Raw genomic sequence first — 111262 nt, forward strand, 5'->3', positions numbered from 1 at the left:
CCGGCGCTGATCGGGATCTTCTTGGCCAGCTTGCCGTTGCGGTAGACCTTCATCGAGTGCTTGCGCGTGTCGACCACGGAGATGTTCTTCGCGCCGACGGCGAACCTGCGGGAGACGTTCTTGGCCGCCGTGTTGCCGGGCAGCTCGGACAGCCGCGCGGTGAAGAGCACCTTCTGGTACGGCTTCCAGTACGTCTTCGTCCGGTAGATGACCTTGCGCTTCGACACCCAGCGCCAGGCGCCCTCGACCGGCTCCTCCGGCTCGACCTCCAGCAGCGCCTCGACGGCGGCCTTGTCTTTGACGTCACGGTCGAACGTGACGATGATCGGGAACCCGACGCCCACCTTCTCGGTCTTCTCCCCCATGGGGGTGATGTCGGCGATGCCGAGCTTGACCTTCTTCGCCGGGGCGGCGACGGCGGCGGCAAGAGGTGCGGCGGCCTGGGTGGTCGCGGGGGCCGCCTGAGCTCGCGGGACGGGTACGCTCTCCGCCGCGCAGGCCGTTGCGGCGAGCAGTGCGACCAGTGCCGGAAGCATCCGGGTGACGCGCTTCAAAGGGGTTACTCCTGGACTTAGTGCTTCGACTACCTCCTTGTGTGACTATTGGGGCCGATGATTCGTGGGCCAAATGCCCATAACTATCTTGTAACGGTCCAAATTCGCCCGAATGCGGGCAACCCACACCCGCCGAACCCGCGGGTAGCGGCGTCAGACCAGACGGCGGGCGGTGGCCCAGCGGGACAGCTCGTGCCGGTTGGAGAGCTGGAGCTTGCGCAGCACCGACGACACGTGGGTCTCGACGGTCTTGACCGAGATGAACAGCTCCTTGGCGATCTCCTTGTACGCGTACCCGCGCGCGATCAGCCGCAGCACCTCCCGCTCCCGCTGGGTCAGCGAGTCGAGCTCCGGGTCGATCGACGGCGCCTCCGACGAGGCGAACGCGTCCAGCACGAACCCCGCCAGCCGCGGCGAGAAGACCGCGTCCCCCTCGGCCACCCGGCGGATGGCGTCGGTCAGCTCCTTGCCGCTGATGTTCTTGGTCACGTAGCCGCGGGCGCCGCCCCTGATCACGCCGATGACGTCCTCGGCGGCGTCGGAGACCGACAGTGCCAGGAAGCGGACCTGGGAGCCGGCGCCCAGGACCCGGCGCAGCACCTCCTGGCCGCCGCCCCCGGGCATGTGCACGTCCAGCAGGACCACGTCGGGCTGGTGCTCGGCGATCGCCTTGACCGCCGTCTCCACGTCCTCGGCCTCGCCCACCACCTCGATCGAGTCGCCCAGCTCGGCGCGCACGCCCGATCGGAACAGCCGGTGATCATCGACGATCAGTACGCGCGTCATGCCTTCTCCACCTTCATCGTCAACATCACTTCCGTGCCCTCGCCCGGCTCGGTGCGTACGCGGGCCGTGCCTCCATGACGTTCCATTCTCCCGATGATGGACTCCCTGATCCCCATCCGGTCGAGCGGCACCGCCTCGAAGTCGAAGCCCTTACCCCGATCCTTCACGAAAATCGTGACCTCTTCACCCTCAACTTCGGCGTACACGGAAATAGACGGACTTTCAGAGTATTTGGCCGCGTTGACCATCGCCTGCCTGGACGCCTTCAGCATGGCCGCCAGCTTGCCCGCCGAGTCGAGGGGGATGTCGCCGACGCAGACGACCTCGATCGGCACCCCGTGCGCGTCCTCCTCCTCGGCCGCGATCCGGCGTACGGCGGCCGCCACCGTCGCGTCGGCGTCCTGGGCCGGCTGGTAGAGCCAGTTGCGCAGCTCGCGCTCCTGGGAGCGGGCCAGGCGGGCGACCTCGCGCGGGTCGTGGGCGACCCGCTGGATCAGCGTGAGCGTGTGCAGCACCGAGTCGTGCACCATGGCGGCCACCTCGGCCCGCTCCTCCTGCCTGATGCGCTCGCGCCGCTCCAGCTGCAGCTCTTTCCACAGGCCGGCCAGCCAGGGGGCGGCGATGACGGCCAGGCCGCCGACCACCACGATGGTGAACAGCAGCCCCGGCCGGGCCTGGGCCAGCTCGCCCTGGGAGTAGAGGAAGCCGACCGCCCCGATCACGACGAGGACGACGCCGAGCAGCGTACGGACCCGGTTCTTCCGCATGCCGAACGCCGCGCCGCTCATCCAGCTCCTGCGGCGCTCCGGATCGGCCTGCTGCCAGAGGATCAGCGCACCGATCCCGCCCACCGCGAACGGCAACATGCCGATCCCGCCCTTGGAGGCCCCCGTCAGCCAGCCGAACGCGAGCAGCGCCACCCCGATCGCGCTGAACGCGGCGAGCTGGCTCCAGTCCCGCTGCGGCGGCGGCCCCTGGTACGGCTGCCGCGGCGTCAGCATCCACAACACCGCGTACGCCACCACGCCGATCCCGTCGACGACGGTGAGCAGCACGAACATGAGCCTGATCACGACCGGATCAAGCTTGAGCTGCGTCGCCAGCCCCTGGGCGACACCGCCGAGCAGGCGCCCCTCGATGGGGCGCATCATCCGGCGGTAGGGCCTGTCGCCGCTCTGTTCGGCGAGTGTCTTCTGGTCAGCCATAACATGGCCATAGTCACACGTCGGGGGCGTCACGGGCATCAGGGAACAACCCCCGGGTCGGGTCAGGGGTGTCCCGGATGCGAGCACACCACGCGTAGGTCCACGATGGTACGCATGACAGAAGTTCCGCCCAGGCAGCCGGCCGCTCCTCCGCGCGTGCTGCGCCGCAGCAGCGAGGGGCGCTTCCTCATGGGAGTCTGCGCGGGCCTCGGGCGGCACACCGGCATCGACCCGGTGGTGTTCCGCGTGGGCTTCGCGGTGCTGCTGCTCGGCTCCGGCATCGGGCTGTTCCTCTACCTGGCGGCGTTCCTGCTGATGAAGGAGCCGAACGGGCGCCCGGGGATCATCGAGCAGTGGACCCGGCGCGACTTCGACGCCGAGGCCGTGATGGCGCTGTTGACGGCGGTGCTGGCGTTCGGGCTGGCGATCAACCTGGCGTCCGTGTGGCTCGACACGGGGACGCTGGTGGTGGGGGTGTTCCTGGCGGTGTCGCTGCTGGCCGCGCACTCCAACGGGGTGGACCTGCTCGGGGTGGCCAGGTCGATGCCCGAGCGGCTGAGCCGGCGGCGGGGCGAGGAGCCCTCGATGGCCTTCTACGAGACCGCGGAGCCGGCTCCGCCCGTACGCGCCCCGGCCCCGCCGGCGGCCGGCCCGGCGACCGTGCCGCCCATGCGCGAGCCCGCCCCGGCCAGGACCGGCGAGCCGGTCGACGCGCCCCTGCGGCACGCGGAGCCGCCCGCCCCGCAGGCGGCGGCTCCCGTCGAGGAGGCCGCGCCGGTCGAGGAGCGGGCGCCGGTCCAGGACGCCGCGCCCCTCCAGGAGGCCGCACCCCTCCAGGAGGAGCGGGTGTCGCCGGAGGCGGTGACCGCGGAGCACGCGGTGCCACCGCACCGCCGGCCCGCCTCCTACCGACCCGAGCCCCCGACCGCCGTCGACTACTCCAGCTACGGCGAGCCCTTCGCGCCGAACGGCCCCTACCAGCCGCTCGACCCCGCCAGAAGGGCCGGCTACCCGTCCTACGACCCCGTCCTGTACGGCCTCCCGGTCACCAGGCGGGAGCGCCGGCCCAAGTCGTTCATCGGCGCCATCACCATCCTGCTGGCAATCATCATTGGAGGGATCGTCGTGGCCGTCCAAGCCAGGTCGGCCACCGGAGTGAGCCCGACCATCGTCGGCGGCGCCATGCTCATCACCATCGGCGCCGGCCTGCTCGTCGCCGCCTGGTGGGGACGCGGCGCCGGTCTGGTGGCCGCGGGCACCGCGGTCGCGGTGATCGTCGCCGTGGGGCTGATGCTCGGTGGCCTGCCCAGGAACATCGGTCCGGCCGAATGGGCCCCGACCAGCCCCGCCGAGGCCGGCCGGCTCTACGACGTGGGGCTCGGCGACGGCCTGCTGGACCTGTCGGAGCTGGAGCTGACAGCGGGATCGAGGGTGACGTTCAACGCCGCGGTCTCGGCGGGCGAGCTCGTGGTGATCGTGCCGCCGGAGGCGAGGGTCGAGGTGCACGCCACCAACAAGATCGGCGACATCACGCTCGACCGGTCGCTCAAGGGCGGCGTGGACGTGCGCTTCGACAAGGTGCTGGAGCCCGAGGTGAAGCCGGAGGGCAAGGTCTCGACCATTGTGCTGAACCTGAGGGGCGGCCTCGGCGACATGGAGGTGCGGCGTGCCGCGTGACGTCGAGCGACCCCGGCCCCGGCGCCTGCACAGGACGGACTGGATGGCCCTGCTGAGCGGCGCGCTCTTCATCGTTCTGGGCATTCTGGTAGTGACCCGCGCGATCACGGATCCCCTGGTCCTGGTCGGTGTCATGGTGCTGGGACTGGCCTTCGCGGGGCTGGTGGCGATCATCGCGCGGGTGGTCCGCGGTAAGTAACCCGTGACGCAACCCTTGACCGGGAAAAACACCGGCGTACGTTCGGAGTGTCCGCCTTTCCCCCTGCTCCTGAGGGAGGACGTATGCCCCGAATCACCGTCACCGTCGACGGGATCAAGTATGAGGAGGACGTCGAGCCGCGACTCCTTCTCGTCCACCTACTAAGAGAACGGCTGGGCAGGACCGGCACACCCGTCGGTTGTGACACCAGCAACTGCGGCGCCTGCACGGTCATGCTCGACGGAAAGAGCGTCAAGAGCTGCTCGGTGCTCGCCGTGCAGGCCGACGGCTGCGACGTCGTCACGATCGAGGGCCTGGGCGCCAACGGGTCGATGCACCCGATGCAGCAGGCCTTCCACGAAGAGCACGCCCTGCAGTGCGGCTACTGCACGCCCGGCATGGTCATGGCCGCGATAGATCTGCTCAGGGACGATCCGGATCCGTCGGAGGAGACGATCAGGCAGGGTCTGGAGGGCAACCTCTGCCGCTGCACCGGATACTGCAACATCGTGCGCGCCGTACGCAGGGGCGCGCAGGAGATGGGCCAGGCGGTGAGCACCTCATGACCGTCCAGGAGGTGGGCCGGCCGCGCAGGCGCAAAGAGGACGCCAGACTGCTCACGGGGCGCACGCAGTGGACGGACAACCTTTCGCGGCCGGGCATGCTGCACGTGATGTTCCTGCGCAGCCCGATGGCGCACGCCAGGATCACCGGGGTCGACGTGTCGGGGGCGCGCGACCTGCCGGGGGTGGTGGCGGCCTTCAGCGGCCAGGACTTCGCCGCCGAGCAGGGCAGCCTGCCGTGCGCGTGGCCGGTGAGCGAGGACATCGTCATCCCCGACCACCCGCCGATGGCCGTCTCCGAGGTGCGGTACGTGGGCGAGGCCGTGGCCTGCGTGATCGCGACCGACCGCTACCGCGCGGCCGACGCGCTGGAGGCCATCGAGGTCGACTACGAGCCGCTGCCCGCGGTCCTCGACATGAACGCGGCGCTGTCCCAGGACAGCCCGAAGGTGCACGAGGCCGGCAACAAGGCCTACAGCGCCACGATCACCTCGGGTGACATCGAGGCCGCGTTCAGGGACGCGCCCGTCGTCATCGACCGGACCTACATCCAGCAGCGGCTCATCCCCAGCGCGATGGAGCCGCGGGCGGTCCTGGCCGACACGGACGGCGAGTCGTTCACGATGTGGACGTCCACGCAGATCCCGCACGTGCTGCGGGTCATGCTGGCCGTGGTGACCGGCATCCCCGAGCACCGCATCCGGGTGATCGCGCCCGACGTGGGCGGCGGGTTCGGCTCGAAGCTGCAGGTCACCGCGGAGGAGGTGCTCTGCCTGCTGCTCGCCCGCAAGCTCGGCCGGCCGGTCAAGTGGACCGAGACCCGCTCCGAGGGCAACCTGACCGTGCACCACGGCCGCGACCAGATCCAGCACATCCGGCTGGCCGCCGACGCCGACGGCCGGATCCGGGGGCTCCAGGTGAACCTGCTGGCCGACATGGGCGCCTACCTCATGCTGGTCACGCCGGGCATCCCGCTGCTGGGCGCGCAGATGTTCAACGCGATCTACAAGATGGACGCGTACGAGTTCGGCTGCACGGGTGTGTTCACCACCAAGATGCCCACGGACGCCTACCGGGGCGCGGGCCGTCCCGAGGCCACGTTCGGCATCGAGCGGGTGATGGACGAGCTGGCCGCCGAGCTGAAGATGGATCCGGTGGAGGTGCGCAGGCGCAACTGGATCAAGCACGAGGAGTTCCCGTACACCACGATCTCCGGGCTGACGTACGACTCGGGCAACTACGAGGCGGCCACCGAGCGGGCGCTGTCGATGTTCGGCTACGACAAGCTGCGCGCGGAACAGGCCGACCGGCGTGACAGGGGCGACCCGGTGCAGCTCGGGATCGGCGTCAGCACGTACACGGAGATGTGCGGCCTGGCGCCGTCCAGGATGCTCGGCGAGGCCAACTACGGCGCGGGCGGCTGGGAGCACGGCGCGGTGCGCATGCTGCCGACGGGCAAGGTCGAGGTCATCACCGGCACCTCGCCGCACGGGCAGGGCCATGTGACGGCGTGGAGCCAGATCGTGGCGGACGCGCTGGGCGTGCCGTTCGACGACATCACGGTGCTGCACGGCGACACGGCGATCGCGCACAAGGGCATGGACACCTATGGCTCGCGCTCGCTGGTCGTCGGCGGCATCGCGGTGCTGAAGGCGTGCGACAAGGTCAAGGACAAGGCCCGCAGGCTGGCCGCGCACGTGCTGGAGTGCTCGCCCGACGACCTGGAGTTCGAGGCCGGGGCGTTCAAGGTGCGCGGCACGGACTCGCAGAAGACCATCCAGGAGCTGGCCTACGCCGCGTTCACGGCGCACGACCTGCCCGAGGGGGTGGAGGCGAGGCTCGACTCCGACGCCACGTTCGACCCGGAGAACTACTCCTTCCCGCACGGCACCCACCTGTGCGCCGTGGAGGTGGACACCGAGACGGGCATGGTGAAGATCCGCTCGTACGTGGCGGTGGACGACATCGGCAAGGTCGTCAACCCGCTGATCGTGGAGGGCCAGCTGCACGGCGGCATCGCGCAGGGCATCGCGCAGGCGCTGTTCGAGGAGGCCGTGTACGACTCCGAGGGCAACCTGCTGACCGCCACGATGGCCGACTACCTGCTGCCGTCGGCCGCGGACCTGCCGGGGTTCAGCCTCGACAGGACCGAGTCCCCGGCGACCAGCAACCCGCTGGGCGTCAAGGGCGTCGGCGAGGCGGGCACGATCGCCTCGACCCCGGCCGTGGTGAACGCGATCGTGGACGCCCTGCGCCGGCACGGCATCCACGACGTGCAGATGCCGTGCACGCCCGAACGCATCTGGCGCGCCCTGGCGGAGCAGGAAGGAGTGCGGCAATGATCCCCGCGCAGTTCGACTACGTGCGCCCGGACTCGATCGCCGAGGCGTGCCAGGCGCTGGCCTCCGACGAGGACGCCAAGGTCCTGGCCGGCGGGCAGTCGCTGATGCCGCTGCTGCGGATGCGGCTGACGTACCCGTCGATGCTGGTCGACGTCGGCCGGCTGGCCGGGCTGAAGGGCGTGCACGACCGCGGCGACCACGTCTACATCGGCGCGATGGCCACGCACGACGAGGTCATGCGCTCCCCGGTGGTGACCTCCGGCTGCCCGCTGGTGGCGCTGGCCGCGGCGCACGTGGCCGATCCGGCCATCAGGCACCGGGGCACGTTCGGCGGTTCGCTGGCCCACGCGGATCCGGCGGGTGACCTGCCCGCCGTGGCGCTGGCGCTGGATGCCGTGCTCGTGGCCGCCTCGGCGCGGGGCGAGCGCGAGATCCCGGCCGCCGAGTTCTTCGTCGACTACCTGGAGACGTCGCTGGAGCAGGGCGAGATCCTGGCCGGGGTGAAGATCCCGAAGCTGGGCGCGGGCTGGGGCTTCCACTACGAGAAGTTCCGCAGGACCGCGCAGGCGTGGGCCATCGTCGGGGTCGCGGCGGCCGTCAGGCGCTCCAACGGCTCGATCGCCGAGGCCCGGATCGGGCTGACGAACATGGCGCCGACGCCGGTGCGCGCCCGCGCCACCGAGTCCGCCCTGACGGGCGTGGAGCTGGGCGACCAGGTACGGCAGGCGTGCGACGAGGCGGCGGAGGGTACGTCCCCGTCCGCCGATCTGAACGCGCAGCCGGACTACCGCCGGCATCTGGCCAGGGTCCTGACCCACCGCGCGGTGCGCACGGCGGCCGGATCCCCCTGAGGTTGGTGGGGGCGCCTCTTCCGGGGTGCCCCCACCCCGGCATAGGGTCACAGGCATCGGGAGAAGGAGCGAATCGATGGCGATGCGGTTCGAGCACGAGTTCACTGTTCCCGTTCCGATCGAGCAGGCCTGGGCCGTGTTGCTCGACGTCGAGCGGGTCGCGCCATGCCTGCCCGGGGCGACGCTGGACATCTTCGAGGGCGACGAGTTCACCGGGCGGATGAAGGTCAAGGTCGGCCCGATCACGGTCACCTATCGCGGCTCGGCCAGGTTCGAGGACGTGGACAAGGACTCCTACTCGCTGGCCATCCAGGCGTCGGGCAAGGAGGCCCGGGGCTCGGGCACGGCCTCCGCCACGGTCAGGGCCCGCATGCAGCCGCGCGACGAGGCCACGCTGGTGACCGTGGAGACCACGTTCAACGTCACCGGCCGGCCCGCCCAGTTCGGCAGGGGCGTGATGGCCGAGGTGGGCGGCAAGCTCATCGAGAGGTTCGCCGGCAACCTGGCCGATCTGCTCTCCGAGCCCACGGTCGAAGCGGTCGCCCCGCAGGAGGGCGCGCCGGCGCAGGAGGAGGAGCGGCACCTGAGCGCGGTGCCGGCGCCCGAGCAGGAGGGGCGGCCCGCGGGCACGCAGCGCACGTCGCGCACGCCCGACGAGGAGGCGCTCGACCTGCTGGAGATCGCCGGGCAGCCGCTGCTCAAGCGGCTGGCGCCGATCGCGGGCGCGGTCGTGGCGCTGCTGTTCATCGCCTGGGTGATTCGTCGGCTTATGCGGTGATTTTCGGCAAATAGTCAATCAAGTCCGGACACTTCCCCCGACCTGGGGGAAGTGCCATTCCCGCGGATAGGTCTATCTACGGGGGACTTGTGATGCCGGACTGCACCGTTGTCGTCATCACGTATAACGACGCGGCCCGCCTGCCCAGGGCCGTACGTTCCGTGCTCCGGCAGTCGCTGCGCGACCTCGAAGTGATCATCGCCGACGACGCCAGCACGGACGGCACGCCGGAGGTGGCCCGGCGGCTCGCGCAGGCCGATCCGCGGGTGCGCTACCTGCGCAGGCCGGTCAACAGCGGCGGCTGCGGGGCGCCGCGCAACGACGGGATCGACGCGGCCGCCGCGCCGTACATCATGTTCCTGGACAGCGACGACGAGTTGCCCAGGCACGCGTGCAAGAGCCTGCTCGCCGAGATCGAGCGGACCGGGGCCGAGTTCGTGTCAGGGCAGATCTCGCGGCTGTTCGAGTCGAACGGGCGGCTGCAGCCGTACTACCCGTCGTTGTTCGCCAGGCGGCGGGTGGTCGAGGGCATCCGGGAGGAGCCGGAGCTGTTCCTCGACTGCTTCAGCACCAACAAGCTCTACGACGTGGGCTGGCTACGCGGCCGCGCGCTGCGCTTCCCCGAGGACATCCACTACGAGGACCATGTCTTCGCCGCCGAGCTGTACGCGGTGGCGCGCAGGTTCGCGATCGTGCCGTGGACGGTCTACCACTGGCACCGGGCGCGCACGAACGAGTCGATCTCGCTGAGCATCGACGACCTGGAGAACGTGCGGCAGCGGGTGATCGCGGCCCGGCTGAGCGACGACATCCTGCGCGATCACGGCGCCGCCGACCTGGTGCCGCACCGGCAGTACCGGTTCGTCCGCCAGGACCTGCGCGTCTACCTCAACCCGCTGCCCCTGCGGGACCTGGTGTGGACCAAGGAGTTCGCCTCGGTGGTGCGGCCGTACCTGGAGGAGATCCCGGACGAGGTGTTCGAGCGGATCGACCCGCTGGACCGGGTCTGCTGCCGGCTCATCCTGGACGACCGGATCGAGGACCTGCGGGTGGCGGCGGGCTCGCTGACCGGGCCGCGGGCCGCGCCGCGGGCAGCCGTGCAGCTCGACGGCCGGACGTACTGGGGCACGTCGGCCTCCCCCGGCCTGGACATCACCAAGCTGCGCCTGGCCGAGCTGCCCTTCACCGCCTCCCGGCTGCGGCACGAGGTGGTGAGCCTGTCCTCCGACGGCGAGCGGGTGCGGATGACCGTGCGCACCTACGACCCGTTCGGCGCGCTGCCGCCGGAGTGGACGGCGTTCCTGCAGCTCGGCAAGGAGCGGATCCCCATCGAGCCGGAGCCGTCGGGCGGGGGCGGATACCTCAGCGAGGTCACGTTCAGGCCCTCGGGCAAGTGCGACCCGCGCATCGGCTTCACCCGGACCTCCGACGGGCACACCACGACCGACCGGATCATCGTCGATCCCCACACCGAGCCGATCGAGCTGCCCGGGTGCACGCTCAAGGCCGAGGGATACACGGCGTACCTGTGCGTGCGTCCCGACTCCATCCCGCAGTCGGTGTGGCGGCGGGTCAGGCGGCGGCTGATGACGCGCCTGAACACGCCGGCGAACAAGCTGCGGGCGTACAAGGTGATGATCAGGGTGCTGCCGCGCCGCCCGAACCTCGCGCTGTTCGAGTCGGACGTCGGCAAGGGCTACAGCGGCAGCCCGCGGGCCATCTACGAGGAGGTGCGGCGGCGCGGCCTGCCGATCGAGGCGGTCTGGTCGGTGGCCAGGGGCCGCCGGAACTTCCCCTCCGACGTCCGCCTCGTCCGCCGGGGCAGCTGGCGCTACATCTACACGATGGCCAGGGCCGGCATCTGGGTGGACAGCCACGGCTTCCCGCTGGACTATCCCAAGCCCCGCGGCACCCGCTACCTGCAGACCTGGCACGGGCAGGGGATCAAGTCGATCGGGTTCGACGCGCCCGACCTGCGCGGCGACTTCGACAAGCCGCGGGCGCAGTGGCGGGCCGCGGTCGCCCGGTGGGACGCGCTGGTGTCGCCGAGCGCGGAGTTCTCGCGGGTGTTCCTGCCGTCGAACGGCTACTCGGGCAAGGTGTACCGGTGCGGGACGCCCCGGTGCGACGCGCTCGTACGGGCCGAGCCGTCGGGCGAGGTGCGCAGGCGGCTGGAGATCCCGCCCGGGCGGCAGGTCCTGCTCTACGCGCCCACGTACCGGGACCGGGTGAAGGGCAGCGGCCAGTCCGTACGGGTGGACCTGGAGCTCATGGCCGACGAACTGGCCGACGACTGGGTGGTGATCCTGCGTACGCACCCGGTCGAGCGCTACAGCCCACCCGAGCACCTCAAGCACTTCGTCCGCTCCGCCGCGTCGTACCCGGAGATCAACGACCTGATGCTGGCCTCGGACGCGCTGCTGACCGACTACTCCTCCGTCATGTGCGACTACGCGCTGACCGGCAGGCCGATGCTGTTCTTCGTCGACGACTGGGACGACTACCGCCTCTCGGAGCGCGGCGTCTACCACGACCTGCCGGCCATCGCCCCGGGCCCGTGCCTCTCGACGACCGAGGACCTGATCGCCGCGCTGCGCGAGCTGCCGGCCGTGCACGAGTCCTACGCCGAGCGGTACGCGGCCTTCCGCGACCTGTGGTGCGCCGACGAGCGCGGCGACGCGGCGGCCAGGATCGTGGCCGACTTCTTCGAGGAGACCCGATGACCGTCGTCTTCACCTGCCTGGACGCCGACACGCTCGGCGGCATCCAGCAGGTCACCCACACCCTGGCCCAGGGCCTGGCCCGGCGCGGGCACGACGTACACGTGATCGGGCTGCAACGCGCCGCCGCCCCGTTCAGGTACGTCGAGCGTCCCCTCTACCGCCGGCACGTGATCAGCCGCCGGCCCGCGCGGGGCACGCTCGCCCGCAGGCGGGCAGACCGGCGGCTGAAGGAGCTGCTCGGCGCCGTCGGGCCGGGTTACGCGATCATGACCTCCCCGTCCGTGGTGGCCCGGCTGTCAGGGCTGCTGCCGGACACGCTGCGGCCGATCGGGCAGTACCACGGCTCGTACGACCACGCCCGCGGCTGCTGGCACCTGGCCTCGATCCGACGCCACTACCCAGGCCTCGAACAGTCCGTCTTCCTCAGCGAGGACGACGCCTGGCTGTTCTCCGAGCACGCGCTGCTGCCCAACGCGGGCGCGCTGCCGAACCCGCTGGCGGACTGGCCGGAGGAGATGTCGGCGCTGGAGTCGCCGCGCGTGCTCGGCGTGGGCCGGCTGGAGGGAGTCAAGCGGTTCGACCGGCTGATCAGCGCGTTCGCCCGCTCGGGCGCGCCCCCGCCGTGGGAGCTGCACCTCATCGGGGACGGCGGCGAGCTGGAGCGGCTGCGCGCGCACGCGGACCGGGAGGGCGTGGGCGACCGCGTGGTGTTCAGGGGGCTGGTGCCCGCCGCGCGGATGCCGGCCGAGTATCTCGCGGCCTCGGTCCTGGGGCTGACCAGCGAGCACGAGGGCCTGCCGATCGTGCTGCTGGAGTCGGGGGCGCACGGGGTGCCGGCGGTGGCGTTCGACGTGTCGGGAGGCGTGCGCTCGGCCGGGCCGGTGCTGGTCCCGCCGGGCGACGTGGACGCGTTCGGGGCGGAGCTGGCGCGGCTGATCGGGGACGAGGAGGAGCGGCGGCGCCTCGGGGCCGACGCCCGGGCACGGGCCGAGGCGTTCCGCCTCGACCACGTGCTGGACCGATGGGAGTCGATGTTCGCCCACATCGAGCGTTAGACGTCCCTGGCTAGACGGGTTCCGTCAGCTCCTTGCGCTGCTGCGGCACCCCGGCCAGCGAGCGCTGGCGCGTGGTGAGCATGGCGGCCACGGGGCTCGGCTCGCGCAGCCGGTTCAGCCGGTCGCGCATGCTCTTGCGCATCCGGCTGGCCTTGCGCTTCTGCATCGTCTTCTGGCAGGCCACGATGTGCTCCTTGGCCGGCTTGGGGGCGCCGCTCAGCTCGTACCCCATGGACTCCAGGCGGTCGCCGAGCATGTGCTCGCACAGCGACACCTCCCAGTCGTCCAGCCGGTTCGCCCAGCTCCCGACCCGGCTGCGGGTGACCTCGCGGTGCGTGTTGCTGTGCCAGACCTTGTGCTGCGGCACCGCCACGCTGGCCGCCTCGCGCGGCGAGATCATCGCCGGCGAGAAGTCCTCCTCCAGGAAGTGGCAGAGCTTCTTCAGCTCGGTCATCGGGTCGTCGGTGAGGTCCTCGTAGCGCAGCTCGTAGTACGTGTCCTCGGCCAGCGTGCGCTTCAGCCGGCCGCCCGCGTCGATTGCCTCGGCCCAGGTGGAGACGGCGTGGAAGGAGTCGAGGGTGTACCAGGGCATCTCCTTCAGCGAGGCCACGCAGTCGCGGCCGTCCCTGATGAGGTGGATGAACTGGGCGTCGGGGAAGAGCCGCAGCAGCAGGTCCACCTGCTTGACGTAGCTCGGCCGCTTGTCGCCCCAGCGAGCCTTGTCGAACCGGTCGGCGTACATGCGGAACGCCGTGCCGATCACCGAGCCGAGCGAGCCGGGGCCCGCCACGGCCTGCCTGACGAACTCGTCCTTGTCGATCTTGAGTTCGCGGAACTTCGTGCTGCGGTCGGTCGCGATCCACTGCGCCAGAGCCCGGCGGCGCTGGTCGATCCGCAGGTCGCCCCACGTGCGGCGGCGGTAATAAGCGGGAACGAGGAAGCGCGTCTCCGGAGGCACCGCCATACGGGGGTGCGAGTGGAGCATGAGCTGGAGCATCGTGGTGCCGGACCGCGGGCATCCGATGACGAAGACTGGTCGGTCTGACATGTCGTACTAACCCCCGAAAACTTAGACGAGAACGTGCTCTCGGCTCTCCTGAGACGAGCCCACGCCGTGCCTGCGCGTGAAGAGCCACATCCGGTAGACAAGGAAGACCTCGTTGGCCAGCAGCAGAACCCCCGACGCCACGGCGAGCGGGATCAGCGCCCATGCCCCCGCTATGGGCGCGATCACGAACACCGCCGCGTGGAACTCGATGCCGCTGACCAGGTGCGAGCGGACGCGATGCCGGGCCAGGAACCTGTTGAGCCGCCTGAAGAGCCGGAAGAACCAACGCGGCCGGGGCGCCCGCCCCAGCGGCTCGGCCGGCTCCGGCACGAGGGGATCCGGTGACAGGGGATCCAGGTCGAGCTCGGGTTCCTGCCGCTCCTCCCTGATGGCCTCGCGTACGCGCTTCATCTGCGGCGCGTTGACGTACCTGAACAGGTCCAGCACGGCCACCGCCGCGCCGAGGACGACGTAGCTCACATCGCCGGTCAGCGCGTACTGCCCGTATGCCAGCCCCCCGGCACACAGGACCACCCTGATCCGGTCCCCCACGTAGTCGAGCCAGAGGCCGAAGGGCGTCCCCGTACCCTTGAGCCTGGCTATTTTGCCGTCCACGCAGTCGATCATGAAGCTCAGATAGAAGAAGACTGCGCCCGCTATGAGCTGGTTCATTGCGAAACCGACGGCCGACCCCAGGCCGAGGACCAGCGAGAACACGGTGAGCCCGTTGGGCGTCAGCCGGGTGCGATTGGCGACGGGAAGGGTGACCCGGCAGGCGACCGGGTCCACGAAATACACGGTCCACCAGGAATCTCTCCGCTTGCGTGTCTCGTAGACGTCATCGAGCGAATAGGTCCTCATGGATCCCAGCATGACCACGCGACGCGCCGGAACGATTACTGTCTGGAACTACTGGGGCATGTCCATGCCGCTTCTTGACCAACCCGGCACCGAAAACCGCCACGCGGTGTTGGCCTCGCCGTCCCGGCACCAGCCTTTCAGCACCAAACCGCGCATTTCAGCCCGAACCTGGAGCCGCCAGGGTCCACCGCCTTCGAGGCGCTCGGGGTCGATGGCGGCCACGACGCCGTAGCGGCCCTTGCGCCGCGTCTCCAGGGGGATCCGGCGGCGTCCGTCGCTAAGCCACAGGCCGACCTTGGGGATCTTGCGATCGACGCGGTGGATGGCCACGTGGCCGCGCAGGCGGTACGCGGCGCCGGTCCGCTCGCACGAATCGACCCTGGCGATCAGCTTGAGCTCGTCGCGGGCGTCGAACACCTCGTCGGGGATGCGCAGGCGGCGGTCGCGGAAGAAGGGGTAGTCGCCGTACCAGTTGGCGACGCGGCGGCCGCGCGGCACCACGCGGGTGACGTCCTCGCGCCCGCGCCGGAACTCGCGCACGGTGCGCAGCTCGGCGACTAGGCCGCGCCCGAGCAGGTGCAGCTCCAGGCGGCGCAGCGACGGCGCGGTGGCCAGCACGTGCGGTCCCAGCTCGGCCTGCCAGGCACGGCCCAGCTCCAGCAGCGGCTCCGGGTCCTCCTCGCACCGCTCCAGCGCCTGGAACAGGAAGAGGGTGTCCTTCTCCAGCACGAGGGCGTCGAAGCCGTCGAGCAGCTCGGGCGCCCGCTCGTCGAGGAAGGCGCGCACCGCGCGGATGGCCGCCAGCCGCTCCTGGAGGTTGGGCAGCTCGGAGCGGCGCTGCGTGATCGAGGTGCCGCCCTCCTCGCGCTTGCGCCAGTGGTAGACCACCTCGCCCACCATGTCCACGCTGGTCGCCAGCACGTGGGCCTGCATGGCGACGGGCACGTCCTCGTAGATGCCGGCCGGGAAGCGCAGGCCGCAACGCTCCCAGAAGTCGCGCCGGTAGACCTTGTTCCACACGGTGCGGTCCCTGATCAGCACCTGCTTGTCGGTGATGTGGGTGCACAGCTGCGGGCGCCTGAACACCTTCTCGTGCAGGATCGACTCCTCCAGCTCGCCGTCCACGAGCCGCCTGACCGCGCCGCACGCCAGGTCGGAGCCGGTCTCGGCGAGCTTGCCGACGAGCCGCTCGTACGCCTCCGGCGGCACGACGTCATCGCTGTCGGCGAAGGCCAGGTAGGTGCCGCGGGCCTGCCTGATCCCCTGGTTGCGGGCCGGCCCCGGCCCGAGGTTGCGCTGGCCGATCAGCACGAAACGCTCGTCCCTGGCGACGAAGTCCTCGGCGACGCGCCGGCTGCCGTCCACGGAGCCGTCGTCCACGAGGATCACCTCGAGGTCGTCGAGGGTCTGGGCGGCCAGCGATTTGAGGCACTCGGTGATGTACGGCTCCACGTTGTAGAACGGGACGACGACGCTGAGCAGGGGGATCATGCCGAATTCGCTCCTTGGCTCGGTACGGGGGGTCGAGGGCAGCATGCCCCGGCGGCCCAGCTGATTCCGTGTCCGATGCCCGTCCCTGATGAGCTCTTTACCGGACGCGGAATCCGCTACGTTGTGCAATGGAACGAACACAGATAGTAGGGGGAGTAGGGGGAGCGGTGCTGAGAGACGTCCGGGACGACGATCTGCCGGTGATGCGCCGGTGGCGCAACCACCCTCGGGTGCGCGCCGCCAGCTTCACCACGCACGAGATCGCGGAGGACGAGCACGCCCGCTGGTGGGCGGCCACCCGTGCCGACGCGGGCCGGCGCGTGCTGATCTACGACCACGAGGGCACCGCCGCGGGCGTGGTGACCTACGCCGGCCTCTCGCCCGAGAGCGCCGACTGGGGCTACTACCTGGACCTCGACGGCCTGGAGCGGTCGGGGACGCTGCTGCGGGCCTGGGCCGGGCTGGAGCGGGCGGCCATCGAGCACGCCTTCGGGCCGCTCGGGCTGACGACGCTGCGGGGCGAGGTGCTGGCCGGCAACGAGCCGGTCAGGCGGCTGCACCGGCGGTTCGGGTTCGTCGAGGTGGGCGCCTACCTGCGGGAGGTGGACGGGGTGCCGCGCGACGTCGTGGCCATCGAGCTCAGGAAGGAACACGCATGATCTCCATCGGGGGACGGGCGATCGGGGCCGGCCATCCGCCGCTCGTCGTGGCGGAGCTGTCGGGCAACCACAACGGCAGCCTGGAGCGGGCGCTGGCCATCGTGGACGCGGTGGCCGAGGCCGGAGCGCACGCGCTGAAGCTGCAGACGTACCTGCCGGACACGCTGACCATCGACTGCGACGGGCCCGCGTTCCGCGTGGGCGACGAGCACGAGCTGTGGGGTGGCGAGAACCTCTACCGGCTCTTCGAACGCGCCCACACGCCGTGGGAGTGGCACGAGCCGATCTTCCGGCGGGCGCGCGAGCGCGGGCTGATCGCGTTCTCGGCGCCCTTCGACCCCACGGCGGTCGAGTTCCTGGAGAAGCTGGGCGTGCCGGCGTACAAGATCGCTTCGTCGGAGATCGTGGACCTGCCGCTGATCCGGCTGGCGGCCGCCACGGGCAAGCCGCTGATCATCTCCACGGGGATGGCCACCATCTCCGAGATCGACGCCGCGGTGTCGGCCGCCCGCGAGGCCGGGTGCGCCCAGCTCGCCGTGCTGTCGTGCACGGCCTCCTACCCGGCCGCGCCCTCGGAGAGCAACCTGCGCTCGCTGCCGCTGCTGGCCGCGCTCACGGGCGAGGTGGTGGGCCTGTCCGACCACACCCCCGGGATCGGGGCCGCGCTGGCGTCCGTGGCGCTGGGGGCGTGCCTGATCGAGAAGCACGTCACCATGTCGCGGGCCGAGGGCGGGGTGGACGCGGCGTTCTCGCTGGAGCCGGCCGAGCTGGCGGCGCTGGTGGCGGAGAGCGAGCGGGCCTGGCAGTCGCTGGGCGACGTGACCATCGGGCCACGGCCCTCGGAGCGCGAGGGGCTGCGCTTCCGGCGCTCGCTGTACGTGGTGCGCGACGTGAGCGCGGGCGAGCCGGTGACGCCGGACAACGTACGCTCGATCCGGCCCGCGGGCGGTCTGCCCCCGGACTCGGCCGGGCAGGTGATGGGCCGGCGCTTCACCCGGGACGTGCCCTTCGGCACCCCGCTCACCTGGGACCTGATCTAGCCGATCGCGAGCAGGGCGTCGGCGACCCGCTCCCGGCCCCTGCCGTCCACCAGGCCGCGGCCTCGCGCGCCCAACTCCTCGCGGGCGGCGGGGTCGCCGAGCAGGCGGGCCAGCACGCCGACGGCCTCCGCGCCCGCCTCGCCCCCCAGGCCCGCCGCCGCGCCCCGGCCCACGAGCTCCTCGTAGCCGATGAGCTGGTTGTCCGCCACCCAGCTCAACGCCGTGGGCACGCCGAGGTAGAGCAGCTCCCAGACGGCGGAGCCGGCCGCGGTGAGCACGAGGTCGGCCCCGGCCATCAGCTCGGGCAGCCGGTCCGTCGGCGGGATCACGGTGATCGGCCCGCCCGCCTCGAACGGCGCCGGGCTGACGACCGTGCCGTGGAAGGGCCGCCCGGTCGCCCTGAGGGCCCGCGCCCAGGCCGGGGCGACGCCCGCGCTGTCGGTGCCGCCGAAGAAGCACAACACGCGCGGGACGTCGCCGCCGCCGGGCGCCCGCGTTCGCCGCCGCACGCTGTCGCGCAGCAGCACGTACGGGGCCCCCGCCAGGCGCCGGGTCCGCCGCGGGAAGGGCCGCCGCTCGGCGCCGAGGTTCTGGTCGAGGTAGAGGTCGGCCTCCTGGCCCAGCGGGTCGCCGTCCACGATCGCCAGCACCGCGAGCCCGGCCTCCCTGAGCACCACGCCCGTCTTGTCCGGCAGCTCGTAGGAGTCGAGCACCACGGCGTCCAGGCCCAGGCCACGGGCCAGCGCGGCCAGCCGTACGGGCTCCTGGGGCGCGGGCACCAGCCGGAACCCGCGCTCGCGAAGCTGCGCCCGCGCCCAGTCCGAGCCGCGCACCTCCCCCAGGAAGACCACCTCGACGCCCCGCGCGCACAGCTCCTCCGCCAGCGCCACGCACCGCACCAGGTGGCCAACCCCGCTCCGGACCCCGGCGTCGCAGCGGAAACCCACCCGGCCGCCCGGGCGACCGGGGCCTGCTCCGCCTGTCATGCGTCCTGCAGGGCCTTCTGCCGGACGTGGGCGTTGAGCCCGCACACCTCGGGCCGCTCGCGCAGCCAGCCCACCAGCGTCCTGGCCGGCAGGCAGCGGTCGCCCAGCTCGGCCACCACCGTGGAGATCAGCCGCCAGTCGTCCTCGGTGTCGAGCGTGACCCGCAGGTCGTCGGCGGCGGGCCGGTAGGCCAGCCCGAGCAACCGGGCGTCGCCGGGGTGTTCGTAGACGTAGGAGGTCACGTGGGTGCGGTGGAAGCCGCTGGCCTCCTCGTCGGCCCGCCGGAACGCGGCCCGGCCGGCGATTTCCACGTCGAGCCCGCGCGGCAGCGTGCGCGCCAGGCTCGTGCTCAGGTAGTCGAGCCCCGGGACGGCGCGGAAGACCAGCGCCGCCTCCCTGATCACGGCCGGGTCCAGCAGCGGGCAGTCGGCCGTGAACCGCATCATGGCGTCCCACCGCCGCCCCGCCAGCGCCTGCGCGAACCGGGTCAGCACGTCGTCCACCGGCCCCCGGTGCCAGGCCACGCCCAGCCGGCGGCACTCGTCGACCACCGCGTCGTCGGCCGGCTCGGTCGTGGTGGCGACGAGGAGGTCGTCGAGCGCGCCCGCCTCCCGCGCGGCGCGGACCACCCACCCCAGCACGGATCGGCCCCCCAGCTCCCGCAGCACCTTCCCCGGCAGGCGGGTCGAGCCCATGCGAGCCTGAACTATTCCGACAATACGCACCGAAGCCCCATTCCCCCGTGTGACTCTGTGTCGCTGTCCGATCGCGCTATGCTACCGCCTGCCACGACGACTACAGCGCGTAAGCGCGACTCCAGGGGGCCACGTGAGCATTCTCAGTGGATCGTCGATTCTGATCACCGGAGGAACGGGGTCCTTCGGCAAGGCGTTCATCCGTCACGCGCTCGACTCGCTCGGGGTCCGCCGCCTGGTGGTCTTCTCCCGCGACGAGCTCAAGCAGTACGAGACCAGGCAGCTCTTCGACGACGACGAGCGGCTGCGCTGGTTCATCGGCGACGTCCGCGACCGCGACCGCCTGACCCGCGCCATGCACGGCGTCGAATACGTGGTCCACGCCGCCGCGCTCAAGCAGGTCGACACCGCCGAGTACAACCCGTTCGAGTACGTCCGCACCAACGTCGCCGGCTCGCAGAACGTCGTGGAGGCCGCGATCGACTGCGGGGTGCGCAAGGTCGTCGCGCTCTCCACCGACAAGGCCTCCAGCCCGATCAACCTGTACGGCGCCACGAAGCTGGTCGCCGACAAGCTGTTCGTCTCGGCCAACCACTACGCCGCCGCCCACGAGACCCGCTTCGCCGTGGTCCGCTACGGCAACGTCGTCGGCAGCCGGGGCTCGGTGATCCCGCTCTTCCAGCGGCTGGCCGAGCAGGGCGGCAGCCTGCCGATCACCGACAAGCGCATGACCAGGTTCTGGATCACGCTGGAGCAGGCGGTCAGGTTCGTGGTGGACTCGTTCGACCTGATGCAGGGCGGCGAGCTGTACGTGCCGCGCATCCCCAGCATGCGCATCACCGACCTGGCCGAGGCCCTGGCCCCGAACAGCCCGATCTACGAGATCGGCGTGCGCCCGGGCGAGAAGCTGCACGAGGAGATGATCGGCCCCGACGACGGCCGCAGGACGCTGCGCCTGTCCGACCGCTACGTGGTCCAGCCCACGATCGCGACCTGGGGCTACGTGCCGCCGAAGACCGGCGAGCAGCTGCCCGAGGGCTTCACCTACCGCTCCGACAGCAACGAGCAGTGGCTGTCGGTCGACGACCTGCGCGGCATGGTGACCGGCTGATGCTGCCCTACGGACGCCAGTCGATCGAGGAGTCCGACGTCGCGGCGGTCGCCGAGGTGCTGCGCGGCGACTGGCTGACGACCGGGCCCGCGGTCGGCGAGTTCGAGGCGGAGCTGGCCCGCTGGACGGGTGGCGTGCCATGCGTGTCGGTCACGTCGGGCACCGCGGCGCTGCACGTCGCCTACGTGGCGGCCGGGGTGCGGGCGGGCGACGAGGTGGTCACCTCGCCGCTGACGTTCGTGGCCACGGCCGCCACGGCCGCGCTGCTGGGCGCGCGGGTGGTCTTCGCCGACGTGCGTCCCGACACGGGCAACCTCGATCCCGACGCCGCGGCCGCGCTGGTCACCGGCCGGACGCGGGCGATCACGGCGGTGGACTACGCGGGCCACCCGGCCGACTACGACGAGCTGCGGGAGGTCGCCGACCGGGCCGGGGCGGTGCTGGTGAGCGACGCGGCGCACTCGATCGGGGCGGCGTACAAGGACCGGCCGGTGGGGGCGCTGGCGGATCTGACCACGTTCTCGTTCTTCCCGACCAAGACCGTGACGACGGCGGAGGGCGGGGCCGTGGCCGCGGCCGACCCCGAGCTGTTCCGGCGGGCCGCCCGCTTCCGGAACCACGGCCTGGTCAGGGACCCCGCCGAGCAGCGCACTCCCTGCGAGGGCGGCTGGCACCAGGAGGTGCACGAGTTCGGGCTCAACTACCGGCTGCCCGACGTGCTCTGCGCGCTCGGCCTCAGCCAGCTGCGGCGGCTGGCGCGCTTCCGCGAGCGGCGCACCGAGCTGGTCGCGCGCTACAACGTGCTGCTGCGTGACGTGCCGGGGCTGACGCTGCCCGCCCAGCACGCCTACGTGCGGCCGAGCTGGCACCTCTACCCCGTCCGGGTCGGCGGCGGGCGCCGGCGCGAGGTCTACGAGCGCATGCGCGCCGCCGGGATCGGGGTCCAGGTCAACTACGTGCCTGCCTACTGGCACCCGGTGTTCGAGGACCTCGGCTACCGGCGCGGTCTCTGCCCGGAAGCCGAGTCCTACTACGCCGAGGAGCTGTCGCTGCCGTTGTTCCCGGCCCTGACCGACGCGCAGCAGGAGCACGTCGTGGAGACGCTGACCGGCATCCTGGCCTGAGCCGGCGCCGGGGCCGCGCTCCGGTCAGCGCTCCGGTCAGCGCCCCGGTCAGCGCCCCGGTCAGCGCCCCGGTCAGCGTTCCGCCAGCAGCAGGCAGCCGTCCTCGCCCCGGTCGATGAGGAAACGCCGCTCCTCCCGGTCGGCGCCCTCCACGGTGGCGATCGCCCGCTGCCTCGTGCGCACCAGGGGGCGGATGGCCCGGCCCTGGTCGATGAGCACCTCCCACCACGACTCGTGGCCGACGCACTCGTCGATGTCGGCCAGCGGCACCCGCGCGTGGAAGTCCTGGCCGGCCAGCGCCACCGGGAAGTACATCTCCTCGCCGTCGCTCCTGCGCCGCAGCCTGAGCACCGGCTCGCCGTCGCCGACGTCGGACATCTCCCCCGAGAACACCAGGTCGCCGCCGTCCAGCCGGCAGTCGCCGATGATCGCCTGGGCCGTGCGCAGGCGTATCCCCCAGGCGCCTCTCGAGCTGCGCACCGGCACCAGCCACACGCCCGACCTGCGGCGCGGCGCCGGGATCAGCGGCGGCAGCCAGCGCGGCCCGGCCACCCTGCTCTCCAGCTTCAGCCCGTGGCTCCGCAGCCGCACGCACAGGTCCCAGTGGCCGTGCCTGGCCAGCTGCACCCGCGACAGCGCGACCGGGTCGAACGCGAACCTGAACGGGAACGCGTGCTCCGGCAGCCGCCTGCCGTCCTCCTGCTCGACGCTCTCCCACGCGGGCGTGCTCTCCTCGTCGGAGAGCTGCAGGGTCTCGCCGGTCCCGCGCTCCTCCAGCCAGATCCGTACGCGCACCCGCCGCAGCCCGCTCACGTCGAACCTGCCGACGGCCACCCGCCCCGACCCGTGCAGCACGCCGTCGCGCCAGTCGAGGCTCACCAGCCTGGCCTGCAGGCCCAGCTCGCCGGAGAGCTCCGACAGGTGAACGGGCATCGACGGGTGCCGGCCGTACCAGCGCTTGCGCAGCAACCCCTCCGAGCTCATCCCGGGCCGCAGGCTGCCCTCCCGGGACTGGGCGAAGAGGTCGGCCAGCTCGGCCAGGCGGCGCCGGTGCAGCAGGTGGACCAGGAGGCGGTGCTCGAACGGGATGCTCTGCCAGGCCTCCCGCGACACGCCGTCGAGGTAGCGGACGGCCAGGTCCACCAGGTCCGGGTCCGCCGCCGTGCCCATGGCGGCCATCGCCTCCACCGCGACGCCCATGTCGATGTCCAGCGTGTCGCGGTCGAAGTCGGGCCTGAGCTTCGGCGCCCCGCGGCCGAGCAGCTCGGCGGTCTGCAGCACCGACAGGAGCCGGTCGCGCAGGTTGCCCGGCTCCAGGCAGCGCTGGGTGATGGAGGCGCCGGGCTCGTCGCGCTGCCGCCAGTGGTAGACGACCCTGGCCAGCACGTCCACCGAGCCGGCTCCGACGTGGGCGGCCATGGCGACGGGCTGGTCCTCGTACATGCGCTCGGGGAAGCTCAGGCCCAGGCTGTCCCAGAAGCTGCGGCGGTAGACCTTGTTCCACAACATGCGGTCGCGGACCAGCAGCGGGTGGCGGGTGATGTGGGTGCGCCTGACCGCCCGGGCGAACGCCTCCCGGTGCGCCCACGACGGGATGAGCAGGTTGCGGTGGAGGCGCATGACGTTTCCGCAGGCCAGGTCGGAGCCGGTGGTCTCGAGCGAGGACACCAGCCGCTTGAACGCGTCACGCGGCACGGTGTCGTCGCCGTCCACGAAGGCGAGGTAGTCGCCGCTCGCGCGGCGCACCCCGACGTTGCGGGCGTGGCCCACCCCGTGGTTGTCCTGCCTGATGAGGGTGATCCGCGGGTCGGTGGCCTGCCGGGACTCGACGACGGCCGAGCCTCCGTCGCCGCTGCCGTCGTCCACGCAGATCACCTCCAGCTCCCCCAGCGTCTGGGCGGCTATGGAGTCAAGGCAGGGTCCGATGTACTTCTCGACGTTGTGGAACGGGACGATCACCGAAAGAACCGGCACATGTACTCCTCATCGTTTCCTCAGCCGGACAGCAGGCGGATGACGCGGCGGGCGACCTTGCGGGGCCGGGCCAGGCGGCGGGAAAGGCGGTAGCCGAGCGTCCTGCGGTAGGCGGTGGCCTTGCGCTGGGTCCTGCGCAGCTTGGCCTTGGCCCTGACCAGCTCGCGCTCGCGGTAGGACAGCTTGGTCTCCAGGCGGGAGATCCTGGCCAGGGCCGCGGTGAGCTGGTCGGCCAGGCGGTCACGCGCGCCCAGCAGGTCGCGGTAGGTCGGAGCGTGCTCGGTCAGCTCGGCGGGCTGGCCCAGCTCGGCGTCGAGCTTGCGGGCCCGGTCGAGGTCGCGCTGGTCGCACGACCGGCCGGCCATGCCGCACAGGGTCAGCGTGAGCTGGTCGGCCTCCAGCGGCCACGGCCACGGGTGGTGGTGGCCGGCCGCCAGCAGCCGGACCGCGAACCGCCACAGGATCCGGCAGAGCACGACGTGCGGCTCGGGCCGCGTGGCCGGGCCCGACGGCGGGTTGACGGCGGCGAACCGCTCGCCGTCGTAGACCAGGCTGTCGGTCGCCGCCGACGCGTCGCCGCCCGACTCCAGCCAGTCGGCCAGCTCGGCGAGCAGCTCGCGGACGGTCCTGACGTCCTCGCGGGCGCACGCCTCGACGAGGATCTCCTCCACCACGCGGCCGGCCGGGATCGGCCGCTCCTCGCCGCCGGGCAGGCGCCGGGTGCCCCCGGGGGTGAGCTCGTACAGGGCGGGGCCCTCCTCGATGAGGCCCAGCGGCAGCTCGACCGCCGGGGCCTCGGCCACGCCGTGCGGGGGGCGGGAGGCCACGGCCAGCCAGAGCGGGGCCAGCTCCTCCCCCAGCCGGTGCCGGAAGACCAGCCTGGTCAGCCGCAGCGGGTCGGCCACCAGCATCCGGTCGCCGTCCTTGGCGCTCAGCGGGAACGTGAGCGCCTCGGGCAGGTCGAACGCCAGCGCCTCCCTGGACAGCAGCGAGCGCGGCGTCTGCCGGTCGGGGTAGGCCGCGTAGCACCGCTGCATGCTGAGCCCGGCGGACTCCAGCCCGAGGTCGAGCGCCCCGGGGCCGCTGGGGTAGCTGGGGTCGAAGCCGTGCGGCGCCCACTGGTCGTCGGCGCACTCCCGATCGGCGGGCCTGGCCTCGATGAACCGGTCCACGCCCAGGTCGTTGCGGACACCGAGGACCAGCCGCCCGCCGGGCGCGACGAGGTCGGCCAGCGCTTCGAGCGACTCGTTCCAGGCGGCGGCCGGGGCCTCGGCCGAGTGCGTGCGCAGCAGCCCGTCCAGTGCCAGCACCAGGTCGTACGGCTCGTCCGCGGCCAGCAGCTCCAGCCGCCCGCAGTAGACCGCCAGCCCCGGATGCCGCTCTCCCAGCGCGCAGGCGTCAGGGTAGGAGCGCAGCAGCACGGCGGCCGACGGAGCCCGCGCGACCACGTCGTCCACCAGCGCCTGAGGATGCGGCCCGACCAGCAGCACCCTGCCGCTCTCCGGGACCATCCGCCTGATCAGCTCCAGCGCCGCGCCCCGCCAGCCGGTGACGCCGCCCATGCCGGACACGTCCGACCACAGCAGCATCTCCCCGCCGATCAACCGGACGTTCTCGGGTGCCTCACTCGTGCGCGTGCTCGTGCTCATGCGCAGCGCACCCGCTTCCAACCGAACATTCGCCGTAGCTCCTCCGGTGTCGCCTGATACTCGAATCCCAGCTCGCGCCGCGCCACCTCGGCCGCCAGCCCCGGATCGACGTGCGTGCCGTGCAGTTCGGGCCAGAGCCGCATGCGGCGCGCCGTGCCGCCGTATTCGGGCCGCTCGTCCTCGAACTGCATCGGGTCCCCGTACACGCCCAGCTCGCACCCCACCGAGGCGCCGTAGAACAGCGCGCTGCCGAGCCTGTTGGAGGCCACCCTGCGGTGGCGCCGCAACTCGACCAGCTGCTTGCGCAGGAAGTCGCGGCCCTTTCCCTCCCAGCGGGATCCGCGCTCGCCATGGCAGATGACCCGGAATCCCCTCGATTCGTACGCATGTCGAATGTCCGGATTTGCGAATTCCAGCCAATAAAGACATACCGTGACCGGACCAGTCTCGACATCTCGGATTTCGTCGGCGAGCCGAGCATGGTCACCGCTGACGGAACTCTTCTCCCAGCCGTGAAAGGGATACCAGATCGTACCCTTGCGATCGGGCCGCGCGCCCAGATCAGGCTCCAGGTAAAGGAGGTAAATCCAGGGGGCGCCGACGAGGTAGTGACTCCTGCGCCCCATCGACCAGCCCCTGCGACGTAGCACGTCCGACCAGATGAAACGGGGATAACCGGGGCTGCACCAGTGGTCGTTCGGGGGAAATCCGTGGAGATAGTTCCATCCATGCTGGAGGAAACCTTGAATTCGCTTTGGCGCCTCGTCCGGCAGGCCGCAGTATCTGCCGAGTATGCGGGAGTGCCCGTACCAGTGATTGGATTCGTCCATCATTCCCCCCGTACGGTTGCCGTGTCCCATCCGACATTCCCAGCCCCCAACGCGGGTCACGCCTCGTTATACGGTTCCATTACTCAGGTCGGGGCCTTGGTTTTCTCCTGACACCCAATTGCCGCTACACTTCGTCGTGGCTTGAGGACAGAGAGTGAGAGTGATCATGAGTCATCTCGACCGCCTGCGGGCCGTGTTCCGCACGGCGCTCAACCTTCCGCCCGACGCCGACGTCGACGGCCTGGAATACCGGGCCATCCCCCAGTGGGACTCCCTGGCGCACATGGCGCTGATCGCGGCGATGGAGGACGAGTTCTCCATCATGATCGACACCGACGAAATGATCGACATGAGCTCGTTCGCCAAGGCGGCCGGGCTGCTGGAGAAGCATGGCATCGGCGCGGCCGCCCTCTGAGACACCCACTGAGACATCCACGGTGACATCCGCGGTGACCTCCACTGTGACCTCCATGGAGGCGCCGGCCGAGCCCGGCGTCGCGCTCGTCACCGGGTCGACGAGGGGCATCGGCCGGGCCATCGCCGGCACGCTCGCCGCGACCGGCCACGCGGTCGTGCTCCACGGCCGCGACGAGGAGCGGGCCGCGAAGGCGGCGGCGGAGGTGGCGGCCGAGACCGGCGGCGCGACCGACTCCGTCCACGGCGACGTGGCCGACCCCGCTCAGGTCTCCGCCATGATGCGGCGGATCTACCAGCGGCACGGCCGGCTCGACGCCCTCGTGGTCAACGCCGGCGTCCACGAGGCCGGCCTGCTCGGCATGACGCGCCACGAGACGGTAGGCCACCTCTTCGAGGTCAACGCCATCGGGGCCACGCACACCCTGCAGGCCGCCATCAGGCTGCTGCGCCGCGGCGCGGCCCCCGCCGTGGTGCTGGTCACCTCGATCATGGGCCGCGCCGGCGGCCCCGGCCAGGCGGTCTACTCCGCGACCAAGGCCGCGGTCATCGGCCTCACCCGGGCCGCGGCGAAGGAGCTCGGGCCCGCCGGGGTCCGGGTCAACGCCGTGGCCCCCGGCTACATCAGGACCGACATGCTCGCCACGCTCGACGACCGGGCGCGCGCGGCCCGGGTCGAGGCGACCCCGCTCGGCCGCATCGGCGAGCCCGGCGACGTCGCCCGGGCCGTGGCGTTCCTGCTGTCGTCGGACGCGGCCTTCATCACCGGCCAGGTCCTCGGCGTGGACGGCGGGCTGGTCCTGTGATGTTCCCGCACCCACAAGCCCGGCTCGTCGTCTCGGGTAACGGACAGGGGATCCGAGGCGACGAGCTGGCCAAATACGTCGGCCGCGCGGCCGCGAACCTGGACGGCCTGCGGCCGGGGCCGCTGTTCTGCGCGATGCGCAACACCCTGGCCTCCGTGTTCTGCTACCTCGGCGCCTGGCACGCCGGCCGGCCGGTCGCGCTGCTCGACCCCGACCTGCCGGCCGCGACGCTGGCCGACCTGTCGGAGCGGTTCAAGCCCGCCGCGCTGCTCGGGTTCACGCACACGCTCGACGGCCCGCCACCGCCGCGCCGCGACGCGCCCGACCCGCATCCCGATCTCGGCCTGCTCCTGGCCACCTCGGGCTCGACGGGCAATCCCAAGCTCGTCCGCCTCTCGCGCCAGGCCGTGCTCGCCAACGCCGCCGCCATCGCCTCCGCCCTGTCGATCGGACCCGGCGAGATCGCGCCGACGAGCCTGCCCCTGCACTACAGCTACGGCCTGTCGGTGCTCAACAGCCACCTGGTGGCGGGCGGGACCGTGGTGCTGACCGAGGCGGGGCTGCTGGAGCGCTCGTTCTGGGCCGACCTGCACGACCACGGCTGCACGTCGCTGGCCGCGGTCCCCTACCAGTACACGATGTTGCGCCGCATGCGCTTCGACCGGTCGAACTACCCGGCGCTCACCACGCTCACCCAGGCCGGCGGGCGGCTGGCCCCCGAGCTGGTGAAGGAGTTCGCCGAGCAGGCCGACCGGTTCTTCGTCATGTACGGGCAGACGGAGGCCACGGCCCGCATCGCCGTCCTGCCGCCCGACCGGCTCGCCGACAAGCCGGGCTCGGTCGGCGTCGCCGTCCCCGGCGGACGGCTGACCGTCGAGGACGGCGAGGTCGTCTACCACGGTCCCAACGTCATGATGGGCTACGCCGACGACGCCGCCGACCTGGCCCGGGGCGACGACCTGGGCGGGGTGCTGCGCACGGGCGACCTGGGGCGGCTCGACGAAGAGGGGTTCCTGCACGTCACCGGGCGGCTCAAGCGCATCGCGAAGGTCTTCGGCACCCGGGTCAACCTCGACGACGTCGAGCGCATGCTGCGCGGCACGGGGCCGGTGGCGGTCACCAGCGGCGACGACCGGGTGACCATCTGGACCGAGCGGGTCGGCGACCCGGCGGCGCGCGTGAGCATGGCCCGGCGGCTGGGGGCCGAGCTGCGGCTGCACTGGAGCGGGTTCGACGTGCGCCACATCGAGCACCTGCCGCTCCTGGCCACGGGCAAGGTGGACTATCGGACGCTGGAGTCCCTCACATGACCGAGGTGGATGGCCGGGTGCCGGGGGTGCGTCACATGACCGAGGTGGACCGTCGGGCGCCGGAGTCCGTCACATGACCGGGAGCGTGGCGCGGTGAGCGTCTTCACCCTGACCGGGCCCGAGCGGGAGGCCGTGCTGCTGCCCGAGCTGGCGGCGCTGACCGAGCGGCACCGCGCGGCGTGCCCGCCCTACCGGCGGATCCTCGACGCCATCGGCGCGACGCCTCCCTACGAGCGGGTGGCCGGCCTGCCGTGGCTGCCCGTCCGGCTGTTCAAGACCCACGAGCTGCGCAGCATTCCCGAGGAGCAGGTGTTCCGGGTGCTGACCTCCAGCGGGACCACCGGCCAGCGGCCGAGCCGGATCTACCTCGACCGGGAGGCCGCGGCGGCGCAGACCCGCATGCTGGCCGCCACGATCAGGGCGGTCCTGGGTGAGCGGCGGCTGCCGATGCTGGTCGTCGACAGCCGCTCGGTCGTCCGCGACCCCACGCTGAGCGCCCGCGGCGCCGGCGTGCTCGGCATGATGAACTTCGGCCGCGACCACACGTTCGTGCTCGACGAGCAGGGCCAGGTGGACGCGGAGGCGGTCAAGGGGTTCCTGGCGCGACACGGCGGCGAGCGCTTCCTCGTCTTCGGGTTCACGTTCATGGTCTGGCTGCACCTGCGCGGACTGGGCGCGGACCTGTCGCAGGCGGTGCTGATCCACTCCGGCGGGTGGAAGCGGCTGGCCGAGCAGGCGGTGGACAACGCCGAGTTCCGGCGGCGGCTGAACGCGGAGTGCGGGCTGAGCCAGGTGCACAACTTCTACGGCATGGTCGAGCAGATCGGCACCGTCTTCCTGGAAGGTCCCGACGGCGACGGGCTCTACTGTCCCGATTTCGCCGACGTCGTGATCCGCGACCCCGAGACCTGGCAGGAGGCGCCGACCGGCGTGCCGGGGCTGGTCGAGGTGGTCAGCACGCTGCCCACGTCCTACCCGGGCCACGTGCTGCTGACCGAGGACCTGGGCGTGGTGCGCGGCGTGGACGACGGAAGCCTGCCGGGCAAGCGGTTCGAGGTCCTCGGCAGGTTGCCGCGGGCCGAGGCGCGCGGCTGCAGTGACACCTTCGGGCAGGGCTGATGCCGGCCGATCGCACCACAGACGACCGCACCACAGTCGACGTCAGGTTCCCCGCCGCCGGGCCCGTACCGGTCGAGGAGCTGATCGGCCGGCGCGCCGGCACCCTGCGGGTCGGCGACGAGCGGATCCGTGAGTTCCTCGCGGGGTTCGGCAGGCGGCTGCTGCGGCCCGCGCTGGCGCGGCGCCATCCCGAGCTGGGCTCGCTCGGCTTCTTCCTGCGGCCCAGCGAGCTGGCCCGCACGGTCGAAGGGCTCGGCCGCGAGCACGTACGCGTCCCGCGCGGCCTGGTCTTCCACATCCCGCCCGCGAACGTCGACACGGTCTTCGTCTACTCCTGGGCCCTGTCGGCCCTGATGGGCAACCGCAACGTCGTACGCCTGTCGCCACGCGCCGGCGCGGTCGCCGAGGCCATCGTGGAGACGCTGCACGAGGCCCTCGACGGCGCCGACCCGGCCGTCGCCGCCACGCAGCGGATCATCTCCTACGACCGCTCCGACGCCGTCACCGCCGCGCTCTCGGCCGCCTGCGACCTGCGGGTGGTCTGGGGCGGCGACGGGGCCGTACGCGAGATCCGGCGCCACCCGCTCGCCCCGCACGCCCGCGACCTGACCTTCCCCGACCGCTCGTCGTTCGCCGTGGTGCGGGCGGCGGCGTGGTTGTGCGCGCCCCGGGCCGCGCGGGTCACGGTCGCCGAGGGGTTCGTCAACGACACCTACTGGTTCGACCAGGCCGCCTGCTCCTCGCCCAGGACCGTGTTCTGGGTGGGGGCCGAGGGTGACTGCGAGGCGGCGCGGGCCGACTTCACCGACCACGTCGCGCGGGTGGTGACCGCGCGCGGGTGGGGGGTCGACGCGGCGATGGCCGTGGAGAAGCGGGTCTCCACCTACGGGCTGGCCGCCGACGGGCTGGCCGAGAGCGTGGAGTTCCGCGGGAACGCGCTGGCCAGCGTGCGGTTGTCGGCCGCGGCGGCGGCCCCGCGGCGGTGGCTGGGGGCGGGGACGTTCGCGCACGCCAGGCTCGCGGCGCTGCCGGAGCTGGTGGCCCTGGTCGAGCGGCGGGACCAGACGATGACGCACTTCGGGTTCGGCGCGGCCGAGCTGGAGGAGCTGGCCAGGGAGCTGGCCGGGCGCGGGGTCGACCGCATGGTGCCGGTGGGCAGCGCGCTGAGCTTCCACCGGGTGTGGGACGGGGTGGACCTGCCGGCCGAGTTCACGCGACTGGTGACCGTGATCAGATGACGCTGGCGCCGCCCGAGAGCACGCTCGTCCGCCTGTCGATGTCCCGCGGGCGCCGGCTCGGCTCCCGGTGGGTGCCGGCCGCTCTCGTGTGCGCGGTCGCGGTCGGCGTCTTCCTGTGGTGCGGGGTCTCCGGGCGTGATCTGGCCGCCTTCGCCGCCTATCTCGGGGTCGGGGTGGCGCTGCCGGGGACGCTGCTGTGGCGGGGGCTGACCGGGGGCGGGCGGTCCATGGCCGAGGACCTGGCGGCGGGGCTGGCGCTCGGCTACGCGGTCGAGGTGCTGGCCTACATCCCCGCCCGGGCCGCCGGGGCGCCGCTGCTCGTGGTGGTGCCGCCGGCCGCCGTGTTGTGCGCGTTCGCGATCGTGCCCCGGCTGCGGCGGCACTGGCGGGGGCCGGCCGTCCGGGAGCGCCTGCCGGGATGGTGTGCCTGGGTGCTCGCCGGGATCGTGGCCTACCTGATCGCGTGGAGCACGTTGTTCCTGTACCGGCTGCCGGTCGGCACCGCGTACGTGGACATGCCGTACCACCTGTCGCTGGTCGGCGAGGCGAGGCACCACTTCCCGCTCACCCTGCCGTCCGTGCTGGGCGAGCGGCTGTCCTACCACTGGTACGTCTACGCCGAAATGGCCGCCACCAGCTGGGTCACCGGGATCGAGCCGGTGACGCTGGTCTACCGGCTGTCCACGCTGCCGATGGCGGCGGCGATGGTCGTGCTGGTGGCGGTGCTCGGGCGGCGGCTGGGCGGGAGCTGGGGCGCCGGGGTGGCGGCGGCCGGGGTGACGTACTTCCTGTTCGGGCCCGTGCTGGTGGAGGGGGCCGAGTTCACCTCGCGGTCGATGTTCACCGTCTGGGCCAGCCCCACGCAGACGTTCGGGGCGCTGCTGTTCGCTCCCGTGGTGTTGCTGCTGCTCGGCGGGCCCCGGTCGCGGTGGGCGGCGCTGGGGGTGCTGCTGCTCGCGCTCACCGGGGCGAAGGCGACCTACCTGCCGCTGCTGCTCGCGGGGTTGCTGCTCGTGGTGGTCGTGCGCGGGGTGGTGGAGCGGCGGGTGCGGGGCGAGTGGCTCGCGGCGGCGGGTGCCGCGCTGGCGTGCCTGGCGTTCGCGCAGTTCGTGGTGTTCGGGCAGCGGGCGCAGGGCACGTCGCTCGCGCCGTTCGCGGCCATGCGATCGTTGTGGGAGACGGTGGCGGGCGTCGGGACGCCCGTTGCGGTGCCGGTCGGCGAGCTGGTCGTGCTGACCGGGGTGCACCTGTTCTGCCTGGCCTGCGTGTGGGGCGGGGTGGCGGGGCTGGGCCGGCGGGCGCTGGAGCCGCCCGTGCTGCTGCTGCTCGGGATCGGGGCGGCGGGGATCGGCGCGGCGGTGCTGCTCGGGCATCCGTCGCATTCGCAGCTCTACTTCCTCGAAGGGGCCCGGCCCTACCTGTCGATCGCGGCCGTGTGCGGGGTGCTGGCGGCGCCGCGCGTGCCGTGGGCCCTGGCCGCGTGCCTGCTGGGGCTGGGGGCGGGAGGCGCGCTGGTGGCGTCGGGGCTGGAGTTCTCCGGCGGTACGGCGGCGCGGGTCGTGCTGCCGTACCTGGTGCTGGCGGCGGGGGCGCTGCTGCTGTGGCGGCGCGGGCACGTGCTGGCGGTGGTGGCGCTCCTGGCGGGGTACGCCGTCCCGGCCTCCGTCCAGGAGGTGGCCGGGCACGTCCTGCCGGAGGAGGACAAGCGCGAGCGGCTGATCCCGGAGGGGGCGCTGGAGGCGGGGCGGTGGTTGCGGGCGCACTCCTCGCCCGATGACGTGGTGGCCACCGATCTGCACTGTCGCTACCGGTGGTGGCAGGTGTGCGACAGCCGGCACTACTGGGTGTCGGGGTTCACCGAGCGGCGGGTGCTGGTCGAGGGGTGGGCGTACGCCGAGAGCACGCTGTCGCGGGCCCGGTCGTTCGAGGGCTCCTACCTCGCGGTGCCGTTCGCGGATCCGCCGCGGCTGGCCGCGAACGACGCGGTGTTCCGGGAGCCCTCGGCGGAGAACGTCCGGCTACTCGCCCAGAAATACGGCGTCAAATGGCTTTTCACCGGGATAAATCCTGAATTGGGGAAATTTGCCCGGCTTCGATTCCGGAATGCGACCTCCTCGGTCTATCAACTCCCCGAAAGGTAAAGATCCTTCCGGTTCTCGGAATGGTGAGGAGAAATCGTACGCGCCCCGCTGGACGCCCCGAGCAACATTTCCGTGGACCCACGGCCACGAGCAAGATCAGGGGAGTCTATGGACACGCGTGCCGCCATGGAGCCGAGCCCCCGCATCCTCGACCCGGCGACCCGGCTTGCGAGCGTCGACATCGTCATCCCGGTGCTCAACGAGGAGCGGGCCCTGCCCGGCTGCGTACGCACGCTGGCGTCCTTCCTCGACGGCTTCCCGCTGCCGTGGCGCATCACGATCGTGGACAACGGCAGCACCGACGCCACCTGGCCGATCGCCACCGCGCTGGCCGGCGAGCACGACGACGTGCACGCCCGGCGGCTGGACATCCGGGGCCGGGGCGCCGCGCTGCGGGCGGCCTGGCAGGACAGCCCGGCCGACATCGTGGCGTACATGGACGTCGACCTGTCCACCGACCTCGACGCCCTGTTCCCGCTGGTCGCCTCGGTGGCCAGCGGCCACTCGGAGATCGCCATCGGCACCCGGCTGGCGCACGGCTCGCGGACCCGCCGCTCGCTGCGCCGCGAGGTGGTCTCGCGGGGGTACAACGCCCTGCTCAGGTACGGCTTCGGGGTCCGGTTCAGCGATGCACAGTGCGGGTTCAAGGCGGCCAGGACCGACGTGGTCAGGCCGCTCATGGGCAAGATCGAGGACGACTCCTGGTTCTTCGACACCGAGTTGCTGCTGCTGGCCGAGCACAACGGGCTGCGGGTGCACGAGGTGCCGGTCGACTGGATCGAGGACGCCGACTCCCGCGTCCGCGTGGTCAGGACGGCCATCGACGACCTGAAAGGGCTGGCCAGGGTCGCCTGGTCGATGTCGACGGGCCGGGCGGAGGTCGAGGTCGCGCGGTCCGAGCCGACGCCCACGCATCCGGACGCGGTGCTCACCGGGCGCCGGGCGGTGACACTGGCGAAATTCACCTCCATCGCCGCCATAGGTGTCATCTCGGTCATCCTGTACGCGCTCGCCTATCTCCCCCTGCGCGGATTCTGGTCACCGGCGGCGGCGAATCTCGGCGCGCTCGTCCTGACCGGGGTCTTCAATGTCGAGGCCAGTCGGCGGTGGGCGTCCGGACGGCGCGGCGCGGCACATATCCGCGCGGCCGCGCTGTTCGCCACCGGCTTCGTGCTCACCACCGCGGCCGTGCTCGCCCTCCCCGCAGGCACGGGGCGGCCGGTGGAGGTGGGGCTGGTCGTGGCCACGTACGGCCTGCTCACCCTGTTCCGCCTGGCCGCCCTGGACCGCTGGGTCTTCTCCCGTACAAGGAAATAGCTGATGGAAACCACTGAGATCCGCCGCCTGATCGCCCTCGAGGACACCCACTGGTGGTACCGCGAACGCCGGGCCATCCTCCGCAGGGAGTTGCGCGAGCTGGGCCGGCCGGGGCGGGCGCTGGACATCGGCGCCGCGGGCGGCGGCAACACCAGGGTGCTGGTCGAGGCCGGCTGGGACGCGACGGCGACGGACAATTGCCAGGCGGCGGTGGAGACGGCCAGGCAGCGCGGGCTCAAGGCGGTCCACGCGGACGCGCGGGCACTGCCGTTCGAGCCGGGGAGCGTGGACCTGGTGACCGCGTTCGACGTGCTGGAGCACATTCGCGAGGACCACCTGGCGGCCGAGGAGATCGCCAGGGTGCTGGCGCCCGGCGGGCACGCGCTGATCGCGGTGCCGTGCGACATGGCGCTGTGGTCGGCCCACGACGACGCCGTCGGCCACGTGCGCCGCTACGACCGCGACTCGCTCACGGTCGTCGTCGAGAAGGCCGGGCTGACCGTGGACCGCATCTGGAGCTGGAACGTGCTCCTGCGCCCGCTCGTGGTCCGGCACCGCCGCCGCTCCAGGGGCAGCGACCTGCGCAAGACGCCCTTCCTGGTCAACGCCGGCCTGTCGGCGATCGTCCGCGCCGAGCGCTACCTGCCGGTCAGGTCACTCAAGGGCGTGAGCCTGTTCCTGCGGGCCCGCCGGGGAGGCCGGCTCCCGGATGATTCCCCGCGCGGTGCCCAGAACGTGACATCGACCGGTCGCATGGGCCGGTGGCGTTGGCTTTAGGCTGTGACATGTGGTGATTCATGCCCTACTCGCGGCCTCACTGGCCTTGACCTCGCTGCCCGCCCAGGCGGCCGCCGTCGACTGTGACCGGGTCAAGTGCCTGGCGCTGACCTTCGACGACGGTCCGGGCGCACAGACGCCCGCCCTGCTCAAGACGCTGTCCAAGGCGGGCGCCAAGGCCACGTTCTTCCTGGTGGGCAAGCGGGTGGAGGAACGGCCCGAGGTGGCCAGGCAGATCGTCGCGAAGGGGCACGCGATCGGCAACCACACCTACTCGCACGCGTCGCTGCCGACGAAGCTCGACCACGAGATCGCCGAGGAGCTCGAGGTCACGCAGGACGTGATCGAGAAGGCCACGGGACGGGCGCCGACGATCTACCGCCCGCCCTACGGGCACACCGACGAGCGCGTGCTCGGGCTGGCGGCGCAGAGCGAGCTGGCGGAGATCCTGTGGACGGGCACCACGCTCGACTGGCAGCTCCGCGACACCAAGAAGATCAAGGCCGCCGTGCTCAAGCTGGCCAAGCGTGACGGCGTGATCCTCATGCACGACGTGGTGCCGCAGACCGTGAAGGTCATGCCGGAGGTCGTCAAGGAGCTCAAGAAGCGCGGTTACCACCTCGTCACGGTGCCGACGCTGCTGCGCGGCAAGCGACCGGTGCCAGGGGTCAGCTACTTCTAGCAGTCTCCCGGCAGTTCGGATTGGATTCATGGGGAGTGACACCAGGCCCAGGCCGTGGGTCGCGCTCGCAATCTTCCTGATCATCCAGGCGGTGCTCGGATGCTGGTGGGCGGCGTTCTACCCCGGCCTGTTCAGCCGCGATTCCGTCCTCTACCTCAGCCACACCATGGTCGGGCCGTGGGTGAGCGATCACTCGGTTGTCTACGACGCGCTGGTGTGGCTGAGCTTCACCCGCACGGGCGACCTCGGTGCCGTCACGTTCGCGCAGACGACGGCCATGGCGGGGGCGCTGACGTACCTGGCGCAGTCGCTCAAGCGGCTGGGCGCGCCGCGCCTGCTGACCACGGTGGTGGCCGTGCTGATGCCGCTGGCGCCGCCGGTGGGCGCGTTCACGGTGACGTTGTGGAAGGACGTGCCGTTCACGATCTGCGCGGTGGCCATCGCGGGGGCCTGCGCGCGGATCGCCGCCCGGCGTGCCGTCACCGTGCCCGCCCTGGCCGGGCTCGGGGTGCTCTTCACGCTGCTCGGGCTCTTCCGCGCGAACGGCTTCCTCGTGGTGGGCGTGGCCGTCGTGGCGCTGGTGGTGATCGTCCGGACCATGCGGGTGCGGCTGCTGCTCGCCGGCACCTTAGCCGCCGCCCTGCCGCTCCTGCTCACCAACCTGGTGTTCCCGCTGTACGGCATCGCGGCCCCGTCCAAGACGTACGTCTACCACACGGCGTACGGCGACATCGCGGTCGCCTACCGCGAGCGTCCCGACCTGTTCACCCCGCAGGACATCAGCCTCATGACGTCGGTGGCGCCGCTGGAACGGTGGTGGGAAGGGGGCACCTGCTACACGATCAACCCGCTGATCTGGCGGCGCGACTTCAGCTGGTGGCAGGCCGACGCGCACGCCACCGAGCTGCTGGACCTGTGGCGGCGGCTGCTGGTCACCGAGCCCCGGATGATCGTGGACGCCCGGCTGTGCCGGGGGGCGATCGCGTGGCGGCCGGTGCAGGACGAGTCGGCCACCGGGGGGATGACGTACCGGTTCTCGCGGCGGCCCAACGCCGACACCTACGTGGGGCCGGGCAAGGTGGCGGACTTCCCCGGGCGGTGGGTCTACTCGCTGCGGCCGCTGTCCATGGAGCTGAACCGGGTGGCCGAGCCGTGGTTCGCCGGGGCGTTGACGCCCGGGTACGACTGGGTGCTGTGGCGGGGGGCCTCGTGGTCGTACCTGTCGTACCTGGCCGTGGCGCTGGCCGCTTGGGTGCTGCGGAACCGGTACGTGCTGGGGGTGGCGGCGGTGGTGGCGGGGCAGCAGCTGGCGATCCTGGCCAACATCTCGGCGCAGGACTTCCGGTACATGGCCTCGCCCATCCTCGTGGGGGCCCTGCTGGTGCCGCTGCTGGTGGGGAGCGTGGGGCGGCTGCTGGCCCGCCTGGTGACGGGCCTGGTGACGGGCCTGGGGGCGCGCCGCCCACCGGCTGCTCCCGTGCCTCCTCCGCCGGAACCCGCGGCCGGCGAGGAATCGGCGAACGAGCCATCGGCGGACGAGCAATCGGCGGACGAGCAATCACAGGACGGGGAATCGGAGGACGACGCGCCGACCGAGCCCATCGAGGTCCAGGCCCCTCGGGACCAGGAGTGACTATCCGACGGTCGCCGTCATGAGGTCGCGGCCCACGGTGAGCGGACCCGCGTAGCCGCCCCGCCGCCTCCGTCCGGCTCACCGGGCGGCTGGTCGGGACCCGTCGCCAGATCGCCCGCATCCTCACCCGCACCGGGATGCAGCACCTCGACTCCGACAAGGGCCTCGCCCCCCGGGCACTGCGCGACATCCGCCGCGCCATGGACGCCGGGCGGTTCCGGCTCGGCAACCCGTACGTCGCGCTGGCCGGGGCCGGCGGCTCGATACTCGGGTTCCTGCAGCTCTGGCTCGACCACCCCGACCTGGTGGACTTCTCGGACGAGCCGGCCGAGCAGCTGATGCGCATGTACGGCATGAGCCCCGAGGAGGCCCACGCCATCGCCCACCGCCCGCTACCTGACGGCGCCGGACGGTTCCGTAGGCTGGCCCGCATGCTGATCCTGGAACGCGCGGTCGCGGATGCCGGCCTCAGCGCCCTGCTCGACGCCGCCTTCGCCGAACTGGTCGCCAAATACGGCCCCGAGGGCCGCTCCACCGTCCATGCCGACGCGAGGTTCCTGGTGGCGGTGATCGACCAGCTCGCCGTCGGCTGCGGCGCCGTCCAGCCGGCCGAGGGCACGACCGGCGAGCTCAAGCGCATGTACGTCGCCCCCGGCCACAGGGGGCGCGGCATCGCCAGATCCCTCCTGAAGGCGCTGGAGAGCCTCGCGGTCGAGATGGGGTACGACCGGCTGCGCCTGGCCACCGGGGTCCGCCAGCCCGAGGCCATCGCCCTCTACGAGAGCGCCGGCTACGAACGGACCGCCCCCTACGGCAAATACGTGGATGAGCCCCTGACCCTCTGCTACGCCAAGATCCACCTGATCTAGGTTCGGCTACCAGCCACCCCGGTGGAGCTGGCCCCGCACCGCACCACCGGGGAACTCCGCGGTGTGCAGGTTGACGTACCAGCCCCTGGGGTTGTTCCTGATCCGGCTCGCGACCGCGGCCGGGGCGGTGCCGGTGCCGGCGACGCCGTTGACCCCCGCCGGGAGGCCGTTCTTGTCGGTGAAGAAGCCCACGGCCACCGGCCCGTTCTTGCCCCGCACCCCGCGGTGGATGTGCGCGTTCGCCGGCCGGGCGATGCCCTCCCAGGCGGTGGCGAAGTGCACCTTGGTGCCCTTCACCCAGACCAGCCACGCCGCCCGGCCGTCCCGGTCGCCCACCTTCGTACCCGGTGCCGGCACTTCCTGCCTGCCGTCGGCCAGCGCGGTGAGCGTGGTGTGCCCCGCCCCGCCGGCCAGCACCGATTCGAGCGACACGGGCCGGATCCGGTGCAGCTGAGCCCGTACGGCACCGCCGGGGAACTGGCCGGTGTGCAGGTTGGCGTACCAGCCTTGCGGGTTGTTGACGATCCTGGCGAGCAGGGCCGTGTCCTTGACCGTCACGGTGCCCTTGACGGCCCGGAGCGTCGCGGGCAGCGCCTCACCGAAGAACGGGACCCTGACGGCGCCGTTCCGGCCGGCCTGGCCCTGGTGGATGTGGAACCCGGTCGGGGCGGCCACCCGGTGCCAGCGGACGGCGTAGTCGACCCGCGTGCCATGGATGCGGAACACGGCGATCGCGCTGCCGTTCCCGTCGCCGGCCTTCGTCCCCGGGGCGGGCACCTCGTTCCTGCCCAGCAGCGTCGCCGCCACGTACACGGGGGTGTTGTGCGTCTCCGTACCCACCTGCGCGAGTGCCGGGCTCAGGGAGCCGGCGATCAGCGCGGTGGCGAGCGCGAGGCCGGGGACGGTGAGGGTGCGCTTCATGGTTGACCCTTTCAGCGGTGGGTGACGCAGGGTTGTACGCCCCACGCCACCTGCCGGGTTCAACCCTCGAACGAGGACAATTACCCACAGCCCCGGAAAACGCCCCGATCGCGGCCGCCACGCGCAGGTCAGCGGGCGCCGTAGCGGCACCCGGCCACGCGCGGATCAGCGGGCGCCGTAGCGGCACCCGGCCACGCGCGGATCAGCGGGCGTCACCCCTGGAGGCGCGCCCGCGCCGGCGTCACTCCCACTCGATGGTGCCCGGGGGCTTGCTGGTCACGTCGAGCACCACGCGGTTGACCTCGCGGACCTCGTTGGTGATCCGGGTCGAGATGCGTGACAGAGCGTCGTAGGGCACCCGCGCCCAGTCCGCCGTCATCGCGTCCTCCGAGGTCACCGGTCGCAGCACCACCGGATGCCCGTAAGTGCGCCCGTCGCCCTGCACCCCCACCGACCGGACGTCGGCCAGCAGGACCACCGGGCACTGCCAGATCTGGCGGTCGAGGCCGGCCCGGGAGAGCTCCTCGCGGGCGATCGCGTCGGCCTCGCGCAGGAGGTCGAGGCGGTCGCGGGTGACCTCGCCGATGATGCGGATGCCGAGGCCGGGGCCCGGGAACGGCTGGCGCCAGACCATGGCGGCCGGCAGGCCGAGCTCCTCGCCCGCGCGCCGGACCTCGTCCTTGAACAGCGCCCGCAGCGGCTCCACCAGCTTGAACTGCAGGTCCTCAGGCAGCCCGCCGACGTTGTGGTGGGACTTGATGTTGGCGGTGCCGGTGCCGCCGCCGGACTCGACCACGTCGGGGTAGAGGGTGCCCTGGACCAGGAAGTCGACCGGGCCGTCGGCCATGATGGCGCGCTGCTCGTCCTCGAAGACGCGGATGAACTCGCGGCCGATGATCTTGCGCTTCTCCTCCGGGTCCACGACGCCTTCGAGGGCCTTCAGGAAGCGGTCGGAGGCGTCGACGACGCGCAGCTTGACGCCCGTCACGGCCACGAAGTCGCGCTCGACCTGCTCGGCCTCGCCCTTGCGCAGCAGGCCGTGGTCGACGAAGACGCAGGTGAGCCGCTCGCCGATGGCACGCTGGACGATCGCGGCGGCCACGGCCGAGTCGACCCCGCCCGACAGCGCGCAGATCGCGCGGCCGTCGCCGACCTGGCGGCGCACGGCCTCCACGGAGTCCTCGACGATGTTGAGCATCGTCCACGACGGACGGCAGCCCGCCGCCTCCAGGAAGTGCCTGAGCACCGTCTGGCCGTGCTCGCTGTGCAGCACCTCCGGGTGGAACTGCACGCCGTAGAGACCACGCTCCACGTGCTCGAAGGCCGCGACCGGCGTCTCGCGGGTCGAGGCGGTCACCGTGAAGCCCTCGGGGGCCGCGGCCACGCTGTCGCCGTGGGACATCCACACCGTCTGGCTGATGGGCAGGCCGGCGAAGATGACCCCCTCGTCGAGCACCTCCAGCGAGGTGCCGCCGTATTCGGCGACGCCCGTGCGGGCCACCTCGCCGCCCAGCGCTTGGGCCATGGCCTGGAAGCCGTAACAGATGCCGAACGTGGGCACGCCCGTGGCGAACAGCCCGTGCGGCACCGGCGGGGCGCCCTCGGCATAGACCGAGGAGGGGCCACCGGACAGGATGATCGCCTTCGGATTCTTGGCCATCATCTCCTCGACCGACATGGTCGAGGGCACGATCTCGGAGTAGACGTGGCACTCGCGCACCCGCCTGGCGATGAGCTGCGCGTATTGAGCGCCGAAGTCGACCACCAGAACTGTGTCGAATTCAGACACCGTGAGAACCCCCCAAAGGCGAAATGCGGTAACCACAGTGTATCGGCCTTGCGTCTTACACCTGGCCTGGCACGGTCCGACGTGCTAACACAGAACGATGGATCTTGTCTGGCCGGCGGCGGCGTGGGCCCTGTGGGTCGCCACGCTGGCCGCCGCCTTCAAGGCGTCCAGCCGGCACGAGGCCCGGCGGCAGGCTCACGAGGAGCCGGTGCCCGCCCCCGTGGCCGAGCTCTTACGCGGCATGCGGGCACAGGAGGTGTTCCACGCGGCGCTGGTCGAGCTGGCCGGGCGCGGCTGGGTGACGATCGAGGGCGACCGCCTGTCGGGCAACCCGCCCCCGGACGAGCAGCCGCGGCCGTACGAGCGGTGGGTCCTGGACCGGGTACGCGCCCGCCTGGCCGGAGCGCCCGCGGCACCCGTGACGGCGCTCATGCCCGAAGCCTCCGACCTCGACGGCGGGTTCCTGCCCCTCGTCCGCCGGTGCGCCATCGAGCTGGGGCTGGCGCGGCGGCGCTGGCCGAGCATGGTCGTGCCGGTGCTGCTGGCGGCCGCGCTCGTCGTCCCCTGGTACGCCACCGTCGCGGCGGCCGGCCTGTCGTGGCCCGGGATGATCGCGACGATGGTGTGCCTGGTGGCCGGAATCGGGCTGCTCATGGGCGGGCGGGGGTTCGTGCCGACGGCGGGCGGCCGGGAGGTCGCCGAATCCGGCCCGGCCAGCCCCGGGCAGGAGTGGATCTTCACGGGGAGCGGCTGGCGGGACGGCGAGATCCAGCCGGCCGAGGCGCTGCCGCACGGCTCGGGGCGGCAGGAGGTCACCGGCCACGTCGTCAAGCGGTGGGTGGAGTCGGACCGCCACTTCATCGCCCTGCACGACGGCAGCTCGCGCAAGGCCACGGCGTTCCAGGTGGAGGAGGGCCTCTACCACGACGTGCTGCCGGGCGACGCCGTCAAGCTGCTGGTCCGGCCGCGCAACGGCACGGTGGTGCGGGTGCTGGCCCACGACCGCCATTGGTGACCGTCACCGGATCGCCGCCGGTGGCCGTCACCGGATCGCCGCCAGCGGCTGTCAGCGGATCCCTGGCAGGTGGCCGGTAAGCAGGGTCTCGGTCTGGAGGCGGAGCCGGGCGGCGTACTTCGGGTCGGTCAGCAGCAGGAACCGCTCCTCGTGGATCGCCGTCACGACCAGGTCGGCCACCTCGGACGGTTCGATGCCGCCCTCGGCCGCCCGGCTGACCGACTCCCGCGAGTCCACCTCGTCCGGCGTGGGGTCGGTGACCATGCTGGGCGGCCGGGTGCGGTCGGAGTCTCCGATGCGGGTCCTGACCGCGCCGGGGCACAGCGCGCTCACCCGCAGCTTGGACCCCGTGGCGGCCAGGTCCTGGGCGAGCGCCAGGGAGGCGGCCAGCGCGGCGTATTTCGTCACCGCGTACCCGCCCGCCCCCGGCGTCGCGAACAGCCCGGCCACCGACACCGTGTTGACGATGTGCCCCTCGGTGTCCTGCTCGATCATGCGCGGCACGAACTCGTGGATGCCGTGCAGCACGCCCCACACGTTCACGCCGAGCAGCCAGGCGAAGTCCTCCTCGCCGCGCGTCCACATGTGGCCGCCCTGGAAGACGCCGGCGTTGTTGCACAGCACGTGTACGGCGCCTAACTCCCCGAAACACCGGTTGGCCAGGTGCCGCACGGCCGAGGCGTCGGACACGTCGGTGATCTGGGTGAGCACCTTGGCGTCCCCGGCCAGCGCGGCCGTCCGCGCGAGCCCGCCGTGGTCCACGTCGGCGAGCATCAAGGCCATCCCCTCGGCCGCGAACCGGAGGGCCAGCGCCCGCCCGATGCCGCTCGCCGCACCCGTCACCACCGCGACCTTGCCGGAGAGCTCGCGCACGAACAAACCTCCCTAGCGACCGACGCCAAAGGGTGTTCCCGATCAGCCCGAGACGCTACAGGATGGCGTCGATCAGGCCCAGGGGCGGCGAGCCGAGATCGAGCAGGGCCTTGTGGAAGCGCTGCAGGGTGAATCCGGCGCCCCACTCCTTGCGGGCCCGCTCGCGAAGGTCCAGGATGAGCAGCTTGCCCCAGGTGTACCGCCCGTATGTCGGGTCGAACGACGCCCGCCGTGCCTCCGACAGCGCCGCCGGCCCCGTAAGGTGCGTGTCGGACTCGAAGCGCCGGGCACCGTCCTCGACCGTCATCTGGCCGGTGTGCACGCCGATCGCGCAGGCCAGCCGGGTGACGCGGATCAGCGCCTCCACCCACACGCCGATCTCGAAGCGCGGGTCGCCGGCCTCGAAGCCCTCCTCGACGCACAGCTCCTCGGCGTAGTGGGCCCAGCCCTCGACGAACGCCATCGACTGCAGCTGCCTGCGCACGTCGGACGGCGCCCGCCGCAGCGCCCTGGCGTGCGAGAAGTGCCCGGGCGCGACCTCGTGCACGTTGATCGCCGGCAGCGTCGTACGGCTGAAGACCTCCAGCCATTCCTCCTGGTCCTGCTCGGGCCAGGTGGGCTCGGGCGGCGTGATGTAGTACCACGAGGGGCCGTCGGGCTCGCCCGGCGAGTTCCACGCCATCATGGCCATCGCCCAGCGGCGCGACTCCGGCGCCGGCCCGACCAGGCACTCGCCGTCGTGGTAGGGCACGAGATCCTTCTCGCGGGTGAACGCGATGGCCTTCTCCGTTCCGATCCGCGCGGCCTCGATGACGCCGTCGGCGTCGGGGTGGTCCTTGACCAGCTCCCGTACGACGTCGAGCGGCGCCCTGCCGGTCTCCCCCAGCTTGGCGCAGGAGTCGGCGAGCAGCGCCATCAGCCGGTCGCGCTCGGCGTCGGCCCGCTCCGCCAGCCTGCCGAGGTCGACCGGCAGCCCTTCGGCGGTGCCCATGAGCCTGGCCAGCGCCTCGCCGCCGAGCGCCGCGTCGGGGTCGCCCTCGGCCGCGGCCCGCTCGACGTGGGCGACGAGCCCGCCGTGCGCCCGGAGCGCGGCCTCGTCCGTGACGCCCGCCGCCAGGCCCTTGGTGGCGCCGAGCAGGGACGTCGCGACGGGTGCCGGCACCTGGTCGAGCGAGGCGATCGCGTGGTCCACGGCCTCGGGCCAGAGCGCGAGGTGGGCCGCCTTGGCCGCGGCGCGCTCCTCCTCGGGGCCGTAGTCGCGGTCGTAGCAGGCCAGGTCGAGGTTGGAAAGGTGGATCAACGGGTTCTTGCGGTGCAGCTCCAGCTCGCCGAGCTGGGTACGCAGACTCTCCTCGAACACCTGTAGGTGCCTGGCGTCGTGCGCGTCCTCCGGCGCGGCGCCCTGGCCGAGACGGGCCAGCCCGGTCCGTACGCCGTCGGGCGACAGGTCCTGGATCTGGCCGTCGTACTCGTGCCTGCCGCCGCCCTCGCGCGCCTCGGCCACGAACAGGTCGGTGATGGCTCGCAGCCTGGCGTCAAGTTCACTCATGCCGCCGACGCTAGCGCACAGCTCTTATGGGCTTAAGTACCAATAAATGGGGCGCATTGGGGTCTTCCCCGGTGCAGGATGAGCCGCATGGCCTTGCAGATCACCACGCTCGCCGAGCGTCCCGAGTTCGCGTCGTCGTTGTGGGACATGGACCACACGTGGCGGGAGTTCATGATGCACGACCCGCTCGCTGACCTGTACTACGCGTGGATCACGACGTCCTACCAGGAGTACGTGCTCGTGGCCGACGACGACGCCGAGCCCGGCCGGCTGGTGGCGCGGGGCTGCATGATCCCCTATCCGTCGGACGGGACCGCCGGGCTGCCCGACGACGGCTGGGACGGCGTGATCAGGGCCGGCTGGCTGGCCCGCGAGCGCGGCCGGCCGGCCGACGCCGTCTCCGCACTGGAGATCACCATCCGGCGCGACCAGCTGGGCAAGGGCCTGTCGGCCCTGATGGTGGCGGCGATGCGCGACTGTGCCGCCCGCCACGGGCACCGCGAGCTCGTCGCACCGGTACGCCCCAGCGCCAAGCACCTCGAACCGCACACCCCCATGTCCGAGTACGCCTTCAGGACCCGTCCCGACGGCCTGCCCCACGACCCCTGGCTGCGCGTGCACGTGCGGGCGGGCGCGAAGATCGTCAAGGTGGCGCCGCGGTCCATGGTGGTGCCGGGCACGCTCGACGAGTGGCGCACCTGGACGGGCCTGCCGTTCGACCGCACGGGACCGGTCGAGGTGCCGGGGGCGCTGAGCCCGGTGCACTGCGACGTGGAGCACGACCACGCCGTCTACGTGGAGCCCAACGTCTGGGTCACCCACCCGCTGACCTGACCGGCTCGAACCGGTTCGAACCGGCCGCCCGCCGATGACGGCGGACGGCCGAAGCCGGCCGCCCGCCGGTGGCCTCTCCGGACCAGGTCAGCCTCCCGCCGGGCTGACCAGCCGCCGCAGCTTCTCCTCGTGCTGCGCGACATCCAGCCCTCGCTCGGCGGCCCACGCATCGTCGTGGCAGGTCGCCAAATGCCGCTCGGCCGCGTCGCCGATCAGCGACACCACGGTGCCGCTCTCCCCTCTGGCCCGCATGCGGTCGATCAGCTCCAGCGCCGCCCAGAGCGCGGTGCCCGACGAGCCGCCCACCGGCAGCCCCGTGACCTCCCTGATGTGCCTGGCCGCCGCCACGCCGGCCGCGTCGGGGACGGGGATGACCAGGTCGACGAGGTCGGGCCGGAACCCCGGCTCCATGCGCGGGCGCCCGATGCCCTCGATCCGCGACGGCATGCCGGTGGCGTAGTCGGGCACGTCGAGGGTCCAGCCCGGGAAATAGGCCGAATTTTCGGGATCCGCGACCGCGACCCGGCAGCTCCCGCCGTGGGCCCGGACCCAGCCGCCCAGCGTGGCCGACGTCGCGCCGGTGCTCGCGCCCGTCACCACCCAGTCGGGCCGCACCTGCCCGAACAGCTCCGCCGCCAGATCGTGCTCGGCCGCCCGCCCGAACTGGTCGAGGAAATGACCCTCGATCTCCCGCGCCGCGTCGTAGATGGCCGGCGGCGGCGTCACGAACCGGCACTCGCCGCCCAGCTCCTCCACCGGCCGGGCCCGCGCCCGGCTGTGCTCGCCCGGCATGACCACGATGTACGGCAACCCCAGCCGCCGCGCGAACCACGCCTGCGCCACGGCCGCGTTGCCGCCCGTCGCCTCCACCACGGTCGTGCCCGCGCCGACCAGCCCGTCGAGAACGGCCCGGCGGAACAGCGCCCTGGCGTGCCGGTGGCGCAGGCTGCCGGTCGGGTGCGCGGACTCGTCCTTCAGCAGCAGCCTGATCCCCGGCGCCCGCACGGGGAAGTCGATCAGCGGGGTGGGCTCCCCCGCCGCCAGCACGTCCAGGGCTCGCGCGTTCCAGCTCACGATCCCACCTTGTCAGGCGGGAACCGGGAAAACCGTCCCCGTTCGCCAGGAGCCGATCACGAGCCGATCAGCAGCCGGTCAGGAGAGCTCCGGGCGCTCGCCCGGCCCCGGCCGCCGGTCAGCCAAGTTCGGTGCGCTCCCCCGGCGCCAGCAGCCGCAGCCGGTCGCCGTACCCCTCGAACGCCTTCTCCAGCGTCTCCCTGCCCTGCGTGAAGTGCGCCCAGTGCTCGAAGTGCAGCGGCACCACGTGACGAGCCCCGAGGATCTCGGCCGCCGTGACCGCGTCCGCGCTGGTCAGCGTCAGGTAGCCGTCGATCAGCGGTGTCCGGGCCCCGCCCGCGAACAGCACCGCCACGTCCACCGGCCCGACCCGCCCGGCCACGGCGCGTACGACGTCGAGCGAGGCGTTGTCGCCGCTCACGTACACGGTCGGCAGCCCCTCGCCCGCCAGCACGAACCCGGTCACCTCCCCCACCAGGTGCTCGGTCCCGTCGGGCCCGTGCTGCGCCGGCACGCCGGTCACCCGCACGCCCCCGACCTCGACGGACGTCCAGTTCGGCAGGGCCCGCACGGGCTCGCCGAGCCGCTCGGCCGCCGCGCCGGTCGAGAGCACCAGCGGCGCGGAGGCCAGGTAGGCCCGCCCCGACCGGTCCAGATTGTCCGGATGCTGATCGTGCGACAGCAGCACGGCGTCCACCGGCCCCACCTCATCGGCCCCGAACGCGGACGCCGCCGTCTTCCGCAGTGCTCTGTTCCCGATCGGATAGTCGCCCGCCGCGTCGAACGTCGGGTCGGTCAGCAGCCGCACTCCGCCGATCTCCAGGACCGCCGTGGGCCCTCCGGCGTAACGAATCTCCATGTCAGCTCACGACATCCCGGGACGAGCGGTTATTCCATGAGGCAACGCGCCGGGAGCGCCGGACGGTACGGCGGGACGGCGCGGCGGGACGGGCGCGACCCGCACGTACGGCGACCCGGTGGCCGGGCGCGGATCCGGTTCACCGGCGTTCGGCCAGAACGACATGGCCCGCTCGGCCTGGGCGGTGATGGTCAGCGAGGGGTTGACGCCCAGGTTCGCGGAAACGGCCGAGCCGTCCACGACGTGCAGCCCGTCGTGCCCGTACACGCGGTGGTAGGCGTCGATCACCCCGGTCTCCGGCGAGTCCCCGATGGCGCAGCCGCCGAGGAAGTGGGCCGTCGTCGGGATGTCGAACAGGTCCAGCCACGTCCCTCCGGCCACCCCGCCGATCTCCTCCGCCGCGTGCCGCACCGCGTCGTGACCGGCGGGGATCCAGGTGGGGTTGGGCTCGCCGTGGCCGCGCGCGGAGCGCAGGCCCCACCGGGTGCGGCGGACGGTGATCGAGTTGTCCTTGGCCTGCATGACCAGCGCGATCAGCGTCCGCTCCGACCAGTGGCGCAGGTTCAGCAGCCGCAGGGCCCGCAGCGGCTGCCGGGTCACCTCGCGGGCGAACGCGCGCAGGCGCGGCCGCCCGCCGTCCACGAGCAGGGTGCGGAGCAGGCCCATGGCGTTGGAGCCGTCGCCGTAGCGGACGGGTTCGATGTGGGTCTCGGGGTCGGGATGGATGGAGGAGGTGATGGCCACGCCGCCGTTGAGCTTCTCGCCGGCGACGGCGGTGCGCTCGAAGCCGAGCAGCGCCTCGGAGTTGGTCCTGGTCAGCGCGCCGAGCCTGGCCGACAGGCGGGGCAGCGTCCCGTCGGCGCGCAGCTTGTGCAACAGCCGCTGGGTGCCGTACGTGCCGGCCGCGAAGACCACCTGGCCTGCCAGGAACGTACGACGCGAGCGCACCGACCCGGTCCTGCGCGCGAGCACCTCGTAACCCCCGGACGGCAGGGGCCGCACGGAGGTGACCGTGCACTCGGGATAGACCCGGGCGCCGGCCCGCTCCGCGAGGTACAGGTAGTTCTCGGTCAGCATGTTCTTGGCGCCGTGGCGGCAGCCCGTCATGCACTCGCCGCATTCGAGGCACCCGCGGCGCGCCGGTCCGGCACCGCCGAAGTACGGATCGACGCCGTCCTCGCCGAAGTAGACGCCCACGGGCGCGAGGCGGAAGGTGTCCGGCACCCCCATCTTCGCCGCGACCCTGCTCATGATCTCGTCGGCCCGGGTGAAGGTGGGGTTCACGACCGCGCCCAGCATGCGCTTGGCCTGGTCGTAGTGGGGGGCCAACTCCGCCTTCCAGTCGGTGATGGCGGCCCACTGGGGGTCGTCGAAGAACGGGGCGAGCGGCTCGTACAGCGTGTTGGCGTACACGAGGGAGCCGCCGCCGACCCCGGCGCCCGCCAGCACCATGACGCCGGTGCCGCGCTCGCCGCGCAGCACGTGGATGCGCTGGATGCCCTTCAGCCCCAGCCACGGCGCCCACAGGAAGTCGCGCACGTGCCAGGAGGTGGCCGGCAGCGTGGCGGCGTCGAAGCGGCGGCCCGCCTCCAGCACGCCGACCTTGTAGCCCTTCTCGCTCAGCCTGAGCGCCGCGACGCTGCCGCCGAAGCCCGACCCGATGACGATCACGTCGAAGCTCATTTGAGCCGGAGCCTCCGCATCGCCTTGAGCGTGCCCGCCAGGGTGCCGGCCCACTTCTCGTACGGCATCCCGAACGGCGGCTCGAACCCCAGCCACCCCGCCTGCGAGGCCACGGCCTTGACCTCGGTGTAGCGCAGCAGCCCCTCGACGCCGTGCCTGCGGCCCAGCCCGGACGCCTTCATGCCGCCCATGGGGGCGTCGTAGGAGGCGTAGGCGGAGGCGTACCCCTCGTTGATGTTGACCGTGCCGGCCCGGACCCGGGCGGCCAGGCGGCGGGCGCGCGGCAGGCTGGCGGACCAGATGGAGGCGTTCAGGCCGTAGACGGTGTCGTTGGCCAGCTCGACCGCCTCGTCGTCGGTGGCGAACGGGTAGAGCGCCACCACGGGGCCGAACGTCTCGTTGCGGCACAGCTCCATGTCCTCGCCGACGCCCGTGAGCACGGTCGGCTCGTAGAACAGCGGCCCGAGGTCGGGCCTGGTCCGGCCGCCGGTCAGCAGCGTCGCGCCCTTGGCCACGGCGTCGTCCACGTGCGCGCTGACCGCGTCGAGCTGGCGGCGCGAGGTGAGCGAGCCCATCTGCACCGACCAGTCGTGCCCGGCGCCGAGCTTGAGTGCCCTGACCTGCGCGACGAAGCGCTCGGCGAAGGCGTCGAACACGGACGCGTGCACGTACAGGCGCTCGATCGACAGGCAGAGCTGGCCGGCGTTGGTGAAGCAGGCGCGGACGGCCCCCTGGACGGCCACGTCCAGGTCCGCGTCGTCGAGCACCACCATCGGGTTCTTGCCGCCGAGCTCCAGCGAGCAGCCGATGAGCCGCTTGGCCGCCTCCTCGGCGATCTTCCTGCCGCCCCGGGTGGACCCCGTGAAGCCCACGTAGTCGGCGTGGTCGAGCAGCGCGTCGCCGATCTCGGCCGGCTCGCCCAGCACGACCTGCCAGATCTCCCGCGGCATGCCCAGCTCCGCGAGCAGGTCGATGGTCCACAGCGTGGACAGCGCGGTCTGGGTGTCCGGCTTGTGGACGATCGCGTTGCCGGCCAGCAGCGCGGGCACCGCGTCGGTGACGCCCAGCGCGAGCGGGTAGTTCCACGGGGTGATCAGCGCGACCACGCCCTTGGGCCGGCGCAGCTCCGTCACGCGGGTGGCGCCGGGGAAGACGCCCTTGCGGGCGCGCGGAGCGAGCAGGCGGGGGGCGCGGCGGGCGTAGTAGAGGCTGCAGCCCGCGACGTCGAGCACCTCCTCGAAGGCGTGCTTGCGGGCCTTGCCGGTCTCGTTCTGGACGATGTCGAGGATCTCGTCCCTGCGGTCGAGGATCGCGTCGTGCAGCAGCAAGAAGGGTTCCGCCCGCGCGGCCGCGGATTTCCCGGCCCATTCGACCTGGGCGGCCCTGGCCTTCTCGTACGCCGTACGCACGTCGTCGGCGTCTGATATGGGCAGCTCAGCGAGGGTTTCCCCGGTAAACGGGGCAATGATGGGCCGTGTCCTGCCACTGGACGTCACCTGCATGCCAGAAGGATATTCCGTGGTACTACCCGCGGGTAGTTTTTGCGGATCCGTTGCATAGCGACAGAATCCCTTCATGGCAACCTTCGCTCCGCTCCGACCCGGAGATCCACAACGGCTGGGGGGCCTGGATCTCCTCGGCCGGCTCGGCGAGGGCGGTCAGGGCGTCGTCTACCTCGCCAAAGACCCCTCGGGCAGCAACGTGGCCGTCAAGTGGCTGCGGCCGGACCTGTCGGGCGACCAGGTGAGCGTGGAGCGATTCCTGCGCGAGGTCCAGGTGGCCCAGCAGGTGGCGCCGTTCTGCACCGCCGCGGTCCTGGGCACGGGCGTCGAGCAGGACCGGCCGTTCATCGTCAGCGAGTTCATCGAGGGGCCTTCGTTACAGCGGGTCGTGCAGGAGGAGGGGCCGCGCACGGGCTCGGTCCTGCACCGGCTGGCCATCGGCACGGCCACCGCGCTGGCCGCCATCCACCAGGCCGGGATCGTGCACCGCGACTTCAAGCCGGCCAACGTGATCATCGGGGCCGACGGGCCGCGGGTGATCGACTTCGGCATCGCGCGGGCCCTGAACGCCACCTCCACGATCAGCAGCATGGTCGTGGGCACTCCGTCGTACATGCCGCCCGAGCAGATCATGGGGCACACCGTCGGCCCGGCCGCCGACATGTTCTCCTGGGCCAGCGCGATGATCTTCGCCGCCTCCGGGCGGGCGCCGTTCGGCAGCGACACGATGCCCGCGGTGATCAACCGGGTGCTCAACCAGCAGCCCGACCTGGGCGCGCTGGAGGAGGGCCCGCTGCGCGACGTGGTGGTGGCCTGCCTGGCCAAGGACCCGGCCCAGCGGCCCACCGCCGAGCAGGTGATCATGCGGCTGCTGCAGCAGCCGGCAGCGAACTCCGGCATGCTCGCGCAGGCCGCGGCGGAAGCGGCCCCCGCGCCGCCCTACCCGCCCGCTCCCAACCAGTACGGTCCCGCGTCCAATCCGCAGAGCCCGCCGTTCGGTCCCCCGTCCGGGCCGATGTCCGGCCCCGTTCCCTACGAGGGCCCCGTCCCGCAGGCGGCGCACCATCCCCAGGGGCAACCGCATCCCCGGGTCCCGTGGCAGCAACAGCCCACCCTGCCGCCCTACGGGCAGCAGGGCCCCTACCCCAACCCGCCACGCAGGAGCGGCAAGGGCCCGCTGATCGCCGGCATCGCGATCGCGGTCGCGCTGCTGGTGCTCGCCGGCGTGGTCGTGGTCATCCAGATCGACAAGACGTCGGTGGCGGGCCCGATCGGCGCCACGCCCGGACGGTCGAGGGCCACGGGCGGGTCCAGCCCCTCCGACACGTCCAACCCGTCCGCCGCCGACCCGTCCGCCACGGCAAGCCCGTCGGTCACGCAGGCGGCGGTGCCGCGCACCGGCACCAAACGGGCGCTGCCCGGCGAGACGGTCTCCCTCTACGAGAACCCGGCCGACAACATCGTCCTGACCTCCTACGAGGTCTTCGACAAGAAGAAGGACGACTGGATCGACTACGCGCGAAACTCGTTGCGCGGCACGTTCACGAAATACCAGCAGAACTGGGAGTCGATGGTCTCCCCCGACGGCCGCTACCTGGCCGGCCGGGGCAGGAGCTACAGCTCCGACGACTTCGACTTCATCGTCATCACCGACCGGCAGACGGGCGAGCGCTCCACGGTCAAGACGGTCAAGGAGCCGCTGATCAGCAGCATCCGGGCCTGGTCGAAGGACGGCTCCAAGATCCTGCTCAACACCGAGAAGAAGAGCGGCGACAAGTGGCTCTATCTCGGCTTCGTCATCGTGGACGTGGCCACGAACAAGGCCACCGTGGTCAACGTCAACGACACCTCCATCCGCGCCACCGCCTTCGGCTTCGACGGCGACGACGAGGGCGTGGTCAACGTCTACGGCGACGAGAAGAACCAGGGCCTGCGCTTCTTCAACCTCCAGGGCAAGGCCACCCGCTCGCTGCCGGGCATCGGCACGATGTCCGCCGGCACCCAGGACATCTTCTCGCCCTCGGGCAAGCTGTTCGTCACGAACTGCCCCAACGGCGGTGACGGCGACCACTGCGTCTGGGACTCCACCTCGGGCGAGCGGGTGCGCAAGTTCTACTCCGAGTGCGACAAGGTCCTCGGCTTCTACGACGAGAGCCACCTCTACTGCTGGGAGCAGGACAACAACGACAAGGACGAGATCCAGGTCATCGACTTCCAGGGCAACCTGCTGCGCAAGATGCTGGACGTGCCCGACGACGTCGACTTCAGCCCCGCCTTCACCTTCAGGCCGGCCGCCGGCTCCTGAACCATCCCGCCCGCCCAGCCGTGATGGAGGGCATGAACACGCTGATCCGTACGGCCGTGACCGCCGCGGCACTCGCGGCGGTCACGACCGCCTGCACCGCTTCGACGGGAGGGACCCCGAACCCGCCGCCCCCGAAGGTGAGCCTCGGCGCCGTCCGCCTGGTGGCCTACAGCAGCTGCGACGACCTGCTGGCCGGCCTGCGCGAGAAGGCCGCCGCGAACGTCACCCCGTACGGCTTCGGCAACGTCATGCCCTTCGCCGCCATTGAGGACACCGCGGCGAACGTTCCCCAGGGCAAGGGCAGGGCTGCCACGCCCGAGCACTCCACGACGAACGTGCACGAGGCCGGCGTGGACGAGCCCGACCTGGTCAAGACCGACGGCAACCGGATCATCACGGTCGCGGACGGCACGCTGCGGATCATCGACACGGCGACCAGGAAGGTCACCTCGTCGCTCAAGCTGACCGAGGGTGACAACGCCGGTCCGGGCGTACCCGCCGACCTGCTGGTCTCGGGCGACCGGGCGCTGGTGCTCATGCGCGGCGGCGACATCATGTACAAGTCGTTCGCCCCGCAGGCCGACACCCGCTACGTGGTGGTCGATCTGGCGGGCGAGCCGAAGGTCCTGAGCACGATCAGGCCGCAGGGCTCGTACGTGGACGCCCGGATGATCGGCTCCACGGTCCGCCTGGTCACCCGCAGCCAGCCGGACATCGCCTTCCCCGAGCCCCAGGGCGAGACCACCGAGGCCCAGCGGCTCAAGGACAACCAGGACACGGTACGCCGGGCACCGGCGGAGGCCTGGCTGCCCAAGATCGAGATCACCGACGCGTCGGGCGCCGTCAAGAGGGACACGGTCAAGTGCGAGCGGGTCAGCCACCCCGCCGACTACACCGGCACCTCGATGCTGACCGTGCACACCATCGACCTGGCGCAGGGCGTCACCGCGGCCGGCACCGACCCGATCAGCCTGGCCGCCGACGGCGACGTGGTCTACGGCACCGGCCAGAGCCTGTACGTGGCCAGCAACCCGCGCTGGTGGATGCCGGTGGTGCGCCCGCTCCCGGTCGACGAGCCCCCGGCCACCACCACGTCCGACGGCGTGGCCCCGGCCGAGGAGCCCACCCCCGGCGAGCCGAGCGTGTCCGCACCCCCGGGGTCGAGCACGGAGTCGAGCACGGTGCCCAGCCCGGCGCCCAGCCCGGTGCCCACGCCGACGATCCCGCCGGAGGAGACGGAGGTGCACCGGTTCGACATCACCTCGCCCGGCGCGCCCGCGTACGTGGCCTCGGGCAAGGTCCCGGGACGCCTGCTCAACCAGTACTCCCTGTCCGAGCACGAGGGTCACCTGCGCCTGGCCACCACCCTCAGCTCCGCCGACGGCAGGACCAGCTCCAGCGCCGTCTACGTGCTCAAGGCCGACACCTTGGCCAAGGTGGGCGAGGTCGGGGGCCTGGGTGAGGGCGAGCGCATCTACTCGGTCAGGTTCATCGGCGCGGTGGGCTACTGCGTCACGTTCCGGCAGGTGGACCCGCTCTACACGCTCGACCTCCGTGACCCGGCGGCGCCGAAGGTGACGGGCGAGCTGAAGATCACCGGCTACTCGGCGTACCTGCACCCCGGCTCCGAGGGCCGCCTGATCGGCATCGGCCAGGAGGCCAGCGAGAAGGGCAGGACGCTGGGCACGCAGGTCTCGCTGTTCGACGTCAGCGACCCGGCCGCCCCGCGCCGGGTGTCGCAGTACTTCCAGAAGGACTCGGGTTCCGGGGCCGAGTGGGACCCGCACGCGTTCCTGTACTGGCCGAAGACCGGCCTGTCGGTGATCCCGCTGAACAAGCAGAACGAGTCGGGCGCCCTCGTGCTCAGGATCGACGACTCCGGGGTCAAGGAGCTCGGCATGATCAAGCATCCGGCGCAGCGTCAGGACGGCCGGTACGCGTACGATCCGGGCATCCAGCGTTCGATGATCATCGGCGACTCGGTCTGGACGGTCTCGTACGAGGGAGTCCAGGTCAACGACGCGGCGACGCTCGCCTCACAAGCGTGGATCCCACTCCGTTAAGCAACCAAAGAGTGCCGGTTCGTAGCGAACCGGCACTCTTTTTATGGACTTATCCCGACAAATGGTGAAAGCTTTACTAACACTGTCATGTCGGATCGGGTGGATCCTGTCATAGCGGGGCGCTCCCGGTCCACGACCGAGAAAGGGCCCACGCTGCCATGCGATCACGCACCCCCCTGCTCGCATTGCTCGTCAGCGCGCTGGCGTTACTCGCGGCGCCGTTACCCGTCTCAGCAGCCGCCCCTGAGGGCACCTACATCGTCCAGCTCAACCCGTCGATGCGCGCGCCGCGCGGAGCCGCCGAGAGCCAGGTGGCCCAGCACGGCGGGCAGCTCGTCGGCGTGTACGAGCACGCCTTCAAGGGCTACACCGCCCGGCTGAGCGCGACCGCCGCCGAGCAGCTCAAGCGGAACCCCAACGTGCTCAGCGTGGAGCCCGACGCCGAGGTCACCGCGTTCGTCCAGACCGTCCCCACGGGCGTACGCCGGATCTTCGGCCCCAGCAATCCCAACCTGGACATCGACGGCACCGACGACGTACGCATCGACGTGGACGTCGCCGTGGTCGACAGCGGCGTGGACAACACCCACCCCGACCTGAACGTGGTCGCCCGCGCCAACTGCCAGACCGGCGCCTGCGTCAACAACTCGGGCACGGACGACAACGGCCACGGCACGCACGTCGCGGGCACCGTCGGCGCCATCGACAACACCGTCGGCCCGGTGGGCGTCGCACCCGGCGCCCGCATCCACGGCGTGAAGGTCCTCAACGCGGCCGGTTCCGGCACCCTGTCCGGCATCGCCGCGGGCATCAACTGGGTGGTGGCGCGCGCGTCCACCATCGAGGTCATCAACCTGAGCCTGGGCTGCAACGGCTGCACCAGCAGCGCGATCAGCACGGCGATCACGAACGCGGTCAACGCCGGCATCGTGGTCGTGGTGGCCGCGGGCAACAGCCACACGAACACCTCCTCGTTCTTCCCGGCCAACCACCCTGACGTGGTCACCGTCTCCGCGCTGACCGACAACGACGGTTTGGCCGGCGGAGCCGGGGGCAGCACGCTGTCGTGCCGCAGCGAAACCGACCAGGACGACACCTCGGCGTTCTACTCCAACTACGGCTCCACCGTGGAGATCACCGCGCCGGGCACCTGCATCTACTCGACCTGGCGGGGCGGCGGCTACAGCACGATCAGCGGCACGTCGATGGCCAGCCCGCACGTGGCCGGCGCGGCCGGGCTGCTCACCTCGGGCGCCAACAAGCCGACGACGCGGGCGGGCGCGCTGGCGGTGCGCAGCACGCTGATCTCCACCGGCAACTCCGACTGGACCGACGACTCGGGCGACGGCGTCAAGGAGCCGCTGCTCGACGTGCACGACGCCACGCGCTACCCGCCGTCGTGACCTTCGTGAGGTAGAGAACCATCCTGGAACGGGCGGTCCGCGGACCCCGCAGCGCCGCGGGCCGCCCCTCCTAATCGGCCAGCTCGCGCGCGACGTCGAGATGGCCGGCGTGCCGCATGTACTCCTCCAGCACGTGGAACATGATCCAGCCCAGCGTCGGCGGCTCGTGCGGCGGCTGGAACCTGCCGATCCGCGAGGCCACCTCGGACAGGCTCGCCCGCGCCACCACCTGCCTGGACCGCTCGCACTGCGCCAGGTAGAGCTTCCTGATCTCCTCGTAGGACTCGCTCGCGACCAGCCCGCCCTCGGCGTCGCGATCGCCCTGGGGATCCTCGATCGGCTCGCCCGCGAAGTCCCACACGAACCAGCGCCGCTCCATGTACGCCAGATGCTTGAGCATCGCCAGCGGCGTCCACCCGGAGGGCACCCGGCTCACCTCGGGCTCGGGAAACCCGTCGAGCACCCGCAGCACCTCGGCCCGGTAGTGGTCGAGATATCCCGACAACAACTCCCTGGGGTCGGACAACTGGCGGGACGGCTCGCTCATGAATGCTCCGGTGCGACGACGGGGACGATCTCGGGCGCGCCGAGCCTGATCGCGTCCGCCTCCTGGTCGGAGTCCTGCTCCTGCGAGCGGCGTTCGGACTCCACGCGCTTCGAGTAGTATTCCACCTCCCTCTTCACCTGCTCGCCGTCCCAGTCGAGCGGCTTGGCCATCAGCTCGGCCGCCTCCTGCGCCACCGCCATCCCGCGGTGGAAGGTCTCGATGGAGATGCGCGTGCGCCGGGTGAGCACGTCGTTGAGGTGCCGGGCGCCCTCATGGGTGGCGGCGTAGACGATCTCGGCCCGCAGATAGTCGTCGGCCCCCGTCAGCGGCCGGCCCAGCGACGGGTCGCGCTCGATCAGCTCCAGCACCTCGTCGATCAGCGAGCCGTAGCGCTGGAGCAGGTGCTCGATCCTGGCCACGTGCAGGCCGGAGGTCTGGGCGATGCGCCCTCGGGAGTTCCACAGCGCCTGGTAGCCCTCGGCGCCCACGAGCGGGATGCGGTCGGTGCACGAGCGCGGCACCCGCTGGTCGAGCCCGTGCGCCACGGCGTCCACCGCGTCCTGCGCCATGACCCGGTAGGTCGTGTACTTCCCCCCGGCGATCATCACCAGCCCCGGCACGGGATGCGCCACCACGTGCTCCCTGGACAGCTTGGAGGTCTCGTCGGACTCGCCCGACAGCAGCGGCCGCAGCCCGGCGTAGACGCCCTCGACGTCGTCGCGGGTCAGCGGCACGGACAGGACCGCGTTGACGTGGTCGAGCAGGTAGTCGATGTCCGTGCGGGAGGCGGCCGGGTGGCTCTTGTCGAGTGTCCACTCCGTGTCGGTGGTGCCGATGATCCAGTGGCGGCCCCAGGGGATCACGAAGAGCACCGACTTCTCGGTGCGCAGGATGATGCCGGTCAGCGAGTGGATCCGGTCTCTGGGCACGACGAGGTGGATGCCCTTGGAGGCGCGTACGTGGATCTGGCCCCGCCCTCCGACCAGCTCCTGGATGTCGTCGGTCCAGACCCCGGTCGCGTTGACCACCTGCTGGGCGCGTACTTCCAGCTCCTCGCCGCACTCCAGGTCGCGCACCCGCACGCCGGTGACCCGCTCGCCCTCCCGCAGGAACCCCACCACCTGCGCCCGCTGCGCGATGTGCGCGCCGTAGGTGGCCGCGGTGCGCAGCGTCGTCATGACATAGCGTGCGTCGTCCACCTGCGCGTCCCAGTATTGGACGGCGCCGGTGAAGGCCGACTTCTTCAGCGCGGGGGCCAGCCGCAGCGCCCGCGACCTGGACAGGTGCCGGTGGCCCGGCACGCCGCGGGTGAGCCCGGTCGCGAGGCCGAGCGTGTCGTAGAGCGCCACTCCCGCGCCGACGTAGGGCCGCTCCCAGGCGTAGTGGGTCAGCGGGAACAGGAACGGCACCGGCCTGACCAGGTGCGGCGCGATGCGCTGCAGCAGCAGGGCGCGCTCCTGCAGGGCCTCGCGGACCAGCTCGAAGTTGAGCTGCTCCAGGTAGCGCAGCCCGCCGTGGATCAGCTTGGACGAGCGCGAGGAGGTGCCGGAGGCGAAGTCACGCGCCTCGACCAGGGCCACGTCGAGCCCGCGCGTCACGGCGTCGAGCGCCACCCCCGCCCCCACGACGCCGCCCCCGACCACGACGACGTCGAGCTCCTGCGCCGCCATACGTTCCAGGGCCTCGGCCCGCTCCGCGGGCCCGAGCCGGGCCGCGCTCCTTCCCGACGCCATAACTCCCCCTGGGACGGCACTGTCGCCTGCGCTCCATTCCTACCCGCGCAGGACTCGACCTGTAACGCCGGAGTCGGTCAGAGACCGGCGTAAAACCCCTCGCTCCGCCACACACGGCCTTTACCTCGCAAGAGCCGACCAGCCGGACCCCCGCAAGGGCCGCTCAGGCGCGTACGACCTTGACTCCCGCGTCGGTGAGCTGGCCCGCGAGGGCGTCGGAGAGCCGCGCGTCGGTGACCAGCGTGTCGATCTGGTTGATCGGGCAGATGCGGGAGAAGGCCCGCTTGCCCACCTTGGACGAGTCGGCCACCACCACGACCTGGGCGGCCCGGCTGATCAGCAGGTGGTTGACGCTGGCCTCGCCCTCATGGTGGGCGGAGGCGCCCAGCTCGACGTCCAGCGCGTCGACCCCGAGGAAGGCCACGTCCAGCGTCACCTGCTCCAGCACCCCGTTGGCCAGCGGCCCGATGAGCTCGTACGACTGCTGCCTGGCCACCCCACCCGTCACCACGATCTTGACGTGCCGGCGGACGGTGAGCTCGGCGGCGATGTTGAGCGCGTTCGTGACGATCGTGAACCCGGTCTCCAGCGTGGAGAGGGTGGCCAGGGCCCGCGCCAGCTCGGAGGTGGTGGTGCCGCCGTTGAGCCCGACCACGGCGCCGGGCGTCACCAGCTCGGCCGCCGCCGCCGCGATGCGGTGCTTCTCGTCGGCGTGCCTGGCCGTCTTGTAGCGCAGCGGGAGGTCGTAGCTGACGCTCTGGGCCACCGCGCCGCCCCGGGTGCGCATGAGCATCTGCTGCTGGGCGAGCTGGTCGAAGTCCCGCCTGATCGTGGCGGTGGACACGTCGAGCGCCCGGGCGGCCTCCTCGACCGACAGCCTGCCCTCCTGCGCCAGCAGCTCGAGGATGGCGTTCCAGCGGTCGTAGCGGGACACGAAGGCCTCCCTGAAGGGACGAGGTCAGGAGCAAGCGTGGCACAACCTGGGGCGCCAGACCACCGGTGTTCATAACTGCTCTTTCCTGATATAAAAACAGCAGAAACAATCAATCAGGGGAGGTAAGTGGTGACCACCCACACCGAGGCCGAGATCGCGTCCCAGCCGTCGTGCTGGCGCCGCGCCGTGGCGAGCGTTCCCGCCGACGCGCTGCCGCGCCAGAGCGAGCGGGTCGCCGTCGTCGGCTGCGGTACGTCGTGGTTCATCGCGATGGCGTACGCGGTGCTGCGCGAGCGGGCCGGGCACGGCGAGACCGACGCGTTCGCCGCCTCCGAGTTCCCGTCCGGGCGCCGCTACGACCGCGTGCTGGCGCTGTCGCGCTCGGGCACCACGACCGAGGTCCTGGAGCTGCTCGCCAGGACGACCGGCACGAGGACCACGGCCATCACCGCCGACCCCGACACGCCGATCATGACGGCCGCCGACGAGGTCGTCGTGCTCGACTACGCCGACGAGAAGTCGGTCGTGCAGACCAGGTTCGCCACCACGCAGCTGGCCATGCTCCGCGCCGGCCTGGGCGAGGACCTCACGCAGGCCATCGCCGACGCCGAGGAGGCCGTGGCCGCGCCGCTGCCCGACGAGCTGGTCAACGCCGAGCAGTTCAGCTTCCTCGGCACCGGCTGGTCGGTCGGCCTGGCCCAGGAGGCGGCGCTGAAGATGCGCGAGGCGTCCCGCTCGTGGACGGAGGCGTACCCGGCGATGGAATACCGGCACGGCCCGATCAGCATCGCCGCCCCCGGGCGGGTGACGTGGATGCTCGGCACGGCCCCCGAGGGCCTGCGCGCGCAGGTCGAGGAGACCGGCGGGGAGTTCTTCGAGACCGGGCTCGACCCGATGGCCGAGCTGATCCGCGCGCAGCGGGTGGCCGTGGCGCGGGCCTTCGCCAAGCAGCTCAACCCCGACGAGCCCATGCACCTCACGCGATCTGTGATCCTTTCTTCATGAGCCTTACTCTTGCCGACGCCAGGATCGTGACGCCCGAGGGAGTTCACGAGGGGTGGCTGACCATCGAAGACGGCCGCATCACGCATGTCGGCCACGGATCCGCTCCGGGTCCCGGCCTCAGCCTGGGCGGGCGGCACGTCGTTCCGGGGTTCGTGGACATCCACAACCACGGCGGCGCGGGTGGCTCCTTCCCCACCGGCGAGCTGGACAGGGCGCGTGACGCCGTGGCGCTGCACCGGCGCCACGGCACCACCACGACCATGGCCAGCCTGGTCACCGACTCGATCGAGGGGTTGACCAGGGCGGCGTCGGCGCTGGCCGAGCTGTGCGAGGAAGGGCTGCTGGCCGGCATCCACTTCGAGGGCCCCTACATCTCCAGGGCCCGCTGCGGCGCGCACGACCCGACGCTGCTGCGCGAGCCGTCGACGCAGGAGTTCGCCGGGCTGGTGAAGGCCGGGCGCGGGCATGTGCGCATGGTGACCATCGCGTCGGAGCTGCCGGGTGCGCTCGACATGATCAGGACGGCCGTGGCGGAAGGCGTGATCGCGGCCATCGGCCACAGCGACGCCGACTACGAGCAGACGATCGCCGGCATCGAGGCGGGCGCGAGCGTGGCCACGCACCTCTACAACGCGATGCCGCCGCTCGGGCACCGCGCGCCCGGTCCCGTGGCGGCGCTGCTGGACGACGAGCGGGTGACGGTCGAGCTGATCAACGACGGGGTGCACGTGCATCCGGCCATGCTGCGGCTGGCGTACGAGGTGGCCGGGCCCGGCAGAGCCGTGCTGGTCACGGACGCCATGTCGGCCACCGGCCTCGGCGACGGCGACTACGTGCTGGGCTCGATGCGGGTGCGCGTGGACGACGGCGTGGCCCGGCTGGTCGAGGGCGGCTCGATCGCGGGCTCCACGCTGACCATGGACGTCGCGTTCCGGCGCGGGGTCCAGGAAGTGGGCATGTCGCTGCCCGACGCGGTCCAGGTGGCCTCGCTGACGCCCGCGCGGGTGCTCGGGCTGGCCGACCGGATCGGCTCGATCGCCGTCGGCAAGGCAGCCGACCTGGTGGTGCTCTCCGATTCCCTGGAGGTGGACGGCGTGTTGAAGGACGGCGTCTGGATCACGGAGCCCTGATGATCCTCACGGTGACGCTCAACCTCGCTCTCGATGTGACCTACCAGGTCCCCCGCGTGGACTGGGACGGTGTCAACCGGGTCAGCGCGGTGCACAGGCGGGCGGGCGGCAAGGGCGTCAACGTGGCCAGGGTGCTGGCCGCGCTGGGCCGCGACGTGCTGGTCACGGGGCTGGCGGGCGGGCCGACCGGGGAGGCCGTCGAGGCCGACCTGCGGGCCGCGGGGCTGCCCACCGCGCTGTACGGCATCGCCGCAGAGTCCCGCACGACCCTGGCCGTCTCCGACGCCCCCGCCTCAGGAGGCGTCCGGCGTACGGCGCTGTTCAACGAGCCCGGCCCCGAGGTCACGGCAGCCGAGCTCGACGGCTTCACCCGCCATTACGAGTCGCTCGTGGCCACCGCCGACGCGGTGGTCATCTCGGGCAGCCTCCCGCGCGGCGTCCCGGCCGACACCTACGCCGGCCTGGCCGCCATCGCGGCCGACCGGGGCGTCCCGGCCATCGTGGACGCCGACGGCGAGCCCCTCAGCCACGCGCCCAAGGGCCGCCCCTCCATCGTCAAGCCCAACGCCGAGGAGCTGGCCAGGGCCGTACCCGGCGGCACCCCGGCCGAGGGCGCGCACGCGCTGCGCGGCCGGGGCGCCCAGGCCGTCGTGGTGTCCATGGGCGCAGACGGGCTCCTGGCCGTGACCGGGGAGGGAACGTTCCGTGCGCGGATGCCGTACACCGTGCGAGGCAACCCGACCGGGGCCGGCGACTCGCTGGTCGCCGGGCTGGCGCTGGGCCTGGTGGAGCGGGCGCCGTGGCCCGACCGGCTCCGGCGGGCCGCCGCGCTCGGCGCCGCGGCCGTGGCCACGCCCGTGGCCGGGGAGTTCGACCCCGACGTGTACGCCGACATACACCCCCAGATCATCATCACGTAAAGGAGCCGGCCATGCCCCTCGCCACCATCGGCGACATCGTCACCCAGTCACCCGCGGGGGTGGGCGCGTTCAACGTGATCCAACTTGAGCACGCCACCGCCATCGTGACCGGCGCCGAGGCCCTCGGCCTGCCGGTCGTGCTGCAGATCAGCGAAAACTGCGTGCGCTACCACGGCTCCCTGGAGCCGATCGCGCTGGCCTCGCTCGCGGTCGCCCGGCGGGCCGAGGTGCCCGTCGCGGTCCACCTCGACCACGCCACCGACCGGGCGCTGGTCGAGGAGGCGGTGACGCTGGGGCTGGGCTCGGTCATGTACGACGCCTCGGCCCTGCCCGACGAGGAGAACGTCGCCGCCACGGCCGAGGTGGCGGCCTGGTGCCACGAGCGCGGCGTGTGGGTGGAGGCCGAGCTGGGCGAGGTCGGGGGCAAGGACGGCGTGCACGCGCCCGGCGCCCGTACCAAACCGCACGAGGCGGTGGACTACGTGACCAGGACCGGCGTGGACGCGCTGGCCGTGGCCGTGGGCACCTCGCACGCGATGACGACCAAGGACGCGGTGCTGGACCTGGAGCTCATCGCCGAGCTGCGCGCGGCCGTGCCGGTGCCGCTGGTGCTGCACGGCTCTTCCGGGGTGCCCGACGACGTGCTGCGCGAGGCCGTACGCCAGGGCATGAAGAAGATCAACATCGCGACCCACCTGAACAAGGCGTTCACCGGGGCCGTACGCGACTACCTCACTCACGACGAGCGGGTCGTGGACTCCCGCAAATATCTCAAGGCCGGCCGCGACGCGGTGGCCCGCGAGGTCACCCACCTGCTCGGCGTGCTCACGGGCTGAGCTGCTTGCGCATCAGCACGGCGGCCCGGCCCTCGACGCCTTCCCGGCCGGTCTCGACGTAGCCGAGTGACTCGTAGAGAGCGATGTTGGCGGCCATCTTGACGTTCGTGTAGAGGCGCAGCGCGCGCAGGCCCAGCCTGCGCGCCTCGTCCTCCGCGTACGCCATCAGCGCCCGCCCGATGCCCTTGCCGTGCAGCTCGGGGCGGACCGCGACGTTCTCCACCAGCAGGACGCCGTCCTCGGGGACGAGCACGACGAGCCCTTCGAGCCCGTCGGTGACGTGCACCCGGCCCGCGGCGACGAGCGCGGCGTAGTCGGCCTCCATCGGCAGCGGCCGCATTCCGATGATCTCGATCCACGGCGTGTAGGCGTCGCGGACGAGCCGCTCGACGGCGACGACGTCGCTCTGTTCGGCCAGTCTCATGCGCTCAATCTTGCCAAAACCCGCTCGACCTGGCGCTGGAAGGTGCCGGGCGGGTTGCGCGGGTGCTCGTGGGAGAGCAGGAAGAACCAGACCAGCGCGTGTGCCTTGCGGCACTCGCGCATCCGCCGCTCCTCCTGCGGGCTCAGCTCGAACCGGCGCGCGATCTCCACCTCACCGTCCACCCACATCGACACGTGCTCGGCCAGCTCCGCGAGCTCGAACGCCACGTCGCTGCGCCCGGAGTCCTCGAAGTCGACGATGCGTACGCGGGTGCCGTCCCACAGGAAGTTGGCCAGGTTGCCGTCTCCGGCCCCGAACACCGGCGTGACTCCCGCCTCGCCCGGCGACCAGCTCTCCAGCCACCGCAGGCCCTCCTTGACGGCCCGGTCCGCCGACGGCTCCCTCGGCTGCCACGCCGCGCACCGGCTCCTGACCCAGTCGACGATCGCCTCGCGCTGCCAGGGGCGCACGGGGAGGGTCCGCAGGACGTGGCCGGGCACCGCGGTGTGCAGCTCGCGCAGGGCCTCGGCCATGGCCGACACGTGCTTGGCGCGCGCGAACAGCCCGCGCAGCGGCACCCCGTCGATCCTGGACATGGTCACCACGCCGTCGTCGTACGCGATCGGCTCGGGCGCGAGGTCCGGGGCGTACTCGGCCAGCAGGTTCAGCGCCCGCCATTCGCGCTCGGCCGCGCCGGGCTTGCTGTCGACGTACCGCTTGACCACGCGGTCGCCGTCGTAGTCCAGCTCGTGCGTGTGCTGAAGATCAGCCATTCCCGCATGCTAGGGCACATCCGCCGGGCCGGCACGTCACCAGGGCAAGGGCGCCCCGTCCTGGAAGAACCCCCCGGTGGGCCCGCCGTCAGGCAGGTCGGCGGCCCACAGCACGCTCCTCGCCCCCTCGGCCACCGGCCGCCCGCCGGCCCCGCCCATGTCGGTCGCCGCCCACCCCGGGCAGACCGAGTTGACCAGGACGCCTTCCCGGTGCAGCTCGGCCGCCAGGATCCTGGTCAGCGCGTTCAGCCCGGCCTTCGACACCGCGTACGCCGGGGTCCCCGCCCCCATCGACGCCAGCGACCCCATCTCGCTGGAGACGTTCACCACCCGCGCGTGGTCGGAGGCCCGCAGCAGCGGCAGCAGGGCCAGCGTCACCCGCCACGCGCCCAGCAGGTTCGTCTCCAGCGCCTCCTGGACCACCGTCAGATCGGCGTCGGTGGCCCGCTGCCAGGTGTCGTAGTGAATGGCGGCATTGTTGACCAGCACGTCCACCCGGCCATGAGCCACCCCGATCTCCCCGGCGAACCTCTCCACGGATCCCGGGTCGGACACGTCGAGCTGCCACGCCCCCACGGCCTCGCCCAGCTCCCTGGCGGCCTTCTCCGCCTTGCCCAGATCCCTGGCCGTCAGCACCACGAGGTCACCGGCCAGCGCGAGCTGCCTCGCCACCTCGCGCCCGATCCCCCGATTGGCCCCCGTGACCACGCAAACCCGGCCACCCGCCATCACATCCTCCTCCGCAGGAACTCCCGCTCCACCTCGTTGCCGGACCGCGCGATGGCCGCCTCGTACGCCGCCACGGCCTCCCCCTCGCGCCCCAGCCGCCGCAGCAGGTCCGCCCGCACGGCATGCAACAGGTAATAGTCCACCTCGAGCCCGTCGACCACCCGCAACGCCGCCTCCGGCCCGTCGACCTCGGCCAGGGCCACCGCCCGGTGCAGCGCCACCACCGCGGTGGGCGTGAACGTCAGCAGCAGGTCGTACAGCCGCAGGATCTGCCCCCAGTCGGTGTCCCCCGCCCGCGCGGCGTCGCTGTGCACGGCGTTGATCGCGGCCTGCACCTGGTACGGCCCCGGCTCGTCGCGCCGCAGGCACGCCCGGACGATGGCCTGCCCCTCCTCGACGAGCCCCCGGTCCCACAACCCCCGGTCCTGCTCGGCCAAGGGCACCAGCTCCCCGTCCGCCCCCGTACGGGCCGGCCGCCGCGACTCGATGAGCAGCATCAACGCCAGCAGCCCCAGCACCTCGGGCTCGTCCGGCATGAGCTCGGCCAGCAGCCGCCCGAGCCGGACGGCCTCGGCGCACAGCTCCTCGCGCACGAGCCGATCGCCGGAACTGGCCGTGTACCCCTCGTTGAAGATCAGGTAGACCACCGCCAGCACCGACCGCAACCGGTCGGGCAGGTCGGCGTCGCCCGGCACCCGGTACGGGATGCGCGCGTCCCGGATCTTGTTCTTCGCCCTGACCAGCCGCTGGGCCATGGTCGGTTCGGGCACGAGAAAGGCGCGGGCGATCTCGGCGGTCGTGAGCCCGCCCAGCAACCGCAGTGTGAGGGCCACCTGCGCGTGCACGGCCAGCGCCGGGTGGCAGCAGGTGAAGATCAGCCGCAGCCGGTCGTCGCGCACGGGCCCCTCCAACGGCGGCTCGCCGGGCGCTTGCAGGAGCGCGGCCTGCGCGTGCTTGTCGGGGCGGGCCGACTCCCTGCGCAACCGGTCGATGGCCCGGTTCCGTGCGGTGGTGATGATCCAGCCGGCCGGGCTCGGCGGCACCCCGGCCTCCGGCCACTGGCGCACCGCCACGGCGAACGCCTCCTGCACCGCCTCCTCGGCCAGGTCGATGTCGCCGAAGACGCGTACGAGCACGGCGACCGCCCTGCCGTACTCCTCACGGAACACCTGCTCGACATCCGGCATACCGCCTTACCGTAGTGCCCGCCGCTCACCTCCTACACGAACGCCGGGCACCCGGATCGACAGGCTCACAGCTGCCGGGCCATGGCCTCCACGGCGTTCTTGGCGTTGAGCAGCGAGGCCCCGGTGACCTCGCGGTAGATCTTGATGGCCTTGATCATCTTCCCGTTCCGCAACTCCTGGTAGAACTGCGGCGGCAGCTCCGGCCCGCCGGAGACAGAGTCGATGAACGCGGGATCGATGCCGAGGTGACGCTGGAGGTACGCGACCTGCCGCTCAAGCCGCGCGATCCTCTCCTCAAGGGGTTCCATGCCAGGAACCCTACGTAAAAGGCCGCCCCCAATCGCATGGGAGCGGCCCGAATCAGGATCGGCTTGGCTGGTCAGCGCTGGGTCGGCGCGACGACGACCTCGACGCGCTGGAACTCCTTGATGTCGGAGTAGCCGGTCGACGCCATGGTCCGCTTCAGCGCCCCCATGAGGTTCATCGACCCGTCCGCCACGCTCGACGGCCCGTGCAGGATCTGCTCCAGCGTCCCCACGGTCCCGAACGCGACCCGCCGCCCGCGCGGCAGGTCGGGGTGGTGCGCCTCCGAGCCCCAGTGGAACCCGTGCCCGGGCGCCTCGGCCGCGCGGGCCAGCGGCGAGCCCACCATCACGGCGTCGGCCCCGCACGCGATGGCCTTGGCGATGTCACCGGAGGTGCCCATGCCGCCGTCGGCGATCACGTGCACGTAGCGGCCGCCCGACTCGTCCATGTAGTCCCGCCGCGCCGCCGCCACGTCCGAGATCGCGGTGGCCATCGGCACGGCCACGCCCAGCACGGTACGCGTCGTGTGCGAGGCGCCCCCGCCGAAGCCCACCAGCACGCCGGCCGCGCCGGTGCGCATCAGGTGCAGGGCCGCGGTGTACGTGGCGCAGCCGCCCACGATGACCGGCACGTCCAGCTCGTAGATGAACTGCTTGAGGTTGAGCGGCTCGGCCCGCCCCGACACGTGCTCGGCCGAGACGGTCGTGCCGCGGATGACGAAGATGTCGACGCCGGCGTCGATCACGGCCTTGTGGTATTGGACCGTACGCTGCGGCGACAGGCGCACGGCGGTGGTCACCCCGGAGCCGCGGATCTCCTCGATCCGGCGGCCGATCAGGTCCTCCTTGATCGGCGCCGCGTAGATCTCCTGGAGCCGCTTGGTGGCCGCCTCCTGGTCGAGGGAGGCGCACTCCTCCAGCAGCGGCAGCGGGTCCTCGTACCTCGTCCACAGCCCCTCGAGGTCGAGCGGCGCCAGACCGCCGAGCCGGCCGATCTCGATGGCGGTGGCCGGCGAGACCACGCTGTCCATGGGAGCGACGACCACGGGCAGCTCGAACCGGTAGGCGTCGATCTGCCAGGAGATCGAGACTTCCTCCGGGTCACGGGTGCGCCGCGAGGGCACCAGGCCGATCTCGTCAAGCGCGTACGCCCGCCGCCCGGTCTTCCCCCGGCCGATCTCCACCTGCTGAGTCATGAACTTACCTTCTGTGATAGTTCGGAGCTTCCACGGTCATCTGGATGTCGTGGGGATGGCTCTCCTTGAGGCCCGCCGCCGTGATCGGCATCAGCTCGCAGTCGGTGTGCATCTGGCCGATCGTGCGGCAGCCGGCGTACCACATGCCCTGGCGCAGCCCGCCGATGAGCTGGTGGGCGACGGCAGCGACCGGGCCGCGGTAGGGGACCTGGCCCTCGATGCCCTCGGGGATGTACTTGTCCTCGCCGCCGACCTCGGCCTGCGCGTAGCGGTCCTTGCTGAAGGAGGTGCCGCCGCGCTCGCGGTTGCGTACGGCGCCGAGCGAGCCCATGCCCCGGTACGACTTGAACTGCTTGCCGTTGATGAAGATCAGCTCACCGGGCGACTCCTCGCACCCGGCGAGCAGCGAGCCCAGCATGACCGTGTCGGCCCCGGCGGCGATCGCCTTGACGATGTCGCCGGAGTATTGCAGCCCACCGTCGCCGATCACCGGCACGCCGGCCGGCGCGCACGCCTTGGACGCCTCGTAGATGGCCGTGACCTGCGGCGCGCCGACCCCGGCCACCACCCGGGTGGTGCAGATGGAGCCCGGGCCCACACCCACCTTGACCGCGTCGGCGCCGGCGTCGACCAGCATCTGGGCGCCGGCTCTGGTCGCGATGTTGCCGCCGATGACCTGGACCTTGCTGTTGGCCTTGATCTTGGCGATCATCTCGGCCAGCCCCTTGGAATGACCGTGGGCCACGTCCACGACCACCACGTCCACCCCGGCCTCGATCAGCGCCTTGGCGCGCAGCTCGGCGTCGCCGCCGACGCCCACGGCCGCCCCGACGATGAGCCGGCCGTCGGCGTCCTTGGTGGACAGGGGGTACTGCTCGCTCTTGGTGAAGTCCTTGACCGTGATCAGGCCACGGAGCCTGCCCTCGGCGTCCACGAGCGGCAGCTTCTCGATCTTGTTCTTCCTGAGCAGGGCGAACGCGTCGTCACGCGACACCCCCACGGGCGCGGTGACCAGCGGCATCTTGGTCATGACCTCGCGCACGGGCCGCGACTGGTCGTTCTCGAAGCGCATGTCGCGGTTGGTGACGATCCCGACGAGAGTGCCGGACATGTCGGTGACGGGCACCCCGGAGATCCGGTACGTGGCGCACAGCCGCTCGACGTCGGCCAGCGTGTCGTCCGGGCTGCAGGTCACGGGGTTGGTGACCATGCCGGCCTCGGACCGCTTGACCAGGTCGGCCTGCTGGGCCTGCTCCTCGACCGAAAGGTTGCGGTGCAGGATGCCGATGCCGCCCTGCCGGGCCATGGCGACCGCCATGCGAGCCTCGGTGACGGTGTCCATGGCGGCGGAGACCAGCGGGATGGACAGCGTGATGCCCTTGGACAGGCGAGATCGGGTGTCGGCCTCGCCTGGTTGGAGGTCTGAATATCCAGGCACCAACAGCACGTCGTCGAAGGTCAAACCCATCTCGGTGAACTTGGACATGCTGCGGCCCCCTCCTGCCGTTGCGCTGATTCAGCTAAGTCTAGGGCCTGCCTCCAAAACACATCGGCACCGGGAGCACGACGCCCGGAACACACCGATGCCGGAAGCACGACGACCCCCACGGGGGGTCGCGTCCAGCGACCCCCCGCAGGCAGCGGTCTCCGCGCCTACGGGCGATCGCGTCCAGCGACCCACCGCAGGCAGCGGTTCCCCGTGCCTGCGGCCCGTCGTACTCCCGGCATCAAAAAGTGCCGGGGGATGGGACGGGTCGGTGATCCCGTCTCATCCCCCGGCCACCGGCATCCGGGCGATGGCAGTGCACCGCACCACCGAACCCCCCTCCGCGTCCTGATGGCCGTGACCGCCGCGCCTTTGTGTGGATGCCGACGCTAGGTAAAGCCTGCGTTACTCAACGGAACATCGCAATGTGAAAACGTGCAATTGCACGAAGTTGCACGGCGCGGCGACCTAGTCGGCGGAACGAGCGGACAGAGGCCTGATGCGGGGTTATTCTCGCGGCACGCCCGTGTCCCCCCAACGGAGCCGCCCATAATGCGCAATGAGCCGCGAACCATGTCCGATCCCTTCGAGACGCTGGGCCTCGACCCGGCCCAGACGGCGCTCTACTCCGCGGTGCTCCGCCTGCACAAGGCGACCCGGACCGATCTGGCGCAGGCCATGGACGGCACCGTGGAGAAGGTCGGCCGCCAGCTCGACGACCTCGTGAAGCTGGGGGTGATCGACGAACAGAGCGGCCAGTACCTGGCCAGACACCCCGCGGCGGCTCTGGGCCGGGTGATCGCCGAGCGCCTCGACCGGCTGGCCGAGGAGAGCCGCATGATCGACTCGGCGCTCGGCTCGATCCGCAGCCTGATCCGCGACTACGACGCCGGCCGCGACTACCGCAGCGGCCCTTTCACGGTCGAGATGGTGAGCGGCGCGGACATCCTGTACGAGAGCGTGGTGGGCATCGCCGTTCAATGCCAGACGCCACCGATGCCATTACTCACCGCGGTTCCCGACGAGCGCACCATGACAGATTTTGCCCGGAAATTTGCAGATCCCTGGATTGACGCGCAAAAACGAAACCTTCTCACCGTTCATACGATCATTCCGGTCTCCACGCTCACGGTCCCCGGCGTTCGCGAACAGCTCACCCGCCTCATCGAATCGGGCGGCAAGGTACGTACGCTGGACCGGGTGCCGAGCTGGTTCCTGACCGCCGGCGCGGAGGTGGCGGGCATGCCCGCGCACTGGGGCGGCAACCTGCCCGACCACGCCTACAACTTCTACCTCGTCCGCACCTCCGTCGTGGTGGGCGTGCTGCGCTCGCTCTTCCAGGAGCTGTGGGCCCGGGCCATGCCCCTACCGTGGGGCAGCAGGCGCGACGGCATGGTCCAGGTGCTGCGCCTGGCCGCGCAGGGCATGTGCGACGACTCGATCGCCCGCCAGCTCGGGCTGTCGGTACGCACGGTGCGGGGGAGGTTCGCCGACGCCATGACCGAGTTGGGCGCTCAATCCCGCTTTCACGCAGGTGTGGAGGCTGCCAGACGTGGATGGCTGAGGTAATCCCCACCGCTGGGGCCGCTTCGGTCATATGGTGGGAAGGTGCTGGAAGACGTCCCCCGCGATCCGTTCGCGGACGACCCTAACGACCCTTCCTCGGCGATGGGCGCCCTCGACGACGCCGAGCCGCTCACGGCAGCCGAACGCGACGAGGCCATCACCGACCTCGCCGACGTCGAGGTCTTCCGCTCCCTGCTCGAACCGCAGGGGGTGCTGGGGCTCGTACTCGACTGCCCGGAATGCGGCGAGCAGCACTTCTTCGACTGGGAGCTGCTGCGCGGCAACCTGAAACAGATGATCGAGAAAGGCCAGCCGCAGGTCCACGAGCCGGCCTTTCACCCTGACCCCGCCGACTACGTCAGCTGGGACTACGCCAGAGGCTATGTCGACGGCGTCATCGACACGGAGGAGCGCCGCTGACCGACATCCTTCCGCAGCGCGGCCAGCAGCCGCGCCGCCACATCGCCTGAGCCAGGCGTCTCTCCACGACCGAGCGCGTCGAGCAGCGCGTCGGTCTCCTCCTCAGGCGTCAAGCCGACTCCAGCTCGGCCATCTGCCGCAACCTCGCCAGCGCCCGATGCTGGGCGACGCGAACCGCACCCGGTGACATGCCGAGTACATTACCGGTCTCCTCGGCGGACAGCCCCGACACCACCCGCATCAGCAGCAACTCGCGCTGGTTGTCGGGCAGCCTGGCCAGCAACCGCCGGGCGTGCTCCACCTCGATGTACCTGACCACCGTCTCCTCTGGCCCCGGCCCGTCGTCGGGCCCGTCGGGCAGATCCTGAGTGGGTACGGCCGACCGCACCGAACTGCGCAGCGCGTCGGCCACCTTGTGCGAGGCGATCCCGAACACGAAGGACGCGAATGGCCGCCCCATGTCCCGGTATCGCGGCAACGCGGACAACACCGCGATGCACACCTCCTGGGCTACGTCGTCGGCAATGTGATATTGCCCTGAAACCCTGCCCAGCCTGGCGCGGCAATACCGCACCACCATCGGACGCAACTCACCGAGCAGAGATTCGATCGCACTGCGATCTCCCTGCACGGCGAGGCTCGTCAGTTCCCTAAGGTCGGAGTCATCCGTCCGTGCCGGAAGTCTCGACGCGAGCCTTACCCCAATTTTGGCGTCGGCGACGCTTCCCTCGCTCACGATAGGCATGATGCCCGCACTGATCCTGCCTGTCGTCATAGCGAACGGCTACGGATTGGTCACATTGAAGCGACGATAACCAGCAGTAATCAACCGACCACACTAAGCCTTAATATTGACATAATGTTTCACTTGATAACCCGGAATGCACGATATTTGTCAGACCGCCGACGCTTATGGCCCGCACCCGGTTTACTCCAATAATCCACCTTTTCCCACACTTCCCCCCATCCCGCCCAGAACCTCCCCGGGCACAAATGCGAACCCATCGCAACAAGGCAGGCACCGCAGCGACCTTCGGATAGCAAACCCGCCGGCGCGATCACTCGCGTTCGTCACGCGCGTCGAGCAGATCCAGGTACCCCCGGACCGCCTCCCACAGATGATGCTCCGGATACCGCCCCAGCCCCCGGTGCTCCCGCCGCCACCGCCGGTCCCAGTACGCCTCGTGCACGGCCCGCAGGTGCTCCAGGGCGGTCCCCAGCTCCCCCGCGACCTGAGCCACCCGCGCCTCGCCACCACCGGCGGCGCCGCGTACCGACTCGAACCGCCGCTCCCGCAGCGCCTCCAGCACGCCCTTCTCGATCCCTTCGAGCGACCAGAACCGTACGGGCTCCCGGATGCGATGGTTGGCCACCGGATCCCGATGGGACCGCCACCAGTAGGCGATCCCGCCCTTGTCCAGGCGCAGGAAGTCCACCAGCCAGGCGGTGCCGGGCGGCTGGGTCTCCCAGGCCACCTCCTCGGGCGGCAGATTCAGCACGAGGACGACCTCTACCGCGTCGATGGGATCGGCCCCGTCGAGCAGGTCGCCGAACACGTACGCCGCCCGCAGGAACGGCTCGTCCGCCGGGACGCGCCTGGTCCGCTCGCACTCCTCGGCGAGCATCCGCAGCCGCTCCACCGCCCGCGCGTACCGCATCCCGCCCCGCCTCCCCACACCGAGCCCGCGACCAGCGTACGGCCCCTCACGGCCCCCGACGGCCCGGGAACGCGTACGGCCCGCACCCCCTCAGGGTGCGGGCCGTGACGCGTGCGTACGGAAGACCGGTCAGTGGCCGTGGCCGTGACCGTGACCCTGGCCGCCGGCCGGGGCCTCCTCCTCGGGCTTGTCCACCACGAGCACCTCGGTGGTGAGCAGCATGCCCGCGATCGAAGCCGCGTTCTGCACGGCCGACCGCGTGACCTTCACCGGGTCGATGACGCCCTGGTCGAGCAGGTTGCCGTATTCGCCGGTCGCGGCGTTGAGGCCGTGACCCGCCTCCAGCTCGGCGACCTTGTGCGTCACCACGTAGCCCTCGAGGCCGGCGTTCTCGGCGATCCAGCGGGCCGGCTCCACCAGCGCGCGGCGCACGACGCCGACACCGGTGGCCTCGTCGCCCGTCAGGCCGAGGTCGTCGAGCTCCTTGGAGACGTGGATGAGCGCGGAGCCACCGCCGGAGACGATGCCCTCCTCGATCGCGGCGCGCGTCGCGGAGATCGCGTCCTCGAGGCGGTGCTTCTTCTCCTTCAGCTCCACCTCGGTGGCGGCGCCGACACGCAGCACGCACACACCGCCGGCGAGCTTGGCCAGGCGCTCCTGCAGCTTCTCGCGGTCCCAGTCGGAGTCGGACTGCTCGATGGCGAGCTTGATCTCCTTGACGCGGTCCTCGATGGCCTGCGCGTCACCGGCGCCGTCGACGATGGTCGTGGCGTCCTTGGTGACGACGACGCGGCGGGCCGTGCCGAGCACCTCGAGACCGACGTGCTCCAGCTTGAGGCCGACCTCCTCGCTGACGACCTGGCCGCCGGTGAGGATGGCCATGTCCTGCAGCATCGCCTTGCGGCGGTCACCGAAGCCCGGGGCCTTGACGGCCACGGAGGTGAAGGTGCCGCGGATCTTGTTGGTGACCAGGACGGCCAGGGCCTCGCCCTCGACGTCCTCGGCGACCACGAGGAGCGGCTTCTTCGTCTGGGCGATCTTCTCCAGCAGCGGCAGGAAGTCCGCGATGGAGGAGATCTTGCCCTGGGTGAGCAGGATGTAGGCGTCCTCGAGGACGGACTCCATCCGCTCGGGGTCGGTCACCATGTAGGCCGACAGGTAACCCTTGTCGAACTGCATGCCCTCGGTGAACTCGAGCTCCATGCCCATGGCGTTGGACTCTTCGACGGTGAGGACACCGTCCTTGCCCACCTTGTCGAACGCCTCGGCGATCAGGTCGCCGATCTGCGCGTCCTGAGCGGAGATCGTCGCGACATTGGCGATCTCCTTCTTGTCCTCGACCGGACGGGCGCTGGCGAGCAGCTTGTCGCTGATCGTCCTGGCCGCCTTGTCGATGCCGCGCTTGAGCGACAGCGGCGAGGCGCCGGCCGCCACGTTGCGCAGGCCCTCGCGGACCATGGCCTGGGCCAGGACGGTCGCGGTGGTGGTGCCGTCGCCCGCGATGTCGTTGGTCTTGGTGGCAACTTCCTTGGCGAGCTGGGCGCCGAGGTTCTCGTAGCGCTCTTCCAGCTCGATCTCACGAGCGATGGTCACACCGTCGTTCGTGATCGTCGGCGCACCGAACTTCTTGTCGATGACGACGTTGCGGCCACGCGGGCCGAGAGTTACCTTCACGGCGTCCGCGAGGGCGTTCACGCCGCGCTCGAGCGCGCGGCGGGCGTCCTCGTCGAACTCCAGGATCTTCGCCATTGCTGAATGTCCTCTCCTAGCGTCGAAAGCCCCGGCCGCCCTCAAGAGCGCCCGGGGCTCGACACATCCGGCCTACTTCTCGATGATCGCGAGAACATCGCGGGCGGAGAGCACGAGGTACTCCTCGCCGCCGTACTTGACCTCGGTGCCGCCGTACTTGCTGTAGAGGACGATGTCGCCCTCAGAGACGTCGAGCGGAATCCGCTTGTCGCCGTCCTCGTCCCAGTTGCCCGGGCCCACCGCAAGAACCTTGCCCTCCTGCGGCTTCTCCTTGGCGGTGTCAGGGATGACCAGGCCGGAAGCGGTGGTCTGCTCGGCCTCAAGCGGCTGAACCACAATGCGGTCGCCGAGCGGCTTAACGGGAACCTTGGTGGCGGTCGTCACGATCGGACCTCCCCTTCAGATTTGAATGATCTAGAAGAGGCGACCAGCTGGGCCTGCCGTCGCGGGTGTCAGACCTGCCTCGTCGCACGTTGGCACTCTCAAGGGGAGAGTGCCAACAGGAAACATATGCAAGAGGGGCTTGACAGTCAACACGAACGCGTCTGCTGAGAGCGATCAGACCGTAATCAGACGGTAGAGCTCCCGCGCGTCCCCTGCGTGACGGGTACGTGCCCGGTGCCGCTAACGTCAGGTGACGTGGACCTGGACGCCTTCACCGAGTTGCTCACCCCGCGCGGCCGGCGGGCGCTCGTGGAGGCCGGAGAGCTGGTGGGCGCCGATCCGGTCGCCGCCGCCACCACCCTGCGCAGGACCTACGACGCCGGGCTCACCTCCGCCGCCCTCACCCAGGCCGGGCTCAGGGAGCGGGCCAGGGCCAAGTTCGGGCAAGACGCCGGCAAAATGTATTTCACGTCACACGGCCTGGAGCAGTCCACCCGGGCGGAGGTCGCCGAGCACCGCGCCCGCCGCCTGTTCGCCCTTCGCCCCGCGGGAGCGCCCCACGTCCTGGACGCCTGCTGCGGCGTCGGCGGCGACCTCCTCGCGCTGGCCCGCGCCGGCTGCACCGTGACCGCCGTGGACACCGACCCGCTGACCGTCGCCGTGGCCAGGGCCAACGCGGAGGCGTTCGGCGTGGGCGAGCGGGTGACGGTGACCGTCGCGGACGCGGCCGGGGTGCGGCCCGAGGACTACGACGTGCTGTTCGCCGATCCGGCCAGGCGTACGGGCAGGGGCCGGACGTTCGATCCCATGGCCTACTCCCCGCCCTGGCCCGTGGTGCTCGACCTGGTCTCCCGGGCCGCCCTGGCGTGCCTCAAGGTGGCCCCCGGCCTCCCGTACGAGTTCATCCCCGAGGGCGCCGAGGCCGAGTGGATCTCCTACAAGGGCGAGGTCAAGGAGGCCACCCTCTGGACCGGCCAGGGCGGAGGCCGGCGGGCCACCCTGCTGCCGGGCGGCCACACCCTGACCGCCGCCGGAGTCCAGGCCCCGGTCGGCCCCGCCGGCCGCTACGTCTACGAGCCCGACGGCGCCGCCATCCGCGCCCACCTCGTCGGCGAGGTGGCCGAGCTCGTCGGCGGCAGGCTGCTCGACCCGATGATCGCCTACATCACGGCCGACGACCCGGTGGACTCCCCGTGGGCCACAAGATACGAAATAGAGGACATTCTTCCTTTCTCGCTGAAAAGACTCCGCGCCGCACTCCGTGACCGAAAAATCGGCAATGTCACCATCAAAAAGCGCGGCTCCGCCATCGACATCGAACGCCTCCGCGCTGACCTGCGACTCAAGGGCGACAACTCGGCGGTCATCATCCTGACCAGGATTATCGACAAACCATCGGTTCTCATCTGCAAGGCCCTCTCACCTGGCTGAACCCTCAAATCCGGTCATCCGCGCGTTAACCGCGATCTTTCACTTCACCACTGACGGACCTTGATCGAAAGGCTAAGGTGGGCGGGCGGGAGTTCTCCCCCCTAATGCGGTTGACCGCGTTCTCGCTCTTTCAGAAATGAACCGGACCTTACCCCACCGCTGCGCGGCAGACCGTCGGCGAGCGAAGGAGCTTTCGGTGGACCATTCCAACCACACCACCCTTCTTCAAACGGGCGCTTACGACGCCGTCCCCAAGAGGATGCGGGACCTGCTCGCGCGCGCCGCCCAGGACCACGTGTACGAGCAGCGCACCCAGGGCGCCGTGCTCGACGAGATCCGCCAGCGGCTCGAAGGCATGGAGTGGCTCCTGCGGGAGGTGCGAGAGCGCGAGCTGGGGGGCCTCAGCGGCACTCTTGAGTCGGTGAGCGGGCGGCTCGAGGAGATCTCCGCCAAGCCGCCGATGTGGGCGGAGGGCCTGGCTCAGCACGTGGAGGCCGTGCGCGACCACGTGGACGCCGTGGGCGAGAAGGTGGGCCACGTGGACGCCCGCGTGACTCCGGTCGCCGAGCTGCCGAGCCTGTGGGCCGACTTGGGGACCGTGGGCGAGAGCGTGGACGAGGCGCTGAGCCGGCTGCAGTCGGTGCTCGACACCACTGACGGCATCACCAAGGGCATGTCCGACTTCGCGGCCACGCTGGCCGGCCTCAACTCCAGCATGGAGGCCGCCGCCAGCCGCTTCACCCGGCTCGACAAGTCGATGGCCGAGCTGGCCGACCGTACCGACCGGGTCGAGGCCGTGGTCAACGACATGTCGGACGGCGTCGGTGAGCGCCTGGCGGGCACGGCCGAGCAGCTTGCGAGCAAGGTGGACGCCGCCGAGCAGCGCTTCACCGTCCGGCTGGACGAGACCGACAAGCGCCTGACGGCCCGCCTGGACGACGCGGACCAGCGGCTGACCCTCCGCCTCGACGAGACCGACCAGCGGCTGGCCACGGCCCTCCTGGAGGCCGACGAGCGCCTCGTGAGCCGGCTCAAGGAGGCCGACGAGCAGCTCACCAGCCGCCTGTCCGGTGTCGAGCAGCGCCTCACCACCAGGCTCGACGAGACCGACCAGCACCTCGCGGTGCAGCTCGGGGAGAGCGAGCAGCGCCTGACGGCCCGGCTCAGCGGCGTGGACGCCCGGCTCGACCGGGCAGAGGGCAAGCTCATGGGCCTCGACACCAGGCTCACCGGGTTCGACAGCCGGCTGGAGTCCGCCGACGAGTGCCTGGCCGACATCGACACCAGGCTCGACGGCATCGACGGCCGGATGAGCGGCGTCGACAAGCGCATCCTGTCCATGGACGGCCAACTCGGCGCGGTCGACAAGCGGCTCGGCACGCTCGACGGCCACCTGGGCCGCCACGACGACCGCTTCGACGCCCTCGACGTACGCGTCGACGCCCGCTTCGCCTCGCTGGACGAGCGCCTGGTCGCCACCGGCCAGCACGTCAGCGAGAGCGCCACCCGCAGCGAGGGCCGCTTCAACAAGCTCGACAACCAGATCGACGCCATCGACGAGCGGCTGGTGGAGGCCGAGGAGCACATGACCGGCCGCTTCGACGCCATCGACTCCCGCTTCAACGGCCTCGACACCCACATGAACGGCCTGGCCACCCGCGCCGAGCAGGCCGGCGAGCACCTGGAGTCGGTGGACGACCGCATCGAGGCCGTCAACCAGCGGATGAGCCAGCTCCCCGCCACCCTGGCCATCCCCGAGCGGGTCGGCGAGCTCATCCAGTCCCACACCGGCGAGCAGGCCGAGCGCCTGACCGCCGCCGCCGACGCGCTCACCGACCTGGTCAGGTCGCGGCCCGACCGCGACGAGCTGGCCGGCACGGTGTCCGGCATCGTCCAGCCCGCGACCGAAGACCTGAACAAGCGCCTGGGCGCGCTGGAGGAGACCATGCTGGCCCTGGCGGAGGCCCTGCTGCGCCCGACCCGGGCCAAGGACTGAGCGCCCCTGTGAGGCGGCTCACAGCCGTTCCTGTCACGTCCGGGAGGTCATGACCGTCCGTTGCTCGGAGCGAAAGGAGCAACGGATGTTCATCAAGATCACAGTGGTCGTAGCCGCGGCGACGATGCTCGTCGCCGGCGTGTGGATGCGGATCGATCCGACGGGCTTCGCCGCATGGGCGAACTGGCCCGACCACGTCCACTTCCTGCACGACGCCGGTGTCTTCCAGATAGGCATCGGCATGATGATGTTGTGCGCCCTGTGGTGGCGCGACGTGATCGCGGTGGTGCTGGCGGGCTACGTGTTCACCAACACCTTCCACGCGATCAACCACCTGCTGGACCGGCACCTGGGCGGCAGTGACTCCGACTGGTGGCAGATCGGGCTCTTCTCCGTACTCGCGGGTGCCGCGCTGGCCGTGCGCCTGCGCGCCCTCCGCGGGCGCGAGGAGCTCGGACGTGCGCGGTCGTGATCGGCGGCGAGGAGCTCAGACGTGCACCGTCGTGATCGGCAGCGACGAGTCGGCCGGGATCTCCAGCGTCGAGGGCGTGATGCCGGCCGCGACCAGGTCGGAGCCCAGGGCCGCGACCATGGCGCCGTTGTCGGTGCACAGCCCGGGACGGGGCACGCGCAGGCGTACGCCCGCCGCGTCGCACCGCTCCTGGGCCAGCGCCCGCAGCCGGGAGTTGGCCGCCACCCCGCCTCCGATCAGCAGGTCGTGCACGTCGTATTTCCGGCACGCCTGCAGCGCCTTGCGGGTCAGCACGTCCACCACGGCCTCCTGGAAGGAGGCGGCCACGTCGGGCACGTGGATGGACTCCCCCGCCGTCTCCCTGGCCTCGACCCAGCGCGCCACGGCCGTCTTGAGCCCGGAGAAGGAGAAGTCGAGCGTGCCGTCGTCGACCTTGCCGCGCGGGAAGGCGATGGCCGTCCCCGAACCGTCGCGGGCGGCGCGGTCGATGTACGGTCCGCCGGGGAACGGCAGCCCCAGCACCCGCGCCACCTTGTCGAACGCCTCGCCGGCCGCGTCGTCGACGGTGGAGCCGAGCGAGATCACGTCCTCGGCCACGTCGGGCACGAGCAGCAGCGAGGAGTGGCCGCCCGAGACGAGCAGGGCGATGCACGGCTTGGGCAGCGGCCCGTGTTCGAGCTGGTCGACGGCGACGTGGGCGGCGAGGTGGTTGACACCGTAGAGAGGGACGCCGAGGCCGAGCGCGTAGGACTTGGCCGCGGCCACGCCGACCAGCAGCGCCCCGGCCAGCCCGGGGCCGGCCGTCACGGCGATGGCGTCGATGTCGGAGAACTTCAGCCCGGCCTCGGCCAGCGCGGCCTCCACCGTGGGCGTCATGGCCTCCAGGTGGGCGCGCGAGGCGACCTCGGGCACCACGCCGCCGAACCTGGCGTGCTCCTCCATGCTGGAGGCGATCGTGTTGGCCAGCAGCGTGTGGCCCCTGACGATGCCGATGCCGGTCTCGTCGCAGGACGTCTCGATGCCCAGGACCAGGGGTGCGTCAGTCACCTAGCTTCCTTCTCATCATGATCGCGTCGGTGCCGTCGTCGTAGTAGCGGCGGCGGGTGCCGATCTCCTCGAACCCGAAATGCCGGTAGACCGCCTGCGCGCGCGGGTTGTCGGCGCGTACTTCCAGGAAGATCTCCCGGGCGCCCCGGCGGCTCGCCTCGGCCAGCAGCGCGGTCAGCAGCGCGCTGCCGATGCCCGTGCCCTGGTGTTTCTCCAGCACCGCGATGGTCTGCACGTCGGCCTGGTCGGCCGCGGCGGCGAGCCCGGCGTAGGCGACGATCTCGTCGTCCACCAGGGCCACCACGTAGTGACGGGAGCGCGGCATCTCGGCCAGCTCGCCGCGCATCATGCCCTCGCTCCACGCGTCGAGCGGGAACGTGGCACGCTCGATGGCCATGACCGCCGGAAGGTCGGCCGCGGTCATCGGCCTGAGGTTCACGCCGTCACCCTCTTGGGTGCTCCCGGCGCCACGGCGTCGGGTCTGCGCAGGTAGATCGGGCGCGGCGGGTCGAGCGGGATGCCCTGGGCCAGCCGCTCGGCCGCCAGGGCGGCCAGCGCGCCGGCGTAGGGGTAGGGCGGCGCGTCGCCCCCGCCCCCCAGGAGGTCGGCGTAGAGCTGGGCGCCCGCGCCCACGACCGGCAGCCCCTCCACCGGCACGTCGGCGGGCCGGTCCACGAAGGGACCGTCGAGCCGGGTGCGCAGATCGGAGTAGCGCGCCCAGAACACTTCCTTCCGCCGCGCGTCGGTGGCGACCAGGAAGGGCCCGGTGAGCCCGCTGCCGTAGGCGACGGCGTCGAGCGTGCAGATGCCGTACGCGGGGACGCCGAGGGTGGTGGCGAGCCCCTGCGCGGTCATCAGCCCGACGCGCAGCCCGGTGTAGGGACCGGGGCCGCTGCCCGCCACGATGGCCGTCACGTCGCGCGGGGAGGCGCCCGCCTCCCCCAGGACGAGCTCGATGGTGGGCGCGAGCAGCTCGCCGTGTCGCCGCGCGTCGATCGTCGTCGACTCGGCGAGCACGCGCTCCCCGTCGTGGAGCGCGGCGGTGACGGCGGGCGTCGCGGTATCAAAGGCCAGGACCAGCACGACTGTTTAGCCTACCCGCCGGAAGGGTCACGCCCAGCCCGTACGCCGCTTCAGCCAGTCGAGGGCCACCACTCCCTGGGCCCGCTGGAACGCTCTGATCGTGGGCAGGCCGGGCGGATCGGGCAGGCGGCCCTGCCGGACGAGGTAGCCGGTGACCGCCGCCACGACCTGGGTGACCGGGAGGCCGGGCAGGTCGAACAGCTCGTCGGCCGGGGGCCCGCCCTGCATGCTCACCGAGGGCAACATGCCCACCGTGTCGAACCAGGGCGCGCCGCGGCAGGCCCACGGCCAGTCCACGACGAAGACGCGGTCGTCGGTGAGCAGGATGTTGTCGGCCCGCAGGTCGGCGTGGACCAGGGTGTCGCCCGCCGCGGCCGCGGCCCAGCCGGACTCCAGCTCGGCCAGCTCGCCGAGGTGGCGCAGCGCCCAGGGGTCGAGGCCCGAGGTGTCCTCCTCCAGCAGGCGGCGCCAGCCCTGGAACGCCTGCCCGAACACCTCCCCGATCTCCGGGGCGTCGATCGGGGACGGCGTGAGCGCCTCCGACATCTCCTTGACGGCCGCCAGCACCCGGTCGAGCTGGTCGCGCCGCCACGGCAGCTCGGGGTGCTCGGCCTCGACGTCCTCGAAGACCAGCGCGACCCACCCCGCCAGCTCGAAGCCGGTCAGCAGCCTGGGGGCGGGGACGGACTCCGGCAGGGCGGCGGCGATCTTGAGCTCGGCCTGGTAAATGCGTACGGTGTCGGCGTTCGGCTCGGGGCCGACGGCCTTGACGAAGGCGCGCCTGCCGTTGTCCGTGCGCAGTCGTACGGCGGCGGCCGGGGAGAAGCCGCCCGGCTGTGTGTCGGCTGAGGTCACGCGGCCGCCGAGGAACTCCTCGACCGCGGCGCGCACCCCCGGGTGCACCTCGTGCCAGGGTACGCGGGTCCCGGCGGCGGGCGGGTTGGCGGTCATGTGCTCTCAGATCTGGGAGGCGTACACGATGACATTGTCGAGATATTCGCCCTTGGCGTAGTCGAACTTGCCGCCGCACGTTACCAGCTTGAGCCCGTCCTCCAGGTAGACCCGCTTGGTGGGGAAGCTGTCCTTGTGCACCTGCTCGATCGAGTCCACCTTGTACCGCACGACCTTGCCGTCGCTGCGCTCCACCTTGACGGTCTCGCCCTTGCGTAACTGCCTGAGCTTGTAGAACACGGCCGGAGCGGTCTTGGTGTCGACGTGGCCGATGATCACCGAGGCGCCCTTCTCGCCGGGAACGGCGCTGCCGGTGTACCAGCCGGCCACCTTCGGCTTCTCGTAGGGCGGCAGCTCGACCTCGCCGTTCTTCTGCAGGTCGAGCTTCATCAGGTCGGCCTCGACGTCGATCGAGGGGATGTCGATGCTCTGGGGCACGACTGCTGCGGCAGGGGTGGTGCCGGTCTGCATGCTCTTGCCGAACGCGACCAGCAGCAGGCCCGTGACGGCGCCGGCGAGCACCACCCGTCCAGGGCGGGCCACGATCTACGCCCGGCTGCGACGCTTGATCGCGTAACCGACGCCCCCGGCCAGGGCCAGGGCGATGAGCACGCCTGCCGGGCCGAGCGGGATCGAGGACTCCTCGGAGGCGTCCTGTGCGTACGTGCCGCCGCCGCCGGCCCTGGGCGCCCTGGTGGGCAGCGTGGTGGTCGGCTCGGCCTCGGTCTCGGCCGCGACCACCCTGAGCGTGGCCCTGCCCAGGTCGTTGGTGCCGTCGCACTTGACGTCGACGCGGTAGCTGCCGCGCCGGATCGTTCCCGAGACCTGCGCCTCGCCGCGCACCCAGGGCGAGCCCGCGGCGGGGGTGGCCGTCGAGGTGGGGGTGATCGAGGCCGCGGGGACCGGGTTGAGCGTGACGCCGTTGATGAACGCCCTGGACGTGGCGGTGCCGGTGTGGGCGGGCCCGCCGGTCGGGACCGGGCAGTTGGCCAGGATCCACACCCTGGACGTCTCACCGGCGGTGACGCGGTCGGGGTTGAGCTGGACCGAGATGGTCTGCCTGGTCGTGGTCGTCCGCGGGGTGCTGGTCGCCGTGGTCGTGGCGGTGGTCGTGGCGGTGGTCGTGGGGGAGGCCGTGCCACTGGCCGTGGGGGTGGGTGTGCCTGTTGGATCGGTCTCCGCCGAGGCCGTGCAGCCGGTCAGACCGACCATGACGATGGCTCCCGCGTACGCGACTCGCCTGACCCTGAGCACCGGCCGCACCCCACTTTGCCGTCTTGCACCCCAGCATCCACCAAAAGTGTGGATGTCGCCCCTCCTGATACCCAGAAATTCTGGGCGAATCCCTGACCAACGATCATGATTTATATCTTTGGCCTGGTAAGTCAAGGGTGCCAGCTATACCCGGGTTTGACGGGCGTTTTAGCCTTCTGGCGGATCAGACGGCGTGTCGGACCACCTGGGGCCCACACCTCGCAGCGTGACGATGCGCGCCTCGTCGCCCGCCTCGCGGTCGATGTGGATCTCCAGCCGGTCGTCGGCCAGCCCCTCGACCAGCCCCTCGCCCCACTCCACGACGGTGACCGACTCCTCCAGCGAGGCGTCCAGGTCGAGGTCGTCCACCTCCAGGTCGCCGCCCAGCCGGTAGGCGTCAGCGTGGACGAGCGGCGGGCCCTGGCGCAGCGAGGGGTGCACCCTGGCGATCACGAACGTGGGCGAGGTGATCGGGCCGCGCACTTTGAGGCCCTCGGCGATGCCCTGGACGAGCGTGGTCTTGCCCGCGCCGAGCGGGCCCGACAGGACGAGCAGGTCTCCGGGGCGCAGGCGGGCGGCCAGGCGGGCGCCGTAGGCCCGCATGTCGTCGGCGGTGGCGAGCCTCATCAGAGCTCCACCCGCTTCACCAGGTCGCGCAGCGCGTCGTTGACGATGCCGGGCCGCTCCAGCTGGATCAGGTGGGAGGTGTCGGGCACCTCGGTGAGCTGCGCCTTGGGCAGGGCGGCGGCGATGGCTTTGCTGTGGTCGGGCGGGGTCAGCCAGTCGCGCTCGCCGACCAGGATCGCGGTGGGCACCGGGTCGAGCACGTGGAGGGCGGAGAGCTTGTCGTGGTTCATCAGCGCCGGGTAGAAGTCGGCGAACACCTCGGTCGGCGTCGCCCTGATCATCGACTCGGCGAAGTCGACCACGGTGGGGCTGATGTTCTTGGAGTCGCCGAAGCCCATGTAGCGCGTGATCAGGAAGGCGATGTCGCTGCCCACGTGGCGGGCCCGGTCGGCCAGCGCGCCGCGCTTGCCCAGCATCGAGACCGTGGAGGGGGCCACCTTGTGCACGGCCTTGGACAACATCGCCGGCATGCCCAGCGTCAGCTCGGCGAGCTTGCCGGCCGAGGTCGCGATGAGCGCCACCGCGCGGATCTTGTCGCCGAACAGCTCGGGGTATCGGTCGGCCAGCGCCATGATCGTCATGCCGCCCATGGAGTGGCCGACCAGCACGCACGGGCCGGGCACGTACTGCCGGATCACCTCGGCCAGGTCCTCGCCCAGCCGGTCGATCGTGCTGTCCTCGGCGCTCGAGCGCTGGGAGCGACCGTGCGAGCGCTGGTCCCACAGCACGATCCGGTAGTTGTCCCGCAGGTCTTTCCGCTGGTAGTGCCACGACTCCAGGCTGAGGCAGTAGCCGTGACAGAAGACGACCGTCAGCGGCGCGTCCTCGGGGCCGTCGACCTCGATGTGCAGGGCCTTGCCGTCAGAGGTGACGAGCGTGCGCTCCCGGCCCCTCAGCTCACCGAACGGCTCGCTCGCCTCGGTGTCGGGACGCAGCCTGATCCGGCCGACCGCGTAACGTTTGGCCAGCGCCGCCGCCGCGACGCCGGCGGAAGCCGCACCGACGAGCGCGCCGGCGATCCCTACCCTGCGCCGTGTTGTCGTCGTCATGTCCCCGATCCTTCTCCGCTCATGGCCGCCGCGATGTGCCCTTCATCACTGCCGGTAAACCCGGGGCACGCGCGCACCGATCCTGGTCACGATCTCATGCGTGATCGTGCCGAGAGTATCCGCCCACTCCTGGGCGGTCGGCTCGCCCCCGTCACCTGGCCCGAACAGCACGACCTCGTCGCCCGCCGAGAGCGGGTCGTCACCCATGTCGATCATGAACTGGTCCATGCACACCCGGCCGGCGATCAGCCTGCGGCGGCCACCTGCCAGGACCTCGGCCCGCCCGGTCGCGTGCCGGAGTATGCCGTCGGCGTATCCGAGGGGGACGAGGCCGAGCGTGGTCTCGCGCTCGGTGGTGTAGAGGTGCCCGTAGGAGACGCCCGCGCCCTCGGTGACCCGCTTGACCAGGCCCACCCGCGCCACGAGCGTCATGGCCTGGCGGAGGCCGAAGTCGCCCAGCTCGGGGATGGGGCTCAGGCCGTACATCGCGATGCCGGGCCTGACCAGGTCGTAGCGGGCGGCGGGGAGTGTCAGGGCGGCGGCCGAGTTGGCGATGTGCCTGATCACGTGGGAGCCGGCCGCGCCGGCCTGCTCGGCCAGCTTGAGCGCCGCCTCGAAGGCTTCCAGCTGCCGCTCGATCGACGGGTGGCCCGGGATGTCGGCGCAGGCGAAGTGGGACCAGAGGCCGACGATCTCGATGACGCCCTCGGCGCGCAGCTCCAGCGCCCTGGCCAGCAGCTCCGGCCAGGCGGCGAGCGGGGCGCCGCCCCTGCTCATGCCGGTGTCGGCCTCCAGGTGCATGCGCGCCGTGCGGCCCGTGCGCCGTGCGGCGGCGGCGATCTCGTCGAGCAGCCGCGCGTCGGCGGCCGACAGCTCGATGTCCTGGGTCAGCGCCGCGTCGAGCGGCTCGCCCGGGGTGATCAGCCAGGACAGGATCGGCGCGGTCACTCCGCCCTCGCGCAGCTCCAGGGCCTCCCTGACGAACGCGGTGCCGAGCCGGCCCGCGCCTGCCTGCAGCACCGCCTCGGACACCGGCACCAGGCCGTGGCCGTAGGCGTCGGCCTTGACCGCGCCCATGAGCTCCACCCCGCCGACCCGCTCCTTGAGCAGGGCCACGTTGTGCCTGATGGCGGCCAGGTCCACCCGGGCCTGGGCGGGCGTGTCCATCGAGGAGTACATCCTTCTAGTGTGGCAGCTCCCGCACGTGGCCGAGCGCGATTCCCGTCGCTCGCCCGTCACGAACTCGCGCTGGTCACGGCACGGATGGCCGCCGGGATCGCGGTCGCCACGTCGGCGGCGGCCAGGGGCGCGCCGTCGGCGGCCAGCCGGCCGGCCAGCCCGTGCACGAAGGCGCCGCAGGAGGCGGCGTCGTAGCAGCTCAGGCTCTGGGCGAGCAGCGCGCCGACCACGCCGGACAGCACGTCGCCGGTGCCGCCGGTGGCCAGCCAGGGCGTGCCGGTGACGTTCACGCGCACCGGCCTGGAGTCCTCGGCCACCACCGTGGTCGAGCCCTTGAGCAGCACGGTCACGCCCAGCTCGGCCGCCGCCCGGCGGGCGTGCTCGAGCCGGGCCGCCTCGATGTCGTCGCGGTCGGCGCGGATGAGCCGGGCCAGCTCCCCCGCGTGCGGGGTGAGCAGGACCGGCGCGGACCGGCGCAGCAGCCCGCGGTCCCTGGCCACCAGGGTCAGCCCGTCGGCGTCGATCAGCACGGGAACGTTGGAGGCGAGCACCCTGCCCGCCAGCTCGTACGCCCAGTCGTCGGTGCCGAGGCCGGGCCCCAGCACCCACGCCTGCACCCGGCCCACCTGCTCGATCGAGGGCTCGTCCAGCAGCGTGACGACGGCCTCCGGCCAGTGCGCGCGCACCTGGTCGACCGGCGCCCGCCGCCCGGCGTAGCGGACCATGCCCGCACCGCCCCGCAGCGCGCCGCCCACGGCCAGCACGGCCGCCCCGGTGAACAGGTCACTCCCGGCCGCGACGCCCAGCACTCCCCGGCGGTATTTGTCCGACTCGTTGCCCGGCCGCGGCATCAGGTCGTCCACGTCGCCGCCGGTGAGCGCGGCCACGTCGGGATCGGGCAGGTACGCCCCCAGCCCGATGTCCACGAGCTCGACCTGCCCCGCGAAGGCGGCACCGGGATCGACCAGCAACCCCGTCTTGTACGCCCCCATGGTCACGGTCACCCTGGCCCGCACGGCCGCCCCGGCCACCTGCCCGCTGCTCGCGTCCACGCCGCTCGGCACGTCGACGGCCACGATCGTGCCCCTGGCCGCGTTCGCCTCCTCGGCCAGCCCCGCGTACGGCTCCCGCAGCGCCCCCGACGCCCCGATCCCGACGAGCCCGTCGACGATCAGGTCGGCCCGCTCCAGGGCCGAGCGGTCGACGACCCGCCCGCCCGCGTCCAGCAGCGCCCGCAGGCCCGCCTCGTGCGTCTTGGACCCGGCCAGCACGGCGCCCACCCACGCCCCGCGCCTGGCCAGCCGCTCGCCCGCGTAGAGCGCGTCGCCTCCGTTGTCGCCGCTGCCGACGAGCAGCACGACCCGTCTGCCGTAGACAAGGCCCAGCAGGTCGGCGCAGGCGGCGGCGAGCCCGGTGGCGGCCCGCTGCATGAGCGTCCCCTCGGGCAGCAGCGCCATGAGCGCGTGCTCGGCGCCCCGGATCTGGATGGCGGAGTAGGCAGTGCGCATGATCCGAAGCTATCCCTCCGCGATCACATAGGCCACGGCCACGCCCGCGTCGTGGCTCAGGGAGATGTGCCAGCGCTGGACCCCGAGGTCGTAGGCCGCCTCGGCCACCTTGCCCGAGACCCGCAGCTCGGGCTTGCCGAGCTCGTCGCAGTGCACCTCGGCCTCCAGGTGCCCGAGGCCCTTGGGGGCGCCGAGCGCCTTGGCCACGGCCTCCTTGGCGGCGAACCTGGCGGCCAGCGAGTGCACCGGCAGCGGCCGCTCGACCTCGGTGAAGAGCCGGTCCTTGAGCCGCGGCGTACGCGCCAGCGCGGCCTCGAAGCGGGCGATGTCCACGACGTCCACGCCGATACCCAGGATCATCGTCCCAGCGTACTCAGAACGGGCCGCGCTCCCACGGCCCCCAGATGGCGATGGACATCCCCTGTTTGGCCTGGATGTTGACGTAGAGGGTGTGGCCGCCTGGACCGAACGTGGAGCCGGCGAACTCCGCCCCCTCGTCGCCGGAGATCGGCGCCAGGCGGCAGAAGTCGAAGATCTCCCCCGCCTTGCTGAGCCCGCGCAGGTAGTTGTCGCCGTCGCCGTCCTCGCACAGCACCAGCGTGCCGCGCCTGCTGACCGTCACGTTGTCGGGCAGGTCGAGCACGGACGAGCGGGGCGACTCGTAGGCGAGCTTGAGCCGCCCGCTCCACGTCTCGTACGCCCACACCTGCCCCCGGCCGTTCCCGAACCCGTCGGGCGCCGTGTCGCCCGGCGCGGTGGCCCCGCCCTGCGTGGAGACGAAGTAGATCGTCCCCTGGTGGTGGACGGCCCCCTCCAGCCTGGCGAAGACGGCCGCGCCCTCCTCCCGGCCCTGCCTGCCCACCGCCTGGGCGGCCTCGTCGTAGGAGGGCCTGCCCTTGAAGGCGGGGTCGGGGTCGTCGATGTCCACCCAGCGCGTCTCGTACGTGGCGCCGGGTGCCTGCCCCACGGACAGGTTCTTGCGCTCGGCGCCCTTGACGGCGAGCATCTGCAGCCGGCCGCCGTCGAGCAGCCGCCCGGCCAGGACCGGGTGCTTCGGCGGCAGATAGCGGTAGAAGCCGGACGGAAAGCTGTAGTTGTCCTCGGTCAGGTAGATCGCGCCCGAGGAGGGGTCGAAGGCGGCGGACTCGTGCGGGAAGCGCCCGGCCGACCGGATCGGCCTGGCGGTGGCGGCCCGGCCGACCGGCACCTCGAAGATGTAGCCGTGCCCGCGCTCGAGCCTGGCGTTGTCGCCACCGGAGAAGTCGCCGGCCACGTCGGGCCCGTTGACCGTCTCCTCGCAGCTCACCCAGGCCCGCCAGACCATGGGGCCGCCCGAGCAGTTCATCATGGTGCCGTTCAGCGAGGGCGCGCTCTTGATCACCTCGCCGTAGCGGGTGACCTGCAACGTGGAGGTGCCGCCCCCGGCCATGCGGTCGTAGGCCTTGTCCCTGTCGCCGAACGCGCCAACGGGCCCGTTGACCTCGTGGTTGCGGATCAGGATGGCGCTGTCCTTCGGTCCGGCGAAGGCCGCCATGCCGTCGTGCCGGCCCGGGACCGTGGATCCGTCGCTGAACTTGTCGCCGGCCACGCTGAACGAGCGGTATTTGAACCCGTCCGGCAGGTGCAGCCGCGCCTTCCCGTCACGCAGGTCGCGGACGGGACGCAGCGGGCCGTAACCGGGTACGGGCCTGGCCCCGCCATGGGCCCCGGCGCACGCGACCCCCGCGAAGGGCCCGGCGATGCCGGTGACCACGTTGGTGATGAAGCGACGACGGTCCACGGAAAACCTCCCGTCCGGACAGTAGCCGCCGACCCACCGTTGCATAACGGATTTGGGGAAGGCCCCCTATCTTTCCCCGAACTGGGTCCTGGTAATCCCACGTCTTTATCCACAGGCTGTGGATTCACGGGGGCCGCCCCGGACGAGATCCGGTTTGTCGTACATCGCTACGCTGCCTAGGTGAACAACGGCTACGTGGAACTGAGCAGGGAGCAGTGGAGCGAGCTCCGCAAGAACACGCCCTTGACTCTCACCGCAGACGAGCTGGAAGAGCTACGCGGCCTCGACGACCCCATCGACCTCACCGAAGTCACCGACATCTACCTCCCGCTGACCCGGCTGCTCAACCTGCACTTCACCGGGTCCAAGCAGCGCAGCAGCGTGCTGAGCGCGTTCCTCGGCCATCCCGAGCAGCGCGTCCCGTACATCCTGGGCATCGCGGGCAGCGTCGCGGTCGGCAAGTCGACCACGGCCCGCCTGCTGCACACCCTCCTGGCCCGCTGGCCCGAGCACCCGCACGTGGAGCTGATCACCACCGACAGCTTCCTCTACCCCAACGCGGTGCTCGACGCCAAGAAGATCATGCATCGCAAGGGTTTCCCGGAGAGCTATGACCGGCGGGCGCTGGTCAGGTTCGTGGCGGAGGTGAAGGCGGGAGCGGCGGAGGTGCACGCACCGGTCTACAGCCACCTCGAGTACGACATCGTCCCCGGCATCACCCAGACCGTGAAAAGTCCCGACATCTTGATCATCGAAGGACTCAACGTCCTCCAACCCGCCCCGCCCACCTCCCTCGCGGTCAACGACTACTTCGACTTCTCCATCTACGTGGACGCCAAGGTCGAGGACATCCGCTCCTGGTACATCGACCGCTTCCACAAGCTCCGCCGGACCGCCTTCGAGGACCCGAAGTCGTACTTCCGGCACATCGCGGAGCTGTCCTACGACGAGGCCACGAACTTCGCGGTCAACGTCTGGCGCGACATCAACGAGCGCAACCTGGTCGAGAACATCGCCCCCACCAGGGGCCGGGCCGACCTCGTCCTCAAGAAGGGCGCGGACCACTCCGTACGGCGGGTACGCCTCCGCCAGACCTGAACGCCTCCTCGAACAGATAACGGGCGAACCTGCCACCGCACTCCTGGTCGTCCACGTCGGCGAACCAGCACTCCTCACCGTGGTCATGGCACCTGTACCGGATCATGTGAGGAAGCCTCGGGTAATCGCGTCAACACATCGTCAACGTCCGATCGACGACAATGGGCCGCGTGCTCCATCTACGACTGATCATCCCGGCCGCGCGCACCGACGAGGTGACGACGGTGTTGGAGGACTGCCCCGGCGTCACCAACATCGTCGTCCTGCCGGGCGCGGCCCGCGAGCCACGCGGCGACGTGGTCCTGTGCGACGCGGCCAGAGAGTCGGCCAACCAGGTGCTGACCCAGCTCAAGTGGCTGGAGACCGAGGGGTCGATAGCCGCCGAGCAGATCGATCTGTCGCTGTCGAAAGTCGCCGAGGACGCCGTCAAGGAGGCGCCGGGCGAGCCCGACGACGCGGTGATCTGGGAGGAGCTCGCCCAGAAGGTCTACGCCGACACCCGTGTCACGTGGGCCTACCTGGCCTTCCTGGCCATCGCCACGCAGCTCGCGGGCATCGGCGTGCTGCAGAACTCCCCCATCCTGATCGTCGGCGCGATGGTGCTCGGCCCCGAGTTCGGCGCGGTCGCGGCCATCTGCTTCGGCCTGCTGCGCCGCAGGGGCCACCTGATCGCGACCGCGCTGCGGACGCTGGTGATCGGGTTCGCGGTGGCGATCGCGATCACCTACGCCTGCGCGCTCGTCTCTTACTGGCTCGGCTGGATCGACCTCGGCAACCTCACCAGGAACGAGGAGGTCCAGTTCATCGTCAAGCCGGACCGGTGGTCGTTCATCGTGGCGCTGCTGGCGGGCGCGGCCGGGGTGCTGTCGATCACGGCCGGCAAGTCCTCGGCCCTGATCGGCGTCTTCATCTCGGTCACCACGGTGCCCGCCGCCGGCTACGCCGCCGTCGCGCTGGCGCTGAGCGACTGGAAGGAGGTCGCGGGGTCGGTCTCGCAGCTCGCCGTGAACATCCTCGGCATGGTCATCGCGGGCACCGCCACCCTCCTGGTCCAGCGCAGATTCTGGCCTCAAGTAGGACGGCGTTCATCCGTATGACCGAGGCGCCGGCCATGGCGGCCCCGGTAGTGTCCGGCACATGCACATCCTCGCCACCGAGGGGCTGACCAAACGTTTCCCCACCGTCACCGCGGTCGACCAGCTCACGGTCACCGTGGGCGCCGGGGTCACCGGTCTGGTCGGGGCGAACGGCGCCGGCAAGTCCACGCTGATCAAGATCCTGCTCGGCCTGCTGCCGCCCACCGGCGGCGCCGCGCGCGTCCTCGACCTGGACGTCACCGCGCAGGGCGCCGAGATCCGCAGGCTCGTCGGCTACATGCCCGAGCACGAATGCCTGCCCCCCGACGTCTCCGCCACCGAATTAGTCGTCCACCTCGCCCGCATGTCCGGGCTGCCACGAACCGCCGCCCGCGAGCGCGCCGCCGACGTCCTGCGCCACGTCGGCCTGGCCGAAGAGCGCTATCGCGCCGTCGGCACCTACTCCACCGGCATGAAACAGCGGGTGAAGCTGGCCCAGGCGCTCGTCCACGACCCCAAGCTCATCTTCCTCGACGAGCCCACCAACGGCCTCGACCCGCGCGGCCGCGACGAGATGCTGACGCTGATCAGGCGCATCGGCACCGAGTTCGGCATCAGCGTCCTGGTCACCTCCCACCTGCTGGGCGAGCTGGAGCGCATCTGCGACCACGTGATCGTCATCGACGCCGGGCGGCTGCTGCGCTCGTCCGCGATCGGCGAGTTCACCCAGGCCACGCAGACCGTGACGGTCGAGGTCGACGAGGGCCTCGACGAGCTGGCCGCCCGCCTGGCCGCCGACGGACAGACCGTCTCGCGTCAGGGGCGCCTGCTGGTGATCAAGGTGCTGGGGCCCGAGACGTACGACGCGATCCGCGACGCCGCCGTCGACCTGGACCTGTGCCTGATCCGCCTCGAAGAGGGCCGCCACCGCATCGAGGACGTCTTCAGGGATGAGGTCGCACATGTCTGAGATCTACGACATCGGCTATCGGCACTACGACGGTCCCCGGCTCGGCCGGGGCTACTCGGCCAGAGCGCTGGCCGTGCACAGCCTGCGCGGCATCTTCGGTCTCGGCCGCCCGGCGCGCAGCAAGGTCGTGCCGTTCGCCCTGGTCGCCATCATGATGCTGCCGGCGGTCGTGAACATCGCCATGATGGCGCTGGCGCAACAGCGCGGCATCCCCTACAGCGGGTTCGCCGTGGTCATGCAGGCCGTGGTGGCGATCTTCCTGGCCGCCCAGGCGCCCACCGTCGTCGCGCCCGACCTGCGCTACCGCGTGCTGCCGCTCTACCTGTCGCGGCCGGTCTCCGTCGCCGAGTACGTCGGCGCCAAGGTCGTGGCCATGACCGTGGCGGTGTTCGCGCTGGTCGCGGCCCCGCTCACGCTGATCTTCGTGGGCGAGCTGGTGGTGGACATGCCGGGGCCGCCGGCCACCGGCGAGTTCCTGGGCGCGCTGGTGATGGCGCTGGCGCTGGCGCTGCTGCTGTCGGCGTTCGGGCTGGCGCTGGCCTCGTTCACGCCGCGGCGCGGGCTCGGCGTGGCCTCGGTGATCACCGTCTACCTGCTGTCGTTCGGATCGGTCCCGCTGATCTACGGCACGCTGTACTCGTCGGGCAACGAGTCCGTGGCTCCCTGGGCGTGGCTGATGAGCCCGTTCTGGCTGGTCGACTCCGTACAGGTCTGGCTGTTCGACACCCCGCGGCACTCCATCGAGAGCGCGCCCTACCCGAACGGCCCCGCCTCGGCGGCGGTGCTGGTGGTGCTGATCGGCCTCGCCCTGCTCGCGCTGGGGCTGCGCTACAGGAAGGCGGCCGCGCAATGAAGATCGAGCTCTCGCAGGTCTCCCGCTGGTACGGCAACGTGGTGGCGGTCAACGACGTCACGATGACCATCGGCCCGGGCGTCACGGGCCTGCTCGGCCCGAACGGCGCGGGCAAGTCGACCCTCCTGCACATGATGGCCGGCTTCCTGGCCCCGTCGGGCGGCACGGTCACGCTGGACGGCACCAAGGTCTGGAAGAACCACCACATCTACCGAAATATCGGCCTAGTTCCCGAAAAGGAGGGCGTGTATGGCTTCCTGACCGGCTGGCAGTTCGTCCTCTCGGCCGCCCGCCTGCACGGCCTGGGCAACCCGGAGGAGGCCGCCCGCAAGGCCCTGGCCACGGTGGAGATGGAGGAGCCCAAGGACCGGCGGGTCGAGACGTACTCGAAGGGCATGCGCCAGCGCGTCAAGGTCGCGGCGGCGCTCGTCCACGACCCGCCCGTGCTGCTGCTCGACGAGCCGTTCAACGGCATGGACCCGCGCCAGCGCATGCACCTCATGGACCTGATCCGCGCCATGGGCACGGCCGGCAAGACGATCCTGTTCAGCTCCCACATCCTGGAGGAGGTCGAGCGGGTCGCCCAGCACATCGAGGTCCTGGTGGCCGGGCGGCACGCGGCGTCCGGCAACTTCCGCGAGATCAGGCGCCTGATGACGGACCGGCCCCACCTGTTCATGATCCGCTCCAGCGACGACAGGAAGCTCGCCGCCGCCCTCGTACGCGACGACTCGACCGGCGGCATCGCGCTGCGCCCGGAGGGCCTGGAGGTCCAGGCCACCGAGCTCCGCCGCTTCACCCGCCTCCTGCCCCGGGTCGCCCAGGCCGAGGGTGTGCGCCTGCACCAGGTCTCCCCGGCGGACGAGGACCTGGAGAGCGTCTTCTCCTACCTGATCAACAGGAGCACCTGACCATGAACACAGTCGTCGCCGGCATCACCTACCGGGCCCTGCTGGGCCGCCGGCGGATCCTCCTGCTCCTGCTGCTCCCGGTGGCCCTGATCGGCCTGGCCGTGATGCTGCGCGTGTTCGGCGCCGACGACCAGCGCACGACCGTCCAGCTCATGGAGAAGTTCGCGCTGGGCACCATGCTCCCGCTGCTGGGCCTGATCGCCGGCACCGGCGTCATCGCCCCGGAGATCGACGACGGCACGATCATCCACCTGATGTCCAAGCCGATCTCCCGCCCGGTCATCGCCCAGACGAAGTTCCTGGTGGCGGTCACGCTGCTGGCCTTGTTCGCGACCGTGCCGACGTACGTGGCGGCCTGGATCCTGGTGGGCAACGAGGACGGCATCGCCCCTGGCTTCGCCGTGGGCTCGCTGGTGGCCGGCATCGCGTACGCGGCCGTCTTCCTGCTGCTCGGCGTCGTCACCCGGCACGCGGTCACGATCGGCATCGTCTACGCCCTGGTCTGGGAGACGCTGGTGGGCAACCTCATCGCGGGCGCCCACAAGTTCTCGATCCAGCGCTGGGGCCAGTCGATCGCCGACCAGATCAGCGACTCGGCGTTCCTCAAGACGGACGTCACGCTGGGCTTCGCCGTACCGGCCCTGCTCCTCGTCACCATCGGCGCGGTCCTCTGGGCCGGCCAGCGGTTGCGCGCCTTCTCGCTCACGGGCGACGAGTAGACATGGATACGGCCCGCGGGAATCCCCGCGGGCCGTATCCGAAAAGGGTGTTGTTCAGACGCAGGCCGTACGCACCACGTCGGCCAGCCGCCCCGCCACCTGCGTGGCGTGCTCCTCCGACGCGGCCTCGACCATGACCCGGATCATCGGCTCGGTCCCGCTCGGCCTGATCAGGACCCGGCCGGTCTCCCCGAGCTCCGCCTCCGCCTCCGCCACCGCGGCGACGAGTTCGGGCACCGAGGACTTGCCCTTGTCCACGTCCTTGACGTTGATCAGGATCTGCGGCAACGGCGTCATCACCGCGGCCAGCTCCTTCAGCGGCACCCCCGACTTGGCCATCACGCCCAGCAGGTGGAGCGAGGTGAGCAGGCCGTCACCGGTGGTGGCGTGGTCGAGCATGATGACGTGGCCCGACTGCTCGCCGCCGAGGTTGAAGCCGTCCGACTTCATCCGCTCCAGCACGTAACGGTCGCCCACCGCGGTCTCCACCACGGTGATCCCGGCATCGCGCATGGCGAGCTTGAAGCCGAGGTTCGACATCACGGTCGCGACCACGGTGTCCTTGGCCAGCAGACCCTCGCCGTGCATGGCGGCGGCCAGGATGGCCATGATGTGGTCACCGTCGATGATCGAGCCCGTGTGGTCGACCGCCAGGCAGCGGTCGGCGTCGCCGTCGTAGGCCACGCCCAGGTCCGCCCCGCGCGAGATGACCACCTGCTGGAGCTTGTCCAGGTGGGTGGAGCCGTAGCCGGCGTTGATGTTGAGGCCGTCGGGCCGCGCGCCGATGGCCTCGACCCGGGCCCCCGCGCGCACCAGCGCCTCCGGAGCCACCATGTGGGCGGCGCCGTGGGCGCAGTCGACCACGATGTTCAGGCCGTCGAGCGCGGCACTCATCGTGGTGAGCACGTGGGAGATGTAGCGGTCGGCCTCGCCGTACGCGTCGCGCACACGGCCCACGCCGGAGCCGACCGGGAAGCTCCACTCCTCGCCCAGCCGCCGCTCGATCTCGTCCTCGACCACGTCGGACAGCTTGAAGCCGCCGCGGGCCAGGAACTTGATGCCGTTGTCGGGCGCGGGGTTGTGCGACGCCGAGAGCATGACGCCGAGGTCGGCGCCGAGCGCGGCGGTGAGATGGGCGACGGCCGGGGTGGGCAGCACGCCGAGGCGCAGCACATCCACTCCAGACGCCGCGAGGCCGGCGACCACGGCGGCCTCGAGAAACTCTCCCGAGGCACGCGGGTCCCGGCCCACGACCGCTACCGGACGGCGTCCGGTAGCGGCGAACGCGCCTGCATCGCCGAGGACATGAGCCGCCGCCACGGAAAGATCCATGGCGAGCTCGGCCGTGAGGTCGCGACCCGCGACCCCACGTACCCCGTCGGTGCCGAAAAGGCGCGCCAATTTAGCGCTTGCTGTACTGCGGAGCCTTGCGGGCCTTCTTGAGGCCGTACTTCTTCCGCTCCGTGGCGCGGGCGTCACGGGTGAGGAAGCCGGCCTTCTTCAGCGGCGGCCGGTTGACTTCGACGTCCAGGATCGCCAGGGCGCGGGACAGGCCCATGCGCAGCGCGCCGGCCTGGCCGGTCACGCCGCCGCCGTCGATGCGCGCGATGACGTCGAACGCCTCCTCGGCGCCGAGCACCACGAAGGGCTCGTTGACGATCTGCTGGTGGACCTTGTTGGGGAAGTAGACGTCCAGCGAACGACCGTTGATCGTCCACTTGCCGGTGCCGGGGACGATGCGCACGCGGGCGATCGCCTCCTTACGGCGGCCGGTGCCGTACGAGTTGCCCGTGGTGACGGGCTTGCGCACGGGAGCGTCAGCGCTGGCGGCGGACTCGGTGGTGTACTCGGACGGGAAGTCCTCGCTGGAGACTTCCTCCAGCTCGGCCGTCTCTACGACCGTCTCGACACCGGTGGGCTCAGCCACGGTTCTCCTCTAACTCTTTCGAACTACTACTGGGCGATCTGGGTGATCTCGAACGGCACCGGCTGCTGGGCCTGGTGCGGGTGCTCGGAACCCGCGTAGACCTTCAGCTTCTTGGCCATCTTCCGACCGAGGGAGTTCTTCGGCAGCATGCCCTTCACGGCCTTCTCGACGGCCTTGTCGGGGCGCTTGTCCATGAGCTCGCCATAGCTGACGGAACGCAGACCGCCCGGGTAGCCCGAGTGGCGGTACGCCTTCTTCTGCTCACGCTTGTTACCGCTCAGCGCGATCTTGTCGGCATTGATGACGATGACGAAGTCACCCGTGTCGACGTGGTTCGCGAAGATCGGCTTGTGCTTGCCGCGGAGCAGGGTCGCGACGTGGCTGGCCAGCCGGCCCAGCACGACATCGGTCGCGTCGATGACGTACCACTGACGCTGGACGTCGGCGGGCTTCGGTGAGTACGTGCGCACGGTCGTAGCCTTCTTTATGCTCGCGTCTTCGGCGCTGTCGGATGCGACAGCCACATTTGTCGGTCGGTGCGGGCACACGACGGCCCGGACCTTCCGTCTCCGCAACACGGGAGATGACGCCGGACGCGCCGCGCATTGGTCACGCTGGACCTATGCACACAACGAACCTAAGCTACCCGCCCAATGGCGTGCAGGTCAAAGTGACCGGTAACCCGAAGCGAGTCTACCTGACCGCAGAACGGTTCGATTTCGTTTCCCTGGGACCTCTTCTTTCCCAGGACCCGACATCCCTATCGTTAGCGGCGGTATGTGGCAGAACACTCACACCCGGCAAACCCAGCGGGGCCCCCGGCGCCGGAGCCACCTGGGTGTGCTGGCCTGCCTCATGGCGGTCCTCTTCACGGGCGTGCTGATCGGCCGGCTGATCGACGACGCGGAGCCGGCCCCCCACATCTACCTCAACGAGACCGTCCCGCCCGCGGCCGCCACCGCCAACCCCGCGCCGACGGCGGCGAAGAAGGCGCAGCCGCAGGTCGACCGGATCCCCCGGGGCGTCACGACCAAGAAGATCCCGAGCGAGGCCGCCACACCAAGGCCGACCAGGACGCCCGAAGGGCAGATCCCCGGCTTCAACTCGCACGACGACCCCGCGGTGCTCGGCGACCAGGACGACGGCGTGCGGGTGCTGGCCGGCATGGCGTACGAGGTCGTCTCCCTGACCAACACCGCCCGGGCCAGGCGCGGCTGCGGGCCGCTCCGGGTGGACGACGGGCTCACCCGGTCCGCGCGTACGCACTCGCTGGAGATGGCCCGTACCGGTCGGCTCGCGCACAACTCCCCCGACGGCGCCTCGCCCTGGGACCGGATGGAGCGCGCCGGATACCGCTGGGGCGCCGCCGAGAACATCGGCGCCGGCTACAGCACGCCCGATGAGGCGGTACGCGGCTGGATGGACAGCCCCGACCACCGCAAGAACATCCTGGACTGCCGCCTGAAGGCCATCGGAGTCGGCGTCGCCTCCGGCCCCGGCGGGCTGTGGTGGACCCAGGACTTCGGAACCCAATGACAAACCTCACGGTAATGTCTCCGCATGGGTTCTCCCCAAGAACGTGAAAACGGCACGGGCGACGCTCCCTTCGCCCCCTTCGGCCCCGGCCCCGCCGGCGGCGCCCCCTACGGGATGGGTGGCGCCCCCAGGAGCGGCCCGCCCAACGGCGGCGGCCCCGCAGGCGGCGGACCCGCGGACGGCGGCCCAGCAGGTCGTCGCCCCGCAGGTGGCGACGCCGCGGGCGGCAGCCTGGGGGGCGCATTCAACGGCGGCGGCCCGGCGGGCGGCGCCTTCAACGGCGGCGGTTCCACCGGCGGCCCGTTCAACGGCGACGGACCCGCGGGCGGCGGGCCCGCGGGCCCGTTCAACGGCGGCTCGTTCAGCGGCGGCTCGTTCGACGGCGGCGCGCCGATGAGTGGCGCGCCCGGCGACGGCGGGCCCTCCCGTGGCAGGCGAGGCCGCGGCGGTAGCCACGCGGGCGGCCCCTCGGCGCCCGGCTCCTTCGGAGACGACCCGTTCGCCGCAGGCCCCGCAGGCGGCCAGCGGCCCGGCGGCCCCCCTGGCGACGGCTCGTTCGGAGGCGGCTCGTTCGGCGCAGGCCCCGCAGGTGGGCCGTCCGGTGGCCGCCCGTCCGGTGGCGGCTCTTCCGGCGGACGCGACCCCTTCGGCGGCGGTGGCGCCTTCGGCGGGGGTGACGCGTTCGGCAGCGGCGGAGGCGCGTTCGGCGGCGCACCATCCGGCGACGGTCCGGGAAGCGCCGCCCCAGGAGCCGGCGACCCCTCGGACGACGGCCCCGCGACCGGCAAGTCCCGCCGCTCCCGCAAGGAGCGCAAGGGCAAGGACAAGGAAACCTCCGCCAACGAAGGCTCCACCAAGGAAGACGCCGCCGGCGACACCACGAGGGCACCACAGAGCAAGGTCGGCTGGAGCCCCTACGACGAGGGCAAGCGCTCGCGCGCCCCGCTGTGGGCCGCGCTCGGCGGCGTCGCGGTGCTCGGCCTGCTCGGCGGCGGCCTCGCGCTGATGTGGAACACCGACGACCCCGTCACCGCCGAGGCCACCGCCGCACGCCAGACCTCGGCGCCGCTCCCCTCACCCCCGCCCGGCAAGTACGGCTACGCCGCCGAGCGCAGCACCGACCCTGACCCGATCTCGGTCAAGGAGGTCTTCGGCTCGAAGAAGAAGCTCTCGGTCTCCGGCCGCAGCTACGAGATGACGATCACCAGCAAGGACAAGAAGTGCACTGACGGCGCCCTGGGCGACGCGCTCCACAAGGCGCTCAAGGCCGCCAAGTGCACCCAGTTCGTACGCGCGAGCTTCCGCGACAAGGACGGCAAGGTCATCGGCACGGTCGGCGTGGCCAACCTCAGCTCCAGCAAGCAGGCGAGCAAGGTGGCCAAGGCCGGCGACACGAAGAACTACGTCAAGCCGCTGGCGGGCAAGGACACCGTCACCAAGTTCCTCGGCTCGGGCAGCGGCGGCGCGAAGATCTCGACGTACGGCCACTACGCGATCTTGTACTGGTTCCAGAACAAGGACGGCACCAAGCCCGACTCGAAGGGGTCGAAGCGGATTTCCGAGGCCATCAACGACATCACCAAGGCCACCTTGTTCCTGGCCCTGGACAACCGGGCACTCACCGGAAGTCCGCTGGGCTGAACCGGGCATCGAGCGTCAAATGTGCCTGAAGGGGATGCCGGATGCCTCTGGGAACACCCATACCGACATAACGATCTCGCTACTCTCGCTAGGCTCCAGCTATGCGTGGCCAGGAACCCGGGTCTGAGCACGATCGCAGGGAAGCCGACCGCTCGGCCGTCCCCGCGACGCCACCGCCGAGCTTCGGCCAGACCAGCGGGCGAGACGTTCCACCGGCGTCCACACCATCCGATGAGGCGGCGGACGCCGAGGCGCGTCCCGTCCCTCCCGTCTTGCAGGGGCCCCCTCCGCCGGATCTGGAGGGGCCGCCCGGCGCCCAGCCATGGGAGGTGCCGGGCGGCGACGACGACGTCCCGTACGACTGGTTCTCCGACCCCACCGACCCCGAGGTGATCCCGCCGGAGCCCTTCGGCGCACCACAGCCCGGCCTCCGACCGCCGGGCCTGCCGCACCAGGAGCACCAGCCGTTCATCCCGGCACAGGCGGGCCAGCACGCCTTCGGCCCGCCCCCCACCGACGCCCCGCCCTTCGGCGCGCCCGAGACCACCCCCACGCCCTTCGGCACACCCGATACGGACCACGCGCCCTTCGGCACGGCAGAGACCAACCCCGCTCCCTTCGCCGCGCCTGAGAGCGACCACGCGCCTTTCGGCACGCCCCAGACCGACCACACAGCCTTCGCCGCGCCTGAGAGCGACCACGCGCCTTTCGGCACGCCCCAGACCGACCACACGGCCTTCGAGGTCGAGCCCGAGCACGCCTGGCCCGGCGAGCCGCACACGCCTCAGGCGGCGAGCGACCAGACCCGGCCCGGGCGGCTCCACGACATCCGCCCGTGGGACGAGCCGAAGCAAGCCCCAGGCGAGCAGCCCGGCAGCTGGCCGGTCGAGCCGGTGGTGCCCGGTGCGCCGCCCTGGGAGCCGCCGCCCGCGTTCACCGCCGCCGCGGCGGGCATGCCGGTCTGGCCCGCGCCCGTCACCGACCCGAACGCCGTGCCACCCTGGCCGGCCGCCACGGGCGAGCTGGTGGCCGAGCCCGACGCCGACGAGCCGAGCCAGCCCTTCGACCCGAACGCCACCAACCCGGAGGGCTTCACCCGCCCGGCCCACCTCTTCGCCCCGAACGCCGCAGAACGGGACACCGCCCAGCACCCCACGGCAGCCCAGCACCCGGCGTCCGGCCCGAACCCAATTCCGGACCCGAACCCGAACCACCCCGCACCCGCCCAGCCGGGCACCCCGCAGGCCGACAGCACCCGCACGGACCCGGACACCACGCAGTCCGCCACCGTCCACCCAGCCCCAGCCCCAGCCCCAGCCCCGGCCCCGGCCGTCCCGCACATCCCCGAGCCCGACGACCAGTCAGGCGACACCCGGCCGGGCCTCCGGCTCCCGGCAACCGCCTACCCAGACGACTCGGAAGCGGCCCGACCGGACACCCGGCCACCGGCCCCGGGCGGGCCCGACGCCACGCCCGACCGCAAGGTCCCCCTGTCCGCCCCCGTGGCGGAGCACGCCGACACCCGCCCCGCCGTCCGCAACGACCCCGCCCGACAGCAGGACGACACCACCCGCCCAGCCCACTACTTCGACCCGAACGCGGCCAGGCGCGACCCCGCCAACCCGTCCATCCGTCCCCCGGAGCCCGGCGACGTACCCGTCTGGCCTCCCCTCCCCCCTGCCGGTGACAAGCTGCCCGAGCTGCCGTTCTCCAGAGACACCTGGGGCCAGAAGGCCTCGACCTCCCTCGACCTGCCCACACCCCCCACGGGCAGCCCCGCGTTCCCACCGGGAGCGTTCAAGCAGCCCCCGTTCCAGACCCCGCCCCCACCCCCGCCTCCGGGCAAGAGCAAGCGGGCCCTGCTGGTGACGCTGGGGGCGCTGGCCCTGGCCGGCGTGGCGACGGCGGGATTCTTCGCCGTCCAGACCCTGAGCCCCGGGACGCCCACGGCGGCCGAGTCCCGCCCCGCCGTGTCCACCCCGCCGACCGACACGGAGCCGTCCGCCGCCCCGCCCGCCGACGGGGCCGGCACGTCCGTGCTCAACTCCGAGCAGACCGACCCGCAGAAGCTGTCGCTGTCGGAGGCGTTCCCGAAGAAGAAGGTGAGCGCGGCGGGCACGACGTTCACCAGGGTCAAGGCGGACATGGAGACGACCTGCGACAAGGCCGCCACCGGGGACTTCGCCGACGCGCTGAAGGAGCAGAAGTGCAGCCGCGTGCTGCGGGCCACGTACGTCGACAGCAAGCGCCGCTACGCCGTCACCACCGGCATCGCCGTGCTGCCTGACAAGGACGCCGCCGCCACCGCCGACCAGGCGAAGAACCTCTCCCGCAACATCTGGTTCCGCCCGCTCCCCGGCGCCTCCGGCTCGGGCGGCGAGCGCGTGCACATCGCCGGCGGCTACGCCGCGGGCCTGGTCTGGGGCCGCTACATCGTCTTCAGCTACGCCACCCACGCCGACGGCCACACCCCGGCGGCCAAGGAGAAGACGCTGCCCAAGGTCAGCGGCGCGTTCCGCGACCAGACCTCGCTCGTGCTGGAACGCCGCATCACCGGCAACTGATCACTCGGACGCCGTACGCACTCGCCGCGTGGCCTGGGCCCGCGCGGCGAGCTCGGCCTCCGGCGGGTAACCGACCTCCTCCAGGCACAGCCCGTGCGCCGGAGCCACGTGCACGGCGGAGTCGCGTACGGCCCGCGTCAACACCTCGCCCGGCCACTCCACCGGCCGCCGCCCGTCCCCGGCCGCCAGCAGTGACCCCACCAGCGCCCGCACCATCGAGTGGCAGAAGGCGTCCGCCACCACGGTGGCCACCAGCACCCCGTCCGCCTGCCGCACCCAGTCCAGCCGCTGCAGCTCCCGGATCGTCGTGGCCCCCTCGCGCTTCTTGCAGAACGCCGCGAAGTCGTGCTCGCCGAGCAACCGCGCGGCGGCCGCGTTCAGCGTCCCGAGATCCAGCGGCCGGTTGTGCCAGACCACCTCTCGCCGCCGCAGCGGGTCGACACCGCCAGGGCCGTCACCCACCCGGTACGCGTACCGGCGGAACATCGCCGAGAACCGTGCGTCAAAGCCCTCAGGAGCCACCGAGACCCGATAAATCCGTACATCTGGTTCCAGGACCCCACCGAGCCGCCTCACGAGCGCAGAGAGCCGCTCATCGACGCCCAGCGTCCCCCGGTTCCCGTCGAGCTCGCCCAGCGACCCCTCGGCCACGTCCACGTGAGCGACCTGCCCCCGCGCGTGCACCCCCGCGTCTGTACGCCCCGCCACGGTCAGCTCGGCCGGCCCGCCGAGCCGCAGGATCCGCCCGAGCGCCTGCTCGATCTCCCCCTGCACCGTGCGCAGCCCCGGCTGCCTGGCCCATCCCGAGAAGTCGGTCCCGTCGTACGCGAGGTCGAGGCGGAGCCGTACCACGATGATCCTCCCTAGATATGGAAAACGGGCCCGAACCCCCGCAAGGGGATCCGGGCCCGTCTCATCCGGCCTGGAAGATCAGGCCTCGTCCTTCTTCGCCTCGGCGGGAGCCTCGGCGGCCGGGGTCTCCTCGGCGGCGGCCTCGGGAGCCTCAGCAGTCTCGGCCTTGGCCTCGGTGGCCTCCTCGGCCGCCGGCGCCTCGGTCTCCTCGGCGGCCGGCGCGGGCGCGGCGGCAGCGGCGGGAGCCTCGGTGCGGCGGGTCGTGACGCCGTTCAGCGGCTCGGTCACCAGCTCGATGACCGCCATGGGGGCGTTGTCGCCCTTACGCGCACCGATCTTGGTGATGCGGGTGTAGCCACCGGGACGCTCGGCGAACGTCGTCGCGATCTCGGTGAAGAGGTGGTGCACGACGCCCTTGTCCCGAACGACGGTCAGGACCTGACGCCGGTTGTGGATGTCGCCCTTCTTCGCCTTGGTGATCAGGCGCTCCGCCAGCGGGCGCAGGCGCTTGGCCTTCGCGACCGTCGTACGGATCTTGCCGTAGCGGAACAGATCGGTGGCGAGGTTCGCCAGGATCAGCCGCTCGTGCGCCGGGCTGCCGCCAAGACGTGCACCCTTGGTGGGCTTGGGCATGGTCTTTCTCCTCCTGGATCAACCCGCCCCGGCCGTACCAGGTACCGGAGTCGGGCCGGACCGCGGTCGCTCGCGCGGTCCGTTATTGAACCCCGCGCCGCACGGGCGGCGCGGGGAAAAGCGAAGATCAGTACTGCTCGGTCTCGACGTACGCGCTGTCGTCGTCGTCGTAGCCGCCGCCGGCCACCGCGCTCGGGTCGAACCCGGGCGGGGAGTCCTTGAGCGCCAGCGACATCTCGTGCAGCTTCTGCTTGACCTCTTCGATCGACTTGGCGCCGAAGTTCCTTATGTCGAGCAGGTCCTGCTCGCTGCGGGCGACGAGCTCACCCACGGTGTGGATGCCCTCGCGCTTGAGGCAGTTGTAGGAGCGAACGGTGAGGTTCAGCTCCTCGATCGGCAGCGCCAGGTCTGCGGCCAGGGCGGCGTCGGTCGGCGACGGGCCGATGTCGATGCCCTCTGCCTCGACGTTGAGCTCGCGGGCCAGGCCGAAGAGCTCGACGAGGGTCTTGCCGGCGGAGGCCACCGCGTCGCGGGGCTTCATCGCGGGCTTGGTCTCGACGTCGAGGATGAGGCGGTCGAAGTCGGTACGCTGCTCGACTCGGGTCGCCTCGACCTTGTAGGTGACCTTGAGCACCGGGGAGTAGATCGAGTCGATCGGGATCCGGCCGATCTCCTGACCCGGCTGCTTGTTCTGGGCGGCGGAGACGTAGCCGCGACCGCGCTCGACGGTCAGCTCCATCTCCAGCTTCGCCTTCCCGTTGAGGGTGGCGATGCGGAGCTCGGGGTTGTGCACCTCGACACCGGCCGGAGGCGCGATGTCGGCGGCGGTGACCTCACCCGGGCCCTGCTTGCGCAGGTACATCACGACCGGCTCGTCGTGCTCGGAGGAGACGACCAGCTCCTTGAGGTTGAGGATGATGTCGGTGACGTCTTCCTTGACCCCGGGAACGGTCGAGAACTCGTGCAGGACGCCCTCGATGCGGATGCTCGTCACGGCCGCGCCCGGGATGGACGACAGCAGCGTGCGACGCAGCGAGTTGCCGATGGTGTAGCCGAAGCCCGGCTCCAGCGGCTCGATGACGAATCGGGACCGGGTCTCGTCGATCGACTCTTCGAGAAGAGTCGGACGCTGAGCGATCAGCATGTTCGGGTTCTCCCCTTTTCGTGTGGCGCCCGCTATATGACGCCACTCCGATAAACAGCCTAGCCCGGGTGCGGTCTCCCGCACCCGGACCGGACGAGTGACTACTTACTTCGAGTAGTACTCGACGATGAGCTGCTCCTGGACCTGGGTGTCGATCTGCTGGCGAACCGGCAGCTGGTGAACCAGGACGCGGAGCTTGTCCGGCACGACGCCGAGCCACGCGGGAACCGTGCGCTCGCCGGCGGTGGCGCGAGCCACCTCGTACGGCAGCAGGTTGCGCTTGGTCTCGCGGACCTCGATGATGTCGTGCTCGCGAACGCGGTAGGACGGGATGTCGACCTTCTTGCCGTTCACCAGGAAGTGCCCGTGACGGACCTGCTGGCGGGCGGCGTCGCGCGACTGAGCGAAACCGGCGCGGTAGACGACGTTGTCGAGACGGCTCTCCAGGATCTGGAGCAGCACCTCACCCGACTTGCCGGTCTTGCCCGCGGCCTCCTCGTAGTAGTTGTGGAACTGCTTCTCGAGGACGCCGTAGATGCGCCGGGTCTTCTGCTTCTCGCGAAGCTGAAGCTGGTACTCGGTGTCCTTCGGACGACCGCGGCCGTGCTCACCCGGCGGGTAAGGACGGATCTCGATGGGGCACTTGGCGGACTCACACTTGCTGCCCTTGAGGAAGAGCTTGGTCTTCTCGCGACGGCAGAGCTTGCAGTCCGCGCCCGTGTAACGAGCCATTTCTCTGTATCTCCTGGGCTAATTCAGACGCGGCGGCGCTTCGGCGGCCGGCAACCGTTGTGCGGAACCGGGGTGACGTCCTGGATCGAGCCCACCTCGAGGCCGGTGGCCTGCAGCGAGCGGATCGCGGTCTCACGGCCGGAGCCGGGACCCTTGACGAAGACGTCGACCTTGCGCATGCCGTGCTCCATGGCGCGACGAGCGGCGTTCTCGGCGGCCATCTGAGCGGCGAACGGGGTGGACTTACGGGAGCCCTTGAAACCCACGTGGCCGGCGCTGGCCCAGGAGATCACGTTCCCGTTCGGGTCGGTGATCGAGACGATCGTGTTGTTGAACGTGCTCTTGATGTGGGCGTGCCCATGAGCGACGTTCTTCTTCTCCTTGCGGCGCACCTTCTTAGGCGCACCCTGGCGGCTCTTAGGAGGCATTCTTTGCCTTCACTCCTGAGGTCTTCGGTCCCGCGGCTGCGTGGACTACTTCTTACCGGGCTTCTTCTTGCCGGCGACGGTCTTCTTCTTGCCCTTACGGGTGCGCGCGTTGGTCTGCGTGCGCTGACCGTGCACGGGCAGGCCCTTGCGGTGCCGGATGCCCTGGTAGCAACCGATCTCGATCTTGCGACGGATGTCGGCCTGAACCTCACGGCGCAGGTCACCCTCGATCTTGAAGTTCGCCTCGATGTAGTCACGCATCGGGACGAGCTCGGTGTCGCTGAGCTGGTGGACCCGGAGGTCACCGCTGACACCGGTGGCCTGGAGGATCTCCTGGGCGCGGGTGCGGCCGATTCCGTAGATGTAGGTGAGAGCGATCTCCAGCCGCTTGTCGCGGGGGAGGTCGACGCCAACCAGGCGAGCCATGGTCGGGCATTCTCCTTCTTTGTGGCGGAGGTCTTGCGCCTCACAACCCCTCCCCAATGCCCGGGGTGAGGGCCCCGGCCTCCGACCGGGGGTCTCCTGAGTGGTTCGACCGGAGTCGCCTGCTCAGGCGTGACACGCGATTACTGACTCAGGCTCCTCATGCGTCGAGCCCGCTCCCTGATGGGGCGGACTCGGAGGAGCCTTGCGGCGACTAACCCTGGCGCTGCTTGTGGCGCAGGTTGTCGCAGATCACCATGACGCGACCGTGCCGGCGGATCACCTTGCACTTGTCGCAGATCTTCTTGACGCTCGGCTTTACCTTCATTGTCCTTCGTGTTCCTCAGACGTTGCTTCCTTGCGGGCGAAGCTCGCGTCTCACGACGGAATGTCTTCGCTACGCTGCGGATTCAGTCGTTACTTGTATCGGTAGACGATCCGCCCACGACTCAGGTCGTAGGGGCTCAGTTCAACGACAACCCGGTCGTCAGGAAGGATCCGGATGTAGTGCATCCGCATCCGTCCGCTGATGTGGGCCAGGACCTTATGGCCGTTGTCGAGCTGAACCCGGAACATGGCGTTCGGGAGCGACTCGACCACAGTGCCCTCGATCTCGATGGCGCCGTCTTTCTTGGCCAAAATTCCTCGCGTTTCACTGATCGGTCGTCTGAGGCTCCGGTTCACTACGCAGCCGCGACCTTCACGCTTCGAAGAGAGCGACGATCAGCAAAGATCGCCGACGCGTGATAGTCATAGTGAGCCGACTAAGGAGTGTACGACACCTGAGCCCAAAACGCGAAACGCGTGCCAGGTGTCCTGACACAACCATGTAAGAGTGTACCCCACGCTCCGCGCGACATCCCCCGCTCCGGCATGGCGGAAGGCCCGCCGGAGATTCTCGGCGGGCCTTCCACGGAACGGGGGCTTCCTAGTAGATGCGGTGCACCGAACCGCAGTACTTGTTCTTGCCGCCCCAGCAGGTGTAGGTGTAGATCTTCGAGATCCCCTTGCCCGACCAGGTCTCGTTGTACGAGCCGTTCCACTGGCGGTAGAACTTGTGCCACTTGCCGCCGGAGTAGTACTTGAACCAGACGTAGCCGTACTTCGGCGAGTACTCCTTGCCGTACCACCGGGTGTAGACCTTCTTGCCCGACTTGTAGGTCTTGCCGTAGGTGTAGGCCTTGTTGTTGCTGGAGTAGTACTTGCCCCAGTTACCCATGGAGCTGCTCGCCTGAGTGGCGGTGGCGGTGGCGGCCTGGGCGGCGGGGGCGACGGCGAGTCCGGTGACGGCGATCGAGCCGGCGAAGGCGGCTGCTGCAAGGACCTTACGCATTTGGTTTCCTTCGTGAGTGGTGTTCTCGACACACCTCACGTTAGGAATCCGGACGTATCCGGACTGCGGACGAATGCACACAGTGCACTAGTGCACAAAGTCCTCAGGAGCGCTTCGGATGGCCGTTGCCGAAGATGGTGCTCATCAGCAGGATCACGCCCCACGGGCCCATGACCCACAGCGGCCACGGATAGACCAGGTCACCCGACGTGATGCTCACGATCAGCCAGATCACCCAGTTGATGCCGCTGGCCACGGCCCAGGCGCTCCAGGCCGCCATCATCCCCGAATGCATGCGGCGCTGCTCGGGCGCCGGCGCGGGGGCCGCCCTGGCGGGCAGGTGGCGCATGTCCACATCGGGCAGGTCAACCGTCAGCTTGGCCAGCTCACCGTAGGTCTTGCTGCGGTAGAGCTCCTCCAGCCGCTCGTTGAACTCCTCCATCGTGATGCGGCCCTGCGCGGTGTGCTCGCGGAGGATGGCGGCGACACGATCGCGGTCGACGTCGGAGGCACGCATCTCGGGGCTGTTCGCCATCCCACCCACTCCCGGCTAGTTCTGCAGTTGGGTCAGGCGCTCTTTGCCCCCGTCCAGGGCGGTAAGCACCCAAGGACCATTATGTGTCACGGCGACGCTGTGCTCGAAGTGTGCGGAGTGCTTGCCGTCAATCGTGACCACGGTCCAGTCGTCGGCCAGCACGCGGGTGCGCTCGGTGCCCAGGTTCACCATGGGCTCGATGGCCAGGCACATGCCCTCCTCCAGCACCGGGCCGCGGCCGGGCTTGCCGTGGTTGGCGATCCACGGGTCCATGTGCATCTCGGTGCCGATGCCGTGGCCGCCGTACTCGGGCGGGATGCCGAAGCGGCCCTGCGACTTCACGTACCGCTCGACCTCGTAGCCGATGTCCGACAGGTGGCGGCCGGGGGTCAGCGCGGCGATGCCGCGCCACATGGCCTCCTCCGTGATCCGCATCAGCTCGGTCAGCTTGGGGTCCACCTCGCCGACCGGTACGGTCACCGCCGAGTCGCCGTGCCACCCGTCCAGGATCGCCCCGCAGTCGATGGAGATGATGTCCCCCTCGCGCAGCTTGCGGGCGTTCGTCGGGATGCCGTGCACCACCTCGTCGTTCACCGACGCGCAAATGGTCGCGGGGAAGCCCTGGTAGCCCTTGAACGACGGGATCGCGCCCTCATCCCTGATCGCCTTCTCGGCGACGACGTCGAGGTCGAGCGGCGTCATCCCGGGCTCGACGGTGCGCCTCAGCAGGTCGAGCGTGCGCCCCACCACGAGGCCGGCCGAGCGCATCTTCTCCAGCTGCTCCGGCGATTTGATCTGGATGCCGTGTCTGTTGCGTTTGAACATCTTCTGCCCCCCTGGGTCTCAACGGGCCACGGTGGGAGCCCAATTCCCCCCACAATAGCCGCGAGGTGGCACGGAAACCCGTGCCACCTCCGCAAATCGGTCGTGCTTCGGCTATCCCATGAACGGCCGGATCGCGTCCATGGCACGCTGCGTGACCTCTTCGACCGGTCCGGTCGCGTCGACGCCGACCAGGATGTCCTCGTCGGCGTAGTAGGAGACCAGCGGTGCCGTCTGCTCCTGGTAGACCTCCAGGCGGTGCCTGACGGTCTCCTCCTTGTCGTCGTCACGCTGGAACAACGCGCCCCCGCACGCGTCGCACCTGTCGTCCTTCTTGTCGTCGAACTCGACGTGCCAGATGCGCCCGCACTGGCTGCAGGTGCGCCGGCCGGCCAGTCGCCTGACCACCTCGTCGTCGTCGACGACGAGCTCGAGCACGAGGTCGAGCGCCTGGCCCCAGTCCTTGAGCATGTCGCGCAGGATCTCCGCCTGCGCGACGTTCCTCGGGAAGCCGTCGAGCAGGAAACCGTCCTGCGCGTCGTCCTCGGACAGACGGTCGCGGACCATGGCGATGGTGACCTCGTCGGGCACCAGGTCGCCACGGTCCATGAACGTCTTGGCCAGCTTGCCAAGGTCCGTGCCGCCCGAGACGTTGGCACGGAAGATGTCACCTGTCGAGATCTTCGGGATGGACAGGTTCGATGCGATGTACTGGGCCTGTGTCCCCTTACCCGCTCCGGGGGGCCCGACCAGAACGAGACGCACTACCGCAGGAAACCTTCGTAGTTACGCTGCTGCAGCTGGCTCTCGATCTGCTTCACCGTGTCCAGGCCGACGCCTACCATGATCAGAATGCTCGTCCCTCCGAACGGGAAGTTCTGGCTCGCACCGGCCACCGCCAGCGCGACGATCGGGACCATGGAGATGAGACCCAGATAGAGCGCGCCAGGCGCGGTCAGACGGGTGAGCACGAAGTTCAGGTATTCAGCCGTCGGACGGCCGGGACGGATGCCCGGAATGAAACCACCGTACTTCTTCATGTTGTCGGCGACTTCAGCGGGGTTGAACGTAATGGACACGTAGAAGTACGTGAAGAAAATGATCAGCAGGAAGAACGTGGCCATGTAGATCGGCGTGTCGCCGGTGGCCAGGTTCTGCGAGATCCAGGTGATCACCACGTTTTCGCTGGTCGAGAAGAGCGAGGTGACCAGCTGAGGCAGGTAGAGCAGCGAGGACGCGAAGATGACCGGGATGATGCCGGCCTGGTTGACCTTCAGCGGGATGTAGGTGGACGTGCCGCCGTACATCCTGCGGCCCACCATGCGCTTG

107 protein-coding genes and 1 pseudogene (2 of these 108 only partly in view) are annotated in these 111262 nt (G+C 71.1%); 47 read left to right on the forward strand and 61 right to left on the reverse strand.

What is annotated here, in order from left to right; translation table 11 throughout:
- The 3 genes from AB0J69_RS04335 to AB0J69_RS04345 form a co-directional block, all read right to left on the reverse strand.
- On the reverse strand, positions 1-554 hold the 5' portion of the coding sequence (locus AB0J69_RS04335; RefSeq protein ID WP_364112757.1) for a L,D-transpeptidase. 412 nt of this gene lie to the left of the window's left edge; 554 of the gene's 966 nt are visible here — the first part of the coding sequence; it begins with the start codon at positions 552-554; its stop codon lies off the left edge, out of view.
- Positions 555-707: 153 nt separating this feature from the next.
- The gene (locus AB0J69_RS04340) at positions 708-1340 is read right to left on the reverse strand and encodes a response regulator transcription factor (protein ID WP_185070757.1); all 633 of its coding nucleotides are present in this window, start codon (positions 1338-1340) and stop codon (positions 708-710) included.
- The gene (locus tag AB0J69_RS04345) at positions 1337-2545 is read right to left on the reverse strand and encodes a PspC domain-containing protein (RefSeq protein ID WP_364112759.1); all 1209 of its coding nucleotides are present in this window, start codon (positions 2543-2545) and stop codon (positions 1337-1339) included. The genes AB0J69_RS04340 and AB0J69_RS04345 overlap by 4 nt, the downstream gene beginning before the upstream one ends.
- 114 nt (positions 2546-2659) lie before the next feature.
- Here AB0J69_RS04345 and AB0J69_RS04350 point away from each other — a divergent pair, with 114 nt between their 5' ends.
- The 8 genes from AB0J69_RS04350 to AB0J69_RS04385 all read left to right on the forward strand — a co-directional run bounded on the left by AB0J69_RS04350 (position 2660) and on the right by AB0J69_RS04385 (position 12733).
- Complete coding sequence (locus AB0J69_RS04350) at positions 2660-4222, forward strand: PspC domain-containing protein (RefSeq protein ID WP_364112761.1); 1563 nt, start codon at positions 2660-2662, stop codon at positions 4220-4222.
- 43 nt (positions 4223-4265) lie between these two features.
- Positions 4266-4421, forward strand: a complete 156-nt coding sequence (locus tag AB0J69_RS04355) for a hypothetical protein (protein WP_364112763.1) — start codon at positions 4266-4268, stop codon at positions 4419-4421.
- Between the two features lie 83 nt (positions 4422-4504).
- On the forward strand, positions 4505-4987 hold the full coding sequence (locus tag AB0J69_RS04360) for a (2Fe-2S)-binding protein (RefSeq protein WP_364112765.1): 483 nt from the start codon (positions 4505-4507) through the stop codon (positions 4985-4987).
- Positions 4984-7326: a xanthine dehydrogenase family protein molybdopterin-binding subunit gene (locus tag AB0J69_RS04365; protein WP_364112767.1), complete on the forward strand. Its 2343-nt coding sequence runs from the start codon at positions 4984-4986 to the stop codon at positions 7324-7326. The genes AB0J69_RS04360 and AB0J69_RS04365 overlap by 4 nt, the downstream gene beginning before the upstream one ends.
- Positions 7323-8177, forward strand: a complete 855-nt coding sequence (locus AB0J69_RS04370; protein WP_364112769.1) for a xanthine dehydrogenase family protein subunit M — start codon at positions 7323-7325, stop codon at positions 8175-8177. The genes AB0J69_RS04365 and AB0J69_RS04370 overlap by 4 nt, the downstream gene beginning before the upstream one ends.
- Positions 8178-8253: 76 nt before the next feature.
- Positions 8254-8955, forward strand: a complete 702-nt coding sequence (locus AB0J69_RS04375) for an SRPBCC family protein (protein WP_364112771.1) — start codon at positions 8254-8256, stop codon at positions 8953-8955.
- Between the two features lie 92 nt (positions 8956-9047).
- Entirely contained in the window at positions 9048-11678 is a 2631-nt protein-coding gene (locus AB0J69_RS04380) for a CDP-glycerol glycerophosphotransferase family protein (RefSeq protein WP_364112773.1), read from the forward strand.
- Complete coding sequence (locus AB0J69_RS04385) at positions 11675-12733, forward strand: glycosyltransferase (protein WP_364112775.1); 1059 nt, start codon at positions 11675-11677, stop codon at positions 12731-12733. The genes AB0J69_RS04380 and AB0J69_RS04385 overlap by 4 nt, the downstream gene beginning before the upstream one ends.
- Positions 12734-12743: 10 nt before the next feature.
- Here AB0J69_RS04385 and AB0J69_RS04390 read toward each other — a convergent pair whose 3' ends face one another.
- The 3 genes from AB0J69_RS04390 to AB0J69_RS04400 are packed head-to-tail and all read right to left on the reverse strand — an operon-like array spanning position 12744 to position 16133.
- Positions 12744-13781 (reverse strand): sulfotransferase, encoded by a 1038-nt coding sequence (locus AB0J69_RS04390; protein ID WP_364112777.1) that lies wholly within the window; start codon positions 13779-13781, stop codon positions 12744-12746.
- A gap of 21 nt (positions 13782-13802) precedes the next feature.
- Entirely contained in the window at positions 13803-14642 is an 840-nt protein-coding gene (locus tag AB0J69_RS04395) for a CDP-alcohol phosphatidyltransferase family protein (protein WP_364112779.1), read from the reverse strand.
- Positions 14643-14690: 48 nt separating this feature from the next.
- Positions 14691-16133: a glycosyltransferase family 2 protein gene (locus tag AB0J69_RS04400; RefSeq protein WP_364112781.1), complete on the reverse strand. Its 1443-nt coding sequence runs from the start codon at positions 16131-16133 to the stop codon at positions 14691-14693.
- Positions 16134-16300: 167 nt separating this feature from the next.
- On the opposite strand from AB0J69_RS04400, the gene AB0J69_RS04405 reads away from it, so the two are divergent.
- Entirely contained in the window at positions 16301-16792 is a 492-nt protein-coding gene (locus AB0J69_RS04405; protein ID WP_364112783.1) for a GNAT family N-acetyltransferase, read from the forward strand.
- Complete coding sequence (gene pseI / locus AB0J69_RS04410) at positions 16789-17832, forward strand: pseudaminic acid synthase (protein ID WP_364112785.1); 1044 nt, start codon at positions 16789-16791, stop codon at positions 17830-17832. Before AB0J69_RS04405 ends, pseI begins: the two co-directional genes overlap by 4 nt.
- On the opposite strand, the gene AB0J69_RS04415 is transcribed toward pseI, so the two are convergent.
- On the reverse strand, positions 17829-18722 hold the full coding sequence (locus AB0J69_RS04415) for a hypothetical protein (protein WP_364112787.1): 894 nt from the start codon (positions 18720-18722) through the stop codon (positions 17829-17831). The two genes, pseI and AB0J69_RS04415, sit on opposite strands and share 4 nt — an antisense overlap.
- A 92-nt stretch (positions 18723-18814) precedes the next feature.
- Complete coding sequence (locus AB0J69_RS04420) at positions 18815-19543, reverse strand: NTP transferase domain-containing protein (protein ID WP_364112789.1); 729 nt, start codon at positions 19541-19543, stop codon at positions 18815-18817.
- 103 nt (positions 19544-19646) lie between these two features.
- On the opposite strand from AB0J69_RS04420, the gene pseB reads away from it, so the two are divergent.
- Entirely contained in the window at positions 19647-20624 is a 978-nt protein-coding gene (gene pseB, locus AB0J69_RS04425) for a UDP-N-acetylglucosamine 4,6-dehydratase (inverting) (RefSeq protein ID WP_364112791.1), read from the forward strand.
- The gene (locus tag AB0J69_RS04430) at positions 20624-21748 is read left to right on the forward strand and encodes an aminotransferase class I/II-fold pyridoxal phosphate-dependent enzyme (protein WP_364112793.1); all 1125 of its coding nucleotides are present in this window, start codon (positions 20624-20626) and stop codon (positions 21746-21748) included. The genes pseB and AB0J69_RS04430 overlap by 1 nt, the downstream gene beginning before the upstream one ends.
- A gap of 72 nt (positions 21749-21820) precedes the next feature.
- On the opposite strand, the gene AB0J69_RS04435 is transcribed toward AB0J69_RS04430, so the two are convergent.
- The 3 genes from AB0J69_RS04435 to AB0J69_RS04445 are packed head-to-tail and all read right to left on the reverse strand — an operon-like array spanning position 21821 to position 26201.
- Positions 21821-23722 carry a glycosyltransferase gene (locus AB0J69_RS04435; protein ID WP_364112795.1) on the reverse strand — a complete coding sequence of 634 codons (1902 nt, stop codon included), beginning with the start codon at positions 23720-23722 and terminating at the stop codon, positions 21821-21823.
- A 20-nt stretch (positions 23723-23742) separates the two neighbouring features.
- Positions 23743-25371 carry a hypothetical protein gene (locus tag AB0J69_RS04440; RefSeq protein WP_364112797.1) on the reverse strand — a complete coding sequence of 543 codons (1629 nt, stop codon included), beginning with the start codon at positions 25369-25371 and terminating at the stop codon, positions 23743-23745.
- Positions 25368-26201 (reverse strand): hypothetical protein, encoded by an 834-nt coding sequence (locus tag AB0J69_RS04445; RefSeq protein ID WP_364112799.1) that lies wholly within the window; start codon positions 26199-26201, stop codon positions 25368-25370. Before AB0J69_RS04445 ends, AB0J69_RS04440 begins: the two co-directional genes overlap by 4 nt.
- A 166-nt stretch (positions 26202-26367) precedes the next feature.
- On the opposite strand from AB0J69_RS04445, the gene AB0J69_RS04450 reads away from it, so the two are divergent.
- From AB0J69_RS04450 to AB0J69_RS04505, 12 genes and pseudogenes are all read left to right on the forward strand, one after another.
- A complete protein-coding gene (locus AB0J69_RS04450) occupies positions 26368-26616 on the forward strand; it encodes an acyl carrier protein (RefSeq protein WP_364112801.1) in 249 nt (82 codons plus the stop codon).
- A 34-nt stretch (positions 26617-26650) separates the two neighbouring features.
- Positions 26651-27421: an SDR family oxidoreductase gene (locus AB0J69_RS04455; RefSeq protein WP_364112803.1), complete on the forward strand. Its 771-nt coding sequence runs from the start codon at positions 26651-26653 to the stop codon at positions 27419-27421.
- Positions 27421-28731 (forward strand): AMP-binding protein, encoded by a 1311-nt coding sequence (locus tag AB0J69_RS04460; RefSeq protein WP_364112805.1) that lies wholly within the window; start codon positions 27421-27423, stop codon positions 28729-28731. The genes AB0J69_RS04455 and AB0J69_RS04460 overlap by 1 nt, the downstream gene beginning before the upstream one ends.
- 93 nt (positions 28732-28824) lie before the next feature.
- A complete protein-coding gene (locus AB0J69_RS04465) occupies positions 28825-29850 on the forward strand; it encodes an acyl-protein synthetase (RefSeq protein ID WP_364112807.1) in 1026 nt (341 codons plus the stop codon).
- Complete coding sequence (locus tag AB0J69_RS04470) at positions 29850-31088, forward strand: acyl-CoA reductase (protein WP_364112809.1); 1239 nt, start codon at positions 29850-29852, stop codon at positions 31086-31088. The genes AB0J69_RS04465 and AB0J69_RS04470 overlap by 1 nt, the downstream gene beginning before the upstream one ends.
- Entirely contained in the window at positions 31085-33229 is a 2145-nt protein-coding gene (locus tag AB0J69_RS04475) for a hypothetical protein (protein WP_364112811.1), read from the forward strand. Before AB0J69_RS04470 ends, AB0J69_RS04475 begins: the two co-directional genes overlap by 4 nt.
- A 108-nt stretch (positions 33230-33337) precedes the next feature.
- Positions 33338-34546 carry a glycosyltransferase gene (locus tag AB0J69_RS04480; protein WP_364112813.1) on the forward strand — a complete coding sequence of 403 codons (1209 nt, stop codon included), beginning with the start codon at positions 33338-33340 and terminating at the stop codon, positions 34544-34546.
- Between the two features lie 3 nt (positions 34547-34549).
- Positions 34550-35323: a class I SAM-dependent methyltransferase gene (locus tag AB0J69_RS04485; RefSeq protein ID WP_364112815.1), complete on the forward strand. Its 774-nt coding sequence runs from the start codon at positions 34550-34552 to the stop codon at positions 35321-35323.
- Positions 35324-35333: 10 nt separating this feature from the next.
- Positions 35334-36005 (forward strand): polysaccharide deacetylase family protein, encoded by a 672-nt coding sequence (locus AB0J69_RS04490; protein ID WP_364112817.1) that lies wholly within the window; start codon positions 35334-35336, stop codon positions 36003-36005.
- A 28-nt stretch (positions 36006-36033) separates the two neighbouring features.
- A complete protein-coding gene (locus tag AB0J69_RS04495) occupies positions 36034-37638 on the forward strand; it encodes a hypothetical protein (RefSeq protein ID WP_364112819.1) in 1605 nt (534 codons plus the stop codon).
- Positions 37639-37697: 59 nt separating this feature from the next.
- Positions 37698-38015, forward strand: a pseudogene (locus AB0J69_RS04500) (TetR/AcrR family transcriptional regulator); the annotation flags it as partial.
- A gap of 54 nt (positions 38016-38069) precedes the next feature.
- On the forward strand, positions 38070-38507 hold the full coding sequence (locus AB0J69_RS04505) for a GNAT family N-acetyltransferase (protein ID WP_364112967.1): 438 nt from the start codon (positions 38070-38072) through the stop codon (positions 38505-38507).
- Positions 38508-38513: 6 nt separating this feature from the next.
- Here the strand turns inward: AB0J69_RS04505 and AB0J69_RS04510 are convergent, their stop codons facing one another.
- Together AB0J69_RS04510 and guaA are read right to left on the reverse strand one after the other, a co-directional pair.
- Positions 38514-39428, reverse strand: a complete 915-nt coding sequence (locus AB0J69_RS04510) for a CHRD domain-containing protein (RefSeq protein ID WP_364112821.1) — start codon at positions 39426-39428, stop codon at positions 38514-38516.
- A 241-nt stretch (positions 39429-39669) separates the two neighbouring features.
- Positions 39670-41217 carry a glutamine-hydrolyzing GMP synthase gene (gene guaA, locus AB0J69_RS04515; RefSeq protein WP_364112823.1) on the reverse strand — a complete coding sequence of 516 codons (1548 nt, stop codon included), beginning with the start codon at positions 41215-41217 and terminating at the stop codon, positions 39670-39672.
- A gap of 97 nt (positions 41218-41314) precedes the next feature.
- Between guaA and AB0J69_RS04520 the strand changes: the two genes are divergently transcribed.
- Positions 41315-42232 (forward strand): hypothetical protein, encoded by a 918-nt coding sequence (locus AB0J69_RS04520; RefSeq protein ID WP_364112825.1) that lies wholly within the window; start codon positions 41315-41317, stop codon positions 42230-42232.
- A gap of 51 nt (positions 42233-42283) precedes the next feature.
- Here the strand turns inward: AB0J69_RS04520 and AB0J69_RS04525 are convergent, their stop codons facing one another.
- On the reverse strand, positions 42284-43105 hold the full coding sequence (locus AB0J69_RS04525) for an SDR family NAD(P)-dependent oxidoreductase (RefSeq protein ID WP_364112827.1): 822 nt from the start codon (positions 43103-43105) through the stop codon (positions 42284-42286).
- A gap of 55 nt (positions 43106-43160) precedes the next feature.
- The gene (locus AB0J69_RS04530) at positions 43161-44654 is read right to left on the reverse strand and encodes a DUF885 family protein (RefSeq protein WP_364112829.1); all 1494 of its coding nucleotides are present in this window, start codon (positions 44652-44654) and stop codon (positions 43161-43163) included.
- An 87-nt stretch (positions 44655-44741) separates the two neighbouring features.
- Between AB0J69_RS04530 and AB0J69_RS04535 the strand changes: the two genes are divergently transcribed.
- Positions 44742-45488, forward strand: a complete 747-nt coding sequence (locus AB0J69_RS04535; protein ID WP_364112831.1) for an N-acetyltransferase — start codon at positions 44742-44744, stop codon at positions 45486-45488.
- A gap of 87 nt (positions 45489-45575) precedes the next feature.
- Here the strand turns inward: AB0J69_RS04535 and AB0J69_RS04540 are convergent, their stop codons facing one another.
- From AB0J69_RS04540 to AB0J69_RS04555, 4 genes are all read right to left on the reverse strand, one after another.
- Positions 45576-46562, reverse strand: a complete 987-nt coding sequence (locus tag AB0J69_RS04540) for a pyridoxal-phosphate dependent enzyme (protein WP_364112833.1) — start codon at positions 46560-46562, stop codon at positions 45576-45578.
- Positions 46563-46680: 118 nt separating this feature from the next.
- Positions 46681-47421, reverse strand: coding sequence for an MBL fold metallo-hydrolase (locus AB0J69_RS04545; protein ID WP_364112835.1), 741 nt, complete (start codon positions 47419-47421; stop codon positions 46681-46683).
- A gap of 6 nt (positions 47422-47427) precedes the next feature.
- Positions 47428-49104, reverse strand: coding sequence for a GMC family oxidoreductase (locus AB0J69_RS04550; protein WP_364112837.1), 1677 nt, complete (start codon positions 49102-49104; stop codon positions 47428-47430).
- Positions 49101-50606, reverse strand: coding sequence for a succinic semialdehyde dehydrogenase (locus AB0J69_RS04555; protein WP_364112839.1), 1506 nt, complete (start codon positions 50604-50606; stop codon positions 49101-49103). Before AB0J69_RS04555 ends, AB0J69_RS04550 begins: the two co-directional genes overlap by 4 nt.
- A gap of 73 nt (positions 50607-50679) precedes the next feature.
- Here AB0J69_RS04555 and AB0J69_RS04560 point away from each other — a divergent pair, with 73 nt between their 5' ends.
- From AB0J69_RS04560 to AB0J69_RS04570, 3 genes are all read left to right on the forward strand, one after another.
- Positions 50680-52911 carry a protein kinase gene (locus tag AB0J69_RS04560; RefSeq protein WP_364112841.1) on the forward strand — a complete coding sequence of 744 codons (2232 nt, stop codon included), beginning with the start codon at positions 50680-50682 and terminating at the stop codon, positions 52909-52911.
- Between the two features lie 32 nt (positions 52912-52943).
- The gene (locus tag AB0J69_RS04565) at positions 52944-54974 is read left to right on the forward strand and encodes a beta-propeller domain-containing protein (RefSeq protein ID WP_364112843.1); all 2031 of its coding nucleotides are present in this window, start codon (positions 52944-52946) and stop codon (positions 54972-54974) included.
- Positions 54975-55132: 158 nt separating this feature from the next.
- On the forward strand, positions 55133-56377 hold the full coding sequence (locus tag AB0J69_RS04570; protein ID WP_364112845.1) for a S8 family peptidase: 1245 nt from the start codon (positions 55133-55135) through the stop codon (positions 56375-56377).
- Positions 56378-56447: 70 nt separating this feature from the next.
- Here the strand turns inward: AB0J69_RS04570 and AB0J69_RS04575 are convergent, their stop codons facing one another.
- The 3 genes from AB0J69_RS04575 to AB0J69_RS04585 form a co-directional block, all read right to left on the reverse strand.
- Positions 56448-56924 (reverse strand): DUF664 domain-containing protein, encoded by a 477-nt coding sequence (locus tag AB0J69_RS04575; RefSeq protein WP_364112847.1) that lies wholly within the window; start codon positions 56922-56924, stop codon positions 56448-56450.
- Positions 56921-58657: a glycerol-3-phosphate dehydrogenase/oxidase gene (locus tag AB0J69_RS04580; RefSeq protein WP_364112849.1), complete on the reverse strand. Its 1737-nt coding sequence runs from the start codon at positions 58655-58657 to the stop codon at positions 56921-56923. Before AB0J69_RS04580 ends, AB0J69_RS04575 begins: the two co-directional genes overlap by 4 nt.
- Before the next feature lie 163 nt (positions 58658-58820).
- Positions 58821-59591: a DeoR/GlpR family DNA-binding transcription regulator gene (locus AB0J69_RS04585; protein WP_364112851.1), complete on the reverse strand. Its 771-nt coding sequence runs from the start codon at positions 59589-59591 to the stop codon at positions 58821-58823.
- Positions 59592-59720: 129 nt separating this feature from the next.
- Between AB0J69_RS04585 and AB0J69_RS04590 the strand changes: the two genes are divergently transcribed.
- The 4 genes from AB0J69_RS04590 to AB0J69_RS04605 are packed head-to-tail and all read left to right on the forward strand — an operon-like array spanning position 59721 to position 63482.
- Complete coding sequence (locus tag AB0J69_RS04590; RefSeq protein ID WP_364112853.1) at positions 59721-60596, forward strand: SIS domain-containing protein; 876 nt, start codon at positions 59721-59723, stop codon at positions 60594-60596.
- Positions 60593-61726, forward strand: a complete 1134-nt coding sequence (gene nagA, locus AB0J69_RS04595; protein WP_364112855.1) for an N-acetylglucosamine-6-phosphate deacetylase — start codon at positions 60593-60595, stop codon at positions 61724-61726. Before AB0J69_RS04590 ends, nagA begins: the two co-directional genes overlap by 4 nt.
- Positions 61726-62646, forward strand: a complete 921-nt coding sequence (locus AB0J69_RS04600; RefSeq protein ID WP_364112857.1) for a 1-phosphofructokinase family hexose kinase — start codon at positions 61726-61728, stop codon at positions 62644-62646. Before nagA ends, AB0J69_RS04600 begins: the two co-directional genes overlap by 1 nt.
- A gap of 11 nt (positions 62647-62657) precedes the next feature.
- On the forward strand, positions 62658-63482 hold the full coding sequence (locus AB0J69_RS04605) for a class II fructose-bisphosphate aldolase (protein ID WP_364112859.1): 825 nt from the start codon (positions 62658-62660) through the stop codon (positions 63480-63482).
- Here the strand turns inward: AB0J69_RS04605 and AB0J69_RS04610 are convergent.
- The 7 genes from AB0J69_RS04610 to guaB form a co-directional block, all read right to left on the reverse strand.
- Positions 63472-63906 (reverse strand): GNAT family N-acetyltransferase, encoded by a 435-nt coding sequence (locus AB0J69_RS04610; protein WP_364112861.1) that lies wholly within the window; start codon positions 63904-63906, stop codon positions 63472-63474. The genes AB0J69_RS04605 and AB0J69_RS04610 overlap by 11 nt on opposite strands.
- Positions 63903-64679 (reverse strand): aminoglycoside phosphotransferase family protein, encoded by a 777-nt coding sequence (locus tag AB0J69_RS04615; RefSeq protein ID WP_364112863.1) that lies wholly within the window; start codon positions 64677-64679, stop codon positions 63903-63905. The genes AB0J69_RS04610 and AB0J69_RS04615 overlap by 4 nt, the downstream gene beginning before the upstream one ends.
- A gap of 36 nt (positions 64680-64715) precedes the next feature.
- A complete protein-coding gene (locus AB0J69_RS04620; protein WP_364112865.1) occupies positions 64716-65408 on the reverse strand; it encodes an SDR family oxidoreductase in 693 nt (230 codons plus the stop codon).
- Positions 65408-66595, reverse strand: a complete 1188-nt coding sequence (locus AB0J69_RS04625; RefSeq protein WP_364112867.1) for a sigma-70 family RNA polymerase sigma factor — start codon at positions 66593-66595, stop codon at positions 65408-65410. Before AB0J69_RS04625 ends, AB0J69_RS04620 begins: the two co-directional genes overlap by 1 nt.
- 65 nt (positions 66596-66660) lie before the next feature.
- A complete protein-coding gene (locus AB0J69_RS04630) occupies positions 66661-66903 on the reverse strand; it encodes a hypothetical protein (protein ID WP_364112869.1) in 243 nt (80 codons plus the stop codon).
- A gap of 71 nt (positions 66904-66974) precedes the next feature.
- Positions 66975-68096 carry a GuaB3 family IMP dehydrogenase-related protein gene (locus AB0J69_RS04635; RefSeq protein ID WP_364112871.1) on the reverse strand — a complete coding sequence of 374 codons (1122 nt, stop codon included), beginning with the start codon at positions 68094-68096 and terminating at the stop codon, positions 66975-66977.
- A gap of 4 nt (positions 68097-68100) precedes the next feature.
- Complete coding sequence (gene guaB / locus AB0J69_RS04640; RefSeq protein ID WP_364112873.1) at positions 68101-69582, reverse strand: IMP dehydrogenase; 1482 nt, start codon at positions 69580-69582, stop codon at positions 68101-68103.
- 573 nt (positions 69583-70155) lie between these two features.
- On the opposite strand from guaB, the gene AB0J69_RS04645 reads away from it, so the two are divergent.
- Positions 70156-71151 (forward strand): helix-turn-helix transcriptional regulator, encoded by a 996-nt coding sequence (locus AB0J69_RS04645; protein ID WP_364112875.1) that lies wholly within the window; start codon positions 70156-70158, stop codon positions 71149-71151.
- A 39-nt stretch (positions 71152-71190) separates the two neighbouring features.
- The gene (locus AB0J69_RS04650) at positions 71191-71568 is read left to right on the forward strand and encodes a DUF5319 domain-containing protein (RefSeq protein ID WP_080043188.1); all 378 of its coding nucleotides are present in this window, start codon (positions 71191-71193) and stop codon (positions 71566-71568) included.
- A 109-nt stretch (positions 71569-71677) separates the two neighbouring features.
- On the opposite strand, the gene AB0J69_RS04655 is transcribed toward AB0J69_RS04650, so the two are convergent.
- From AB0J69_RS04655 to groES, 4 genes are all read right to left on the reverse strand, one after another.
- Positions 71678-72313, reverse strand: a complete 636-nt coding sequence (locus tag AB0J69_RS04655) for a sigma-70 family RNA polymerase sigma factor (RefSeq protein WP_364112969.1) — start codon at positions 72311-72313, stop codon at positions 71678-71680.
- Between the two features lie 313 nt (positions 72314-72626).
- Positions 72627-73226, reverse strand: a complete 600-nt coding sequence (locus AB0J69_RS04660) for a hypothetical protein (protein ID WP_364112878.1) — start codon at positions 73224-73226, stop codon at positions 72627-72629.
- A 129-nt stretch (positions 73227-73355) separates the two neighbouring features.
- Positions 73356-74975: a chaperonin GroEL gene (gene groL, locus AB0J69_RS04665; protein ID WP_364112880.1), complete on the reverse strand. Its 1620-nt coding sequence runs from the start codon at positions 74973-74975 to the stop codon at positions 73356-73358.
- 72 nt (positions 74976-75047) lie between these two features.
- Positions 75048-75362 carry a co-chaperone GroES gene (groES, locus tag AB0J69_RS04670; RefSeq protein WP_197093639.1) on the reverse strand — a complete coding sequence of 105 codons (315 nt, stop codon included), beginning with the start codon at positions 75360-75362 and terminating at the stop codon, positions 75048-75050.
- Positions 75363-75614: 252 nt separating this feature from the next.
- Here groES and AB0J69_RS04675 point away from each other — a divergent pair, with 252 nt between their 5' ends.
- From AB0J69_RS04675 to AB0J69_RS04685, 3 genes are all read left to right on the forward strand, one after another.
- Positions 75615-76790, forward strand: coding sequence for a methyltransferase domain-containing protein (locus tag AB0J69_RS04675; RefSeq protein ID WP_364112882.1), 1176 nt, complete (start codon positions 75615-75617; stop codon positions 76788-76790).
- 196 nt (positions 76791-76986) lie between these two features.
- Positions 76987-78786: a hypothetical protein gene (locus tag AB0J69_RS04680; RefSeq protein WP_364112884.1), complete on the forward strand. Its 1800-nt coding sequence runs from the start codon at positions 76987-76989 to the stop codon at positions 78784-78786.
- Between the two features lie 85 nt (positions 78787-78871).
- Positions 78872-79258, forward strand: coding sequence for a hypothetical protein (locus AB0J69_RS04685; protein ID WP_364112886.1), 387 nt, complete (start codon positions 78872-78874; stop codon positions 79256-79258).
- A gap of 15 nt (positions 79259-79273) precedes the next feature.
- On the opposite strand, the gene tsaD is transcribed toward AB0J69_RS04685, so the two are convergent.
- From tsaD to AB0J69_RS04745, 12 genes are all read right to left on the reverse strand, one after another.
- On the reverse strand, positions 79274-80305 hold the full coding sequence (gene tsaD, locus AB0J69_RS04690; protein WP_364112888.1) for a tRNA (adenosine(37)-N6)-threonylcarbamoyltransferase complex transferase subunit TsaD: 1032 nt from the start codon (positions 80303-80305) through the stop codon (positions 79274-79276).
- Positions 80298-80729, reverse strand: a complete 432-nt coding sequence (rimI, locus tag AB0J69_RS04695) for a ribosomal protein S18-alanine N-acetyltransferase (protein WP_364112971.1) — start codon at positions 80727-80729, stop codon at positions 80298-80300. Before rimI ends, tsaD begins: the two co-directional genes overlap by 8 nt.
- A gap of 11 nt (positions 80730-80740) precedes the next feature.
- A complete protein-coding gene (gene tsaB / locus AB0J69_RS04700) occupies positions 80741-81388 on the reverse strand; it encodes a tRNA (adenosine(37)-N6)-threonylcarbamoyltransferase complex dimerization subunit type 1 TsaB (protein WP_364112890.1) in 648 nt (215 codons plus the stop codon).
- Positions 81389-81415: 27 nt separating this feature from the next.
- Complete coding sequence (locus tag AB0J69_RS04705; protein WP_364112892.1) at positions 81416-82339, reverse strand: aminoglycoside phosphotransferase family protein; 924 nt, start codon at positions 82337-82339, stop codon at positions 81416-81418.
- 6 nt (positions 82340-82345) lie between these two features.
- Entirely contained in the window at positions 82346-82882 is a 537-nt protein-coding gene (locus AB0J69_RS04710; protein ID WP_364112894.1) for a class F sortase, read from the reverse strand.
- A gap of 3 nt (positions 82883-82885) precedes the next feature.
- Complete coding sequence (locus AB0J69_RS04715; RefSeq protein ID WP_364112896.1) at positions 82886-83593, reverse strand: hypothetical protein; 708 nt, start codon at positions 83591-83593, stop codon at positions 82886-82888.
- Between the two features lie 168 nt (positions 83594-83761).
- Positions 83762-84220 (reverse strand): tRNA (adenosine(37)-N6)-threonylcarbamoyltransferase complex ATPase subunit type 1 TsaE, encoded by a 459-nt coding sequence (gene tsaE / locus AB0J69_RS04720; protein ID WP_364112898.1) that lies wholly within the window; start codon positions 84218-84220, stop codon positions 83762-83764.
- A complete protein-coding gene (locus AB0J69_RS04725) occupies positions 84220-85269 on the reverse strand; it encodes an alpha/beta hydrolase (RefSeq protein ID WP_364112900.1) in 1050 nt (349 codons plus the stop codon). The genes tsaE and AB0J69_RS04725 overlap by 1 nt, the downstream gene beginning before the upstream one ends.
- A 45-nt stretch (positions 85270-85314) precedes the next feature.
- Positions 85315-86436 carry an alanine racemase gene (alr, locus tag AB0J69_RS04730; RefSeq protein ID WP_364112973.1) on the reverse strand — a complete coding sequence of 374 codons (1122 nt, stop codon included), beginning with the start codon at positions 86434-86436 and terminating at the stop codon, positions 85315-85317.
- Between the two features lie 68 nt (positions 86437-86504).
- Complete coding sequence (locus tag AB0J69_RS04735) at positions 86505-87956, reverse strand: NAD(P)H-hydrate dehydratase (protein ID WP_364112902.1); 1452 nt, start codon at positions 87954-87956, stop codon at positions 86505-86507.
- 9 nt (positions 87957-87965) lie between these two features.
- On the reverse strand, positions 87966-88316 hold the full coding sequence (locus AB0J69_RS04740) for a holo-ACP synthase (protein ID WP_364112904.1): 351 nt from the start codon (positions 88314-88316) through the stop codon (positions 87966-87968).
- Between the two features lie 13 nt (positions 88317-88329).
- Positions 88330-89736, reverse strand: coding sequence for an alkaline phosphatase PhoX (locus AB0J69_RS04745; RefSeq protein ID WP_364112906.1), 1407 nt, complete (start codon positions 89734-89736; stop codon positions 88330-88332).
- A gap of 195 nt (positions 89737-89931) precedes the next feature.
- On the opposite strand from AB0J69_RS04745, the gene coaA reads away from it, so the two are divergent.
- The 6 genes from coaA (at position 89932) to AB0J69_RS04775 (ending at position 95363) form a co-directional block, all read left to right on the forward strand.
- Complete coding sequence (gene coaA, locus AB0J69_RS04750; protein WP_364112975.1) at positions 89932-90834, forward strand: type I pantothenate kinase; 903 nt, start codon at positions 89932-89934, stop codon at positions 90832-90834.
- Between the two features lie 161 nt (positions 90835-90995).
- Positions 90996-91931 (forward strand): DUF389 domain-containing protein, encoded by a 936-nt coding sequence (locus AB0J69_RS04755; RefSeq protein ID WP_364112908.1) that lies wholly within the window; start codon positions 90996-90998, stop codon positions 91929-91931.
- 40 nt (positions 91932-91971) lie between these two features.
- Positions 91972-92880: an ABC transporter ATP-binding protein gene (locus AB0J69_RS04760; protein ID WP_364112910.1), complete on the forward strand. Its 909-nt coding sequence runs from the start codon at positions 91972-91974 to the stop codon at positions 92878-92880.
- Positions 92873-93733, forward strand: coding sequence for an ABC transporter permease (locus tag AB0J69_RS04765; RefSeq protein ID WP_364112912.1), 861 nt, complete (start codon positions 92873-92875; stop codon positions 93731-93733). Before AB0J69_RS04760 ends, AB0J69_RS04765 begins: the two co-directional genes overlap by 8 nt.
- Positions 93730-94644: an ABC transporter ATP-binding protein gene (locus AB0J69_RS04770; RefSeq protein WP_364112914.1), complete on the forward strand. Its 915-nt coding sequence runs from the start codon at positions 93730-93732 to the stop codon at positions 94642-94644. The genes AB0J69_RS04765 and AB0J69_RS04770 overlap by 4 nt, the downstream gene beginning before the upstream one ends.
- 2 nt (positions 94645-94646) lie before the next feature.
- Positions 94647-95363, forward strand: a complete 717-nt coding sequence (locus AB0J69_RS04775) for an ABC transporter permease subunit (RefSeq protein ID WP_364112916.1) — start codon at positions 94647-94649, stop codon at positions 95361-95363.
- A 54-nt stretch (positions 95364-95417) separates the two neighbouring features.
- Here AB0J69_RS04775 and glmM read toward each other — a convergent pair whose 3' ends face one another.
- From glmM to rplM, 3 genes are read right to left on the reverse strand one after another with little or no spacing between them, the layout of a single operon-like run.
- Positions 95418-96764, reverse strand: a complete 1347-nt coding sequence (gene glmM / locus AB0J69_RS04780; protein WP_364112918.1) for a phosphoglucosamine mutase — start codon at positions 96762-96764, stop codon at positions 95418-95420.
- Position 96765: 1 nt separating this feature from the next.
- Positions 96766-97290 carry a 30S ribosomal protein S9 gene (rpsI, locus tag AB0J69_RS04785; RefSeq protein WP_364112919.1) on the reverse strand — a complete coding sequence of 175 codons (525 nt, stop codon included), beginning with the start codon at positions 97288-97290 and terminating at the stop codon, positions 96766-96768.
- 26 nt (positions 97291-97316) lie between these two features.
- Positions 97317-97760, reverse strand: a complete 444-nt coding sequence (gene rplM / locus AB0J69_RS04790) for a 50S ribosomal protein L13 (protein WP_106236123.1) — start codon at positions 97758-97760, stop codon at positions 97317-97319.
- A gap of 307 nt (positions 97761-98067) precedes the next feature.
- Between rplM and AB0J69_RS04795 the strand changes: the two genes are divergently transcribed.
- From AB0J69_RS04795 to AB0J69_RS04805, 3 genes are all read left to right on the forward strand, one after another.
- Positions 98068-98826, forward strand: a complete 759-nt coding sequence (locus AB0J69_RS04795; RefSeq protein ID WP_364112920.1) for a CAP domain-containing protein — start codon at positions 98068-98070, stop codon at positions 98824-98826.
- A 24-nt stretch (positions 98827-98850) separates the two neighbouring features.
- Positions 98851-100467, forward strand: a complete 1617-nt coding sequence (locus AB0J69_RS04800; protein WP_364112922.1) for a hypothetical protein — start codon at positions 98851-98853, stop codon at positions 100465-100467.
- A gap of 272 nt (positions 100468-100739) precedes the next feature.
- A complete protein-coding gene (locus AB0J69_RS04805; RefSeq protein WP_364112924.1) occupies positions 100740-103031 on the forward strand; it encodes a hypothetical protein in 2292 nt (763 codons plus the stop codon).
- Here AB0J69_RS04805 and truA read toward each other — a convergent pair whose 3' ends face one another.
- The 13 genes from truA to secY all read right to left on the reverse strand — a co-directional run.
- Positions 103032-103883: a tRNA pseudouridine(38-40) synthase TruA gene (gene truA, locus AB0J69_RS04810; RefSeq protein ID WP_364112926.1), complete on the reverse strand. Its 852-nt coding sequence runs from the start codon at positions 103881-103883 to the stop codon at positions 103032-103034. It abuts the gene before it with no gap.
- Between the two features lie 78 nt (positions 103884-103961).
- Positions 103962-104516, reverse strand: a complete 555-nt coding sequence (gene rplQ / locus AB0J69_RS04815) for a 50S ribosomal protein L17 (protein ID WP_364112928.1) — start codon at positions 104514-104516, stop codon at positions 103962-103964.
- Positions 104517-104643: 127 nt separating this feature from the next.
- Positions 104644-105660 carry a DNA-directed RNA polymerase subunit alpha gene (locus AB0J69_RS04820; protein ID WP_043623495.1) on the reverse strand — a complete coding sequence of 339 codons (1017 nt, stop codon included), beginning with the start codon at positions 105658-105660 and terminating at the stop codon, positions 104644-104646.
- A 105-nt stretch (positions 105661-105765) separates the two neighbouring features.
- Positions 105766-106392: a 30S ribosomal protein S4 gene (rpsD, locus tag AB0J69_RS04825; protein WP_346113072.1), complete on the reverse strand. Its 627-nt coding sequence runs from the start codon at positions 106390-106392 to the stop codon at positions 105766-105768.
- Between the two features lie 23 nt (positions 106393-106415).
- Complete coding sequence (gene rpsK, locus AB0J69_RS04830; RefSeq protein WP_020542285.1) at positions 106416-106820, reverse strand: 30S ribosomal protein S11; 405 nt, start codon at positions 106818-106820, stop codon at positions 106416-106418.
- A gap of 45 nt (positions 106821-106865) precedes the next feature.
- Positions 106866-107246, reverse strand: coding sequence for a 30S ribosomal protein S13 (gene rpsM, locus AB0J69_RS04835; RefSeq protein WP_043623489.1), 381 nt, complete (start codon positions 107244-107246; stop codon positions 106866-106868).
- A 211-nt stretch (positions 107247-107457) separates the two neighbouring features.
- A complete protein-coding gene (gene rpmJ, locus AB0J69_RS04840; RefSeq protein WP_003956441.1) occupies positions 107458-107571 on the reverse strand; it encodes a 50S ribosomal protein L36 in 114 nt (37 codons plus the stop codon).
- A gap of 89 nt (positions 107572-107660) precedes the next feature.
- Positions 107661-107882 carry a translation initiation factor IF-1 gene (gene infA / locus AB0J69_RS04845; RefSeq protein WP_012887858.1) on the reverse strand — a complete coding sequence of 74 codons (222 nt, stop codon included), beginning with the start codon at positions 107880-107882 and terminating at the stop codon, positions 107661-107663.
- Positions 107883-108171: 289 nt separating this feature from the next.
- Complete coding sequence (locus tag AB0J69_RS04850; RefSeq protein WP_364112931.1) at positions 108172-108576, reverse strand: hypothetical protein; 405 nt, start codon at positions 108574-108576, stop codon at positions 108172-108174.
- 103 nt (positions 108577-108679) lie between these two features.
- Positions 108680-109111 carry a DUF1707 domain-containing protein gene (locus AB0J69_RS04855; RefSeq protein WP_364112933.1) on the reverse strand — a complete coding sequence of 144 codons (432 nt, stop codon included), beginning with the start codon at positions 109109-109111 and terminating at the stop codon, positions 108680-108682.
- Between the two features lie 15 nt (positions 109112-109126).
- On the reverse strand, positions 109127-109936 hold the full coding sequence (map, locus tag AB0J69_RS04860) for a type I methionyl aminopeptidase (protein WP_364112935.1): 810 nt from the start codon (positions 109934-109936) through the stop codon (positions 109127-109129).
- A 111-nt stretch (positions 109937-110047) separates the two neighbouring features.
- Entirely contained in the window at positions 110048-110698 is a 651-nt protein-coding gene (locus tag AB0J69_RS04865; RefSeq protein ID WP_364112937.1) for an adenylate kinase, read from the reverse strand.
- On the reverse strand, positions 110698-111262 hold the end of the coding sequence (gene secY / locus AB0J69_RS04870) for a preprotein translocase subunit SecY (RefSeq protein WP_364112939.1). 740 nt of this gene lie beyond the right edge of the window; 565 of the gene's 1305 nt are visible here — the last part of the coding sequence; its start codon lies off the right edge, out of view; its stop codon occupies positions 110698-110700. Before secY ends, AB0J69_RS04865 begins: the two co-directional genes overlap by 1 nt.

The sequence above is a fragment of the Nonomuraea sp. NPDC049709 genome (assembly GCF_040674815.1).
Lineage (GTDB): Bacteria > Actinomycetota > Actinomycetes > Streptosporangiales > Streptosporangiaceae > Nonomuraea.

Bases quoted from the DNA above. Each gene is read 5' to 3' on its own strand.
- AB0J69_RS04340 (WP_185070757.1), bottom strand. From the start codon at position 1,340: ATGACGCGCGTACTGATCGTCGATGATCACCGGCTGTTCCGATCGGGC.
- AB0J69_RS04345 (WP_364112759.1), bottom strand. From the start codon at position 2,545: ATGGCTGACCAGAAGACACTCGCCGAACAGAGCGGCGACAGGCCCTAC.
- AB0J69_RS04350 (WP_364112761.1), top strand. From the start codon at position 2,660: ATGACAGAAGTTCCGCCCAGGCAGCCGGCCGCTCCTCCGCGCGTGCTG.
- AB0J69_RS04355 (WP_364112763.1), top strand. From the start codon at position 4,266: ATGGCCCTGCTGAGCGGCGCGCTCTTCATCGTTCTGGGCATTCTGGTA.
- AB0J69_RS04360 (WP_364112765.1), top strand. From the start codon at position 4,505: ATGCCCCGAATCACCGTCACCGTCGACGGGATCAAGTATGAGGAGGAC.
- AB0J69_RS04365 (WP_364112767.1), top strand. From the start codon at position 4,984: ATGACCGTCCAGGAGGTGGGCCGGCCGCGCAGGCGCAAAGAGGACGCC.
- AB0J69_RS04370 (WP_364112769.1), top strand. From the start codon at position 7,323: ATGATCCCCGCGCAGTTCGACTACGTGCGCCCGGACTCGATCGCCGAG.
- AB0J69_RS04375 (WP_364112771.1), top strand. From the start codon at position 8,254: ATGGCGATGCGGTTCGAGCACGAGTTCACTGTTCCCGTTCCGATCGAG.
- AB0J69_RS04380 (WP_364112773.1), top strand. From the start codon at position 9,048: ATGCCGGACTGCACCGTTGTCGTCATCACGTATAACGACGCGGCCCGC.
- AB0J69_RS04385 (WP_364112775.1), top strand. From the start codon at position 11,675: ATGACCGTCGTCTTCACCTGCCTGGACGCCGACACGCTCGGCGGCATC.
- AB0J69_RS04390 (WP_364112777.1), bottom strand. From the start codon at position 13,781: ATGTCAGACCGACCAGTCTTCGTCATCGGATGCCCGCGGTCCGGCACC.
- AB0J69_RS04395 (WP_364112779.1), bottom strand. From the start codon at position 14,642: ATGAGGACCTATTCGCTCGATGACGTCTACGAGACACGCAAGCGGAGA.
- AB0J69_RS04400 (WP_364112781.1), bottom strand. From the start codon at position 16,133: ATGATCCCCCTGCTCAGCGTCGTCGTCCCGTTCTACAACGTGGAGCCG.
- pseI (WP_364112785.1), top strand. From the start codon at position 16,789: ATGATCTCCATCGGGGGACGGGCGATCGGGGCCGGCCATCCGCCGCTC.
- AB0J69_RS04430 (WP_364112793.1), top strand. From the start codon at position 20,624: ATGCTGCCCTACGGACGCCAGTCGATCGAGGAGTCCGACGTCGCGGCG.
- AB0J69_RS04440 (WP_364112797.1), bottom strand. From the start codon at position 25,371: ATGAGCACGAGCACGCGCACGAGTGAGGCACCCGAGAACGTCCGGTTG.
- AB0J69_RS04445 (WP_364112799.1), bottom strand. From the start codon at position 26,201: ATGGACGAATCCAATCACTGGTACGGGCACTCCCGCATACTCGGCAGA.
- AB0J69_RS04450 (WP_364112801.1), top strand. From the start codon at position 26,368: ATGAGTCATCTCGACCGCCTGCGGGCCGTGTTCCGCACGGCGCTCAAC.
- AB0J69_RS04460 (WP_364112805.1), top strand. From the start codon at position 27,421: ATGTTCCCGCACCCACAAGCCCGGCTCGTCGTCTCGGGTAACGGACAG.
- AB0J69_RS04470 (WP_364112809.1), top strand. From the start codon at position 29,850: ATGCCGGCCGATCGCACCACAGACGACCGCACCACAGTCGACGTCAGG.
- AB0J69_RS04475 (WP_364112811.1), top strand. From the start codon at position 31,085: ATGACGCTGGCGCCGCCCGAGAGCACGCTCGTCCGCCTGTCGATGTCC.
- AB0J69_RS04480 (WP_364112813.1), top strand. From the start codon at position 33,338: ATGGACACGCGTGCCGCCATGGAGCCGAGCCCCCGCATCCTCGACCCG.
- AB0J69_RS04485 (WP_364112815.1), top strand. From the start codon at position 34,550: ATGGAAACCACTGAGATCCGCCGCCTGATCGCCCTCGAGGACACCCAC.
- AB0J69_RS04495 (WP_364112819.1), top strand. From the start codon at position 36,034: ATGGGGAGTGACACCAGGCCCAGGCCGTGGGTCGCGCTCGCAATCTTC.
- AB0J69_RS04505 (WP_364112967.1), top strand. From the start codon at position 38,070: ATGCTGATCCTGGAACGCGCGGTCGCGGATGCCGGCCTCAGCGCCCTG.
- AB0J69_RS04510 (WP_364112821.1), bottom strand. From the start codon at position 39,428: ATGAAGCGCACCCTCACCGTCCCCGGCCTCGCGCTCGCCACCGCGCTG.
- AB0J69_RS04520 (WP_364112825.1), top strand. From the start codon at position 41,315: ATGGATCTTGTCTGGCCGGCGGCGGCGTGGGCCCTGTGGGTCGCCACG.
- AB0J69_RS04530 (WP_364112829.1), bottom strand. From the start codon at position 44,654: ATGAGTGAACTTGACGCCAGGCTGCGAGCCATCACCGACCTGTTCGTG.
- AB0J69_RS04535 (WP_364112831.1), top strand. From the start codon at position 44,742: ATGGCCTTGCAGATCACCACGCTCGCCGAGCGTCCCGAGTTCGCGTCG.
- AB0J69_RS04545 (WP_364112835.1), bottom strand. From the start codon at position 47,421: ATGGAGATTCGTTACGCCGGAGGGCCCACGGCGGTCCTGGAGATCGGC.
- AB0J69_RS04550 (WP_364112837.1), bottom strand. From the start codon at position 49,104: ATGAGCTTCGACGTGATCGTCATCGGGTCGGGCTTCGGCGGCAGCGTC.
- AB0J69_RS04555 (WP_364112839.1), bottom strand. From the start codon at position 50,606: ATGCAGGTGACGTCCAGTGGCAGGACACGGCCCATCATTGCCCCGTTT.
- AB0J69_RS04560 (WP_364112841.1), top strand. From the start codon at position 50,680: ATGGCAACCTTCGCTCCGCTCCGACCCGGAGATCCACAACGGCTGGGG.
- AB0J69_RS04565 (WP_364112843.1), top strand. From the start codon at position 52,944: ATGAACACGCTGATCCGTACGGCCGTGACCGCCGCGGCACTCGCGGCG.
- AB0J69_RS04570 (WP_364112845.1), top strand. From the start codon at position 55,133: ATGCGATCACGCACCCCCCTGCTCGCATTGCTCGTCAGCGCGCTGGCG.
- AB0J69_RS04575 (WP_364112847.1), bottom strand. From the start codon at position 56,924: ATGAGCGAGCCGTCCCGCCAGTTGTCCGACCCCAGGGAGTTGTTGTCG.
- AB0J69_RS04580 (WP_364112849.1), bottom strand. From the start codon at position 58,657: ATGGCGTCGGGAAGGAGCGCGGCCCGGCTCGGGCCCGCGGAGCGGGCC.
- nagA (WP_364112855.1), top strand. From the start codon at position 60,593: ATGAGCCTTACTCTTGCCGACGCCAGGATCGTGACGCCCGAGGGAGTT.
- AB0J69_RS04600 (WP_364112857.1), top strand. From the start codon at position 61,726: ATGATCCTCACGGTGACGCTCAACCTCGCTCTCGATGTGACCTACCAG.
- AB0J69_RS04605 (WP_364112859.1), top strand. From the start codon at position 62,658: ATGCCCCTCGCCACCATCGGCGACATCGTCACCCAGTCACCCGCGGGG.
- AB0J69_RS04610 (WP_364112861.1), bottom strand. From the start codon at position 63,906: ATGAGACTGGCCGAACAGAGCGACGTCGTCGCCGTCGAGCGGCTCGTC.
- AB0J69_RS04615 (WP_364112863.1), bottom strand. From the start codon at position 64,679: ATGGCTGATCTTCAGCACACGCACGAGCTGGACTACGACGGCGACCGC.
- AB0J69_RS04620 (WP_364112865.1), bottom strand. From the start codon at position 65,408: ATGGCGGGTGGCCGGGTTTGCGTGGTCACGGGGGCCAATCGGGGGATC.
- AB0J69_RS04625 (WP_364112867.1), bottom strand. From the start codon at position 66,595: ATGCCGGATGTCGAGCAGGTGTTCCGTGAGGAGTACGGCAGGGCGGTC.
- AB0J69_RS04630 (WP_364112869.1), bottom strand. From the start codon at position 66,903: ATGGAACCCCTTGAGGAGAGGATCGCGCGGCTTGAGCGGCAGGTCGCG.
- AB0J69_RS04635 (WP_364112871.1), bottom strand. From the start codon at position 68,096: ATGACTCAGCAGGTGGAGATCGGCCGGGGGAAGACCGGGCGGCGGGCG.
- guaB (WP_364112873.1), bottom strand. From the start codon at position 69,582: ATGTCCAAGTTCACCGAGATGGGTTTGACCTTCGACGACGTGCTGTTG.
- AB0J69_RS04645 (WP_364112875.1), top strand. From the start codon at position 70,156: ATGTCCGATCCCTTCGAGACGCTGGGCCTCGACCCGGCCCAGACGGCG.
- AB0J69_RS04655 (WP_364112969.1), bottom strand. From the start codon at position 72,313: ATGCCTATCGTGAGCGAGGGAAGCGTCGCCGACGCCAAAATTGGGGTA.
- AB0J69_RS04660 (WP_364112878.1), bottom strand. From the start codon at position 73,226: ATGCGGTACGCGCGGGCGGTGGAGCGGCTGCGGATGCTCGCCGAGGAG.
- groL (WP_364112880.1), bottom strand. From the start codon at position 74,975: ATGGCGAAGATCCTGGAGTTCGACGAGGACGCCCGCCGCGCGCTCGAG.
- AB0J69_RS04685 (WP_364112886.1), top strand. From the start codon at position 78,872: ATGTTCATCAAGATCACAGTGGTCGTAGCCGCGGCGACGATGCTCGTC.
- rimI (WP_364112971.1), bottom strand. From the start codon at position 80,729: ATGACCGCGGCCGACCTTCCGGCGGTCATGGCCATCGAGCGTGCCACG.
- AB0J69_RS04705 (WP_364112892.1), bottom strand. From the start codon at position 82,339: ATGACCGCCAACCCGCCCGCCGCCGGGACCCGCGTACCCTGGCACGAG.
- tsaE (WP_364112898.1), bottom strand. From the start codon at position 84,220: ATGAGGCTCGCCACCGCCGACGACATGCGGGCCTACGGCGCCCGCCTG.
- AB0J69_RS04725 (WP_364112900.1), bottom strand. From the start codon at position 85,269: ATGACGACGACAACACGGCGCAGGGTAGGGATCGCCGGCGCGCTCGTC.
- alr (WP_364112973.1), bottom strand. From the start codon at position 86,436: ATGGACACGCCCGCCCAGGCCCGGGTGGACCTGGCCGCCATCAGGCAC.
- AB0J69_RS04735 (WP_364112902.1), bottom strand. From the start codon at position 87,956: ATGCGCACTGCCTACTCCGCCATCCAGATCCGGGGCGCCGAGCACGCG.
- AB0J69_RS04740 (WP_364112904.1), bottom strand. From the start codon at position 88,316: ATGATCCTGGGTATCGGCGTGGACGTCGTGGACATCGCCCGCTTCGAG.
- AB0J69_RS04755 (WP_364112908.1), top strand. From the start codon at position 90,996: ATGGGCCGCGTGCTCCATCTACGACTGATCATCCCGGCCGCGCGCACC.
- AB0J69_RS04760 (WP_364112910.1), top strand. From the start codon at position 91,972: ATGCACATCCTCGCCACCGAGGGGCTGACCAAACGTTTCCCCACCGTC.
- AB0J69_RS04765 (WP_364112912.1), top strand. From the start codon at position 92,873: ATGTCTGAGATCTACGACATCGGCTATCGGCACTACGACGGTCCCCGG.
- AB0J69_RS04770 (WP_364112914.1), top strand. From the start codon at position 93,730: ATGAAGATCGAGCTCTCGCAGGTCTCCCGCTGGTACGGCAACGTGGTG.
- AB0J69_RS04775 (WP_364112916.1), top strand. From the start codon at position 94,647: ATGAACACAGTCGTCGCCGGCATCACCTACCGGGCCCTGCTGGGCCGC.
- AB0J69_RS04795 (WP_364112920.1), top strand. From the start codon at position 98,068: ATGTGGCAGAACACTCACACCCGGCAAACCCAGCGGGGCCCCCGGCGC.
- AB0J69_RS04800 (WP_364112922.1), top strand. From the start codon at position 98,851: ATGGGTTCTCCCCAAGAACGTGAAAACGGCACGGGCGACGCTCCCTTC.
- rplQ (WP_364112928.1), bottom strand. From the start codon at position 104,516: ATGCCCAAGCCCACCAAGGGTGCACGTCTTGGCGGCAGCCCGGCGCAC.
- AB0J69_RS04820 (WP_043623495.1), bottom strand. From the start codon at position 105,660: ATGCTGATCGCTCAGCGTCCGACTCTTCTCGAAGAGTCGATCGACGAG.
- rpsD (WP_346113072.1), bottom strand. From the start codon at position 106,392: ATGGCTCGTTACACGGGCGCGGACTGCAAGCTCTGCCGTCGCGAGAAG.
- rpsK (WP_020542285.1), bottom strand. From the start codon at position 106,820: ATGCCTCCTAAGAGCCGCCAGGGTGCGCCTAAGAAGGTGCGCCGCAAG.
- rpsM (WP_043623489.1), bottom strand. From the start codon at position 107,246: ATGGCTCGCCTGGTTGGCGTCGACCTCCCCCGCGACAAGCGGCTGGAG.
- rpmJ (WP_003956441.1), bottom strand. From the start codon at position 107,571: ATGAAGGTAAAGCCGAGCGTCAAGAAGATCTGCGACAAGTGCAAGGTG.
- AB0J69_RS04850 (WP_364112931.1), bottom strand. From the start codon at position 108,576: ATGCGTAAGGTCCTTGCAGCAGCCGCCTTCGCCGGCTCGATCGCCGTC.
- AB0J69_RS04855 (WP_364112933.1), bottom strand. From the start codon at position 109,111: ATGGCGAACAGCCCCGAGATGCGTGCCTCCGACGTCGACCGCGATCGT.
- map (WP_364112935.1), bottom strand. From the start codon at position 109,936: ATGTTCAAACGCAACAGACACGGCATCCAGATCAAATCGCCGGAGCAG.